Source organism: Halorussus salinisoli (genome assembly GCA_005239435.1).
Taxonomy (GTDB): domain Archaea; phylum Halobacteriota; class Halobacteria; order Halobacteriales; family Haladaptataceae; genus Halorussus; species Halorussus salinisoli.
Window position 1 is genome coordinate 223,914 of the sequence record SZNP01000007.1, and the last position, 91,095, is coordinate 315,008.

At 65.7% G+C, this 91,095-nt stretch carries 80 protein-coding genes and 1 pseudogene (1 of these 81 cut by a window edge); 41 read left to right on the top strand and 40 right to left on the bottom strand.

Annotated features, from left to right (window positions below):
• From E2484_RS19710 to E2484_RS19720, 3 genes are all read right to left on the bottom strand, one after another.
• Window positions 1-162, bottom strand: the 5' portion of a protein-coding gene (locus tag E2484_RS19710; RefSeq protein WP_137286901.1) for a tyrosine-type recombinase/integrase. Its footprint begins 897 nt before the window's first position; the window shows 162 of its 1,059 coding nt (coding positions 1-162); the start codon lies at window positions 160-162; its stop codon lies beyond the left edge, outside the window.
• On the bottom strand, window positions 152-565 hold the full coding sequence (locus E2484_RS19715; protein WP_137286902.1) for a DUF5805 domain-containing protein: 414 nt from the start codon (window positions 563-565) through the stop codon (window positions 152-154). Before E2484_RS19715 ends, E2484_RS19710 begins: the two co-directional genes overlap by 11 nt.
• A 352-nt stretch (window positions 566-917) precedes the next feature.
• Complete coding sequence (locus E2484_RS19720) at window positions 918-1,145, bottom strand: hypothetical protein (RefSeq protein WP_137286903.1); 228 nt, start codon at window positions 1,143-1,145, stop codon at window positions 918-920.
• Window positions 1,146-1,958: 813 nt separating this feature from the next.
• Between E2484_RS19720 and E2484_RS19725 the strand changes: the two genes are divergently transcribed.
• From E2484_RS19725 to E2484_RS19735, 3 genes are read left to right on the top strand one after another with little or no spacing between them, the layout of a single operon-like run.
• Complete coding sequence (locus tag E2484_RS19725; protein ID WP_137286904.1) at window positions 1,959-3,104, top strand: ABC transporter substrate-binding protein; 1,146 nt, start codon at window positions 1,959-1,961, stop codon at window positions 3,102-3,104.
• Between the two features lie 10 nt (window positions 3,105-3,114).
• Entirely contained in the window at window positions 3,115-4,014 is a 900-nt protein-coding gene (locus tag E2484_RS19730) for an ABC transporter permease (RefSeq protein ID WP_137286905.1), read from the top strand.
• Entirely contained in the window at window positions 4,011-4,823 is an 813-nt protein-coding gene (locus tag E2484_RS19735) for an ABC transporter permease (protein ID WP_137286906.1), read from the top strand. The genes E2484_RS19730 and E2484_RS19735 overlap by 4 nt, the downstream gene beginning before the upstream one ends.
• 3 nt (window positions 4,824-4,826) lie before the next feature.
• Here the strand turns inward: E2484_RS19735 and E2484_RS19740 are convergent, their stop codons facing one another.
• The 3 genes from E2484_RS19740 to E2484_RS19750 all read right to left on the bottom strand — a co-directional run bounded on the left by E2484_RS19740 (window position 4,827) and on the right by E2484_RS19750 (window position 8,864).
• Window positions 4,827-5,726, bottom strand: coding sequence for a hypothetical protein (locus E2484_RS19740; protein ID WP_137286907.1), 900 nt, complete (start codon window positions 5,724-5,726; stop codon window positions 4,827-4,829).
• Between the two features lie 105 nt (window positions 5,727-5,831).
• Complete coding sequence (locus E2484_RS19745) at window positions 5,832-6,854, bottom strand: sensor histidine kinase (protein ID WP_170977434.1); 1,023 nt, start codon at window positions 6,852-6,854, stop codon at window positions 5,832-5,834.
• Window positions 6,855-6,896: 42 nt separating this feature from the next.
• Entirely contained in the window at window positions 6,897-8,864 is a 1,968-nt protein-coding gene (locus E2484_RS19750) for an AAA family ATPase (RefSeq protein WP_137286909.1), read from the bottom strand.
• A 228-nt stretch (window positions 8,865-9,092) separates the two neighbouring features.
• Here E2484_RS19750 and E2484_RS19755 point away from each other — a divergent pair, with 228 nt between their 5' ends.
• Both E2484_RS19755 and E2484_RS19760 read left to right on the top strand, forming a co-directional pair.
• Window positions 9,093-10,025: a WD40/YVTN/BNR-like repeat-containing protein gene (locus E2484_RS19755; RefSeq protein WP_137286910.1), complete on the top strand. Its 933-nt coding sequence runs from the start codon at window positions 9,093-9,095 to the stop codon at window positions 10,023-10,025.
• Window positions 10,026-10,140: 115 nt separating this feature from the next.
• Window positions 10,141-11,796: a plasmid stabilization protein gene (locus E2484_RS19760; RefSeq protein ID WP_137286911.1), complete on the top strand. Its 1,656-nt coding sequence runs from the start codon at window positions 10,141-10,143 to the stop codon at window positions 11,794-11,796.
• Window positions 11,797-12,048: 252 nt separating this feature from the next.
• Here the strand turns inward: E2484_RS19760 and E2484_RS19765 are convergent, their stop codons facing one another.
• The 3 genes from E2484_RS19765 to E2484_RS19775 all read right to left on the bottom strand — a co-directional run bounded on the left by E2484_RS19765 (window position 12,049) and on the right by E2484_RS19775 (window position 14,904).
• A complete protein-coding gene (locus E2484_RS19765; RefSeq protein WP_137286912.1) occupies window positions 12,049-12,882 on the bottom strand; it encodes an MBL fold metallo-hydrolase in 834 nt (277 codons plus the stop codon).
• 49 nt (window positions 12,883-12,931) lie between these two features.
• Window positions 12,932-14,416: a hypothetical protein gene (locus E2484_RS19770; protein WP_137286913.1), complete on the bottom strand. Its 1,485-nt coding sequence runs from the start codon at window positions 14,414-14,416 to the stop codon at window positions 12,932-12,934.
• 86 nt (window positions 14,417-14,502) lie between these two features.
• Window positions 14,503-14,904 (bottom strand): YlbF/YmcA family competence regulator, encoded by a 402-nt coding sequence (locus E2484_RS19775; RefSeq protein WP_137286914.1) that lies wholly within the window; start codon window positions 14,902-14,904, stop codon window positions 14,503-14,505.
• A 154-nt stretch (window positions 14,905-15,058) separates the two neighbouring features.
• Between E2484_RS19775 and dph2 the strand changes: the two genes are divergently transcribed.
• The 4 genes from dph2 (at window position 15,059) to E2484_RS25225 (ending at window position 18,039) form a co-directional block, all read left to right on the top strand.
• On the top strand, window positions 15,059-16,108 hold the full coding sequence (gene dph2, locus E2484_RS19780) for a diphthamide biosynthesis enzyme Dph2 (RefSeq protein WP_137286915.1): 1,050 nt from the start codon (window positions 15,059-15,061) through the stop codon (window positions 16,106-16,108).
• Between the two features lie 306 nt (window positions 16,109-16,414).
• Complete coding sequence (locus tag E2484_RS19785) at window positions 16,415-16,816, top strand: hypothetical protein (protein WP_137286916.1); 402 nt, start codon at window positions 16,415-16,417, stop codon at window positions 16,814-16,816.
• Between the two features lie 362 nt (window positions 16,817-17,178).
• Complete coding sequence (locus E2484_RS19790; protein ID WP_137286917.1) at window positions 17,179-17,856, top strand: METTL5 family protein; 678 nt, start codon at window positions 17,179-17,181, stop codon at window positions 17,854-17,856.
• Window positions 17,857-17,892: 36 nt separating this feature from the next.
• Complete coding sequence (locus E2484_RS25225) at window positions 17,893-18,039, top strand: hypothetical protein (protein WP_170977435.1); 147 nt, start codon at window positions 17,893-17,895, stop codon at window positions 18,037-18,039.
• A gap of 12 nt (window positions 18,040-18,051) precedes the next feature.
• Here the strand turns inward: E2484_RS25225 and E2484_RS19795 are convergent, their stop codons facing one another.
• On the bottom strand, window positions 18,052-19,698 hold the full coding sequence (locus E2484_RS19795; RefSeq protein ID WP_137286918.1) for a rhomboid family intramembrane serine protease: 1,647 nt from the start codon (window positions 19,696-19,698) through the stop codon (window positions 18,052-18,054).
• Between the two features lie 520 nt (window positions 19,699-20,218).
• Here E2484_RS19795 and E2484_RS19800 point away from each other — a divergent pair.
• Both E2484_RS19800 and E2484_RS19805 read left to right on the top strand, forming a co-directional pair.
• Window positions 20,219-20,503: a DNA-directed RNA polymerase subunit L gene (locus tag E2484_RS19800; protein ID WP_137286919.1), complete on the top strand. Its 285-nt coding sequence runs from the start codon at window positions 20,219-20,221 to the stop codon at window positions 20,501-20,503.
• Window positions 20,504-20,893: 390 nt separating this feature from the next.
• Window positions 20,894-21,694, top strand: a complete 801-nt coding sequence (locus E2484_RS19805) for a hypothetical protein (RefSeq protein WP_137286920.1) — start codon at window positions 20,894-20,896, stop codon at window positions 21,692-21,694.
• A gap of 47 nt (window positions 21,695-21,741) precedes the next feature.
• Here the strand turns inward: E2484_RS19805 and E2484_RS19810 are convergent, their stop codons facing one another.
• Window positions 21,742-22,113, bottom strand: a complete 372-nt coding sequence (locus E2484_RS19810) for a hypothetical protein (protein WP_137286921.1) — start codon at window positions 22,111-22,113, stop codon at window positions 21,742-21,744.
• A 94-nt stretch (window positions 22,114-22,207) separates the two neighbouring features.
• Window positions 22,208-23,023 carry an imidazole glycerol phosphate synthase subunit HisF gene (gene hisF / locus E2484_RS19815; RefSeq protein WP_137286922.1) on the bottom strand — a complete coding sequence of 272 codons (816 nt, stop codon included), beginning with the start codon at window positions 23,021-23,023 and terminating at the stop codon, window positions 22,208-22,210.
• 277 nt (window positions 23,024-23,300) lie between these two features.
• On the opposite strand from hisF, the gene E2484_RS19820 reads away from it, so the two are divergent.
• Window positions 23,301-23,627, top strand: a complete 327-nt coding sequence (locus tag E2484_RS19820; RefSeq protein WP_137286923.1) for an EthD family reductase — start codon at window positions 23,301-23,303, stop codon at window positions 23,625-23,627.
• 484 nt (window positions 23,628-24,111) lie between these two features.
• Here the strand turns inward: E2484_RS19820 and E2484_RS19825 are convergent, their stop codons facing one another.
• Window positions 24,112-25,881, bottom strand: a complete 1,770-nt coding sequence (locus tag E2484_RS19825) for a glycoside hydrolase family 13 protein (protein WP_137286924.1) — start codon at window positions 25,879-25,881, stop codon at window positions 24,112-24,114.
• 72 nt (window positions 25,882-25,953) lie between these two features.
• Here E2484_RS19825 and E2484_RS25230 point away from each other — a divergent pair, with 72 nt between their 5' ends.
• Entirely contained in the window at window positions 25,954-26,118 is a 165-nt protein-coding gene (locus E2484_RS25230) for a DUF7550 family protein (protein WP_170977436.1), read from the top strand.
• Window positions 26,119-26,290: 172 nt separating this feature from the next.
• On the opposite strand, the gene purL is transcribed toward E2484_RS25230, so the two are convergent.
• Window positions 26,291-28,402, bottom strand: a complete 2,112-nt coding sequence (purL, locus tag E2484_RS19830; protein ID WP_137286925.1) for a phosphoribosylformylglycinamidine synthase subunit PurL — start codon at window positions 28,400-28,402, stop codon at window positions 26,291-26,293.
• Between the two features lie 737 nt (window positions 28,403-29,139).
• On the opposite strand from purL, the gene E2484_RS19835 reads away from it, so the two are divergent.
• Window positions 29,140-29,826: a PHP domain-containing protein gene (locus E2484_RS19835; protein ID WP_137286926.1), complete on the top strand. Its 687-nt coding sequence runs from the start codon at window positions 29,140-29,142 to the stop codon at window positions 29,824-29,826.
• Window positions 29,827-29,843: 17 nt separating this feature from the next.
• Complete coding sequence (locus E2484_RS19840; RefSeq protein WP_137286985.1) at window positions 29,844-31,019, top strand: asparagine synthase C-terminal domain-containing protein; 1,176 nt, start codon at window positions 29,844-29,846, stop codon at window positions 31,017-31,019.
• Here E2484_RS19840 and E2484_RS19845 read toward each other — a convergent pair.
• Together E2484_RS19845 and E2484_RS19850 are read right to left on the bottom strand one after the other, a co-directional pair.
• Window positions 31,016-31,537 (bottom strand): hypothetical protein, encoded by a 522-nt coding sequence (locus E2484_RS19845; protein WP_137286927.1) that lies wholly within the window; start codon window positions 31,535-31,537, stop codon window positions 31,016-31,018. The two genes, E2484_RS19840 and E2484_RS19845, sit on opposite strands and share 4 nt — an antisense overlap.
• A gap of 104 nt (window positions 31,538-31,641) precedes the next feature.
• A complete protein-coding gene (locus E2484_RS19850; protein ID WP_137286928.1) occupies window positions 31,642-32,124 on the bottom strand; it encodes an NUDIX hydrolase in 483 nt (160 codons plus the stop codon).
• Between the two features lie 157 nt (window positions 32,125-32,281).
• On the opposite strand from E2484_RS19850, the gene E2484_RS19855 reads away from it, so the two are divergent.
• Window positions 32,282-32,905 (top strand): class I SAM-dependent methyltransferase, encoded by a 624-nt coding sequence (locus tag E2484_RS19855; RefSeq protein ID WP_137286929.1) that lies wholly within the window; start codon window positions 32,282-32,284, stop codon window positions 32,903-32,905.
• A gap of 173 nt (window positions 32,906-33,078) precedes the next feature.
• On the opposite strand, the gene E2484_RS19860 is transcribed toward E2484_RS19855, so the two are convergent.
• Complete coding sequence (locus E2484_RS19860) at window positions 33,079-34,047, bottom strand: transcription initiation factor IIB (protein ID WP_137286930.1); 969 nt, start codon at window positions 34,045-34,047, stop codon at window positions 33,079-33,081.
• 288 nt (window positions 34,048-34,335) lie between these two features.
• On the opposite strand from E2484_RS19860, the gene gatC reads away from it, so the two are divergent.
• From gatC to E2484_RS19880, 4 genes are all read left to right on the top strand, one after another.
• A complete protein-coding gene (gene gatC, locus E2484_RS19865) occupies window positions 34,336-34,614 on the top strand; it encodes an Asp-tRNA(Asn)/Glu-tRNA(Gln) amidotransferase subunit GatC (protein WP_137286931.1) in 279 nt (92 codons plus the stop codon).
• A gap of 18 nt (window positions 34,615-34,632) precedes the next feature.
• On the top strand, window positions 34,633-35,910 hold the full coding sequence (gene gatA / locus E2484_RS19870) for an Asp-tRNA(Asn)/Glu-tRNA(Gln) amidotransferase subunit GatA (protein ID WP_137286932.1): 1,278 nt from the start codon (window positions 34,633-34,635) through the stop codon (window positions 35,908-35,910).
• Window positions 35,911-36,010: 100 nt separating this feature from the next.
• Complete coding sequence (locus E2484_RS19875; RefSeq protein ID WP_137286933.1) at window positions 36,011-37,450, top strand: APC family permease; 1,440 nt, start codon at window positions 36,011-36,013, stop codon at window positions 37,448-37,450.
• Window positions 37,447-38,220, top strand: a complete 774-nt coding sequence (locus E2484_RS19880) for a universal stress protein (RefSeq protein ID WP_137286934.1) — start codon at window positions 37,447-37,449, stop codon at window positions 38,218-38,220. The genes E2484_RS19875 and E2484_RS19880 overlap by 4 nt, the downstream gene beginning before the upstream one ends.
• Before the next feature lie 7 nt (window positions 38,221-38,227).
• On the opposite strand, the gene E2484_RS19885 is transcribed toward E2484_RS19880, so the two are convergent.
• Window positions 38,228-38,572, bottom strand: a complete 345-nt coding sequence (locus tag E2484_RS19885; RefSeq protein WP_137286935.1) for a helix-turn-helix transcriptional regulator — start codon at window positions 38,570-38,572, stop codon at window positions 38,228-38,230.
• Between the two features lie 25 nt (window positions 38,573-38,597).
• Window positions 38,598-39,302 carry an NRDE family protein gene (locus E2484_RS19890; RefSeq protein WP_137286936.1) on the bottom strand — a complete coding sequence of 235 codons (705 nt, stop codon included), beginning with the start codon at window positions 39,300-39,302 and terminating at the stop codon, window positions 38,598-38,600.
• A 131-nt stretch (window positions 39,303-39,433) separates the two neighbouring features.
• Between E2484_RS19890 and E2484_RS19895 the strand changes: the two genes are divergently transcribed.
• Window positions 39,434-39,979: a CHRD domain-containing protein gene (locus tag E2484_RS19895; RefSeq protein ID WP_321112772.1), complete on the top strand. Its 546-nt coding sequence runs from the start codon at window positions 39,434-39,436 to the stop codon at window positions 39,977-39,979.
• On the opposite strand, the gene menE is transcribed toward E2484_RS19895, so the two are convergent.
• Genes menE through E2484_RS19910 form a run of 3 tightly spaced genes read right to left on the bottom strand, consistent with a single transcriptional unit; the run spans window position 39,974 to window position 43,519 of the window.
• Window positions 39,974-41,542, bottom strand: a complete 1,569-nt coding sequence (gene menE, locus E2484_RS19900) for an o-succinylbenzoate--CoA ligase (protein WP_137286937.1) — start codon at window positions 41,540-41,542, stop codon at window positions 39,974-39,976. The genes E2484_RS19895 and menE overlap by 6 nt on opposite strands.
• Window positions 41,535-42,581, bottom strand: coding sequence for an o-succinylbenzoate synthase (gene menC / locus E2484_RS19905; protein ID WP_137286938.1), 1,047 nt, complete (start codon window positions 42,579-42,581; stop codon window positions 41,535-41,537). Before menC ends, menE begins: the two co-directional genes overlap by 8 nt.
• Window positions 42,578-43,519, bottom strand: coding sequence for a 1,4-dihydroxy-2-naphthoate polyprenyltransferase (locus E2484_RS19910; RefSeq protein ID WP_137286939.1), 942 nt, complete (start codon window positions 43,517-43,519; stop codon window positions 42,578-42,580). The genes menC and E2484_RS19910 overlap by 4 nt, the downstream gene beginning before the upstream one ends.
• 588 nt (window positions 43,520-44,107) lie before the next feature.
• On the opposite strand from E2484_RS19910, the gene E2484_RS19915 reads away from it, so the two are divergent.
• Window positions 44,108-44,701, top strand: coding sequence for a GNAT family N-acetyltransferase (locus E2484_RS19915; protein ID WP_137286940.1), 594 nt, complete (start codon window positions 44,108-44,110; stop codon window positions 44,699-44,701).
• Here E2484_RS19915 and E2484_RS19920 read toward each other — a convergent pair.
• From E2484_RS19920 to E2484_RS19930, 3 genes are all read right to left on the bottom strand, one after another.
• Window positions 44,698-45,729, bottom strand: coding sequence for an NAD(P)/FAD-dependent oxidoreductase (locus E2484_RS19920; RefSeq protein WP_137286941.1), 1,032 nt, complete (start codon window positions 45,727-45,729; stop codon window positions 44,698-44,700). The genes E2484_RS19915 and E2484_RS19920 overlap by 4 nt on opposite strands.
• A 450-nt stretch (window positions 45,730-46,179) precedes the next feature.
• Complete coding sequence (locus tag E2484_RS19925; protein WP_137286942.1) at window positions 46,180-47,073, bottom strand: 1,4-dihydroxy-2-naphthoyl-CoA synthase; 894 nt, start codon at window positions 47,071-47,073, stop codon at window positions 46,180-46,182.
• Between the two features lie 265 nt (window positions 47,074-47,338).
• Window positions 47,339-47,932, bottom strand: a complete 594-nt coding sequence (locus E2484_RS19930) for a hypothetical protein (protein WP_137286943.1) — start codon at window positions 47,930-47,932, stop codon at window positions 47,339-47,341.
• Between the two features lie 100 nt (window positions 47,933-48,032).
• Here E2484_RS19930 and E2484_RS19935 point away from each other — a divergent pair, with 100 nt between their 5' ends.
• Window positions 48,033-49,220, top strand: a complete 1,188-nt coding sequence (locus E2484_RS19935; protein ID WP_137286944.1) for a pyridoxal phosphate-dependent aminotransferase — start codon at window positions 48,033-48,035, stop codon at window positions 49,218-49,220.
• Here E2484_RS19935 and E2484_RS19940 read toward each other — a convergent pair.
• The 5 genes from E2484_RS19940 to E2484_RS19960 form a co-directional block, all read right to left on the bottom strand.
• Window positions 49,217-49,591: a hypothetical protein gene (locus E2484_RS19940; protein ID WP_137286945.1), complete on the bottom strand. Its 375-nt coding sequence runs from the start codon at window positions 49,589-49,591 to the stop codon at window positions 49,217-49,219. The genes E2484_RS19935 and E2484_RS19940 overlap by 4 nt on opposite strands.
• 241 nt (window positions 49,592-49,832) lie before the next feature.
• On the bottom strand, window positions 49,833-51,077 hold the full coding sequence (locus tag E2484_RS19945; RefSeq protein ID WP_321112774.1) for a hypothetical protein: 1,245 nt from the start codon (window positions 51,075-51,077) through the stop codon (window positions 49,833-49,835).
• 303 nt (window positions 51,078-51,380) lie between these two features.
• Window positions 51,381-53,219 carry a 2-succinyl-5-enolpyruvyl-6-hydroxy-3-cyclohexene-1-carboxylic-acid synthase gene (gene menD, locus E2484_RS19950; protein ID WP_137286946.1) on the bottom strand — a complete coding sequence of 613 codons (1,839 nt, stop codon included), beginning with the start codon at window positions 53,217-53,219 and terminating at the stop codon, window positions 51,381-51,383.
• The gene (locus E2484_RS19955; protein ID WP_137286947.1) at window positions 53,216-54,568 is read right to left on the bottom strand and encodes an isochorismate synthase; all 1,353 of its coding nucleotides are present in this window, start codon (window positions 54,566-54,568) and stop codon (window positions 53,216-53,218) included. The genes menD and E2484_RS19955 overlap by 4 nt, the downstream gene beginning before the upstream one ends.
• A 139-nt stretch (window positions 54,569-54,707) precedes the next feature.
• Entirely contained in the window at window positions 54,708-55,304 is a 597-nt protein-coding gene (locus E2484_RS19960; protein WP_137286948.1) for a sulfite oxidase-like oxidoreductase, read from the bottom strand.
• Between the two features lie 197 nt (window positions 55,305-55,501).
• On the opposite strand from E2484_RS19960, the gene E2484_RS19965 reads away from it, so the two are divergent.
• The 4 genes from E2484_RS19965 to E2484_RS19980 all read left to right on the top strand — a co-directional run bounded on the left by E2484_RS19965 (window position 55,502) and on the right by E2484_RS19980 (window position 59,492).
• A complete protein-coding gene (locus tag E2484_RS19965) occupies window positions 55,502-55,789 on the top strand; it encodes a hypothetical protein (RefSeq protein WP_137286949.1) in 288 nt (95 codons plus the stop codon).
• Between the two features lie 197 nt (window positions 55,790-55,986).
• Complete coding sequence (locus E2484_RS19970; protein ID WP_115865556.1) at window positions 55,987-56,205, top strand: ribbon-helix-helix domain-containing protein; 219 nt, start codon at window positions 55,987-55,989, stop codon at window positions 56,203-56,205.
• A gap of 69 nt (window positions 56,206-56,274) precedes the next feature.
• Window positions 56,275-56,553, top strand: a complete 279-nt coding sequence (locus E2484_RS19975; RefSeq protein WP_135826121.1) for a UPF0058 family protein — start codon at window positions 56,275-56,277, stop codon at window positions 56,551-56,553.
• A gap of 443 nt (window positions 56,554-56,996) precedes the next feature.
• Window positions 56,997-59,492: a DUF7527 domain-containing protein gene (locus tag E2484_RS19980; protein ID WP_137286950.1), complete on the top strand. Its 2,496-nt coding sequence runs from the start codon at window positions 56,997-56,999 to the stop codon at window positions 59,490-59,492.
• Here the strand turns inward: E2484_RS19980 and E2484_RS19985 are convergent.
• Window positions 59,489-59,794, bottom strand: coding sequence for a hypothetical protein (locus E2484_RS19985; RefSeq protein WP_137286951.1), 306 nt, complete (start codon window positions 59,792-59,794; stop codon window positions 59,489-59,491). The two genes, E2484_RS19980 and E2484_RS19985, sit on opposite strands and share 4 nt — an antisense overlap.
• 260 nt (window positions 59,795-60,054) lie before the next feature.
• Between E2484_RS19985 and E2484_RS19990 the strand changes: the two genes are divergently transcribed.
• From E2484_RS19990 to corA, 9 genes are all read left to right on the top strand, one after another.
• Window positions 60,055-61,419, top strand: a complete 1,365-nt coding sequence (locus tag E2484_RS19990) for an adenylosuccinate synthase (protein WP_137286952.1) — start codon at window positions 60,055-60,057, stop codon at window positions 61,417-61,419.
• A gap of 166 nt (window positions 61,420-61,585) precedes the next feature.
• A complete protein-coding gene (locus tag E2484_RS19995; protein WP_137286953.1) occupies window positions 61,586-61,819 on the top strand; it encodes a UPF0058 family protein in 234 nt (77 codons plus the stop codon).
• 157 nt (window positions 61,820-61,976) lie between these two features.
• The gene (locus tag E2484_RS20000) at window positions 61,977-62,168 is read left to right on the top strand and encodes a methytransferase partner Trm112 (protein ID WP_137286954.1); all 192 of its coding nucleotides are present in this window, start codon (window positions 61,977-61,979) and stop codon (window positions 62,166-62,168) included.
• Window positions 62,169-62,201: 33 nt separating this feature from the next.
• Entirely contained in the window at window positions 62,202-62,783 is a 582-nt protein-coding gene (locus E2484_RS20005) for a DUF7524 family protein (RefSeq protein ID WP_137286955.1), read from the top strand.
• Window positions 62,784-63,072: 289 nt separating this feature from the next.
• Window positions 63,073-63,585 (top strand): DUF7523 family protein, encoded by a 513-nt coding sequence (locus E2484_RS20010; protein ID WP_137286956.1) that lies wholly within the window; start codon window positions 63,073-63,075, stop codon window positions 63,583-63,585.
• Window positions 63,586-63,729: 144 nt separating this feature from the next.
• The gene (cysS, locus tag E2484_RS20015) at window positions 63,730-65,178 is read left to right on the top strand and encodes a cysteine--tRNA ligase (protein WP_137286957.1); all 1,449 of its coding nucleotides are present in this window, start codon (window positions 63,730-63,732) and stop codon (window positions 65,176-65,178) included.
• A gap of 98 nt (window positions 65,179-65,276) precedes the next feature.
• Window positions 65,277-65,915, top strand: coding sequence for a DUF6517 family protein (locus E2484_RS20020; RefSeq protein ID WP_137286958.1), 639 nt, complete (start codon window positions 65,277-65,279; stop codon window positions 65,913-65,915).
• 63 nt (window positions 65,916-65,978) lie between these two features.
• Window positions 65,979-66,140, top strand: coding sequence for a hypothetical protein (locus E2484_RS25235; protein ID WP_170977437.1), 162 nt, complete (start codon window positions 65,979-65,981; stop codon window positions 66,138-66,140).
• Window positions 66,137-67,117, top strand: a complete 981-nt coding sequence (gene corA / locus E2484_RS20025) for a magnesium/cobalt transporter CorA (RefSeq protein ID WP_137286959.1) — start codon at window positions 66,137-66,139, stop codon at window positions 67,115-67,117. The genes E2484_RS25235 and corA overlap by 4 nt, the downstream gene beginning before the upstream one ends.
• 419 nt (window positions 67,118-67,536) lie before the next feature.
• Here the strand turns inward: corA and E2484_RS20030 are convergent, their stop codons facing one another.
• Window positions 67,537-68,397 (bottom strand): DMT family transporter, encoded by an 861-nt coding sequence (locus E2484_RS20030; protein ID WP_137286960.1) that lies wholly within the window; start codon window positions 68,395-68,397, stop codon window positions 67,537-67,539.
• A 67-nt stretch (window positions 68,398-68,464) separates the two neighbouring features.
• Here E2484_RS20030 and E2484_RS20035 point away from each other — a divergent pair, with 67 nt between their 5' ends.
• The 4 genes from E2484_RS20035 to E2484_RS20050 all read left to right on the top strand — a co-directional run bounded on the left by E2484_RS20035 (window position 68,465) and on the right by E2484_RS20050 (window position 78,880).
• Entirely contained in the window at window positions 68,465-69,379 is a 915-nt protein-coding gene (locus E2484_RS20035) for a DMT family transporter (protein ID WP_137286961.1), read from the top strand.
• 390 nt (window positions 69,380-69,769) lie between these two features.
• Window positions 69,770-74,317 carry a PKD domain-containing protein gene (locus E2484_RS20040; RefSeq protein WP_137286962.1) on the top strand — a complete coding sequence of 1,516 codons (4,548 nt, stop codon included), beginning with the start codon at window positions 69,770-69,772 and terminating at the stop codon, window positions 74,315-74,317.
• A gap of 104 nt (window positions 74,318-74,421) precedes the next feature.
• The gene (locus E2484_RS20045) at window positions 74,422-74,934 is read left to right on the top strand and encodes a cupin domain-containing protein (protein ID WP_137286963.1); all 513 of its coding nucleotides are present in this window, start codon (window positions 74,422-74,424) and stop codon (window positions 74,932-74,934) included.
• Between the two features lie 613 nt (window positions 74,935-75,547).
• Complete coding sequence (locus E2484_RS20050) at window positions 75,548-78,880, top strand: PKD domain-containing protein (protein WP_137286964.1); 3,333 nt, start codon at window positions 75,548-75,550, stop codon at window positions 78,878-78,880.
• Window positions 78,881-79,357: 477 nt separating this feature from the next.
• Here E2484_RS20050 and queC read toward each other — a convergent pair whose 3' ends face one another.
• Window positions 79,358-80,077, bottom strand: a complete 720-nt coding sequence (queC, locus tag E2484_RS20055) for a 7-cyano-7-deazaguanine synthase QueC (protein WP_137286965.1) — start codon at window positions 80,075-80,077, stop codon at window positions 79,358-79,360.
• A 99-nt stretch (window positions 80,078-80,176) separates the two neighbouring features.
• Between queC and E2484_RS20060 the strand changes: the two genes are divergently transcribed.
• Window positions 80,177-81,004: a DUF7847 domain-containing protein gene (locus E2484_RS20060; protein ID WP_137286966.1), complete on the top strand. Its 828-nt coding sequence runs from the start codon at window positions 80,177-80,179 to the stop codon at window positions 81,002-81,004.
• Window positions 81,005-81,031: 27 nt separating this feature from the next.
• On the opposite strand, the gene E2484_RS20065 is transcribed toward E2484_RS20060, so the two are convergent.
• From E2484_RS20065 to E2484_RS20095, 7 genes and pseudogenes are all read right to left on the bottom strand, one after another.
• Window positions 81,032-81,808, bottom strand: coding sequence for a 7-carboxy-7-deazaguanine synthase QueE (locus tag E2484_RS20065; RefSeq protein ID WP_137286967.1), 777 nt, complete (start codon window positions 81,806-81,808; stop codon window positions 81,032-81,034).
• Between the two features lie 2 nt (window positions 81,809-81,810).
• Window positions 81,811-82,263, bottom strand: coding sequence for a 6-pyruvoyl trahydropterin synthase family protein (locus tag E2484_RS20070; protein WP_137286968.1), 453 nt, complete (start codon window positions 82,261-82,263; stop codon window positions 81,811-81,813).
• Between the two features lie 628 nt (window positions 82,264-82,891).
• Window positions 82,892-83,218, bottom strand: a complete 327-nt coding sequence (locus E2484_RS20075) for a DUF3006 domain-containing protein (RefSeq protein WP_137286969.1) — start codon at window positions 83,216-83,218, stop codon at window positions 82,892-82,894.
• Complete coding sequence (locus tag E2484_RS20080) at window positions 83,208-84,650, bottom strand: lamin tail domain-containing protein (RefSeq protein ID WP_137286970.1); 1,443 nt, start codon at window positions 84,648-84,650, stop codon at window positions 83,208-83,210. Before E2484_RS20080 ends, E2484_RS20075 begins: the two co-directional genes overlap by 11 nt.
• 138 nt (window positions 84,651-84,788) lie before the next feature.
• Window positions 84,789-87,701: a helicase-related protein gene (locus tag E2484_RS20085; protein ID WP_137286971.1), complete on the bottom strand. Its 2,913-nt coding sequence runs from the start codon at window positions 87,699-87,701 to the stop codon at window positions 84,789-84,791.
• 6 nt (window positions 87,702-87,707) lie between these two features.
• Window positions 87,708-89,903: a BREX-5 system phosphatase PglZ gene (pglZ, locus tag E2484_RS20090; RefSeq protein WP_137286972.1), complete on the bottom strand. Its 2,196-nt coding sequence runs from the start codon at window positions 89,901-89,903 to the stop codon at window positions 87,708-87,710.
• Between the two features lie 2 nt (window positions 89,904-89,905).
• Window positions 89,906-91,095 (bottom strand): annotated as a pseudogene (locus E2484_RS20095) (BREX-5 system adenine-specific DNA-methyltransferase PglX); the annotation flags it as partial.

Consider the following 91,095-nt stretch of genomic DNA (forward strand, 5'->3'; position numbering starts at 1 on the left):
CGGACTCCTCTCGGGGTCGCCGATAAACCGCTCGAACTCCCGAAGGACGCGCTCGTAGTACTCGCGAGTGCGCTCGCTCTTGCCGTGGAACCGGAGGTCTTCGAGGAAGTAACCGATAGGGTCGTCCGGGTCGGCGTCGTCGGTGGTTTGGCTACTCGCCATCGCCCGTCACCGTGTACCCGTCTCGGCGGCCGCTGTACTGGACCCGGTTCTCGTTCTGGAGTCGCTGGAGAGTCTCCTCCAGTCGGTCCTCGAAGTCGCCCGCGAGTTCCTCGACCAGTCGGTCCCACGACAGATAATCGCCCGAATCCAGAAGGTCGAGGAGGCGTGTTTCGAGACCGTTACCCCCAGGGTCGGAGGCGTCGGAAGACCCTTCCGCGCGGTCGGCCGCCGCGTCCGCTCCGGATTCGAGGTCGAACCCGCGTCTCCCGGCCTGTACCATCGTTCTGACGAACTCGCTCTGGCTCATGTCGAGTTCGTCGGCGTGCCGTTTCCACTTCTCTTTCTGATACGTCGGCACGAAGGTCTTCACGACTGCCCGGTCGGTGTCGGCGTCGTCGCTCATCGGTCGTTTCCTTCGTCTCACCCCCGGTATATCAATTTGTCCCACGCAGTGGGATAAGGAACTTTATCTCTGGCCGTAGGACCGCCTGTCCGGTACCCGTGGTACCACGGGGACGGATTAATTGGCGGCACTGTCCCACGAAGGGAGATGCCTGCTGGCCGAGTCCTGGTACTACGCGGCGAGATTAGCATCTCCGAATTCAATATCTGCCCACCTCCGAGCGCGAGGTACACCTTGGCGAGTTCCTCCTTCACGAGCCGCTGGTCGTCGCTGAGGTCGTCGTCGCGGCGCCGTCGTAGGTGCATCTCGCATCTCCTCTACCTGCCCCGGCTTGAGTCAGTAGACGCTACTCTCACTCGTCGAGTTTCACACGGTAGGATTGCGAAAACGTACCGTGGTTACCTCGCAGGTCTGTCGCGCAGGAATCACACTCCTTAGGGGGCACCGGTGGTGCGCCACCAGTGTCCCATTCGGTTATCCGGTCTTCTCTACCGTGGTCGTGTCCGCAATTGTGACAGACGGTGCTCCACTCGACGAGGAGGTCGATGTTCGATTCCATCAGATTCTCTATTTCGACCATGGAAGTACATAGATTTCGACTCATCCGAATTCCTTGAACGTTCGCTTCCATGGACGAAATCGAACATTAGGGGGTTAGCGTCGACGCGCGGGAGATTGCCGTCGGCCCGGTCGACCACGCGCTCGAATCCGTTCGTCCTGTCGACCGTCGAGGAGCGGCGACGGCTACGAGACGAACGATAGGGATAGTGAAGAATAATTGTATGGGAAATGAAACCCTATATTTCGGAAACGAATTTCTTGCTACGCGGCGGTCCGAGAGACTGTCGAAGGGCGTCTCGTGGCGTCCGTTCGGCGCACGGTTTGGGAAGAACCGTCGGACGCATCTGCGAGTCCCGTCGGAGACGGAGTCCATCCGACAAACCACTGCTTCCCGACGAATTCGATGCCGACACGGAGCGTAGAAGACAGGTGAAGACCGAACTGCTTCTCTCACTGACGGCCCGAACACGCCCCGGTTCGGACATCACCTGCACGGCCAAGTGTATATCATATCTCGCTATATCTTGCTCCTCGCCGTGCGCCCGTCGAATCGGGTCGAACGGACTCCCGACTACCCGAGTCCGGACCAAACCGCCCGAACGCAGGTGAACGTCATCGAAACCGCTTTTCGAAGCGTCCCGACCGGAACCACATCGGCTCGGAACCACCCGTTCTTGCCCCTACCTAAGACGGACGAGATACCCGGCGATGCACGGTTTCGACGTACTCAACGCCGTCTACTATTCTCTCGTCCACTCGACTGCGTCCGAGTCGGGAACATGTCTTGCTCCCAGCCTGCCGGTTAAACGTCGGAGTTGACTACTGTCGGGGGATGACTGTACGTGATTCCGACGCCGATAGCGGCGCGCCGACCGTCCACTTCGACCGGCGGTCGTTCCTCGCAACGGGAGCGGCCACTGCGGGTGCGGCGCTCGCGGGATGTATCGGAGGAAGCGGTTCGAGTACGCCGACTATCAACGTCCTCACGTGGGAACACTACGCCCGCGACGACATCAAGTCCGCCGTCGAGTCGGAACTCGACGTGGAACTCGAGATAAAGAAGTCCACTTCCTCGGCGAACATGTTCTCGGGGTGGAAGTCCGGACAGGACGAGGAGTACGACATCGCCGTCCCGAACAACAACTACGTCCCGAAGTTCGTGGACGCGGGACTGGTCGCGCCCGCACCGCTCGACGACCTCTCGAACTACGGTAGTATCTACGACCAGTTCGAGCAGTTCACCGACAGCCAACTCTCCCGAGACGGGCAGGCCTACGGCGTCCCCATCCGGTTCGGCTGGTACGGCTACGGCTACGACTCCCGCGACGTTCCGGACCACGAGGAGTCGTGGTCGGTCCTCTTCGAAGGCGTGGAGGGTGCCGACCTCTCGAACAAGGTCGCGCTCTACGACAACCACTTCAAGGCGATGGGTGCGGCCGCCCTCCATCTGGGGTACCGCGACGCCTTCGAGGGCGACCGCGTCTCCCTCTCGCAAAAGCAGATAGACGAGGTGAAACGGGTCCTCGTCGAGCAGAAGAAGGAGTACCTCTCGGGATACATCGCGGGCGACGCGTCGTTCACCAAGGGCATCAAGAAGGGCGACTTCCACGTGGGTCACTCCGGCCGGATGAACCTCACCATCCTCTGGAACAACGACAACGACTGGGCGAAGATGGCCTCGCCGAAGGAGGGAGCTATGTCGTGGTTCGAGGCCGCGGTCGTCTCGAAGAAGTCCGAGAACCAGGACCTCGCGTGGGAGATCGTCGACGAGTACATCAGCCCCGAGAACGGCGCGACCCTCTCGCGCGTCGGACACGCGCCCAGCGTCAACCCGAAGGTCGAGAATCATCTCGACGAGAAGAACAACCGCCTCTACGGTTCCGTCGACCCCGAGCGTCTGAACGGCATGATTCCGTTCAAGGCGGTCGAGAACGAGGACGCGTGGCGCTCCGCGTGGGAAGAGGTCAAGACGGCGTGACCTCCGACCGATGACGGACTCGTCCCGCTCGTTGCTCGCGTCCCGACGGGTGCGTCTCCTCGCCACTCTCGGGCCGAGCGCGACGCTGTTAGTTGCGCTGTTGTTCGTACCGCTCTCGTTCATCGTATCGGTGTCGTTCCTCAGCATCAACGACGCCTACGACGTCGTCTGGGAGCCGACCACGGCCAACTACGTCGGACTCTTCGAGGGGACGCCGTTCTGGACGACCCCGTTCTTCCAGTCGCTGTCGCTGTCGGCGGGCATCGCGGCCGCCACGACGCTCGTCTGCCTCGTCGCGGCCTACCCGGTCGCCTACTCGCTGGTCCGCCGGGAGCGCGGCCGGAGTCTGGTCGTCTTCCTCGTGCTCCTGCCGTTCTTCACGATGTACCTCGTGCGGGTGTACTCGTGGTATCTCCTGTTCGGGTCGAGCGGCATCATCAACGACCTGCTCGTGACGGCCGGCCTCGTCTCCGAACCGCTGGCCGTCTTCGACTTCGGAGTCCCGGCGATAGTCGTCGGTCTGGTCCACGCGCAGTTCCCGTACATGCTACTGACGCTGTACGCGGGTCTCGACGCCGTGGACTTCACGCTGGTCGAGGCGGCCCGGGACCTCGGCGCGTCGAGGTGGACCGTCTTCAGGGACGTCCTCTGGCCGCTCACGCTCCCGAACGTGGTCGCGGGGTCGCTGTTCGTCTTCGTCCCTGCGTTCGGGGCGTTCGTCGCCCCGAAGTTCCTCGGTGCGAGCAGGGTGCTGATGGTGGGGCAGCTCATCGCCGGTCGAATCGACTCCTACAACGTCGCCAGCGCGAGCGCCGCGGCCACCTTCGTCGTCGTGTTCGTCGTCCTCGCGTTCGGCATCGCGCTCCGGTACGCCAACCTCGGGGTCACTGCGGGCGGTGACGGACGGTGAACGAACAGACCCGCGGACGGGTGGTCGGCGCGGCGCTGTCGGGTTGGCGGGCGCTCGTCGTCGCCTTCCTCTGGCTTCCGCTCGTGTTCATCGTCGCGCTCTCGTTCGCCGAGAACGCTTCGACGCTGTTCCCCTTCGAGGGGCTGACGCTCGTCCACTATCGCGAGACGCTCACGAACGAGAGCCTCCTCGAGAGCGTCGCCAACAGTTTCGCGGTGGCGACCAGTTCCGCGGCGATCGCCACCGCCGTCGGCGTCCTCGGGAGCTTCGCACTCGTCCGCTACGAGTTTCCCCTCTCCCGGTTCGTCCGCGTCGGTGTCGTGCTTCCGATGGTGGTCCCGGGAGTCGTCCTCGGCATCGGTCTCCTCGTCTACCTCCGGACCGTCCTCGGAATCGCGCCGGGGTTCCTCCCGACGGTCTTGACCCACGCGGTGTACGGCCTGCCGTTCGTCGTCCTGCTCGTGAGCGCGCGACTCGCCGCGTTCGACGAGTCGCTGGAGGAGGCGGCTCGCGACCTCGGTGCGGACCCGGTAGCGGCGTTCCGCGACGTGACGCTCCCCTCGATAGCGCCCGCGGTGGCCGCCGGCTTCCTGTTCGCGTGGGTGCGCTCGTTCGAGGAGTTCATCCGGGCGTACTTCGTCAGCGGGACGATGGACGTGCTCACGACTTCGATGTACTCGATGCTGGCGTACGGGACTGCACCGCAACTAAACGTGATTGCGACGCTCGTCCTGTCGGTACTCGCGGTCCTCCTCGCGGTGGCGATGAACGTCGGCGACGTCGTCGGTGCCGTCACCAGCGGCGAGTGAGCCTCAGTAAATCGCCATCGCGGTCTCGGTCTCCGACCGCGCGAACAGGTCTTTCACTCGTTCGGCGACTTCTCCGCTCTCCTCGTAGTTCTCCATCAGCACCGTCTCGCTCGGGAACAGTTCCTCGCCGACGACGAGTCCGTGTTCGCGCGCGGTCGAACCGGTCACGGTCAGGTAGACGCCCGCGCCGGTCTCGGCGATGGCTGCCTCCTCTTCCTCGTCCTCGTCGGGATACGTAAAGTCGAGCGTTCCGGCGTTTCTCGTCCCGAGGACGGCTTCCACGAGGCGCTCGTAGCGCGGCGAGATGCAGAGTTCGCCCTCGTAGCTCGTCAGGAACTCGCGGGAGGGCTGGTCGCCCTGCGGGAGCGTCTCGGGGGTCGCCATCAGGGTGTGATACACCGTGTCACCCATCCCCGCGACGACTCGAACGTCGGTGTCGTGGGGGTCGATGCGGGCGTTCACGTCGGCGATGCGGGTCAGGGGGTCGGGTCGCAGTTCCACGACTTCCTCCAGCACGAGGTCGGCGCTGTCGAACCCGAGCGCGAAGTCGTGCTTGCGCAGCGAGCGAAACGGCTCTTCGCGGCCTACGAGTCGGAGGTTCACGTCGCCCGCCGGGAGCGTCACGCTGTCGAAGACGATGCGTCGGGGTTTTCCGGCCCGGTCGTCGCGCAGGAGCGTGAAGTCCGGTTTCCCGGGTTCTCCGAGATGGCTGTACTCGGCGAGTCGGTCGTAGACGTCTCGGTCGGGCGTCTGGTCGCCTTTCGTGACGGCTTTCTCGTATCGGAGCGTCGAGATAATTTCGTCGGCGACGCCCTCGGCGTCGGTCTCCTCGGCGACCCGCTGGAGGACCGCCTCCAGCGGACGGCCCTTGCGCGGCACCGCAACCGGAATCGTCTCGGTCATTGTTCTCTCAATGGCAGGGCGGGAGTAAACGCGTTCCGCTTCGTGGTATTCGGTGTCAGAGCCGTCTCGACGCGAGAAATCTCGGAGTTGTTTCGAGGGAGACGCTCACTTTCCGCCGCCGCCGACGAACTCGAAGCGCGCACCGCCCTCCTCGCTCTCGGTGATGCGAATCCGCCAGTCGTGAGCCTCCGCGATGCGCCGAACGATGGCGAGTCCGAACCCGGTCCCGTCGGAGTGGGTCGAATAACCGCCTTCGAAGACGAGTTCGCGGTCCTCCGGCGGGATGCCCGGCCCGTCGTCGGCGACGAAGAAGCCGCGGCCGATTTCGCCCACCACGACCGTCTCGCCTCCGTGTTCGACGGCGTTTCGGAAGAGATTCTCGAACAGCGCCCGGAGCCGTCGGTCGTCCGAGACGACCGTTCGGTCGGTCTCGACACGGAGAGTCGTCTCCTGTGTTTCGACGGTCGTCCAGGCTTCGTTCGCGACGCGTTCGAGTTTCACCGGAGTCGGGTCGTCCACGGTGTCGCCGCGCCGCGAGAGCGCCAGCACCTCGTCGACGAGTCGCTCCATGCGGTCGTGGGCGTCCTCGACCGCCTCGAAGTGGCGGTCCTCGCCGGTCTCGCGGGCGAGTTCGAGGTGGCCCTGCGCGACGTTCATCGGGTTCCGGAGGTCGTGGGAGACGATGCTGGCGAACTCGTCCAGTCGATTACGCTGCTCGGCCAACTCGTCGGTGCGTTGCTGAAGGCGACCGTAGTAGGCCCCGAGCAGGCCACCGCCGAGGACGCCGAGCGCCACCTTCGTCAGCACGATGGACGCGGGTTGGAGCATCGGCCGACCCTCTATCGACTGGAGGACCGAAATCCAGCCGGCGAGCAGGCCCATCACCACGCCGCCCGCGAAACTCCAGAGGAAGACGACGCCCGGGAGGGGAGCCGAGAACTCCGCCGTGCGAAGCCAGAGACCAAGCGCGACGACCAACAGCGAGAGCGCGATCGGAACCGCGAACTGGACGAACTCCGAAGTGGCGAACTCGCCGTCGACGGCGAAGTAGCTCACCGAGGCCGCCAGCAAACCTCCGCCGAGTCCGACGACGGACCAGTTCCTGAGCGAGGCGGCGTAACGAGACACTGCCGACACGTCAAACCGCGAGAACATAAAGGTAGTCGTGAATTAGTTACCGAACACGTCGTTGATTCGCTCGCGCCACTCCTGGATACCTTCGAGTTCGTCGTGGATGTCTGCCACGTCGTCCTCGACGCTCTCGACGCGCGCGGTGAGGTTCTCTTCCAGTGCGTCGAGGTCCTCGGACATCGATTCGACGCTTTCGGAGAGGGTCTCGACCTCGTCGGCCACGTCGCTCACGTCGCCGAGTTCGTCGCGGACCGCCTGTAGCTCGTCGCTGACGCTCTCCAGTTCGTTACCGACCGCCGTCACGTCGCCGGTGTTCGCGCCGACGAGTTCTTCGAGTTCGTCCAGTTGGGTTTCGAGCGTCTCGACCTCTTGGCCGAACTCGCTGACTTCGTCGAGTTCGTCTTCGAGCGCTTCGACCTCCGCGCGAACGCTCTCCAGTGCGTCGACTTTCTCTCGGACGTCCTCCAGCGCGTCGACCTCTTCTCGGAGACCTTCGAGGTCCTCGACCTCGTCTCCGAGGTCGGCGAGGTCCTCGCGGAAGTCGGTCTTGAACTCGCGCACGTCGTCGCGGAGGTTGCTCTCGACCTCGCGGAGGTCGCTCCGCAGGTCGTCGAGTTCGGCGAGGTCGGACTCGAGTTCCGAGAGGTCCGCGTCGAGTTCGTCCACGCGCTCGTCGGTCGCGCCGGTCTCGGTCCGGAGCGCCTGCACCTCGTCCTCGAACGCCTCGACGTCGGCCCGCACCTGCGCGACGTCGTCCTCGAAGTCGTCGAAGATGTCCTCGGCGATGCCGTTCTCGTCGATGAACTCCTCCAGTGCCTCCGTGTACGCCGAGAGGTCTTCGACTCGCGCCTGAAGGTGACGGATGCGAACGTTGGTACTCTCGGGCATCTCCACGTCCAGTTCGCGCTGGATGAGTTGGAGGTCGTCGTCGTCGACTTCTCCGGCCCGGATTTCGTCGGCGAGCGCGGCCGCGACGCTTCCGGGGCGAGGCGGCGACGTCTCGGATTCGGCAGTCGCCGTCTCGTCGGCCGCTTCCGAGGGCGGCGTCGGGTAGTCGTCTGCTTCGGCCTGCTCGTCGACCGTGGACTCTTCGTCGCCGAGTGCGTCCGGCGCTTCGGGTTCGTCGGTCGCGTCGTCCGCGGTCAGTTCGTCGTCGGCCGATTCGTCGGCCGCTTCGTCGGTTTCGGCCACGTCGTCGGTCTCGGTCTCGACCGCGTCGTCCGCCTCGGTTTCGTCGGTTAGTTCCTCGCTCTCGGGTTCGAGGAAGCTCTCGGAGTCGTCTTCGCTCGCGTCCTCGGCGAGCGGGTCGTCTGCGTCGCCGAGCAGGTCGTCGCTCGCTTCCGCCAGCGGGTCGTCTTCGGTATCGAGCGAGTCGTCTTCGCCATCGGCCCCAAGTGGGTCGTCGCTCGCTTCCGCCAGCGGGTCGTCCGCGCCGTCTCCGGCGAGCGGGTCCTCGGCGTCGTCGTCCAGTCCGAGGTCCTCGTCGCCCGCGACCACGTCGCGGACGAGTTGGCTGTCCTCTTCGGAGACGATGTCGGTGATGGTGTTGCCGTCCGGTCCGCCGACTTCGCCGTCGAGGTCCGGGCCGCCGGCGTCCGATTCGGATTCCGCATCGGACTCGTCGTTCGCGTCGGAATCGAGCGTGACGGGCGCGACTTCCTCGATGCTGGGCGTGCCGAGGAACATCGATGGGTCGTCGTCCTCGGTGATTCGGACGCCGTACACCGTGACCAGTTCCTCCCCGGGGTCGAGGTCGCGCTCGAACTCTACCCGGTGGTCCTTGTACGCGGTCCAGTTGTCGTTCTCGTAGTCGGGGTGGAAGCCGACGTTGTCCATCGGAAACTCCTCGGGAATGTCGTCCGCGAGACGGAGCGTCGCGCGCTCCTCGCGCTCGCATCGAATCACGAATTTGATCGCGGGAACTGCGAACTCGTCGCCCTCGAAGGACTTCTCCACGACGACGCCGCTCTCGTTCGTCGTCACCACCTCGGTCATACTATCACTCATACGGTTCACATCCCAGAACGGCCATATAAATCACACGCCCGCACGGAACGAAACGGACTCCGACTCCGCCGAACGCGGTCGGAATACACCGTCGACTGGGGTTTCTGAATCGACTCCCGACGCGACGGTGCGTCTCGTAGGCCGGGTAGTGGCGCTGTATCGTACCTCTCCGACGAACTACGATCGCCGGCGTGTATCTATTTGCGTGTGCCGCGCTAACGTAGGACTATGCTGTTCGCAGGAACCTACGACGGCGTCTACCGCGCCGACGGACCTCGGTTCGACTCGGCCGAGAGAGTGTTAGACTCCGGGCGAGTCATGCGCGTCCGGCAGTTCGACGGCTGGGACGGCGTGTTCGCCACCTCGAAGTCCGGCCTCTACCGTTCGACCGACGGCGGCGATTCGTGGACGAATCTCGACGTTCCGCGCGAGGAGGTGTACTCGGTACTCGGCGACCCCGAGCGCGAACGACTGTACGCGGGCACGCACCCGGCGCACCTGTACGTCTCGGACGACGCGGGAGAGACGTGGCGGGAGCTATCCGGGTTTCAGGACCTCCCGTCGCGCGACCGGTGGCACACGCCGCGCCACCGCGACGAGGCCCACGTCCGAAGCCTCGGCGCGCACCCGGACGCTCCCGAGCGCGTGGTCGCGGGCGTGGAAGTCGGCGGCGTCCACGTCAGCGACGACGGAGGCGAGACGTGGACCGAGCGCCGGTCGGGGGTTCACGACGACGTACATCACGTCCTCGTGCGCGGTCCGGACCACTACGTCGCCTCCTGCGGCGGCGGTCTCTACCGGACGAGAGACGCGGGCGAGAGTTGGGTCCGCCTCGACGACGGAGCGGACCACACCTACTTCCGGGAAGCCTTCGCGCACGACGGCACGCTCTACGCTGCGGCCGCGCGTTCGTCGCCCGGGACGTGGAGCGGCGAGCGCGGCGCGGACGCGGCGCTCTTCGAGTCCGAGAACGACGGCGACACCCTCGACTCGGTCCCCTATCCGGGCCAACCGGAGGAGGTCGTCCTCTCGTGGACCGTCGATGCCGACGGCAAAGTTCTGGCCGGGACGAACGACGGCGGCGTCGTCTTCCGGACCTCCGGCGAGTGGGTCGAGGCTGGCCGGATGCCCGTGGGCGTGGCGTCGCTCTGTTCGGTGTAGCGAGAGAGCTACCCGTTGGGTCCTCCGTCTTAACGCAGACTGCTTTCGCGCCTTGTGTCGTCGCCTGCACTACCGCCAAATCTTGATGCTTTCACTAACCCAGATATTATTATCCATGGGAGACTACGACCGGCGGAAATTCCTTCGGCTCGGGAGCGTAGTGGTCGCGGGCGGGCTCGCGGGCTGTTTCGGCCAGCGAGGCGGCGAGGACGAAACGACCGCAGAACCCACGACGACCGAGGGGGAAACCACCACGGTTGGACCTTCCCGGCAGGCCTACACCTTCCAGGACGCGACGTGGGACACCTACTGGTACTCGCTGTACAACATGAGTACGAACATCTCGATGAGCGGTAACGGCGTCCAGTTCCCGCACAACGAGGAACAACAGGAGGCCTTCGACCAGCGCGTCCCGGCGATGCTGGAAAACGCGGACGTGAACGAGTCACCCGTGAAGAACCCGAACCTCAACATGGCCGCGTTCACGAAGGGCGACCCCAGTTTCACGGAGGAACCGGTGCTCGATGCGGGCGACGGGCGGCCGGACGCCTCGACGCTGAAGTGGGACGTGGAAAAGTCTTCGAAGACGGTTAGCCCGTCGTCGCTGGCGTGGACCCACCTCAAGGGCGTGACGTGGGCGAAGAACTTCGAGGACCACTTCGACCTCCTGCCGGACGCCATGGCACCGAAGTTCCGCTCACAGGTGCTGACGACGCTCGCTCAGATCGGCATCAACGCCGCGCTCCTCGTGGGCGGTCCCGAAGAGAACGGCGCGCTCACCAAGGGCGAGTCGCTAGAACTGGTCTCGGGGTTCAATCCGGTCGAGGGCGAACTCGTGGACGAGAAATCTCGCCCGCATCACCACGCCGCGATGCTGTGGTTCCTCTCGGACCTGAACAGCCTCGCGCAGAACGAGTGGTACGGCTACGTCAACCCTGAACCCCTGATTCCCACCGAGAAGATTCAGGAGTTGACCGACGGGATGGGCGAGACCACGATGGACCTGTTCGCGCCCGCCGACATCGTCGAGATGGAGAGTACCCGCTCGCTGGGCGAGATGCTCGGTGCTGTCGGCTGGTTCGGCACCCACGCCGGGTCGTCGGACCTCGAATCGCGGGACGCCGACTACGCCAACGAACTCGCCAGCGAGGTGGAAGCCCACGTAACGAGCAGCGGCGAGGTGGAGAACGGCGTGGAAAATCAGGCCGCCACGCAGGGGTCCGTCGGACAGGGACTCCTGTGGGCCTCCCAGATAGAGGGAGTCGACCACACCGACCTCGCGACGACCGTGCTGGAGTACATGCTCGACGAACTCTGGAATCAGGAGGCCGGGATGTTCGCGTCCGGTGCGGACGCAACGACCTACAACGTCACGGCCCGAGACGCCGGTGACATCACTGGCGGAGTGAACGCCGCCGACGCGGTACTGGGGATGAACGAGGTGCAGGAGACGTTCGCCATCTGCTTCAATCAGGCGTTCAACCGCGGTCGGTTACAGCGCGCCGAGCGACCGCAGTCTCGTGACGACGACTCGGAGTACCCGCTTCCGCTCCCGACCGATGCTGGCGGAGAGTACGGGCAGGCAGCGGTCTACAACACCGAGGTCCAGTACGATACCGACGCCGACGAGTGGAGCGTCACCGACCGAACGTTCGACTGCGAACAGGCGCTCTACCTCGCCAATCAGGACATCTGGATGAGCCAGTGGGGTGGCGAGTTCTTCGAGGGCCGAGGGGTTCCCGGGAAGAACGACACCCCCGCGTCGTCGTAGCCTACCGACCGCGGTTCACCTGCGCTAATCGCCGACTGCAGTCCGCCTGCACAAATCACCGACGGCAGTCCACGATGCCGGTCGCGGTCGGCCGAGCGCCAGTAGCCGAGCAGCCACGAGAGCACCAAAGACATCTATAGATGATTTAGAAGCTTATATACGTGTGTTTAAACAATATTTTAGTTTCTTTGATATTCCTATGGTCATCCAGGACGGAAGACCGATTACGAGCGAGTTACGGCGAGAGACGGGTCACAGCGTCACTTCATCTCCGATTTCGGCGATTTCCAGTCGCTCGGGGTAGTCGAAGCTTCGCGCGTGGTCGTGGAGCGCGGTCGGGTCGGCGGTCAGGCCCTTCCACATGTCCCAGTGGCTCGGCAGGAACCGGTCGAACTGGAGGTCGCTGGCCGCCTCGACGGCCTGATTTTCGTCGTTGTACCACCGAGTGCGCTCGGGTTCGCGGGTCTCTTTGTCCGGAATCCGGCCGACGCTTCCGAACGCCAGCACCCCGAGGTCCACGTCGTACTCCTCGCCGAGTCGCTCGAACTCGTCGCTGGGCTTGGTGTCGCCGCCGTGGAAGAAGGTTCGGCCGTCGTACTCCACGACGTAGCTGACCGGGTGAGTCGCGTCGGGGTCGTGGGCCGGTTCGACGTGGACCGTGAACGCGCCGACCTCGAAGGTGTCGCCTTCTTCGATTTCTTCCAGTTGGTCGTCGCGGACGTCCCACTCGTCGGTCCAGTTCTCGTCGTCGCGCGCGACCGCGACGCTGTCGTCGGGCGCGTAGAAGGTCGCTCCGGTCGATTCGAGAATCGGGGCCTGACTCGGGCCGTGAACGTGGTCGGTGTGTTCGTGGGTCGCCAGTATCGCGTCGGCCTCGTCCACGTCGGTAGGGTCGAAGGGCACCGGTACCATCCGAACCGTCCGCGGCGGGTCGCCGGTCCCGAGGTACGGGTCGACGAAGATGGTGGTGTCCTCGGCTTTCAGGACGAAGCCGTTACAGCCGAGATACCAGACTGCGATGCCCTCGGGGTCGGCGGCTTCGACCGCGCGCGGGAGCCAGTCTCCCCAATCGCTGTGAATCGTCATGTGGCTCACTCGGCCGAGAAAAGAGGTAAGTGTTGTTCTTCGCGGCGGCTCAGAAGTCGCGCAGACGGACGTGGTCGTCGTCGATCTCCGCGATGCGGTCCAGATCGACCGCGTAGGCGTCGTCGTCGTGGCCTTCCCACCCGAGCCGAGTCTTGACGCGCTCGGCGATGCCGGGGTTCGGGTCCACGTAGAGTTGGTCGGCGCTCTCGTCTACTTCTGTGACGACGCCGATTTTATCGCCGGTGTCGTCCAACACGTCCTTGCCCACGTCGTCGTCGTCCAGCACGATGGATCCGTGCTCGGCCATCATCTCGTCTTCGCCCACCGTCTCGTCCGAGGTTGTAGTTGGCTCCTCGCCCATCGTGGTTCCGCTCTCGGCGGCGGTCGTCTCGTCGGTGGTCGCGGTCGTCTGGGTCTCCGCGCCGGTCGTGACTCCCGCAGCGGCGGTCTCGTCGCGGTCTATCCGGACGCCCTCGACGTCGAGACGCTCGCCTTCGACGCCTTCCTCGGTGGCGTCGGAGCCGATGAGCATGCTCTCGACCAGGATGGACTCGACGGTCTCACTGCTGACGAGTTCCTCGTCGGTGAACTCGAAGGTGAGTCGCTTGCGGTCCACGATTTCGTCCTCGACGATGCGGCGCTCGTAGAGGTGTGTCTCGATGACGCCCTCGTCGGTGAACTCGCTCTCGACGTGTCCGCCCTCGACGACGTTCTCGGTGACGACCTCCCCACCGAGGATGTCGCTTTGGAGGATGTTTCGCTGGACGCCTTCGAGGTCGACGCGACTCTCCAACGTGTCGGACTCGACGGTCTCGGTCTCCTCTACGTCGTGGTCCACGACACGACTCTCGACCGTCTTGCGCTCGATGATCTCGCGGGTCACGTCGCGGGTCTCGGCCACGTCGACCGTGATGACCTCGTGGTCGGTCACTTCGATCTCTTGCTGGTCTTCCTCCCACCCGACGCTCTCGCTGTCCTCCACGATGGCGATTCCTCGCTCCTCCTCGCCGAGGTGGACGTCCACGATTTCGCGCCGGACGAGTTCGGTGTCGATAACCTCGTCGCGGACGATTTCGCTATCGACGACCTCGCTCTCGATGGTTTCGGTCTCTTGAACCGTCTTCTCGATGACCTTGGTCTCGGTGATTTCGGTCTCGACGGTCTCGCCCTCCATCAGGGCCTGTTCGACCTCTTCGTCTTCGAGCGTGGCGCGCTCGATGGCCTCGGTTCGGTCCACGAGTTCGAACTGGCTTCCGCCTTCCTTCGGTCGGTCGGCGTGGCGGGCCAGCGCGAGTTCGTTCTCGTCGAGGTGCTGGTGGAACTCGTCCCACGAGGTCTCCTCGACGTTCTCGGTCGATTCGTCGTCGGGGTGGTGAATGTGTGGTTCGCGCTCGCCAGCCTCGGTTGTCCGGAACGCGGGCTTGGATCCGCTGTCTTCGACCCACGTCCGAATCGTCTCGCGGTCGGTCGTGACGTTGGTCGCGTCGTCTCGTGCTCTGGTCTCGTCCGTCTCAGTTCGTTTTTCGTCTACCATAGTTCCCCTCTATGACATAGGTGGGTCTGGGTAGACTTAGGCCTCCTTGCCAGATATCGGAGAAGAATCAGAAACGACGGGGTTCGTCAGTCCTCGCAGCAACCGCTCGCTTGGTCGCCGAAGTCCACGGCCAGCGGCTCAGAGATGGCCTTGTTGACGGTCTCCATCTTCTCTTCGAGTGCCTCTTGGGCCTGGAGGTACTCCTCCATCACCGGCATGGAGTGAAGTTCCTGCTGGGCCTCTCGGACCTTCTGGACGTCCTCCTTGGTTGCTTCGCCGGTCTGGCGTGCGAGCATGAACTCCTGGCGCATCTGCTCGAACTCCTGGACCTTCTCTTGGGCCTCGTCGTTCTGCTCGACGGCTTCCTTGGTCTCCTCGAACCGCTGGTACTCGGGCGTCTGAGCGATTGCCTCGCCGAGTTGCCCCGCGAGTTCTTCGACGTGGGTGAGTTCGGTCGCCTCGCCGTCGGCCTCGGTTTCGATGCTCATGTGTGGCTGGATTGGGACTGTGGCGTTTTAGACCTGCCGGATATTCACCGCGAAAGCGACGACGTGGAGTTACCGCGAAGAGGACGATTACGGGCGAGAACGCGACCGCGAGAGAACATCGTTCTTAAACGTCTTCGTCGACAATCCACTCTCAATGAGCCAAGAACAGGACTTCTCCGAGGGAGACCTCCGAAACACCGGCATGTCCCTGAAACACGACCGGGAGTGGGACTACGAACTCGACCGCATCGTGGAAGCGGTCGAGGAGCGCGACGCCACCAAGGTCGGGCTTCAGTTCCCCGAGGGACTGAAGCGCAGAGGGCCGAGAGTAGCCGACGACATCCGCGAACTCGTCCCCGACGACGTGACCGTGATGCTGTCGGGCCAGCCCTGCTACGGGGCCTGTGACCTCGACACCTTCCTGATGAAGCGGACCGACGTGTTCGTCCACTTCGGCCACTCGCCGATGAAGAACACGGACAAGGTCATCTACGTCCCGCTGTTCTCGAACGTGGACGTGTTCCCCATCATGGAGGAGTCGCTCGACGAACTCGCCGACCCCGAGGACGACCCGAACGTCGGACTCGTCACGACCGCCCAGCACATGAACCGCTTCGAGGAGATGAAGTCGTGGCTGGACGAGCGCGGCTACGAGGTTCACACCCGGCGCGGCGACGACCGACTCACCCACGAGGGACAGGTCCTCGGCTGTAACTACGCCAGCGCCGACATCGACGCCGACCAGGTCCTCTACGTCGGCGGCGGGAAGTTCCACCCGCTGGGCCTCGCCATGGAGCATCCCGACAAGAACGTCGTCATCGCCGACCCCGTGAACAACGTCGTCACGGTCGCCGACACCGAACAGTTCCTGAAACAGCGCTACGCCTCGGTCCACAAGGCGATGGACGCCGAGAAGTGGGGCGTCATCTTCTGCACCAAAATCGGGCAGGGACGCTGGGAGCAGGCCGAGGCGATTCTGGACGACAACGACGACGCCTACCTCATCACGATGGACGAAGTGACGCCCGACCGACTCCGGAACTTCGACATGGACGCCTTCGTCAACACCGGATGCCCGCGCATCACGACAGACGACGGCCCGCAGTTCCACAAGCCGATGCTGACCCCCGGCGAGTACGAGATTGCCGTGGGGAACAAACCTCTCGACGAACTCTCGTTCGACACTTTCCACGGCACGTGGTGAGGTAGACCCCCGTCGCTCTTTTCGCCGACTCAGAAGGCCGACGCAGAGCCGACGAACCTCGTGAGACCGGCCGTCGCGTCCGGCCCTCGGTGGAACGTTCGCCTGCCGACGCGATTCTGCGCACTTCGTCGCTGGCTGTCGGTGGAGCGCACTTTCCTTCCCTTCCCTAACGTGAGAAATTAAATCTGGAGATGTCGAATTTGGAGAGAATTCCTCGGCGTCTCGTGGCCGATTTCCCCCCCCAGATATTACTCACAAGCATTTACCTAACCTTTTTGTATGAGTAACGGGTATGTGCTGGTAACGATGAGCGCCACCCGTTCCGCCGACGTCCGAACCGCTATCGAACGCTGTCGCGTCGAAGACGCTACGCCGGTCAGTCTCGACGCCGACGCGATACCCTCGACCGCCCGCGACGACCTCCGAGAACTCAAGCGCGAACTCGACGCCGACGATTTCGTAGCCGCCCGCGTGGTCGTGAACGCCTGCTTCGGCGAGAACTGCTCGTTCGCCACGCAGGACGAGGCCGACCGCGTGCGCGAGTACGTGCGGGCCGCCTCCTTCCTCGGCGCGAGCACCGTCACCGTCGAGTTCGACAGCGTGGCCGACGAGTCGAAGGTCCGACCCGCGCTGGCCGCGGTCGCAGAGCGCGCCCGACGCGAGGGCGTCAGCCTCGACGTGGCCGGACCCATCACGCTCGAAAACTGACGACGAAGGCTCTCGGACGTATCCTTCTCTCTCAGAGCCGTATTTTCACCCGGTAAATAAACGTATACATTTCCCACGTCCGGTCGTATCGAACCGCGACCGGACCGCGATGGTAGGCCGACCAGACCGCAGATTCCGCCTTCCCGACCAATCCACCGACGACCGCTTTCCCGGCCAATCCACTGTGGTGAGACCGAAAGGGGCCGCGCTCAGGCGACCGCAAGCGCGCGAGGACTTTCTACCCGTTTTTCACCACGACTGTCACGGTAGCTCCGAGTCGAGCGTCACGACAGCTCTGAATCGAGCAATTACTCTGCATCCGAATCCAAACGTTCTCCTTCTCGAACCACCTCCCCTCACGCATGGACAAGGCCGCGCTGGAGCGCCGTCTCTCGCGGGTCGAAGGCTTCCAGGACCCGCGAGTCGAGTTCGAACAGTATCCGACGCCCGCGGACCTCGCGGCCCATCTCGTCCACCTCGCCGACGTGCAGGGCGACCTCGCCGGGAAGACGGTCTTGGACTTGGGCACCGGAACCGGGATGCTCGCGCTGGGTGCGGCGTGTCGAAGTCCCGCGCGCGTCCTCGCGCTCGACCGCGACCCCGCGGCGGTCGCACAGGCCCGCGAGAACGAGCGCCGGGTCGCAGACGCGGGTACGCCCGCGTCCGCGACCGAGGTCGCGTGGATTCTGGCGGACGCGACTCGCGCGCCACTCTGCCCGTCGGAGTGCGGTCGCTCGTCGCCCGGGGCGACGAGCGACCTGCCGGAGGTCACGGTCCTGATGAATCCGCCCTTCGGCGCGCAGGCGGGCAACGAACACGCGGACCGGGCGTTTCTGACGACCGCGAGCGAGATCGGGTCGGTCTCCTACTCGATTCACAACAGCGGAAGTCGGGAGTTCGTGGAAGCCTTCGCCGACGACGAGGGCGGCGACGTGACCCACGCGTTTCGGGCGGAACTGGCGCTTCCCCGGCAGTTCGCCCACCAGACCAGCGACCGGGAGGTTATCGAGGCCGAGGTCTTCCGGGTTCGGTGGGAGTAACGGAGTGTTTTCCTACCGGGATTCGTGTCGGCGAGTATGAGCGACCACCTCGAAACCAGAGTACGGCTCGTCGGTGCTGGCATCCAAACGTCGCTGTTCGGTCTCGCCGTCGTGGAGTTCGACAGCGTCGGCTTCGCCCTCGTCTTCTTCGGGGCCGCGATAACCCTCGGCGGAGTCATCTGACACCGGCCTCGGTCAGTCGTACGACTCGCGCGCCGCGACCTGTACTCTGGTCCCGTCGTAGGCCGCGAACAGTTTCCGGCCCTCGCGCTCGAATCGGATGCCGTCGAGGGTCACGTTCTCGCCAGCGGCGGGAATCGGCGCGTCGGCGACCGTCGAGTTGTTCCGCGTGACGTGGAGGTCGAACTCGCCCTCGCTCGGGACGACGGCGACCGACCGGTTGGCGAGCGTCGGCCCGGCGATGGCGCGGTCCGAGGCGAAGGTGTGGGTCCACTCGTCGTCGTCCGGGCCGCGGAGCCAGACCTGATACGCGGTGGGACCGTTGAGGACCGACCAGCCCCGGCGCTGGACGTCGACGACCTCCGACCAACCGACGCCGCCGACCCGGACTCGCGCTCGGCCGCGGAACGCGAGGCGACCCTTCGAGACCGCCTGGGTCCAGATTTCGCGGTCCTCTTCGACAACGATGACGCCGCTGGTCGTCACGTCGGTCGTCTCGCCGAACAGCGAGACGTCGATTGCCGAGACCTTCTGATTCGGGACGTTTTCGGCGTAGGTCACGTTGTAACCCTCGACCTCGATTCCGGGACCGTCTCCGGGAACGCTTCCGTCGTCTACCGTGGTGAGGTTGACCGGGACCGCGACCCCGACCATGATCGCCAGCGGGAGCAGGAGCGCGAGCAGGCCGACCTGCTGGCGGGATACGTCGCCGAAGATGGGACGGCGGTCCGCGGTCGCCGCGACGGTGGTCAGGCCCGCCAGCGCGACCACGAAGACGACGCCCAGCCCTCGGTAGAGGACGTAGGTGCTCTCGCCGCGGTACCACCAGAGCGCCCAGAGGGTCATCGACATGCCGAGGACGAACGCGCCGGTCCAGAGTCGGAGCGCGCCGACGCGTTCGCGCCGTCGGTAGAGGACCACGACGCCGAGCAGAACCCCGAGCAGGAGACCGAGCGCGTGGCCCTGCACCGCGATGCCGAACCACCACGGGTTGCCGAAACTCCGGGAGGCCGACCCGGAAATCACGGGGTCGCGCATGGCGAGGTAGACGGTCCGGATGGCTCCCTGCGCCGAGACGGCGACCACGGTCATCAGGGGGTAACGAACCAGCGCGAAGCCGACGAACGCGAACACGACGCCAGAGAAGCCGATGATGGGTCCCCACGAGAACAGGCCGGTGGCGACGCCGACGAGCGCCACGCCCGCGGGGAAGATGACGAACGCTCGAATCCAGGGGTTCGAGGTCCGCGAGAAGAACGGGTTCTCGCCGCGCTTCGTCGGGAAGTGGCCGAAGAAGTACTCCGCGAGCGGCGCGACTGCGAGGGTCGTGGTGAGGTTGCCGACGAGGTGTCCCGGCCCGGTGTGGGAGAAGGGTCCGAGCAACCAGCCGACGGGGTAGAGGTACGACCACGACGAGAACGGGAGCGTCACGGGGTCTCGCCAGTGGCTCCAGCCCTGCTGGACGAACAGGTACACCGCGAGGACGCCCACCACCGAGACGAGCGTTCCCCACGGCACGCCGAGCAGGAAGCGCGAGCGAAGTCGCTGGCCCCACCGGCCGTTCGGGCCGTCGAGTCGCCGAACCAGCGCGAGCGACAGTAGAACGACGACCGGGATGGCGACCTGCTCCGGCGCGGGCAACCACGTGGGCAACTGAACCATACCGACGTATTTGACCAGCATCATATAAATCGGTGGCTGGATTCGACTCGAAAATCGAACCGAGTCGGTCCGGATAGAGACCGAGGACCCCTCGACGGGAGCCCGGTATTATTAGAATTCTAATTATTCATCCGAACGAAACCTGGACTTCTGGACTACGGGCTACGCTCGGTGCCACATCCCATAGAACGCGCCCGACGTCACAGATTACGGGATGCACCCGACGCCACAGACGACAGGGATGCGCCGCACACTCGGCCGCGCGAGTTGCGTGGCCGAGCGTGTGAGCGGGGAGGGACGGGGCGCGGTGGCGGTGCGGTTGTGGTGGCGATGAGGTTATGATTGACTCACGGAGTAACTAGCTTTCTCGACGTTTCCTCTGTTCGTATCACCATCTTGATTGTCCCGGCCAGAAGCGAGCGACTCACCGACTTCGAGGACGGCCACGACTCCATTCTACGCTCCAGAGCGAAGAAGCCTCATCGTAATGTTGAAACGCGCAAAGCCTGAATTGAGAGGTATGGAACTACGGGTCATCGAGAAGGCCGACGACGAACTCTCCATCGAAATCGCCGGAGAGGACCACACCTTCATGAACGTGCTGAAGGGCACGCTCCTCGAACAGGAGACCGTCGCGGCCGCAACGTACGACATGAACCCCGAGCAGTCCGGCGGCCAGACCGAACCGATTCTGACGATAAAGACCGAGGAGGGTGCCGACCCCCTCGACACGCTGGAGGACGCCGCGGGCGACATCAGAGGCAAGACCACGGCGTTCCAGGACGCCTACGAGAACGCGGCCTAAGCGAACCCCCACGAACGGCCCGCGACCAAGCAACGTTCGCATTTCTCCAAGCAACATAGTTGTTCCTTTTAGACGATACTTTGCCCCTCTGAGAATCGTATTTGTTTCTCGCAGGTGGCTTCTTCCAATCTGTCCGACCGGCACCGAACACACCGGTCCGACTGGCCGCGACCGAGCGCGTCGGCGAACGAGATTCGCGGGCAGTCCACGCCGCCGGGCCGTCGATATCGTTCACTCCGTTCATCACCTGCCCGCGAGTGACCGGTTCGAGAATCCGGCGGTAGAGCGTCTAAAGCTGGGAATAAGCCGCGCCTAACCGTCGTAATCGGGCACGGAACTCCGAAACGGTCGGGGCCGTTTATTGACGCAGTCGGAAAAGCCTCGTCCCGTATGAGAACACGCGTAGTAGTCGTAGCGACGCTCGTACTGCTCGCCGGGACCTCCTCGGCGCTCGCGGTGACTCCGAACGCACACACCGACTCGTCGGCAGTCGAACCGGGCGCGATTTCGGCCCAAGACGACGCGCAGAACGAGACCGAACTGACCTACGAGAATCTAACTATAGAGCGGTTGAACCTCACCAACGCCACCGTCCAGCAGGTGGTGCTGAACGAGACGCTACTCAGCCAGAGCGACACCGAGACGACGGACGCCGAGACGACGCCGGCCGAAACGGCCGGAGCGAACTCTCTGGGCACCACCACGGCGTCGAATCTCACGGTCGTCAACGCGACGCTCCATAACGTGACGCTTCGAGACGTGACGATTCGGAATCAGACCGTCGCCGACCAGCTATTCGGCGGCGAAGCGCCCGAGGGCGAGAACGCCACCCTCGAAAACGCTTCGCTGTCGGAGATCAGCGTCGATTCGCTGTCGGTGAACTCGACTCTCGTCGGCTCCGTCGAGGTCAACGACGTGCGCACGGCCATCTCCCCCGGCGGAACGGGTGACGCCGCGGAAATAGAGGGCCAGCCGACGGTCGAAGTCGAGGACATGAGCGTCGGTAGCGCCACTCTCGACAGCGTGGAAGCCGACAGCGTCAGCGTCGAGAACGCCTCTGTCGGTCTCGGCGTCCTCGGCGGCGGCGCAGGCGGCGAGGAGACGACGACCGGTGACGACGTGGGCGGCGAAGCGACCACCACGACCGGCGAAGGCAACGAGAGCAGCGCGCTCCGCGCACCCGAGGCGTAGTCGACCGACGGCCTCTCCGTTCGTGAATCGTAGTCCGACCGTGCCCGCTATTCTTCGGCGTCGACATCGTCCAGCAGTTCCTCGGCCTCTGCGACGCTATCGGTGGTTTCGACCGTGTACTCCACGTCGCCCGCCCGGTCGAACTGCATCTTCGCCAGCGGCGAGTCGCCGACGACTCTGACGACGGTGCCCACGTCGTGGGCCGAGAGGAAGGTCTTCGACCGTTCGAGGTGGTCTTTGGCCTCCTGCGGACTCGCTTCCAACTCCCGAATGTCGGTCACTACGTCGAATCCGGAGTCGAGTCGCTTCGCCGCCTCGATGGTCTTCTCCGCCGACGCCGCGGCCTCCTCCTCGTCGAACTTCCCACCGAGCGTGACGTACAGCCGGTTAGCGTCCAAATCCGCTTCGATTTCGTGCATCGAAACCCACGTCTAACTGACGGAATTTTTATCTTCGGGATTTGGAAACGAACTCTGACGATATTTTATCTCTTACAGCAGAGGGAAACTTCGGTCAGAGCCGGATCGGAAGGTCGCGGTCGTCGAGATACTCCTTGACCTCTCGGATCGAGTACTCGCCGAAGTGGAAGATAGAGGCCGCAAGTGCCGCGTCGGCCCCCGCGTCGGTGAACACGTCGTACATGTCCTCCGGGCCGCCGCATCCCGACGAGGCGATGACCGGCGTGTCCACGGCGTCACAGACCGCCTCCGTCAGCGGGATGTCGTAGCCCTCCTCGGTGCCGTCCCTGTCGATGGAGTTGACGAACAGTTCGCCAGCGCCGCGGGACTCGGCTTCCGCGGCCCACTCCACCACGTCGAGGTCGGTACCCTCCCGGCCGCCCTTGACGGTACACTCGAACCAGCAGGACTCGCCGTCCACCTCGACGTAGTGTTCGCCTCGCTCGTCGTAGCGTCGCTTGGCGTCCACCGAGATGACGATGCACTGGCTTCCGAAGGCTTCTGCGCCCGCCTCGATGAGGCCGGGATTCGCTATCGCACCGGAGTTGATGGACACCTTGTCCGCGCCCGCCCGGAGGGTCTCCTTGATGTCGTCGGTCGTCCGGATACCTCCACCCACCGTGAGGGGGATGAATATCTCGTCGGCCACGTCCTCCACGACGCCGAGCATGGTCTCCCGGCCGTCGGCGCTCGCGGTGATGTCGAGGAAGACGAACTCGTCGGCCCCCGACTCGTTGTACGCGCGGGCCATCTCCACCGGGTCGCCGGTGTATTCGAGGTTCTCGAAGTTGACGCCCGTGTAGACTGCGGGATTCCCGTCCTCGTCCAGGTCCACGTCGATGCACGGAATTACTCGTTTGGTGAGGGTCATTTCGTTACTCGTGAGTTGGCACGAGCACGGTTTTACGGTTTCGACTGTGGCAGTCGTCGGAACCGAGAACCCCGACCTCTTCGCGTGACGGTGGCGTTTGGAATCGCCGCGCTCGACGGCACGTACACCCCGGCGCGTGCTGGCGCGGCACGAGTCGGCGCCAACCGTGTCTTCCGACCACGTTCCTCGGTATCGTCAGTAGCCACCCCTCCACGTTCGAATCCCGTCCCCCGAACCCCAACTTTCACGACTACACGCCTCGCATCTCCCGACTACCATGGCCTGCAAGATGGTGATTCTGGCGTCGCGCAAGGAGGACACCAGCCACGACGAGTGCATCGAGTACATGCACGAGGACCACGCACCCCTCGTGAACGACCTGCCCAATCTCCAGCGATACACTTCCTCGGTCCCGACCGACCCCGAGAAGGCGGGCTACGACTACGTGGCCCAACTCTGGTTCCAGAGCCCCGGCGAGATGAACGAAGCCTTCGAATCCGAGCAGGGCCGGGAGGTCCAGCAGGACGCCACCACCTTCCTCGACATGGACGCGACGAAGATGATTCCCGCCGTGAACGAGACGGTTCACTACGAGGCGGAGTAGGTCTAGAGCGGGATTCGAGGTCTTTTTCGCAGTTTCACGGGTTCGTCAGGAACGTCAGCAATTGAAGTAGTGACGGGATAGAAAGCCCCCGCCCGGTCGCGGTCGCTGACCGACATATCCGTAGGTCGGGCGGTGCTGAGAGACCTGCAGATAGGGGCCGGTCAGACGACCACGGGCCTCCGGCCCGCGACCGGGCGGCCCCTTTCAGTCCACCCAGACAGCAGTTTGCGTGGGCGAGCGCATCCTGATGTTATGGGGCACCGAGCGCTGGCCTCACGCCTCCCCAACCTCTTCCTTCGCTCCTTTCAGTCGCTCAGTCGTCCCTCGCGCGGTTGGCGCGACCCGCGAGGGATCACGCCAGCACGCGCCGAGGTGCACGTGACATCGAGTGTGCCGGAGTTCCGGAATCCCCGTCACAGAGCCGGAATTCCAAAATCCATCGTCACGAAACCACTCCCGACCGAGGCCGAAACCCGCCGTTTCGTCAGTCCAGTTCGTAGACTCTGGCCTCGTAGGGTCGCATCTCGAACGACTGCGGCCCTTCGGCATCAATCGCGTAATTGTGGACGACGCACTCCGCGTCGTCGTAGTCCACGCTCCCCGGGAGCGAGAACGTCGGCGTTCCCTCGTCGAAGTTCAGTACCGTGAGGAGTCGGTCGTCGTCGAGCGTCCGGAGGTAGGCGTAGACGTCCGGGTCGTCGGGGAGGAGGAGTTCGTAGTCGCCGTAGATGGCCGCGGGCGTCGCCTGCCGGAACTCGATTAGTTCGCGGTAGTAGTGCCAGATGGAATCGTCCCTGGCTCTCGCGTCCGCGACGTTCACTGCGTCGTGGTTGGGATTGACCGGTATCCACGGCTCCCCCTCGGTGAATCCCGCATTCTCCGAGTCGTCCCACTGCATCGGCGTTCGGGCGTTGTCCCGACTTCGATAGCTCACGATTTCCAGAATCTCGTCCGTCTCCCACCCTTCCTCGCGCTTTCGCTGGACGAAGTTCCGGGCGCTCACGTCTTGGACCTGCGATTCGCGCTCGAAGGGGAAGTTCGTCATGCCGATTTCGTCGCCCTGATAGACGTAGGGAGTCCCCCGGAGGGTGAACAGCATCGTCGCCAGCATCTTGGCGGACTCGATGCGGTAGAGACCGTCGTCGCCGAACCGCGAGAGCATCCGGGGCCAGTCGTGATTGCCGAGGTAGACGCTGTTCCAGCCCTCGCCGTGCAGTCCGTTCTGCCACTTGGACAGGACCCGCTTGAACTCGGGGAGCGAGAACTCGCCGACGGTCCAGCGGTCCCCGCTCTCGCCGTAGTCGAGCGTGACGTGTTCGAAGTGAAATACCATGTTCAGGCCGTCGCCGTCCGGTCCGAGATACTGCTGGGCCTGTTCGATGCTCGCACCCGGCATCTCGCCGACCGTCATCACGTCACGGCCCTCCAGCACCTCCTCGTACATCTCGGCGACGTACTCGTGGGCGCGCGGCCCGGTCATGAAGTGCTCCGCGCCGGTCCACCCCGAGTCGGGGTCGCCGTCGGGTAGGCCGTCTGCCTTCGAGATGAGGTCGATGACGTCCATACGGAAGCCGTCGATGCCCTTGTCGAGCCACCACCGCATCATGTCGTAGATGCGCTCGCGGACCTCGGGGTTGCGCCAGTTGAGGTCGGGTTGCTTCTCGTCGAAGAGGTGGAGGTAGTACGCCTCGGTGCGCTCGTCGTAGGACCACGCCGACCCGCCGAACGCCGACTCCCAGTTGTTCGGCGGTTTCCCCTTCCCGCCCGGCCCGTCGCCGCGGCCCTCGCGCCAGATGTAGAAGTCCCGATACTCGCTGTCCTCCGACTCGCGGGCCTGCCGGAACCACTCGTGTTCGTCGGAGGTGTGGTTGACCACGAGGTCCATGATGAGCCGAATGTCCCGGTCGTGAAGACCGTCCAGAAGGCGGTCGAAGTCGTCCATCGTCCCGAATTCGGCCATGATGGCCCGGTAGTCGCGGATGTCGTAGCCGTTGTCGGCGTTGGGCGAGTCGTAGACCGGGTTGAGCCACACCACGTCCACCCCCAGCGCGTCGAGGTAGTCCAACTTCGCTTCGACGCCGCGCAGATCCCCGATACCGTCGCCGTCGGAGTCGAAGAAGCTCCGCGGATATATCTGGTAGACGACGGCCTCTCTCCACCACTCGCGGTTCACGTCGAAGGCGTCGGCCCAGTCCGCAACTTCCCCGGCGTCTCCACTCGGGTCTACCGACGACTGACTTTCTCCTCGCTCCATGTGGACACACGTTCGCGTTCCCGGGGCTTATGTTTGGTTGCGCTTAAGTAGGAGGACCGGAAAATTACTCGCATGGACGACCACGACGACCACACGGACCACGGCCACGACGTAGAGGGTCTCGACCGAGTTACTTCGCCGATGCAGGAGTTCTCGATCTCGCAGGTCGGCATCGGCTTCGCGGTCCTCGCTATCGGCCTCGTGGTGGCGTTCGCGATCCCGCTCCTCGCGGCCTGAGTAGCTGCTCCCGAACGATTTCCGACGACTTCCGACGTATTTCGGACGTTTTTCGACGGCCTCAAACGACCCTCACTGACTTCTGACGATTCTTCGCGAGTCAAAGTCACTACCGCCACTTTCGAGAAGATTCGGCTACGTGAACCAACCTTTTGCAGAAAACGAGAGTGGCTCAGTCCAGTTCGCGGGCCAGCACGTCGCGCAGGTCGGCGATTTCGTCGGCGTCGTAGCTCAGCGACTCGTCGCCGACGGTCAGGTCGAGCGATCGGGAGTCGTCGGCGTGGCCGACGCGGGCGACCGGCGCGACTCCATCGAAGGCCTCGCGCACGGAATCGGGGTCGGTCGTGGCGACGACCGCACGGCCGGGCGTCTCGGCGAAGAGGGCCTCGCGGCTCTCGACTTCCGCCGTCGCGCCAGCCTCGTCGCCGACCATCTCGGCGAGTGCGACCGCTAAACCGCCGTGGCTCATGTCGTGAACTGCGGTGGTCGGTCCGTCGTCGGCGACTTCCGCGAGCGTCTCCACGACCTCGCGGGGGTTCTCCGGGAGCGCAGGGAAGCGGTCGGTCCCGCCTATCTGGGCGAGGTACTCCGAGCCACCGAGTCGGTTCCCTCCCGCGTCACCGACCACGAGCAGGGTCGATTCGCCCGAGAGGTGGGCGGGCGGCGCGTCGTACCCCTCCTTCGTGCCGGTCATCGCCAGCGTCGGCGTCGGCGGAATCGGCCCGGAGGGCGAGTCGTTGTAGAGCGAGACGTTTCCGCCGACGACCGGTGCGTCGAGGGCCGCGCACATGTCGGCCAGTCCGTCCACGATGCCCTTGAAACCGCCGTAGACTTCGGGCTTCTCGGGGTTGCCGCCGTTGAGGCAGTCCACCGCGGCGAGAGGTGTCGCGCCCTTCGCGGCGAGGTTGGTGGCGTTCTCCAGCGCGACTGCGCGCGCACCCTCGTAGGGCGCGGCCGTGGTCCAGTTGGGGTCCGCGCCCGAGGAGATGGCGAGCCCTTTTTCGGCCTCTCGCAGCGCCAATACCGCCGCGTCGTCGCCAGGCCCGGTGGCGGTTCGGACCTGCACCTCGTGGTCGTACTGACGGTAGATCCACCGCTTGCTCGCGGTGTTCGGGTCGCCGACGACCGCCTCGAACGCTTCACGGAGGTCGGCGTCGGGTAAATCGCGCTCGGATTGGGTCGGCTTCTCGGCCGGGAGGTCGTTCATCGGCGCGCCGTCGCCGAGGAAGTGGGCGTCCACGTCCACGACCGTCTCGCCCTCGAAGGTACAGACGTAGTTCCCCTCGGTCACGTCGCCGATGACCGAACAGCCGAGGTCGTACTTGTCGGCGACCTGTTCGACCGCGTCCACGTTGTCGGGTCGGACCTCGTAGCACATCCGCTCTTGAGACTCGGCGAGCAGGATTTCGAGCGCGTTCATGTCGGGTTCGCGTTGGTGGACCCGTTCCAGTTCGATCTCCGCGCCGAGACCGCCCTTGGCGACCATCTCGCTGGACGCGCCGCCGAGTCCGGCCGCGCCGAGGTCGCGGGCCGCCTCGACCAACCCCCGTTCGAGCAGGTCCTCGCTGGCTTCGACGAGCAACTTCTCGGTGTAGGGGTCGCCGACCTGCACCGCGGGTCGGTCCTCGGTTTCGGCGTCCTCCGAGAGGTCCTCGCTGGCGAAACTCGCGCCGCCCAACCCGTCACGGCCGGTCGCGTTCCCGACCAGCATCAGTTTGTTTCCAGGTTCCTTGGCGTCCGCGGTGACGAGGCGCTCGTCGTCGAGCAGGCCCACGCAGGCCACGTTGACCAGCGGATTGCCCTCGTAGTCGGGGTGGAACGCCGTGCTTCCGGCGACGGTGGGGACGCCGATGGAGTTGCCGTAGTCCGAGATACCCTCCACGACGCCCTCCAGCAGGTACCGGGAGTGTTCGCGGTCGAAGTCGCCGAAGTACAGCGAGTCGGCCAGCGCGATGGGATAGGCCCCCATCGAGAGGGTGTCCCGGACGATGCCGCCGACGCCGGTGGCCGCTCCGTCGTAGGGGTCGACGAACGAGGGGTGGTTGTGGCTCTCGATACCCATCGTGACGTACGTCCCGTCTGCGACTTCCACGACTGCGGCGTCGTCGCCCGGCCCGACGACGACCTGCTCGCCCTCCGAATCGAAGGCCGACAGGAGCGGTCGAGACGACCGATACGCGCAGTGTTCGCTCCAGAGGTTCTCGAACAGCGCCGCTTCCGCCGGGGTCGGGTCCCGGTCGAGTTCGGCGACGACCAGTTCGCGGTCTGGTTCGGAGAGACTCATTCACTCTCCTGTACAGACACGGCGAATTAATGCCTTTCTATGTGCAGGTGCGTGCATACCTCGGTGGACGACCCCGATACCACCTACGTGGTGACCTCGCGCGTGTCCACCGGCCTGACCGACCGCTGGTCGGGCGTCGCGTGGCATCGAGAACGAGCCAATTCCCCCTATTTCGGTAATCGACCTTCAACAAATCAAAAAATTCTGATAGCTTTTGCCGCGCGATTTCGAACTGGTAAACTGAATTTCGATATATGGAATCGGAGTTCGAGGTGTCGGCCGCGGACGGGTTCGCGAAGCGAGCGAGCTAATTCCGAAACCGGCACGGAGACAGAAAATTACGTCTATAGAATAGAATACGATTGTCGATAAACTCTTTTGTGTTCCTTTAGAACATAAACACTTCTTCGTGTCCGAATTCGGGAACCCCGAGATACGGCTTCCAATTTTCAGGTTCGGTGCGAGCGTGCCCCCCGAACACTTCTTTCTGTTCCTCCGGCGGAAGGGACCCGACGTCTTTGAGGGACCGACCTTCCAGGTCGACGAAGTTCAGGAAACTCGTGACCAGCGCGTTCAATAACTACACGGTGAATGAGTAAAATCTGTCTTTTGTACCCGGTGTGCGACGAGCGACGTCCCGCCTCCCCACGAGAAGCGGGTCGTTGACCCGACGATTCGTCGCTGGTCGGTCGTCACGTACCGAGGCGCTTTTGCCGCCGCCCTGCCAACTCCCAACCGTGCTATCGGTCGAGCTTCACGCCCACTCGTCGCTGTCGTACGACGGCCGGGACTCGGTTGACCTCATGCTGGAGCAGGCCGCGGCGGTCGGTCTGGACGCGCTGGCTGTCACCGACCACGACGAAATCGAGGCCAGCCTCGACGCCGTCGAGAAGGCCGAGGAGTACGGACTGGTCGGCATTCCCGGAACGGAGGTCAGTTCGGCGGCGGGTCACGTCCTCGCGCTGGGCGTCCGCGAGCGCGTGCCCGCTGGACTGTCCTTCGGCGAGACGCTCGACCGGATTCACGAACTGGGTGGGGTGGCTATCGTCCCGCACCCGTTCCAGAAGTCCCGAAGCGGCGTGATGGCGAACATCACCGAGGCCGAACTCGCGGACGCCGACGCCATCGAAGTGTACAACTCCCGACTGCTGACCGGACGAGGCAACCGGAAAGCCAAGCGCTTCGCCGAGCGTCGCGGCCTCCCGCAGACCGCGGGAAGCGACGCCCACATCAGCGAGATGGTCGGACAGGCCGTCACGCGAATCGGGGCCGACGACCGGAGCGCGGTGGCGATTCTCGACGCCATCGTCGAGGGTCGGACCAGCGTCGAGGGCAAGCGCACTCCGTGGCACGTCAGCTTTCGGCAGGCCGCGGGCGGAGCCAAGCGCCGTGTGAAGAACCGCCTCGGCGAACTGCTGGAATGACGCCCGAGGAACCCGCGATGCGCGGCACCTCGCCGAAAACCGCCGCGCGGGCGGTCGCGGCGCAGGACCCGCTTTCCGGTACTCGCGGTTTCGCCGGGCGACTGCCGGACGGTCGCCTCGTCCGGGACGTACTCGGTCGCCAGCCGATTTTCGTGGAGGGGAGCGAGCGCTCGCGGAGCGACGGGGACGAAGACGACCGGAACCGAGGCGACTGGGCGTTCTCTCCCGGAGACCTCTCCGACCCCGAACCCCTTCCGGCGGGCCACGTTCTCGACCTCGACCGAACTGATTCCGTCCGTACCGACTCCGGCCCGACTGGTTCCGGCCAAATCGCTCCCGAGCGCGTCTTCTCGCTTCCCGACCCGCCGCCCGCGGGCGACGACCGCGAGGCAGTCGCCGACCTCCGGGGTGCGCTCGGCGAAGGGTTCAATTCGGTCGATTCGGGGAGTCTCGCCGTGGCGTTCTCCGGCGGCGTGGACTCGGCCGTCGTCGCCAGCGCCTTCGACGCACCCCTCTACGTCGTCGGCTTTCCCGAGAGCCACGACGTGGCGGCGGCCCGACGCGCGGCCCGACTGATGGGTCGGGAGGACGACCTACGGGTCGTGGAACTCGACGTGTCGGACGTGGAACGGGCGGTGCCCGACGTGGCCCGCACGACGGGCCGATCGAACGCGATGGACGTGCAGATAGCGCTCCCCCTCTATCTCGCCGGCGAGCGGGCGGCGGCCGACGGCTTCGACCGACTCGCGGTCGGACAGGGCGCGGACGAACTGTTCGGCGGCTACGCCAAGGTTGCTCGCGCGCCCGAGGACCCCCGCGTCGAGGCCGAGACGGTCCGCGGCGCGGCCCGAGAGGTCGTGGCGACGCTGCCCGACCAACTGGAGCGCGACGTGTTGACTCTGCGCGAGGCGGGCGTCGAACCGGTCGCGCCGCTGTTGGACGACCGGGTGATACGGGCCGCCCTCCGGCTTTCCGGCGACCTGCTCGTCGATTCCCGCGGCGAGCGCAAGAAGGCGTTCAGACTCGCCGCCCGCGAGTTCGTGCCCGACGGCGTGGCGTTCCGCGAGAAGAAGGCGGTCCAGTACGGGAGTCTGGTCGCCCGCGAACTGGACCGACTAGCCCGGCAGGCGGGGTTCAAGCGCCGGATGGACGACCACGTCTCGCAGTACGTCGCCTCGCGGGTCGAGGATTAACCAGTCTCGGCCAGTCGGGCGAGTTGCTCGCCCACGTCTTCGTCGGCGGAAAACGCGAGTCGCTGGCGCTCGTTGTCGATGACGACCGTGATGGTCGCTCGCTCGGTGTCGTTTCCGATCGCGCTCCCGGCGAGGAGCAACATGGCCGAGAGGACGATCAGTCCGACCCCGTTGGCGAAGTCGTCGGTCGCGGTCGCGAGACCGACGAGGAGGCAGAGACCGCCGCACGCGACGAACGCCACCGACAGGTCGAGTTCGTCACCTGCGGCGTCGACCTTCACGGCCCGAACGTGGTCGTAGCCGATAGAGGTCGTGGTCTCCCCGGTCTCGAAGAGGACGCGTCGGTCTGTCGCCGCGAACGCGGTCGGCGTCTCGGCGTCGATTCCCCACTGGTTCGCCCAGCGGAGTCCCGACGCTTCCCACGAGAGGCGAATCTCCTCGCCGGTTTCGAGTTCGGCCTCGAACCTCGTCGCGGACTCGTCGGGCGCGTTCTCGACGCCGACCTCGCCGACGCTCATGTAAACGGACCGTACAAAACGCGGGTTAATTAACTTTCCTGAGTTATAAATGGCTGGGAATATTTGAACTTCTGGAGAGGCCCCGGTGCGTCGGAACAGTCTGTCTACGCCGACCGGGCCTCGACGCGCTCGATGGCTTCGACGCCGATTTCGACCACCTCGGTCGTCAGTTCGTCGTCCGCTCGGAGGTCGTCGGCGGTGTACCACTCCCACGCCTCGGCGTCGGCCTCGTCGTCGCCTTCGGGGTCGACGTTTCGGTCGGTGGCCTCGGCGAAGTAGACGTGGTCGATGTGCTGGTGGCCGACTTCCCCGTCCGGATAGACGTCGATGTCGAACAGCATGACGTGTTCGGCGGGCGCGAGTTCCCGACCCGCCTCGGCGATCACGCTCGTCTCGGGTTCCAACAGGTCCACGTCGAGACCCGTCTCCTCGCGGACCTCCCGGCGGGCGGTCTCGCGCGGGAGTTCGTCGCGGTCCACGTGGCCGCCGGGTGCGACCCACATGTCGAGTCGGTCGTGGTAGTGCAGAGCGAGCGCGCCGTCGTGGACGACGTAGGTGGTCGCGGTGAAGTGGCGGGTGGTCTCCATGCCGGAGAGGATGGAGGGCCGGGGTTTGCGCGTTACGGTCTCGACTGAGTTCGCAGAATCGCGCGATGCTCGAAGTGCAAGGCTAGTGGCCGTCTTCGAGCCCTCTCGATCGATGCGGACCAAAGGCTGAACAGTCGCTCGTGAGAACGGTTCGACGATGACCGAGAAAGGGACGGTTCGCCGCGGATACGACGATCTCGCGGAGACGTACGCCGCGCGACGGTCCGAAGACGAGCGCGAGACGACCGTGCTAAACGAGTTCCTCGACGCGCTATCGGAGCCGACGCGCATCCTCGATGCCGGATGTGGACAGGGAACGCCCGTCCTCCGTCGCTTGAGTGAGGAAGCGACCGCAATCGGCGTCGATTTCTCGCGCGAGCAACTGCGACTCGCCACCGAGACCGTCCCGAGCGCGTCCCTCGTACAGGGCGATATGAGGATGCTTCCGTTTCGAGACGGCGTGTTCGACGCCGTGACCGCGTACGACTCGATTATCCACGTTCCGCTTACCGACCACCAGACGGTTCTCGACGAGTTCGCGCGGGTCTTGGCCGCTGACGGCCAGCTACTTCTCTCCGAGGCCCCGGAGGAATTCGAACGCACGAACCCCGACTGGCTCGACAGCGGCGTCGAGATGCGCTGGAGCATGGCCGGCGCAGACGCCACCCGCACCCACCTTCAGCGTGCGGGTTTCCGAATCACGAACGAATGGGAACCACCGGACTCGACCCCCGAAGACGGGCCGTCTCCTCCGTTCTTCGCCGCCCGTCGTGACGCGTGAGCATCCTGCTCACGTTCAGTCCGGCAAGCGATTCGCGGTCGCCGACCGCGAATCGCTTGTCCGGTGACAATTATTTAATTATATTAAAGAAAGGTAATTGTGTCTCAGCGGTCGAGCGATGCGAACCGACCTCCGATTCCGTTACCTGCGACCGGCGCGACGAAAACAGAAGATTAGGGAGCGATGGCGTCTTCCTTTGCTTCCAGCAGTTCGTGGTAGCGATTTCGAATCGTGACCTCGCTGATGTCCGACACGTCGCTGACCTCGCTCTGGGTCACCTTCTCGTTGCTGAGCAGGGCGGCGGCGTAGACGGCCGCGGCGGCGAGGCCGACCGGCGACTTGCCGCTGTGGATGCCCTTCTCGGTCGCGGTGTCGAGCAGGTCGCGGGCGCGGCGCTCCACTTCGTCGCTCACGCCCAGGTCCGAGACGAACCGCGGGACGTAGCTCTTGGGGTCGGCGGGCTGAATCTGGAGGTTCAACTCCCGGACGACGTACCGGTAGGTCCGGGCGATTTCGTCTTTCTCCACGCGGGAGACGTTGGTGATTTCGTCCAGACTCCGCGGCGTGCCCGCCTTCCGTGCCGCGGCGTAGAGCGCGCTGGTGGCGACCCCCTCGATGGAGCGTCCTGGGAGGAGGTCCTCGTCGAGCGCCCGTCGGTAGATGACCGAGGCGGTCTCTCGGACGTTGTCCGGCAGACCGAGCGCGGAGGCCATCCGGTCGATTTCGCCGAGCGCCTGCTTGAGGTTGCGCTCCTTCGAGTCGCGGGTGCGGAACCGCTCGTTCCACTTGCGGAGGCGCTGCATCTTCTCGCGCTGGCGCGACCCCAGCGAGTTGCCGTAGGCGTCCTTGTCCTGCCAGCCGATGTTGGTCGAGAGCCCCTTGTCGTGCATCGTGTTCGTCGTCGGCGCGCCGACTCGGCTCTTCTGGTCCTTCTCCTTGGCGTCGAACGCCCGCCACTCCGGACCGGGGTCGATCTGGTCTTCGTCCACGACGAGACCACACTCGGCACACACCGTCTCCCCGCGTTCGTCGTCGGCGACGAGCTTACCGCTACACTCCGGACAGCGGTTCTGCTCGCGTTCGTGGTCCGTTTCTTCGGTGGTTTGCTCGTCGGTTCGATTTCGGGTGCGTGTTTCGGTCATGTTGGAAGTTGAATGGGACAGCCATCGGTAGATAAGCCAGTACTCCGCAGACGGGATGGCCGGATACCGGGATTCAGAAGACGTTCCCTAGTTGTAGCCGTTTCTACTTAAAGACTGTGGCAACGACCGGTTTCTCCGATTCCACGTTCGGCGCGTCACCGACGGTTTCGGGCCTCTAGTCCCGCGTCTCCGGGCTTTCTTCTGATCCCCCGATTCACCAATCTTTAATACTTGGTTCGGGGGGCCGGTATCGAAACCCTTACCGCTTGCCCACGGGTTGTGACGTACATGAGCGACACGTCTCCCGGTCCCGAGGAGGTCCGTCACGTCGCCGACCTCGCGCGCGTCGGACTCGACGACGAGGAGGTCGAGCGGTTCACCGACCAGTTCGCGGACATCCTCGACTACTTCGAGACGCTCGAAGAGGTGCCCGAAGTCGAACGCGAGACCGAACTCGTGAACGTCATGCGCGAGGACGAAGTGCGCGACTCCCTCTCGCAGGAGGAGGCGCTGGCCAACGCACCCGAGACCGAGGACGGCTACTTCAAGGGACCGAACGTCTCGTAATCTCCGATTACTACAACTATGAGCGCAGACCACAACATCTTCATCACCGAGGAGACCATCGAGGGCGAGTCCGACGGTCCCCTCGCAGACAGGACCGTCGCGGTAAAGGACAACATCAGCACCGAAGGCGTCCGGACGACCTGCGCATCCGATATGCTGGCCGACTACGTGCCGCCCTACGACGCCACGGTCGTCGAGAAACTGACCGACGCGGGCGCGACCATCGTCGGCAAGGCCAACATGGACGAGTTCGGCATGGGTTCGACCACCGAAACCTCGGCGTTCGGCCCGGCCGAGAACCCCGTCGCTCCGGGCCACGTCCCCGGCGGGTCGTCGGGCGGGAGCGCGGCAGCGGTCGCCGCGGGCGAGGCCGACCTCGCGCTCGGGAGCGACACCGGGGGTTCCATTCGGAATCCGGCCGCCTTCTGCGGCGTCGTCGGTATCAAGCCGACCTACGGACTCGTCTCGCGCTACGGACTCGTCGCCTACGCCAACAGCCTCGAACAGATCGGCCCGCTCGCGCCCACGGTCGAGGAGGCCGCCGCGCTCTTAGACGTCATCAGCGGTCCGGACGAGAACGACGCGACGACACATGACGAGGGCGAAGACTCCGACTACGCCAGTGCCGCGACGGGCGACGTGGACGACACGACCGTCGGCGTCCCCACCGAACTCGTGGAGGGCGCGGACGAGGGCGTCCGCGAACGCTTCGAGGAGACGCTGGACGACCTCGAATCGCAGGGCGCGACCGTCGAGGAGGTCTCGCTCCCCTCGGTCGAACACGCGGTCGAAGCCTACTACGTCATCGCCATGTCGGAAGCCTCCTCGAACCTCGCGCGCTTCGACGGCGTGCGCTACGGCAACTCCGGCGGGTTCGAGGGCAACTGGAACGAGGCCTTCAGCGAGTCGCGGGAGGCCTTCGGCGAGGAGGTCAAGCGCCGCGTCCTGCTCGGAACCTACGCCCTCTCGGCGGGGTACCACGACAAGTACTACAAGCAGGCCCAGGACGCCCGAGCGTGGGTCAAGCAGGACTTCGACGAGGCCTTCCAGTCGGTGGACGTGCTGGCGAGTCCGACGATGCCGACTCCGCCGTTCGAGGTCGGCGACAGTCTGGACGACCCGCTCCAGATGTACCTCGCCGACGCCAACACCGTACCGGTGAACCTGGCCGACCTGCCCGCGATTTCGGTGCCTGCGGGCGAAGTCGACGGCGGGCTTCCGGTCGGGATTCAGTTCATCGGCCCGGCGTTCGGCGAGGAAGAGATTATTCGAGTCGGCAGTGCGGTGGAGAACTAGCGAGGCCGAACGTTTCGGCACGTCTCTTTTCGGCGTTCGTCGCGACGATGCGTGACTACTTCTACCACAGACATTTGTTTCTCCCCGTTGCCAAAACTGTATGAGCGACCCCGCAGAACCGACTCCGGAACCCTCACCTCCGCCGGACCCAACGAAGGAAGGCGTCCATCCCGAGGAAGGAGAAACGACCCCCGAAGCGACCGTCCACGAGGGCGGCGTCGAGTTGGAGCGGACCATCGGTCTCGGCGGCGGTATCGCTATCGGCGTCGGGACGATGGTCGGCGCGGGAATCTTCGTCTTTCCCGGTCTCGCCGCCGGACAGGCGGGTCCCGCGGCGGCCCTCTCGTTCGTCATCGGTGCAGTTATCGCGCTCCTCGTCGCCCTGCCGACCTCCGAACTGGCGACCGCGATGCCCCGGAGCGGCGGGGGTTACTACTTCGTCTCGCGCGCGATGGGGAGCGCGTTCGGGGCGGTGGTCGGCCTGAGCATCTGGCTCGGACTGGTGTTCGCCTCGGCGTTCTACCTCGTCGGGTTCGGCCAGTACGCGGTTGCCGCGCTGGCAGAACTCGGAGTCAACGTCGGGAGCGTCGGGCCGGTCACGCCGCTGGCGCTGACGTTCGGCGTGCTGTTGACCGCCATCAGCATCACCGGGACCGAGAACGCCGCGAAGTTCCAGAACGCCGTGGTCGGCCTGCTGATCGTCGTCCTCGTCGGCTTCCTGACCTACGGCGTCTTCGACGCGCTCGGCGTGTTCGGCCGCGAGACGGCGCCCGAAACGTTCCTGCCGTTCGGTCCGTTCCCCGTGGTGACGACCGCCGCGCTCGTGTTCACCTCCTACCTCGGCTTCGCTCAGGTGGCGACCGTCGCGGGCGAAATAAAGGACCCGTCCCGGAACCTCCCGTTGGCGATGGTCGGGTCCGTCCTCGCGGTGGGGACGCTCTACGTCGTGACCATCTTCGTGGCGACGAGCGCGTTCGGGAGCGCGCAACTCGCCGCGTTCGGCGAGACTGCCATCGTCGCGGTGGCGCGCGACCTCCTCGGGGCCGTGGGTGCGGTCGCCATCCTCGTCGCGGGACTGCTCGCCACGGTGTCGAGCGCGAACGCCTCGATTCTGAGTTCGTCGCGCGCCCTCTACGCCCTGAGTCGGGACGCGCTGGTTCCCGGGCGGGCGAGCGAGATCAACCTTCGGTGGGGGACGCCGCACGTCGCGCTCCTGCTCGCGGGCGGGCCGGTCCTCCTGCTCGTGGCGGTCGGTCGGGTCGAGGTGTTGGCAGAGGTCGCGTCGTTCCTCCATCTCGTGATGTACGGCCTGATCTGCGTCGCGCTCGTGCGTCTCCGGCGCTCGGACCCCGACTGGTACGACCCGTCGTTCACGGTGCCGGGCTACCCCGTCGTTCCGATTCTCGGCGCGGCGGCCAGTTTCGGTCTGGTCGCGTTCATGCAACCGCTGTCGCAGGTCGTCGGCGTCAGTATCATGGTCGGTGCGGCCGTATGGTACCGACTGTACGCGGCCGACGTGCAGTTGCGAGGTGCGCTATGACCGACTCAGACCGACCCAAAGTACTCGTTCCGCTCGCGGTTCTCGACGGCGAGAGCCTCGCTCCCGCGCTCGTCGAGGCGCTCTCGGGAGTCTCGGTCGAACTGGTCGGGTACCACGACCTGCCCGAGCAGACCCCGCCGGGACAGGCCCGGATGCAGTTCGAGGAGCGGATGGAGGGGGAACTGGCCGACCTCGTGACCGCCTTCGAGGAGGCCGGCGGGACGGTCGAGACCCGCATCGTGTTCACTCACGAACCCGAGCAGACGTTCGAGCGCGTCGCCATCGAGGAGTCGTGCGACGCCGTCCTCCTCAACAACCCCGCGACGGCAGTCGAGGACGTACTGATTCCGCTCCGCGGCGAGGTCAACGTCGAGCGAATCGCCGCGCTCGTCGCCAGCGTCCTCGAAGCCACCGACGCCACCGCGACGCTCTACCACGTCGCCGAATCCGAGGACGACCGCGGCGCGGGACGGGAGTTGATAGACGCGGCGGTCGAATCGCTCGTCGCCGACGGGGTGTCACGCGAACGTCTGACCGAGGAAACCGTCGTCTCGGAGACGCCGGTGAAGACGCTCGTCGCGGCCGCGAGCGAGACCGACCTCGTGGTCATGGGCGAGAGCAAACCCTCGATTCAGGAGCGAGTCTTCGGCGAGGTGTCCGAACAGGTCTCGACCCAATCTGTGACGCCCGCGCTCGTGGTTCGGCGACTGTCCACGGTCGAAAACGAACGAGCGGAACCGGAAGACGAAACGGTAGAAGAGTCCGGCTAACTGCGGTCTACTCGCTGTACGCCAGATTCATGATCCACTGCGAGAAGGCGTCGCTCTCGGCGTCGACTTCCTCCTCGCCGATGAACGGCGAGAGCATGTCGCCCGCCATGAGGAGCGAGAAGTCGAGGTCACGGGCCGCGGGTGTGATGAGGTAGGTGTTGTGTCCCTCGTAGACGGTCTCCTCGCGCTGGACGAGACCCTTCTCGTACAGCGACTCCACGATGCGACTGCCCTTCCGGGAGTCCACGTCGAGTTCCTTCCAGAAGTCGCTCTGGTGGATACCGCCGGACTGCCGGACGAGTTCGAGACCCGCGCGTTCCGCGTCGGTGAGGTCCTCCTCGGATACTGCCATACCCGGAACACGGACCCCGAGCGGTTTAAAACTGACCGTCGCCGACGGTGACGACCTCGTAGTCGGTTTCGCAGGGCTTGCCGTCGGCGAACCAGTAGCGCCCCTCGCCTGCGGAGTCGACCGCGACCAGCGACGACGACCGGGTGCCGTACCCCTCGCCGTGGACGCAGGCCTCGAGGTCGTGGTTGCGAAGCACTCCCGCCACGTGGTCGAACCACGCGTCGACCGTCATCTCGGCGTCGACGCGGGCGGCCTCGCGGATGCGGGCCGACTTCGCGGCGGCCTCGTTGTAGCCGTCGTTGACCACGACGTGGACGCCGGGGTCGAAGTGGGTCGTTCGGAGGACGCCGTCCCACTCCAGCAGTCCGGCCTCCTCGGAGTCGGCGAGGACGAGGTTGAACCCTGCGTACTCGCGGTCGGCGAGTTCGTTCCGGACGAACGAACTCGCGGCCTCGGCCGACTCGTATGCGAGCGCATCGCGCACGAGCAGGCCGCGCGAACGCTCGCCCTCGACGTCCGACCGGCGGTTCGTCACGCCGACGAACAGGCCCGCGTCGTTGTAGCCTATCCACGTCCCGCCGGCCTCCTCGTCCTGCGGCGCGACCACGGTCGGGTCGCGGTCGAGTACTCCGGGCGGCCGCGACGGGCGGCCGAGAGCCTCGTCACGGTTCGCCGCGGCGGCTATCGGCGTCCCGTCGAACACCTGCCACGCGAGGATGAGGGTACACACGTTTCGGGTTACGGACTTGTCGGGTTAAAAGGTCGCGGCCCTCGGCGGTCTCGCTGGCCTCTACAGTTCGGCGTAGTCGACCCCCCACTTTTGTAATGGAACGTAGTAATTGGATAGCTGGGGGTATGGGAATGATTGACAGACGAGAATTCGTCAAGTTAGGTGCTCTCGCCAGCGTGGGACTGGTCGACACTGCAGGCGCACAGGAGACCACGACGACCCAGATGGCCGATGGCGAGACGGTCTTCGTGGCCGCTCTCTCGGGCGGGAACCAGATGCCAACCGTCGAGACCGACGCGACCGGACTCGCGCTGTTCGCTGCCGACGAGGACGGCGTCGACTACGCGTTGGCGGTCGCCAACGTCGAAAACATGCTGATGGCGCACATTCACGCCGGCGGGCCCGACGAAAGTGGTCCCGTCGCCGTTTGGCTCGACCCGAGCGTGGACGCCCGCGAACCCGAACTGCGCGAGGGGACTACCAACGGCATCACTACGCAGGGGACGATTACGTCCGAGGACTTCGTCGGTCCACTGGAAGGCGAGTCGCTCGACGCGCTCTTGGAGATGATGCGGACGGGCGAGGCGTACGTCAACGTGCACACGGAACAGAACCAGGCCGGCGAGATACGCGGCCAGACCCGACCAGTAGGCGGTCTCCTCGAGGACGTGTTATAACTCGCGGAGTCGCTCACGGACCGCCTCGCGCTCGACGGTCCCGGAGGCGGTCCGGGGCAGTTCGTCGGCGAACCCGATAGTGCGCGGGCACTTGTAGCCCGCCAGTCGCTCCCGGCAGTGGGACTCTACGCGCTCGGCGGAGAGGCCAGTTCCCTCCTCTGGCACGACCAGCGCCGCGACGCGCTCGCCCCACTCGTCGTCGTCCAGACCTACGACTGCGGCGTCCCGAACCCCGGGGTGGTCGCGCAGAGCCTCGACCACTTCGCCGGGGTGGACGTTCTCCCCGCCGGTGATGATGCGGTCTTCCCTCCGGTTCAGCACCCAAACCCGGCCCGCCTCGTCGCGGTAGCCCACGTCGCCGGTGTGGAGACCGTACTCGCCGAACGCCTCGGCCGTCGCCGCCGGGTCGCCGTAGTAGCCTCGCATGACGGTCGGCCCGGAGACGACGAGTTCGCCGGTCTCGCCCGCGGGAACCGGTTCCCCGGAGTCGTCGACCACGGTCAGGTCGGTCCAGAGGAGCGGGCGACCCACGGTGCCGCGACGGGTGAAGGCCTCGCGGGGCCGCGCCGTGGCTATCTGGGACGTGGTCTCGGTCATGCCGTACGTCGGATGGACCGGTACACCGCGCTCCTGGCACCGCGAAATCAGTTCGTCGGAGGCGGGTGCTCCGCCGAGCAGGACGAACCGGAGCGAGTTGGCGAGGACCGAACGCTCGTCCAGCATCCGCCGGAGCATCGTCGGCACGAGCGAGACGCCCGTCACCCGGTACTCGGCGATAGCGTCCGCGGCCGCCCCCGCGTCGAAGCCCTCTTGGAGGACCACGGTGGTTCCGTAGAGCGCCGACCGGAGGACGACCGACAGCCCACCCATGTGACACATCGACAGGCAGAGGAGCCACTTGTCGTCGGGCGTCACGCCGAGTCGGAACGCCGACGACGTGGCGCTCGCCAGGAAGTTGCCCATCGCCAACTCGACCGCCTTCGGGTCGCCAGTGGTCCCGGAGGTGAACAACATCGCCTGCGGGTCCGACCGCGACCACGACGCCGGGTCGAACTCGGCGGGGTCCGACGCCGGGAGCGCGGCGACCCGCTCCCTGTCATGCGAGCCGGCCGGCGAATCGACCGACGCGACCGGAACGTCCCCAATCGATAGCGCGTCGTCCGCAATCGCCACCGCGTCGGCCTCGGTCTCGGCCTCGCAGACGACCAGATTCAGCTCTGCGACCTCGGCCTGCCGGGCCAACTCGGGTCGGGCGAGTCTGGCGTTCAGCGGTACCAAAACCGCGCCGAGACGCGTCGCGGCGTGGACCAGTCGGACGAACGCGACCCGGGTCTCCATCAGCACGCCGAGGTGGTCGCCCGCACGCACGCCGAGCGCCGCGAGTCGGCCTGCGGTCTCCTCGACCGCCGAGTCGAGGTCGGCGTAGGTCCACTCGGTCCCGTCGTCGGCCTCCACGAGCGCGATTGCCTCGGGGGAACTCCGGGCGCGGTGGGTCAACCAGTCGCGTGTCGGTGCGTCGACTTCTCTCCCGTCGGTCGCGTCTTCGTCACGCGTATCAGTCATCGTACCTCCACGTATCGGCGGTTCCGTTGCCGTTGCCCTGCGGGACGACCGCCCGGCCGTCCGCGACCGGCGCGATGTCCGGCCCGAGGTCGGATTCGAGCAGGTTCGCAGTGGCGAGTCCACACGCCGGAACGTCGGGAATCGCGGCCGCGACGTGGACCGCCGCGGTCCGGGCCACCGCCCCGTCGATGGTCGTCGTCACGACCGACCGAATCCCCTCCTCGCGGGCGCGCTCGGCCAGTTCGACTGCCTTCCGGGGGCCGCCGAGCGCCACGGGTTTCAGGACGACGGCCTCCGGATTCGCGTCGAGCGCGTCCTCGAACTCGACCGCCGCCAGCGTCTCGTCCAGCGCGACCGGTCCGGAGAGCGCGGCGAGTCCCGCGACGTCGGTCGCGGGCAGGGGTTGCTCGACGTAGGCGAGTCGGTCGCCCGCGGCGTCGAGGAACTGCTGGGCCTGCTCGCGGGTCCACGTCGCGTTGGCGTCGGCCCGGAGTTCGACCTCGGGGAGCGCGTCGCTCACGGCCTCGATTCGCTCGACGTCGGCCGACAGGGGCCGCGCGCCGACCTTGACCTTCAGGCACTCGAAGCCAGCCTTCGCGGCCTGTTCGGCCTCGGCGACGGTCTCCTCTGCGGGTGCGTCGCCGACCGTCGCGTTGACCGGGACGCTCTCGACGCGGTCGGATGCGCCGAGGTAGCGATAGAGGGGGACGCCCCCGCGCGAGGCCCGCAGGTCCGCGAGCGCGAGGTCGAGCGCGTGGCGCGCGGCGGGAGTGGGTTCGAGGTCGTCCAGCAGGTCGACGACGACTGACTGGGCGTCATCGCCGCCGTCGATAGCTTCGACGACGTTCGTGAGAACTGCCTCGCACTCGTCGTGGTGTTCGGTCCACCCCGGAAGCGGGGTGGCCTCGCCGACTCCGACGCCCTCGGAGTCGGCTTCTTCCAATCGGAGCAGAAACCCCTCCCGTCGCTCGATGGTACCCCGTGCGGTGTCGAGGGGGTCGGCCAGCGGGAGCGAGAAGGGTCGGAGGTCGGCGTTCATGCTATCAGTCCCAGCGCGAACAGCACCGAGTGGCCCGCGAGGAGTTTCCCGGTTCGCTCCAGCGCGGGGTTCAGTGCCTCGCCCGAACTGTCGGTGAGGACGGTCCGAGCGACCGACGCGGCGTAGGGCAGGGTCACGAGGGGCAGGAGAACCGCCGGGGAGAACCCCTGCGCGAGCCAGAACCAGAAGGGGACGATGTACGAGAGCGCCAGCAGGCCGACGAACTCCGCCCGACTCGCCCGGTAGCCGACGAGGACGGCGAGCGTCTTCTTGTCCGCCTCGCGGTCGGTCTCGAGGTCCCGGACGTTGTTCACCACGAGGATGTCCGTGGAGATGGCCGCGACGGGGAGGCTGGCGACGAAGGCCGCGAGAGTGACGGTTCCCTCCGGGATTCCCATCGGGAAGGCCCCGGCCATGACGCTGGCGGCCTGCACGTAGAAGGTGCCCATCACCGCGACGACGCCGAAGAAGACGAAGACGAACAGGTCGCCGAGGCCGTGCGAGCCGAGGGGGTAGGGACCTCCGGCGTAGGCGATGCCGGAGGCCACGCTTGCGAGTCCGACGACGAGAATCGGTAGGCCGCCCACGTAGACGAGGTAGACCCCGACGAGTATCGCCAGCGCGAAGGTGGCGTACATCGCGCGCTTGACCGACTCCGGGGCGATGAGTCCGGACTGGGTGACGCGGGTGAAGCCCTTCCGCTCGTCGGTGTCCACGCCCTTCACGGCGTCGTAGTAGTCGTTGGCGAAGTTGGTGCCGATTTGGATGAGGGCCGCGCCGACGAACGCCGCCAGCGCCGGAAGCGCGGCGAACAGTCCTTCGTGGACGGCGAGACCGGTGCCGACGACGACGGGCGCGGCGGCCGCCGGGAGGGTGTGAGGCCGGGCGGCCATCAGCCACGCCTCGCGGCGGGAGTGTTCGGTAGCCATGTCGCTCATTAGTGGACGGTTACGCAAACTGGACAATAGCACCTACGGTTTCGACAGAGCCGAGACTACCGAATCGAAGTGGTCAACACTACCGAACCGAAGTATCCGGAGAACCGCTCCTCGCTCGTATCTACTCCTTGTCGCCAGAAGCACTTAAAGAACGAGAGGTGGGAGAGCGCGGACCGTACGCGTTATCCCCTCTCGACCAGTCGCCGCCGGTGTGACATCCTCGCCCGCCGTAAACGGCGAGGCTTCCTGCACAGCAGGAACGCCATGTCGCGGAGGTTTCGGAACCACACTCCTCGGACCTCAAGTGGGTGGTTCTCACCCTCGGTACCGAGGCGTTCCACGGCCCTGTCACGAGGGCTCCCATCTTCGGCCGTGTCATCGCTCCACGGTTTCTCGGTGGGGCTCTCACCGCCGAAGTCATCCAGCAAGGAACTGGACGAAGATGGTCCGTGTCGCACGACACGGCATAGCCGTGCCATCTAAAACCATGTCAACGATGGACTTCAACATCCCGATACACACGAGTGCACCGATTGACGAGCGCATTCCTCCCCACCCTGAAGGGCGGGGTTTCCTGCTTAGAAAAAGATGAACGACCGACTCCCCGACGAACGAAACACCCCTGACGAACGCGACCCTACCGACGAACGCGACAACCCCGACCCATGCGACACCACCGACGAACGCGACGTGACAGTGCGCGAAACCACGCCGGGCGACGCCGAGGGCGTCCGTCGAGTGGCCCGCGACTCGTGGCACGCCGCCTACGACGACCTGCTCGGAGAGGAGACGGTCTCCGAGACGGTCGAATCGTGGTTCACCCGTGAGAAGGTGGTCGCCGACGTGGAGCGGTCCGAACGACCCTTCTTCGTCGCGGAGTCGGACGGCGAGACTCTCGGATTCGCCATCTCCGTTCCGGACGACGAACGCGAGGCGACCTACCACCTCTACCGAATCTACGTGCGTCCGGACGCGTGGGGCGAGGGAATCGGAAGCCTGCTCCTCGGTAGATTGGAGGACGAGATACGAGCGCGCGGCGCGACCCGCCTCCGACTGACGGTCCTCGCCGACAACGAAAACGCCGTCCAGTTCTACGAGTCGAGAGGGTTCGAGCGAATCGGGGAAGCGCGGGACGAGAAGTTCGACCTGGCCCGATACGTCTACCGGAAGGAACTCGACTAGTCGTCGCCCGCCGCCCGGAACTCCCGGGCCGCCTCGCGTAACTTCCGAGAGATACCGGGCACCTGGTCGGGCGACACCTCGCCCTCGGCCTCGATTTCCGCGACGGACTTCGGGAACTCCCGGAGTTCGTAGTGGATGTCGATGCCCGCGTTCGCGCCCTCGCCCATCGCCACCGGAATCTGATTGTGGCCGGCCGTGAGGTCGCCGACGGCGTAGACGCCCGTGACGCTGGTCTCGCCGGCCTCGCCGACCGCTACGGTTCCGTCGTCGTTGCGCTCACAGCCGAGTTGGTCCGCGAGTTCGGCGTTGTAGTCCGACCCGTACATCGGGAAGCCACCGCGATACTCGCGGAAGGTCCCGTCCTCGAACTCGAAGCCCTCCAGCCAGCCGTCGTCGCCCTTCTCCATCGCGGCGACGTCCTCCTCGACGATTTCGACCGGATGCGCGCGGAGTTGGCGGTCGGTCTCGTCGCTCCACTCTATCTCGTCGCCGCGGGTCAGCAGGTCCACCTCGTCGGTGAAGTTGAGCATGATCATGGCGACGTGGGCGGCCGACTCGCCCGTTCCCATGACGAACACCGGTTCGTCCACGAACAGGTAGGCGTCGCAGTGGAGACACCAGTGGAGACCGCGGCCCGTCGGCGGCAACGGCGGGTCCGGTCGCTCGTCGGAGAATCCGGTCGCCAGCACCACGCGCTCCGCGAGGAACGCGGGGTCCCCGTCGCCGCTCCCGGTCGAGAGTCGGAACCGGCCGTCCTCGGTGCGCTCGACCGACTCCACGAAGTTCCGGACGTAGTCGGCCCCGTAGTGCTGTATCTGCTCGCGGGCGGTCTGGAGCAGTTCCTTGCCCGAAACGTCCTCGGTGACGCCGATGACGTTGTGCGTCTCGGTCATCATGGCGGCCCGGCCGCCGCCGCGGTTCATGACGACGGTGTCGTGGCTCAACCGCGTCGTGTACAGCGCGGTCGTGAGACCGGCCGGTCCGCCCCCGACCACCGCGACCTCGTACTCCCGAAGGTCGTCTGTCATCGACGTTACGTAGGGACTTGAACGGCTTAAGTCGGCGGGCAGTGGCGAGACCGACCGCGAGGAGTTCGGGTTTCGGCGGCGTTCGACAGGTCTCCACATCCCGAGTTGGTCCCGCTCTCCATTCGAACTCTCGACTGGATGTGACACATCTGACTGGCCGCCGCTGAGAAATAATATCATTTGTTTAAAACCCCTATATATTTCCTAAACAAACATATAAAACTCCCTCCCGAGCGAAACCTTCAGCCCTGACCGCCCATCCGCCGCAGTTGCGGTGCCGTCGCGGTGCGGTCGCACTAGCGACTGTACCGCGAGCGAGGAGCGAAGCGACGAGCGAGCGGGTCTTGTTGGTCCAGATCTTTCGAGGAGCGGTGCCCGCAGGGCGAGCGGTTTGCCGCTCGCCCGAGGACACCCGACGACAAAAAAAAGGTGGTGGTCGAAAGGACGTCTTTAGTAGTGCCAGTCGAACTCGTCGAAGTCCGGCTCGCGCCCTTCCACGAAGGCGTCACGGCCCTCCTGGGCTTCGTCGGTCATGTACGCCAGTCGCGTGGCCTCCCCGGCGAACACCTGCTGGCCGACCATCCCGTCGTCGGTCGCGTTGAAGGCGTACTTGAGCATTCGCATCGCGGTCGGACTCTTCGAGTTCATCTCCTCGGCCCAGTCGAGGGCCACCTCCTCCAACTCCTCGTGGGGCACGACCTCGTTGACCATTCCCATGTCGGCGGCCTCCTCGGCGTCGTAGTCCTTTCCGAGGAAGAAAATTTCGCGGGCCTTCTTCTGGCCGACCTGCTTGGCGAGGTAGGCAGAGCCGAACCCGCCGTCGAACGAGGCCACGTCGGGGTCGGTCTGCTTGAACAGCGCGTGTTCCTCGCTGGCGATGGTCATGTCGCAGACGACGTGGAGGCTGTGGCCGCCGCCGACGGCCCATCCCGGCACGACGCAGACGACCGGCTTGGGGATGTGGCGAATCAGGCGCTGGACTTCGAGGATGTGGAGACGGCCGCCCTTCGCGGCGCGTTCGTCCTCGCTATCCTCGCCGCGGTACTCGTAGCCCTCTTCGCCGCGGACGGTCTGGTCGCCGCCCGAGCAGAACGCCCACCCGCCGTCCTTCGGCGAGGGACCGTTGCCGGTCAGGAGGACGCATCCCACGTCGGTCTGGCGCTTGGCGTGGTCGAGCGCGTCGTAGAGTTCGTCCACGGTCTTGGGTCGGAAGGCGTTGCGGACCTCCGGTCGGTCGAGCGCGATGCGGACCGTGCCCGAATCGACCGCGCGGTGGTAGGTGACGTCGTCGAACTCCGGTCCCGCAGGTTCCCACGCCTCGGGGTCGAAAATCTCGGATACCATGTATCGGCGTCGGGTCGGACCGCGCAAAAAGATTCCTTGTTGGTCTGTTGCGGTTCGAGTGATGGGTGGCGCTGGAAGTTGGACCGCCGGTTCGACTGGCTTCGAGACCCCGAACGCCGAGCCAACCGAACTGCGTCCGAGCGACTCTCCTCTCTCGGCCACAGGTTCTCTCTCGGACTCACAGGTGTCGTTCGTCGGAGATTCCGACGCCCCCGGAGGGTGTCGCGCTCGTTCGCTCCCGAGGTCTGTCCCCCGCGTTTCCCGCTCACCGCTTTCCGGCGACGTGCCCGACCCCGGCGAGGCCGAGTGCGAAGACGCCGAACAGGAGTTCCGCGACGAGAAAGAGAAGGACCCGACCCGCGAAGTTACCGCCCTTCGTCGCGGGGCTGAACGAGACGACCGGGAAGAGGACGAGCAGGAGCGCAACTGCGTAACACCCGTACTTGACAGCTTCACCGATGCTGTCTCGGGTCGCGAGATAGGCCGTCCCGCCCGTCCACGCGAGCCCACCGGGGAGGATGCTCACCCAGCTCTGGACGACGAGTCCGAAGAGAAGAAACGCCAGAGCACCGACGAGTGCGCCACCGACGATGCCGACCAGGACGGTCAGCGAGTTATCGAGGAGACCGTCGGGGTCGAAGAGGTGGTCGTTGGCCGCGGCTTCCGCGTCGCCCGTTTCGCTCGAAGTCGTCTGCACGGCCCGTTCGCTCGGCGCTCGATTGCGATTCGAGTTCCCACCTCGGCGTTGGCCGGTCCCCTCGCTCTCCAGGTCCGCGCCGCAGTGGAGGCAGTAGGGCGCGGTCGCACTGACGGGGCCGTCGCAGTCGGGACAGCGCGGGTCGGTGTCTTCTGGCGGCACGTTCGAGTTCCCTCGCTCGGCCGACAAAACCGTTTCGCCGACCCGGCAAGCGCCACGGGACGTCCGAAGCTACTTGGTCGGCGATTCCGTGACGTATCCCATGACCGACGCAAGCCAGAGCGCAGTCTCCGCCCGACTCGCCGACCGGACCCGGAGCCTCGAACGCTCGAAGATTCGCGTGATGTTCGGACTCGCCGAACGCGAGGACCGCGACCTCGTGCGCCTCGAAGTCGGCGAACCCGACTTCGGCACGCCCGACCACGTCATCGACGCCGCGGCCGAGGCCGCACGCGGGGGCGCGACTCACTACACGGAGAACGCCGGCATCCCGCCGCTCCGCGAGGCGATTGCGGACACGATGGCCCGCGAGAGCGGCGTCGAGGTCGCTCCCGAGCAGGTCACGGTCAAGAACGGCGCGATGGAGGCGCTGTCGCTGGCGATGATGGCGCTCGCCGGACCGGGCGACGAGGTGGTGGTCCCGACGCCCGCGTGGCCGAACTACGTGAACCAGGTCCAGTTGGCGGGCGCGACACCGGTGACGGTCCCGCTCCCGGCCGAATCGGGGTTCGACCTCGACGCCGAGCGCGTGACCGACCAAATCACCGACGACACCGTGGCCGTGATCCTCACCAGCCCCTCGAACCCGACCGGGCAGGTCTACGACGAGGAGGCCGTGGAAGCGGTCGCTGAAGCCGCCGCGGCCCACGACGCCTACGTCGTCGCCGACGAGGTGTACGGCCGCCTCACCTACGACCGGGAGTTTCGCGGCGCGGCGTCCTACGTCGAAGACGCCGAGAACGTGCTGACCGTCGACTCCTGTTCGAAGACCTACGCCATGACGGGGTGGCGACTCGGGTGGCTCGCAGGGGCTGAGCCAGTGGTCGATGCCGTCACCAGCATCGGCGAGAGTACCACGGCCTGCCCGTCGAGCGTGAGCCAGCAGGCCGCGCTGGCCGCCCTGACCGGCCCTCAAGAGCCAGTCGCCGAGATGAAGGCCGCGTTCGAGGAGCGCCGGGACTTCGTGGTCGAGCGCGTGGCCGAGATGCCGGTCGTCTCGTGTCCTCGGCCGGAAGGAGCGTTCTACGCCTTCCTCGACGTGAGCGACCTCTCCGGCGGTAGCTTCGAGGTCGCCAAGCGACTTCTCTCGGAGCACGGCGTCGTCACGGCTCCCGGCGACGGATTCGGTGACGCCGGGGAGGGGTACGTCCGAATCAGTTTCGCCAACAGCCTCGACCGCATCGAGACCGGACTCGACCGAATCGAGGAGATGGCTCGAGCCGAACGTTAGCCGTCCATCGCGTCGATGCACTGGCCGATGAAGGTGTCGTGGATGGCGAACACCTCGCCGTCGAGCGCGACTGCGGTCCCGCTGGTCTCGTCGTGGGGGAAGTGCATCTCGACCGCGTCGTCGAACGACCGGACCGTGCAGTCGAGCGGGCCGTGTTCGTAGAGGTTCTCCTGATGGGGTTTCTCGACGGCCTCCAGTCGCACGTCGCGGACTACCTGTTCGATGTCGTCGTCTGTGTACTGGTCGGCGACGTCGTCGCGGACGTACCGCACTTCACCGCCGTCGTCGTCGTAAAAGATGACGCTCCGCAGATGGTCGCCGACGCGGTCTTGCAGGAACTCAGTCAGGGCTTTGGAGGGCGACTCCGACATGGGGTAGCCAGATACTGCTCGCGCTGCCGACTTAATATTGGCGAGAACCTTATAGTAATTTTACTGACTGGTGACCGATTGTGTATACGTCGGAGTACGACCGGGGTCGGTGGGAAATCGACTACCTTCCACTACAGACGCTACGGTCGCCGACGCCACTCGGCCATACCGGTGGGGAGGCCGGCGATACCCCGACCGTCTCCGAATCGAGGCGAGGGTTCGGACTCCATCCCACGGCGAGTCAGGGGCGGTCAGAGAAGAGCGCGAGGTGTCTGACGACGGTGCGGCTTTCGAGTCCGCCCGCGAGCGAACCGGTCAACACGCCCACGGTGCTGATGAACGCCGACGTGTGCAACAGGTCCACGAACCCGACCTCCGGATTTTCGAGCGTGGGCCAATTGGTGATGAGGTCCTGTGGAAAGATGAACAGTTCGATGCCCAGCATCAGCAGTCCGACCATCACGAAGAGTCCGATCACGGCGGCCAGGACCGTCAGGAACACTGCGACGTTCACCACCGCCATTTGCTCGGTGAGTATCCGCTTCTCCTTCCGGGGGAAGAAGAGTCGCTGGATCAGCGTGAGATACACCGTGGCGGCGAGCACGCTGACGAGCGCGAACCCACCGGCGACGGCGCTGGTCATGTGGACGCCTACGTCCCACGTTTCCGCGCTGAAGACCAGCACGAGCGTCGGGGTGACGGCTGCGGTAGCGAGTTTCGGGAGCGACAGCGGCAACAGCGGAGCGCGATTACGGGCCAGTGGCAACAACACCTGCCGAGGATGGGCCAGCGCACTCCGGACGTGGAAGGCGAACCGCTGGAGGCGACCGTGAACCAACTCCTCCTGCCCTGGCAGCCGATTCGCCCGCCGCCGTAAGCGTGACTCCGTCTTCTCCCCGAACGACGGCACCTCTCGGCGCGACTCGTCGAATCTGAACGGGGCCATCACCCCGCCGTCGTGGTCCGCGCCGAGAACGTGTCCCAGCAGGTGTACGACCAGCGTGGCCGCGTTCCACCTGACGGTCTCGTCGTCCAGGTCGCGGGACGGTCGGCCGCGCGAGGTTCGCGTGAGCCGCCGGACCGAGACGACCGCCATCCGACTCACCGACGAGGAGAGTCCGGGGACTGCCTTCCTGCGTCGGGAGGTGAGCGCGGCGTTCGTGACTACGACCACGAGGTCGTACGGTCCCTCGACCATTCGGAGGCTGGCCTCGTCGAGGAAGTCGGAGGGCCGCCGAGTCTCGTCGTCGGAGAGCCGAAACGGCTCCTCGATGTGGAATCGCCATTCGACTCCCGTCGCGTGCTCCATCTCGCTCTCGGCATCTTCGACAGCACGGCGGACGAACCGTCGGAGTGACTCCGAGTCAGTCTCGGGCGTGTAAGCGACGACGACGCCGACGTTGATTACCTCGTCCGTGGCGGCGGGAGCCGTCGAGTCGGTCACGGTGTTGGCCGGTCGACTCGCTCTCGCGTCACCGTCGGTCATGCAATCGTCTCCAGCGACGGTACGCGGACGGGTAAGTCTGGAGGCCGCCTACTTGCCACAGTACCGACCGACGGACGTCGGCTTCGGACTTCTCCGAGGTGCGACAGGCCGACTGGACCGCGGAAAGTTGTAACAATAACGACAGGACGGTGGTGAGTCCGGAAGCTCGACCGCTTATACAAATATTGCCGGAAGAATTCTATACATTTGTTTAGAAACGATTGAGTCATATAAACGTCGACGACGAGTCGCGGACGACGCCGATTAGTCCTTCCTCCGCTTCACGACTCTACACACTGCCGCCTACTCGTCCCGGAACCCCGAGGCTACCCGTTCGTCCAGCGACTCGCGGAATCGGTGGCTCTCCTCTCCGTCGGTGGTGACCTCGATTACCTGCGTTCCCTCGCTTTCGACCGACTCGCGGAAGGCCGACCGGAACGCCGGAAGGTCGGCGACGCGTACGAAGTCGAGGCCGTAGAGGTCGCCGGTGAATTCGTAGTCGAGGCCGTGCGGCGTCCGGAACTGCTCGGTGAACGGCGGGTCGAACTCCTCGATGGGGAGCATGTGGAAGATGCCGCCGCCGTCGTTGTTAATCTCCACGACGGTCGCGTCCACGTCGCACCGCTGGACCGCCAGCAGGCCGTTCATGTCGTGGTAGTAGGCCAGGTCGCCCGTCACGACGACGAGGGTGTCGTCGGTCGCGCTTCCCGCGCCCAGTCCGGTACTCGTGATGCCGTCGATACCGCTCGCGCCGCGGTTGCCCAGAACCGTGAGGTCGGCCGACCGTGGTTCGCCGAACCGGTCCAGGTCCCGGACCGGCATGCTGTTCGAGACCATCACGGTCGCGGGGTCGGGCGTGTCTTCGGCGACCGCAGAGAGGATACCGCCTTCGAACGGTCGCTCGTCGCGGGCCGCGGCGACCAGATTCCAGTACCGGCGCTCGGTCTCGACGAATCGGTCGCGCCAGTCGTCGCTCCCCGGGGATTCGACGCTCTCGGCTAGTCGTCGGGCGAGTCGCGTCGGGTCGGCCGCGAGAAGGTCGGTCGCCTTAAACGTCGCTTCGCGCCACCCGCCTGCGGGGTCCACGAGGAACTGCCGGGAGTCGCTCGCCTCCAAAAACCGGCGGAGGACCTTCGAGGTGGGAGACGCGCCGAACCGCACGACGACCTCCGGGTCGGGCCACGAGTCGCCGACCGCGCCGAGGTAGCCGTCGTAGCCTCCGACGACGAGCGCTCGGCCGTCACCAGAACTGGGGTCGTCGTGGCCGAACCGATGCCCGGAGAGCGGGTCGGCGAGAACGGGAAAACCGGTCGCTTCCGCGAGGTCGGCGAGGGCCTCGCGTTCGGGCGTGGTCGAACTGCAGTCGGGTGGGGCCGAGTCGCGGTCGGGCGCGGGAGCGTCGGCCGGACCGACGACGAGCAGGCCGCGGTCCGCACTCTCGACGGCCTGCCGGACCTCGCGGAAGTCGGTCTCGCCCAACTCCGGGCGACCCTGCGCTGTCCGGACGTACGGCCGGGCGCTCCCGTCGTTCTCGACCCGACCCTCCGTGGCGAGGGGTGCCTCGTCCGCCAAGTTCTCGGGCACGTCGCCCGGGACCTCGACGGGTTCGAGGGGCTTGCGGAACGGAACGTTCAGGTGGACCGGTCCCGGCGGCGTCCCGGTCGACTCGGCGACTGCGCGGGCCGCAGTCGTGCGGAGCGACCGGAGCTTTCGGGCCTCGGGTTCGGGTTCCGGCAGGTCGGTGTACCACCGGACTGCGTCGCCGTAGAGCTTCTGCTGGTCGATGGTCTGGTTCGCGCCCGAGTCCCGGAGTTCCGGCGGTCGGTCGGCCGTGAGAACCAGCATCGGGACGCGGGCCTGATTCGCCTCGATGACGGCGGGGTGGAAGTTCGCCGCCGCAGTTCCGGAGGTGCAGACCAGTGGCGTCGGCGTTCCGGTTCGCTTGGCCCGGCCGAGCGCGAAGAAGGCCGCCGAGCGTTCGTCGAGGTGGGAGAACACCTCGATTCCGCGTCGCTCGGCGAACGCGACGGTCAGCGGCGTCGAGCGACTGCCGGGCGCGACGCAGACTGCGTCGACGCCCGCCGCTTCGAGTTCGGCGACGAGGGTTCGCGCCCAGAGTGTGTTGCGATTTGGCGCACTCATCTCTCCAGTTCGTCAAGAATCGGCCGGTACTTCAGTTGGACCTCCTCGTACTCCTCGTCGGGGTCGCTGTCGGCGACGATACCGTTTCCGGCGAAGAGGGTCGCCGACTCGTCGCCCGTCACTGCCGACCGGATGCCGACCGCGAAGGTACCGTCGCCCTCGGCGTCGAACCACCCGACGGGCGCGGCGTACCACCCGCGGTCGAAGGTCTCGGTCTCTCGGATGGTCCGAAGGGCTTTCGCGGGCGGGAGACCGCCGACGGCGGGAGTCGGATGCAGGGCCTCTACGATGGAGAGGACGTGGCCGCTCTCGGTCAGGTCGGCCTCGATGGGGGTCCAGAGGTGCTGAATCGTCGCCAGCTTTCGGACGCGTCGGTCCTCGACTCGGACCGTGCCCGCGATGGGCGATAGCTGGTCACGAATCGTCTCGACGACCAACTCGTGTTCGTGAGCCATCTTCTCGCTGTTCTGGATGCTGGCTTCGAGTTCGGCGTCCTCCTCGGGGGTGTCGCCTCGACCGACGGACCCCGCGAGAGCGTCGGTCTCGACGGTTCGACCTCGGAGCGTTGCCAACCGTTCGGGGGTCGCGCCGAAGAAGGCCCCCTCGGTCGTCGGTTCGAAGCAGAACCGGAAACAGTCGGGGTACGACTCGCCGAGTCGGGCCAGCGCGCCGGGAATCGACACCTCGTCGGCCAGTTCGACCGCGAGGGCCTGGGCCAGCGTGACCTTCCGGAGGTCGCCCGCCTCGATGCGGGAGACCGCGGCGCTGACCTGTTCGGCCCACTCCTCTCGGGTCGTGGTCGGGGTGGTGGCGACGACGCCGGGCGGACCGTCTTGCTGGGAGTCCGAACTCGGTTGTCCTTCCTCCTCGGTGAGCGCGTCTCGGACCTCCGCGAGTTCACGCTCGACCGCCTGGGGCGAGGCGTCCCGGGCCGAGACCGTCAGCCACGTCTCGCCGTTCGCGCGAGTCAACTGGGTCCGCGGAAGGACGAACTCCGCGGCCCCGAACCCCTGCCACGGCGGGGCCGGGTCGTGGTCTTCGTGGAACGAAAAGCCGCCGAACAGTCGGGGCCGCGCTGGGCCGGGTCCGTCGTAGTCGAGTCCGTCGAAGAGGTCGGCGGCGGCCTCGCGGACCTCCTCGAACCGGTCTGCTCCGTCGGCCGTGAGGCGTGCCGCCGTGCCGCCACCGGCGAACTCCGGGCCGTAGGGGCTGGTCCAGTAGGTCCGGGGTGCGTCCCGCCCGGCGAGGAAGGGTCGGGGGTCGCAGTCGGGTAGCTCTACTGCCCGGCTCACGAGGGCGGAGCCGGTCGGTTCGGCCGACACCTGTCCGTCGCGGGGCGGAGACTCCATTCAGTCGAACTCGGGAGGCCGGAGTCTTTAGTCTAACTGAATCGGTCGTGGCGGTCTGTGGACCCTCGGACGAACGTTCGGAGGACCGTTTCTCCGGCGCGTGCTGGCGCGACCTCTTCGGAAAACCAGAACTCACGTTCTAACTGTACCGCTCCTCGTTCCACGGGTTCGCTGTGTTCGAGTAGCCGCGCTTCTCCCAGTAGCCTCGTTCGGGTTCGGTCAAGAACTCGATGCCGTTCACCCACTTCGCACCTTTGTAGGCGTACTTGTGCGGCGTGACGACTCGGAGCGGGCCGCCGTGCTCGCGCGGGAGAGAGTCACCGTCGAACTCGTAGGTGAACAACACTTCCTCGCGCATGCAGTCGTCGAGCGGGAGGTTGGTCGTGTAGTCGTCCAGCGCGGAGAACATGACGTGAACCGCGTCGTCTCGCACTCCGGCCATCTCGGCGAGGTCCGGGAACGTGACGCCGGTGAACTCGCAGTCGAACTTGCTCCACCCGGTAACGCAGTGGAAGTCCTGATTCTGGGTCTCGCTCGGCAGGTCTCGGAACTCGTCCCACGACAGGGAGAGTTCGTCTTCGACCGCACCCGTGACCGTGAACTCCCACGTCTCGGGGTCCCAGTCGGGCGTCCCGCTCTTCGAGAGGACCGGGAATTTGCTCGTCTCTCGCTGGCCCGGCGGCAGGCGCTCGCCGTCGAACTCCTCGTGGATGTCGGTTACGTCCGTGGCGCTCATGTGGGCCAGTCGGTGTCGGACGCAAGTAGATTTATCGACTGCGCACGGGCGCGTACCGAATCGACCGACCGAGGCCGCGACGCGCCCGGATAACGCGACGTTTCGTCGGTGTAAGCTCGACCTATTCTGAGTTGTGGGGGGTTCCACGGAGTATCGACTCAATAACAAAGGCCGACCTGTCCCAAAACGCAGTGCGCATGGCAACAAAAGAACGACGCACGGCCGGACAGGAACAGACCGTTCAGGCCGCCGAAGAGACCGCGACCGACGTGACTGTACTCGCTGCAGCCACGTCGGTGATACTCGCACTCCACCAGTTCTTCGTGCGGGGGAACCGAATGCAGGGTATCTTCATCGGTCTCTGGCCACCGACGATTCTGGCGTTCGCGAGCTACTACAACCAGAAGAGAATCGAAAAAGCCGTGACCGCACTCGGCCCGAACCGCATCATCAACTCTATCGAGCAGATGCTCGGTAGCCGCTGAACTCCCGAACGACGTCATTTTTCCGCCTCCGTAATCCGCCGTTGTGTATCGGTTCCAACAACATCCGTTCGGAAACATCGACACTACGTTTCGGAACTCTCAATCTTTCTTTCCGTTACGTTCGAAATGGTTCACCGTGACCCGTACTCTTCCCCGTCAGACTTATCAACACCCCTCCCGAAGCCACCAATGTTCCAATGCCGAAGGTAGAGATAACTATTCCGGAACATCTCGAAATGCAGATCGCCCAGATGGTCGAACAGGGCGAGTTCGTCAACCGAGAGGAAGCCATCGAGGATCTCCTCTCGACGGGTCTCAAAGCCTACAAGACCAGTGGTCCGATGGACGATGACGACCGCGAACCTGGTCTCGAAGACGAAGGAATGATGGGCCACGAAGACGAGTACGTCTTCTAACCCTCCCTTTTCCGAGCGTGCGAAGCGTTCACAGAAACCCTTAAATTAGACACCTCCTTACCCACGGACATGCACAAAGACGAGCTTCTCGAACTTCACGAGGAAATGGTACTCATTATGGAGTATTTCCAGGACCAAGAACGCGTGAGAGACGGTCTGTTCGACCCGTACGAGGAACTCGACGTGGACCCCTCGCACGTCCACAAGTCCAAGAGCGAACACAAGCACGCGGTGTTCGTCCTCGGCAACGCGTTGGCCACCGCGATGAGCGACGACGAGTTCAGCGAGGCGGGCCGCATCGGCAAGCGCATGCAGGAACTCGCCGACGACGCTGAATCCAAAATCTGAAACTTCTACTGCGTTCGGAAACTCCCCTTCGGCGAATCTCCTCGCTGGAAGAACGTTCACGAAAACCACTGCGTCACCTCTCCTTCGATTGGCGGTTCGCCCCTGCGTACCGTCTGCGCTCGGTCGAAGGTTCCTCGACCCGTTCGGTCGCGTAGTACTCTCGCGGAAGAACTTCGTGCAGTCGCGCCCTACGGTCGCTCACTGTTCTGTGGAACGACCCGTTTCGCGCGTCGGTTGCAACGATACCGATAAGAGGAACGTATAGTTATGTTTAGAACCTCGATAGCAACCTCAAAGAAGTAATTTAATTGCTGAACTCCGGTTCCGTTCCGCGCGAACCCGACGTTCCACGCCGACCTCCAGCAGTTGTACCGCGACCGACCGCTGGAAAAGGTCGGTTGCGGGCCGCAAGATATTTGAGAGGCTTGTGGCTTCCACGTAATATGGAAACGCGCACGGTCGAGCAGGTCGAAAGTTGGCGGACTCGTTCCTTCGCGGACGGGTTCGCTGGCCTGCGCGAACTCTCTGACGGGGAGTTCTCGGGGGCAGTCAGGGCCGGTGGCGCGTGGCTATTCATGCTCAACGGACGGATAATCGGCGTCTTCGAGGGGAGCCTCGACGACTTCGAGGACGCCGACGGCACTGCATACGCCGCGCCCCATCCGTCGCTTCCGCTCCTGTTCAGTATGCAGGAACGAGGTGGCGAGACCCAAGCAAAGTATTACACGAACGACACGCCGCTCTCGGACGTCGATTCGACGCTCACGGACGGGAAGTTCACCGGCTACGTCGAACTCAGCGAGAACGTCCTGAGCGGGGATTACTACGTGGCCTACTACGGCGGGCGTTCGATGAGCGTCGCGTTCGTCGGCGCGAGCGAACAGGTCGTGACCGGCGACGACGCCTTCGAGCGAGCCAACGACGAGGTCGGAATCTACGAAGTTCGGGACGTGAACATCGAAGTCACCGACGTACCGGAACCCGACGACGCCGACGAGTCGACGGGCGGAACGTCCGGCGGGTCGGGTACGTCGTCCGGCGGAACGGACGCACCCTCCGGCGGAGCGAGCGCGACGTCCGTCGGGACAGACGCGGCGTCCGGCGAGTCGGGCGGAGCATCCGGTGGAGCAGGCACGTCTTCCAGCGAGTCGGGCGCGGCGTCCGATGGCGCGCCCGATTCGGGTGCGGTCGACGCGACACCGACCGAAGGGAGTGCGGGTCGCGCCGGCGGGACCGACGCCTCGCTCGAAACGGAAAGCGGTTCAGGCGGGCGAACCGAGGACGTTCCCGGCGGGCAAACGAGTCGGTCTCCGGGACAGTCCGCGAAGTCGACCGGGACCCAATCACCCGCGGGCCAGCGACCCGACGCGACCGACCGCCGAGCGGACCGCGCCGCCGACAGCGCCTCGGAACCCGACCGCGAGGCGCAAACGGCCGACGCGAGCCCGAGCGACCAGACCGACGCGAGCGCGGAAACCAGTACGAGTACGGAATCCAGTGCAGACACGGAGTCCGCCACGAGCGCAGACCGTGCGAGTGACGAGGAGACGGTCGAATCGACGACGAGTCCACAGTCCGCTTCGAGTACGGACGCGACGCACGAGACGACGCCCGACGCGGCCTCGGACGCCGGGAGCGAGGAGACGGCCACCGAAGACGTGTTCGACGACGAGGAGGAGTGGCGCGAGGCCACGACCATCCCGTCGCTGGACCCCGACCGGAGCGAGGGTCCGAAAGACGCGACTACCGGCGGGACGGGCGGGTCGTCCCAGAGTGCGGCGTCGGTCGACGACCCGACGGCCGACCGCCCGAGTTCGGGGTCGGCGACGAGCGGTAAATCCCCAGCGAGCGCCAAATCTCCGACGAGCGGGCAGTCCCGGCCCGGCGACGGAACGAGCGCGTCGCGCACGTCGGTCGGACGCGCTGAGCCAGCGTCCGACCAGTCAGCGCCTGCGTCGGGGCAGTCCGCGGCGTCCGGGTCGAGCGCGTCCGGTGGCGCGTCGGAAGAGGCCAGCGAGGAGGCCCGAGAACGCGTCCAGAAGCTCCGGTCGCAACTCGAACAGCGCAAACAGCAGGTCGAGCAGTTGAAGCAGCGACTCTCGAACGTCGAGTCCGAGCGCAACGAGTACAAGCGCGAGCGCGACGCCCTCCGGCAGGAGGTCGAGCGACTCGAAGCGAAACTCGAAACCACCGAGTCGGCCGGGTCGGGGAGCGCCAACCGCCAACTCAGTCGGTCGCAGGCGTTCGACGGCACCAACCTGTTCGTCCGCTACGAGTCGAAGGGGAAGGCCACGCTGGACGAGGCGGCGGAAGGGAAGGCCGAGGCCGACGACGTGAACGCCAACCTCCGACTCGAACATCACACCCAGTTCGAGGCCGACGACGTGGACGTGGAGGGCGAGTCGTTCGAGGAGTTCCTCACCGACTCGTTCGAGTACCAGTTCGTCGCGTGGGTCGTGGAGGAACTCCTCTACGAAATCCGGGACACCGGCCACAGAACCGGTCTGAAGGAGCTCTACGAGTCGATTCCGAAGATAGACCGAGTGGACCTCCACGGCTCGGTCAGCGCCGGTGACACCGACGAGGACACCCGACAGGAGGCGTTCGACATCATCATGCGCGACCGGATGGGTAATCCGCTCGTGGTCGCCGACCTGAACGGGTCGCGCGACCCGACGACCGGCGACATGATGGGGTCGCTCGTGGACGCCTCGTCGGGCGTCGCGCACGCTCACGACGAACTATCCGGGGCGTTCCAAGTGACCGAGAGCTTCTTCGAACCGGAGGCTCTCGAAACGACCGAGTCCGCGACTTCCGGCGGATTCCTGAGCCGCGAAAAGAGAGAGAGTTTCGTGAAACTCTCCCGAAAGCGGGGATACCACCTCTGTCTCGTGGAATCACGGAGTGGTGGCTTCCACCTGAACGTGCCGGAACTCTAGTTTTCGGCTTCTGCGGCTTCGCTGATCTTCATCTCGTCCAGTTTGTCCGAGATTTCGTCTATCTTTCCGTCCAGTTCGGCGACGAACTCCTCGGTGCGCTCGGTCGTGATCGCACCCTGACTCGACGGCTCGATGAGGTTCTCCTCTTCGAGGACGCGGAGGGAGTACCGAACTTTGTGGTGCGGGTAGCCCGTTTCGTTCGACATCTTCACGATACCGATGGGTTCGCTCTCGATGACCATCTTCAGAACCTGCAGATGGCGCTCCAACATATCGACTTCCTTCTCAAGTCTATCTATCATGGCATGTGTTAACTTGTCTTAGAGCCTTTTAAAAGTTGCTGTCCGACCGGGACGCGTAACGACCGACTCGTCGCTCTCCGGTGCGAGTAGTTAACAGGTCTGGCGTCGACTCATATAGCGTTGTCGGTCTCTGTCACAGTGTAGTATCCTCGATACTGTAGATTTTCGGTGGCGGGACGGGATATATGTCCACGGTCGTGAATCAATTTGGCGAAAATACCGTAATCGGTTTACGGAGTGCGGGAGAACCAATCCGCGTAATGACCGTAACCATCGTCGGTTCGCAACTCGGCGACGAGGGGAAAGGCGGCGTCGTGGACCTCTGGGGCGACGCCGTCGACGTGGTCGCCCGCTATCAAGGTGGGGACAACGCAGGCCACACCGTCGTCGAAGACGGCACAGAGTACAAGCTATCGCTCGTTCCGAGCGGCGCAGTCCGCGGAAAGGTCGGCGTCCTCGGAAACGGATGCGTCGTCAACCCGTCGACGCTGTTCGAAGAGATAGACGACCTGCGCGAGCGCGGCCTCGACCCCGACGTTCGCGTCGCACGGCGCGCGCACGTCATCTTCCCGTACCACCGCGTGCTGGACGGCATCGAAGAGGACGTCAAGAGCGACTCGGACATGAAGGTGGGGACGACCGGCCGGGGCATCGGTCCGACCTACGAGGACAAGGCGGGACGGCGGGGTATCCGCGTCGCCGACCTGCTCGACTCCGAAGGTCTCCGCGAGAAACTGGAGTACGTCGTGCCCCAGAAACAGCGACTCGCCGAGGACGTCTTCGGCGTCGAGACCGGCGAGGAGTTCGACATCGCGAGCCTCTACGAGGAGTACAAGAGCTACGGCGAGCGACTCGCCGACGAAGACATGACCGTCGAGGCCGGACAGTTCCTCACCGACCGCATCGCCGACGGCGACGACGTGATGTTCGAGGGTGCCCAGGGTACCCTCATCGACATCGACCACGGCAACTACCCCTACGTCACGTCCTCGAACCCGACGGCGGGCGGGGCCGCCACGGGAACCGGTCTCAGCCCAGGCATCGTCGGTGGCGGCGAGATAGTCGGTATCGTCAAGGCCTATCTGACGCGGGTCGGGAGCGGGCCACTGCCGACCGAACTCGGCGGGGTCGTCGGTGACACCCCTGGCTACGACGAACGAGGCGAGGGCGATAACGAGGACGTCGCCGAGTACATCCGCGAGGAGGGCGGCGAGTACGGCACCGTCACTGGCCGACCGCGCCGGGTCGGGTGGCTCGACATGCCGATGCTCCGCCACTCCGCGCGCACCAACGGTTTCACCGGTCTCGCCGTCAATCACATCGACGTGCTGTCGGACCTCGACGAGGTGAAGGTGGGCCACAGCTACGATCTCGACGGTGAGGAAATATACACCGTACCAGCCACTACCGAGCGGTGGAGCGACTGCGAACCGAACTTCCGGACGTTCGACGGGTGGGACGACGTGAACTGGAGCGACGTGGCCGACGAGGGCTACGACGCCATTCCGGAGAACGCCCGGGCCTATCTCGAATACGTCAGCGACGAACTCGACACCGACGTCTACGCCGTCGGCGTCGGACCGGGCCGCGAAGAGACAGTCGTACTGGAGAACCCGCTCGAATAGACGGAACGAGCGCGCTTCTTTCTCCCTCTAGATAACTCTCGTTGCTTCGGCGGTCAGATTTAAGGACGTATGTGCACACACAGATACCGAAGGGTAGTCGGAAGGCGGCGTACCGACAGGGGAGCGGTATCTCCGTCGAACGAACCGGCTATACCTCCGCGCGACCATGCGCAAAGTCGAACTCATCTACCTTCACGCACTGCTCGTAAAGACCCACGAATATCTCGCGGTCCACCACGACCTACCCGAGCAGTTCGAGGCCTACGAGACCCACGACGTCGGCCCGTACCAGATTCAGCGCCGGAAAGAGGAACACGAGGCGGCGGCCCGACTGCTCGCCGAGCGACTCGCCGACGAAGTGAGAGACGAGCGTCGAGAGGTCGAACTCCGGGAGGCGTGAAGGCCCTACACCGGGTCGGTTCGCCGTCTGTGCGGTCGAAAGGACTGCTCGGGAGAGTTCACCTCGACACGGCGGGCCGGGTAGTTCGAGCGACGAGCGGTGCGGAACGTCCACGGAACCCGTCACGCTTTTGGCCCACCCACTCACAGGCATTATCATGAAGCAGTCGCTGATGGACATCATCTGTTGTCCGCTGGACAAGCAGGAACTCGAACTCGACGCCACCGAAACGGACGACGAGGAGGTTCTCGCCGGTACGCTGACCTGTACCGAGTGCGGCGAGACCTACCCCATCGAGGACGGTATCCCGAACCTCCTGCCGCCGGACATGCGCGACGTGGAGGCGTAGTTTTTTCTACTCTCGGTTGGAGGTGACGATAGCGTGCCAGACAGTCTCCCCGTCCGTCTCAACGACGACCGACTCCACGACATCCAGACGCGGGCGTCGTTCGAGGCGACGGACTCGTTTCCGATACTGCTCCACAACGGCGATGCGCCGGTTCACGTCCATCTCCATTTGGACGACGAACTGTCGAGAGTGGCGTCTATCCCCGCGAACAACCACTTCGTCGACGCCGACTCGACCCGACAGGTCAGCGTCGAAGTCGAACCCGGATCGCGCCCGGTCGAGGGGCAACTCAAAATCGTAACCGGCCACGGCGCGAAGACCGACTACGTCGCCGTCTCGATAGTCGAACCCGAGGACCGCGAGGACGCGGTGGACGTAGACGCCACGCTCGCCGACCCCGTGAGCGACGACGACGGCGACGACGAGGACGCAGACGGAGGGTTCGGACTCCCCGACCTCTCGCTGGGCGGGAACGCGCCGGTCGCCGCGCTCGGCGTGTTCGCGCTCGCGGTGGCGGCGGGGTCGGCCACCCTCTCGAACAGCGTGGCCGTCCTCGTCGGCGCGTTGGCCGTCCTCGGGAGCGTCGCGGCCGCGGGCTATCTACTGGTCCGGTAGCGCGGTCGGTGTAGTCGGAACGCCAGCGACCGTCTTCAGAAACAAAATTATTGCTGAAGAAAGTATTTTCATCCGTTACGGAATTGTTTTCCGACCTGCATCGAACGGAGAACCCTCACGCAAACACGCTCGATGATACGTTCACTCGGGCGCGCTCGGCCAAGCGTCCGGGCGGGGGTTTTCGAAACCGACACCACTCTCCGACCGACAACTCCGACGCACCGTTCTCCGAGCGTCTTCCGCAGTTTCCATCGCATCGTTTTTGCTCGTCGCCTGCGTCGCTTCGCACATGTCACTCGCCGAGGACACCCGCGAAGCGGCCCGACGTCGGCCCTTCCTCGTGGCCGCGCTCCGGGCGGGCGTCGTCAACTACACCGCGGCGGCGCGAGACCTGTCGGACGAGGTGGACGGCGACACCGAATCGATTGCGACCGCGCTCCGGCGGTTCGCCGAATCGCTGCCCGACCGCGAGACCGACTCGCGGGCCGCGCGCGTCTCGATGCGGAGCGGATTGGGCGAAGCGACCGACTCGGACGACCCGCTCCTCGCGGTCGGTGGGACCGCGCTCGCGCCCGGCGCGGGGTCGCTGACCGGCGTCCTCGCGTCGGGCGACGTGGACGCGGGCACGCTCGCCCACGTCCTCGGGTGCTTGGACGCCGCGGGCGTCGAGGTCCGAGCGGCGGCGGTCGCGGGCGAGACCCTACTCGTCGCCGTCGAGCGCCGCGACGGTCCGGACGCGGTTCGAGTCGTGGAGGACGCCCTCCAGGAAGTGCCGGAGTCGGCGGAATCCGAGGACGTGTAGACGGACCGAGCGCGCGAAGGAAGCGGCCCAAGTACGCGAGGGAAGCGAATCGAACGCGCAGAGGACCCGAACCGAACGCGCGGCAATCGGCGCGTAGTGTGCCTATCGACGCTTTAAAACGGTCGCTCTGGCTACTAGTCGGCAATGACGCTCGAAGTGACGAACACTCTCACCGGTGAGCAGGAGCCGTTCGAACCGCAGGACCCCGACTCCGTCCTCCTCTACTACTGCGGCCTGACTGTTTCGGACTTCGCCCACCTCGGACACGCCCGGTCGTGGGTCCACGTGGACGTGATGCACCGGTGGCTACACCACCTCGGTTACGACGTGCGCCACGTCGAGAACTTCACCGACGTGAACGAGAAGATCGTCGCACGCGTCGGCGAGGACGACCTCGGCGACAGCGAGGCGGACGTGGCCCGCCACTTCGTCTCGGAAGTCATCACGGACATGCGGTCGCTCAACCTGAAGCGCGCGGAGGTCTACCCCCGCGTGAGCGAACACGTCCCGGAAATCGTGGACCTCGTGGAGACCCTGATAGAGAAGGGCTACGCCTACGAGTCGAACGGGTCGGTCTACTTCGACGTGACGACGTTCGAGGACTACGGCAAACTCTCGAACCAGAAGGTGGAGGAGATGGAAGCGCAGGGCGAGGAAGCCGAGCTCGAAGAGAAGCGCCACGCCGCCGACTTCGCGCTCTGGAAGGCCGGAGAGGCCCACCCGGACGACGCCGAATCGGGAGGCCAGACGTGGGACTCGCCGTGGGCCGAGGGCCGTCCCGGATGGCACATCGAGTGCTCGGCGATGAGCATGACCCACCTCGGCGAGACGCTGGACCTCCACGTCGGGGGGCAGGACCTCGTCTTCCCCCACCACGAGAACGAGATCGCCCAGAGCGAGGCCGCCACCGACCAGCAGTTCGTCAACTACTGGCTCCACGTCCGCCTGCTCGAAACCGGTGGCGAGAAGATGTCCTCCTCGCTCCAGAACTACTTCACGGTCCGGAACGCCGTCGAGGAGTTCGGTTCGGACGCCATCCGGATGTTCCTGCTCTCGACCGCGTACAACAACCGCCAGACATACAGCGAGGAGACCCTGAACGAGGCGGTCGAACGATGGGAGCGACTCGAACGCGGCTACGAGCGCGCGATTGAGGCAGCCGACAGCGCCGACGCCGGGACGAAAGTCGAAGACGCCGACCTCCGGAGTGCGGTAGCCGCGACCCGCGAGGAGTTCTCGGCCGCGATGAACGACGACTTCAACACCCGCGAGGCCATCACGGCACTGCTGGAACTCGTCAGCGCGGTCAACAGACACGTCGGCGACCGCGAGGCGTACGACTACCGGGCGCTCCACGACGCCATCGAGGCCTTCGAGGCGTTCGGCGAGGGCGTCCTCGGGTTCGCGCTGGCGGGCGACAGCGAGGGGAACGTGGAACTGCTGGACGAACTGGTCGCACTCGTCCTCGACGTGCGAGAGCAGGAACGAGACGCGGGCAACTACGAGCGGGCCGACGACCTCCGCGACGAACTCGAAGCCCTCGGAATCGAGGTGCAGGACACCGATTCGGGAGCCGAGTTTCGACTCTCGTAAAACGGACTGCGATCCGACTAGTACTGTCTGTCGTCCTCGTTTTCCTCGGGCAGAGCCACGGGGGTTAATAACCCCGGCCTGTCTACCCCGCGAGTACCATGACACGACGCGCAGTCGCTGGCGTCCTGGTCGCCGCGCTGGTCGTCGCCAGCGGGTGTACCGGCGTCCTCTCGGGGCCGGTCACGTTCTCCGCCTCGGAGGCGACGGTCAGCGACGCCGCCCTCCAGGAGACGGGTTACGAACACAACAGCACCGAGAAGAAAGAGGTCTCGCGGGAGTTCTCGGCGGCCGGACAGAGCAAGAAGGTCGAAGTGACCAACTGGATATCGGAGTACCACCAGCGAGTCGGCCTTCCTGGCGTCGGCGAGCACAAGGTCGCGGTCTTCGCTACCTTCTCCAGTCCGAAGGTGGACGTCCTCGGCAAGTCGTTCAATCCGCTCTCGAAGTACGACAACCGCCAGTTGGCCGAGCAGTTCACCTCCCAACTGAAGAGCGTGAACGACGTTCGGAAGGTGGACAGCCAGAACCGGACGATGCTCGGAAAGACGACGAAGGTGACGAAGTTCGAAGCCACCGTTACGACGGCCACCGGCATCGAGTTCGACGCCTACGTCCACGTCACGAAAGTCGAACACGAGGGCGACTACGTGGTCGCGCTCGCAGTCTACCCCCAGAAGCTCCCCGGGCAGAGCGACAAGGTGTACCGCCTTCTCCGGGGCGTCCAGCACGGCGAATAGCGACGACGGAGCGATTCCGACCATCCGGTAACGTTTTTCTCGGTCCGGCGTGTCACCGAATGCATGAATACGGCGCTGGCCGCCGGAGTCGCGCTCACGGCCGCCGGACTGGTCGGATATCTCGCCGGTCTCGCGTCGGCCTATCCCGGCCGAGCGTTCTCGGTGACGGGCCTCATGGTCGGAATCACTTTGCTGGCGATCGGTCTCGGAGGCGATTCGGCGTGACGGTCGAGGCAGTCGTCTACACCACCGAGGGGACGACGACCTACGCCGACCTTCGGACCGCCCGCAACGCGACCGGAACGACGTGGGTTCGAGCCTCGAACGCGACCGCCGACGAGATGGAACGCGTCGCCGAGGCGTTCGGTATCCACCCGCTCTCGGTCGAAGACGTTCGAAACGGCGTCCGACCCAAGACCGAGGAGTTCGACGACCACACGTTCGTCCTGTTGAAGACCGCGACTCTTCGTCGCGGCGAGACCACGTTTCAGGAGGAGATTCGCAGGGAGTCGGTCGGCTTCTTCGTCGGCGACGACTGGCTAGTCACCATGTCGATGGAACCGGTCGACGCAGTCGAGCGCGTCTGGGAGATGGTCGTACGCGAAGAGGGTCGCATCCTGCGACAGGGGCCGGACTTCGCGACGTACCGAGTCGCCGACGGCATCGTCGACCGCTACTTCGACGTGCTGGACGAAATCGAAGACCAGATAGAGCAGGTCGAAGAGGACGTGACGACTTCGACCGACGTCGAGACGTTGGAGATAATCAACAACGTCCGGCGGGAACTGCTCTCGTTTCGGAAACTGCTGTGGCCCTCCAGGGAAGCGATAGGCTACCTCGCGCGCGGCGACCCCGACCAGATTCAGGAGACCACCGAGAAGTTCTACCGGGACGTGTACGACCACCTCGTTCAACTCGTCGACCTGACCGAGACCTACCGCGACTTGGCCAGCGGCGCGCGCGACATCTACCTCAACTCCCTGTCGCTCTCGACCAACGAGGTGATGAAGAAACTGACCGTCGTGGCGACCATCGTCCTTCCACTCACCTTCGTCGTGGGCGTCTACGGGATGAACTTCTCGGGCGGGCCGTACAACATGCCGGAACTCGGCTGGACCTACGGCTACCCGGCGGTGATGCTGGGGATGCTCGCCGTGACGGTGATACTCGTCGCGTACTTCCGGTACGAAGGATACACCTGAGCGGCGCTTCGCTACCTCCTGAATTTCCGGTCTTCGACACCGATACGGAACCTCGGTGGAAATCGAACGAGAGCTAGCTACTGCCGAGACCGCGGAGTCTACCGTACTGCACCGCAACCGCACCGCGAGAGCCTCGAACCTCCCCAACCGCGCGCGCAGATGGGCGCGACCTCAAACCACGAGGTCGCGCCAGCACGCGCCGTGGTGGGAGATTCACCGGCTTCGAGGCGTCGAATTCCGAATCTCGCCAGCGTACCTCGACCCCCGACTCCCGCGCCACGAAGGTTTAAATCCGAGGACGGGACCAACTCGGCCCGGACGTTTCGCGCGGTTGCGAGCAACGTACTCGGACCGCCAGTCCGACTACCCCGAGAGGGCTGAGCCGAGGCGTAAAGCCGAATTCTGCGCACCGAGAGTGGCTACTTCGGGCCGATCTGGACCAGCAAGACGCCACCGAGGACGAGCGCACCCCCGACGACCGTCACGGGCGTAATCGGTTCACCGAGGACCGCCGCGCCGAGCAACAGCGTCACGACTGGCTCCGTGGTGCTGACGATGCTGGCTCTGCTCGCGCCGATTCGCCGGATACCTGCGAAGAACGTGAAGATGGGGAGCGCGGTGGCGACGACGGCGATAGCGACGACTACCGCCCACTCGTAGGCGGTCGCGGGGACGGCGAGTCGGTCAGTCGCGGTACCGAACGCGAGGTACGTCACCGCGGCCGCAGGGAGGACGTGTGCCGTGAGGACCTGCGGATCCACCGTCGCCAGCGCCGACCGACTCGCGGTGATGTAGCCCGCGTACACCACCGCGGCCGCGAGGACCACCGCGATTCCGCGCGGGTCCGCCCCGGCCGGGTCCGCGCCCGTCACCAGCGCCACGCCCGCGAGCGCGGCGAGTAGCGCGACGACCGTCAGGCGGGTCACGCGCTCGCCGAGTCGCAATGCCGCCGCGCCGACTACGAAGACAGGGTAGGTGTAGAGGACGATGCCGACCAGTCCGGCGGTCATGAACGTCAACCCCCAGAAGAACAGGCCGCTCATGGCCGCGTAGCCGACCGCACCGAGCGCGACTCCGACGGCCAACGACCGACCCCGAAGCGGATGAAGGTCACCGCGAGCGCCAAGCACGAGCCACACGAGGAGCGTCGCGAGCAGAAACCGGAACGTCAACACGGTCGGAATCGATAGCCCCGCGGCCGCCGCTAACTCGCCGAGGACGCCCAGAGTCCCGAACCCGGCGGCCGACACCAGCACCAGCGCGGTTCCGACCCGGTCCATGCGTCGGCTTTGGTGGGCGCGTACAAAACCGGTTCGACTAAACGACCACCGTCCGATTCCCGGAACGATGACGTGGTTGGCGTCGCTCGAAGAGCGTACTCCTCCGATGGCCGCGCTCGTGGTCTCCGTCGTCGCCATTAGCACCAGTGCCATTCTCGTCCGGTTCAGCGACGCCCCGAGCGTCGTCAAGGCGCTCTACCGGGTCGTCTTCACCACGCTCCTGCTCGCGCCGTTCGCCGTCACGAACTACCGCGACGACCTTCGGGCGCTGTCGAGTCGGGACGCCGTCGTCGCCGTCGTGACTGGCATCGCGCTCGCGGCCCACTTCGCGACGTGGTTCGAGAGCCTGGAGTGGACTACGGTCGCCGCCAGCGTGACGCTCGTCCAGTCCCAACCGCTGTTCGTCGCGTTGGGCGCGGCGGTCCTGCTCGAGGAGACGATAAACCGGCGGATGGTCGGTGGTATCCTCGTCGCCGTGGCGGGCATCGCGTTCATGTCGTTCGGCGGATTCGTATCGGGGGCCGTCCTCGCCGGAGCGCGCCCGCTCTACGGGAACGCCCTCGCGCTCGTCGGTGCGGTCATGGCCGCGGGCTACGTGCTGGCCGGGCGGTCGCTCCGCCAGCGAGTGGCGCTCGTCCCGTACGTCACCGTGGTCTACTCGGTCTGCGCGGTCGTTCTGCTCGGCGTCGCACTCGCCGACGGAACGACCGTCGCGTTGACTGCCTACCCGCCCGAGGAGTGGCTTCTCTTCGTCGGCATGGCTGTCGGGCCGGGCATCTTCGGACACACGGTCATCAACTGGGCACTGAAGTACGTCGAGTCGAGCGTCGTCAGCGTCACCCTTCTCGGAGAGCCGGTCGGTTCGACCTTGCTCGCGCTCGTCCTGCTCAGCGAGACGCCCGACGCGTTCACTGTGGCTGGCGGTGCCGTCGTCCTCGCGGGAATCTACGTCACCGCGACGGGACGGCCGAGCGGAGCGTAGGGACCACCTATCGGGATAGCTGGGAGAGTTCAGGCCGCACTAGACGGACTTTAGCCTCGACCAGACCGAATCTTCGGTCCCGAGTAGGTCCCGTTTTCCGGTCTCTCAGGCGGCCTCTTCTGCGTCTACAGCCGAGGGATAACAAAGGGGCATTCTCGCGGAAGCTTCGGGGTAACGATGCTCTGACGAACGACCTCGCGGTTACGATGGTCAGAACGTACCGGAAGCACGAAATTACCTCGTAAAAACTACACGAATGCCCGTACCAATCACCCGACGAAAACGCCACGGGAAGCCGCCGACGTGGCGATATTCTCACGCTAGCATCGATAAGCCGTCCAGAACATATATAAATACATATAATTCGGAACGCCGCGGAGGTCGGTCGGCGTGACCGAGCGCGTACGAAGCGTCTTGTTGGTCCTTCTGCTCGTGGTGTCGTCGCTCTCGACCGCGGGCGTCGGTGCGGCGTCGGCGACGACGACCGAGTCGAAGTTCCACGTCACGCAGGCGGGCCAGTGCTACGAGGTCGCGGCCTACGGCGACGGAACGAAGACGGTCGAGGACTTCTACGACTACCGAAAACCGAACAACACCGACCCGCCCGAGTACACGTACTCGTCGCACGGGACGAAGGACCTCCAGAAGAATCAGGCGAGTAACCTGTTCGTCTACTACGGGTCCGACGGGTACAGCGTTGTCCTCCTCCACGACAAGCTCGACGAAGACGACCAGGACGGTCCCTACGGAAGTACCATCACGTTCGAGTTCTCGAACATGAGCGACGTGACGTGGGAGGTCCGCGACGACAACTACACCATCGACGGCGAGCCACAGGACGACAACTGGGACATCGACGGGTCGACCCACGTCGTCGACTGGATGTGGGCGTCACACCGGACCGACGGTGGTGCGTTCAGCGGCATCGGAGACGAGGAGATAACCATCGACCCCCAGTTCAACGACGCGGCCGCGCAGTGGGGAAGCTGGAAGTACTCCGGTGACGGCGACAATCGAACCGAGGAGTGGCGACTCCTCGACGGCGACGGGAACGTCTCGTCGCTCGACATGCAGGAGAGCGTGACCATCGAGAAGGGGAGCTGTCCCGACACGACTAACCCGGACGCCGCGCTCTCGGCCTCACCGACTACGGTCGGTAACGACGAAGCGGTCACGTTCGACGCGAGCAACTCGACCGACGACGGCACCATCGCCGAGTTCCAGTGGGACTTCGACGGCGACGGCACGTCCGAGAAAACTACCGAGAGCGCGACCGTCTCGCACACGTACGAGAGTCCTGGAACCTACGACGCGTCGGTGACGGTCGTAGACGAAGCCGGCAACACCGACTCGGCGACGGCCACGGTCGCGGTCGAGGAACCGGCCGACAGCGCTCCGGACGCCGCGCTCTCGGTCTCCCCGGAGATAGTCGCTGAAGGTGGTTCGGTCGCGCTCGACGCGAGCAACTCGACCGACGACGGCACCATCACCGAGTATCAGTGGGACTTCGACGGCGACGGCAAAATCGACGCCAATACCTCCGACTCCGAGGTGAGTCACACCTACCCGAACAACGGCTCCTACGACGCCTCCGTGACGGTCGTGGACGATTCGGGCCAGACCGACACCGCGACGGCGACGGTCACGGTCGAGAGCGACGAGTCGCCGACCGTGATGAGCTATCAGGTCCAGAGCCCCGCGAAGAAGACGGTCGAAGTCTCGTTCCTCGGGTCGAAGTCGATAACCGACATCGAGGTCGGCGTCACCGACGAGAACGACAGTCGGGTCGCCACGCTCACCGAGGCCGACTTCGAGACGCGTGACGCCGGATCGTACGACGAGTACAGCGCGAACCTCACCGTCGAATCCAACGGCACCTACACCGCGACGTTGTTGACGGCCGCCGACGCCGACGGCGACGACGCCGCGACCGGGCAGAACGACTCGACTATCGTCGGTCCCGTCGAGGGCGACATCACCTACGTCAATGGCTCCGCGGTCAGGGTGAACGGAACCTTCGAGGCAGTCAGTCTCACCGTCGGATTCTACGACTCGTCGGGCTACGGTCAGTCCCGACAGATAGAGCGGAACGTCTCCGGGACGACCCTCGTCACGGCCAACGACCAGGGTAGCGTCAACGGGACGATGATCAACGTCGCTGCGGCCGACGTGGACTTCGACGACGCCGAGGCCGAACTCAGCGAGGAGAACCCCCGGTTCGACTACTACGCCGAACGCATCAAGCCCCGGCCGGTGACCGTCTCTGTCGAGAGCGTCACGCAGGTCGGCGACGGCACCTACGAGGTGGCGTTCGGCTACGACAACCCCAACGACGAGACGCTGTTCGTCTCCAACAGCACCTTCTCGGGGAACGTCTCGGAAGAGGCCCCCGAGGAGTTCGCGCCGGGCGAGAACACCGTCACCGCGACGTGGACGCCCGACAGCGACGACGAGCGCGCGGGGTGGACGCTCAACCGGAGCAACTTCGGTCAGAGCGACGTGACCGCGACCACCCCGCCAGCCAGCGAAGTCGGTGACGACCCGTCCGAACCCGGGTCCATCGAGTTCGTCAACGCCACCGCGGTCGAGGTCACCGGCGACTTCGAGATCGTCCAGTTGAAGACCAGCTTCTTCGCCGAGGACGGCGTGGCGACCTCGACCCACTACTACGAAAACGTCTCAGGGACGACGGTGCTGACCCCGCCCGACGAGGGCGTCTGGGGACCGGTCACCTCCTCGGCGTCGGCGCTGACGAACGAGTCGGACGCCGACCCCGCAGTGTCGGCCGACAACCCCGACTTCCAGAGTCAACTCGACGACGTGCGCCCCGACCGAGTCAGCACCTTCGTCGAGGACGCGACGAAGGTCGACGACGAGACCTACGAGGTCACGTTCGGCTACGAGAACCCGAACGGCGAGTCGATGCTCGCGGGCGGTAGCGAGTTCACCGCGGGCAACACTTCGGACGAACCCCCGACGGAGTTCGCGCCCGGTCGTCACACGTTCACCGCGACGTGGACGCCCGAGAGCGACGACTCGAACCTCGTCTGGTGGACGGACTTCTCGAACTTCGGTCACGACGCGTCCACCGCGACGAGTCCGACGCTCGACCAGATCGGCGACGACCAGATGCCCCCGACCGCGAAACTGACTGCCGACCCGACCACGGTCGCGCCGGGTGAGACGGTCAGGTTCGACGCCTCCGACTCGACCGACGACGGCACCATCGCGGAGTACCGGTGGGACTTCGACGGCGACGGCACGCCCGAGAAGACCACCGAGAGCGCGACGGTCACGAAGTCGTTCTCGGAGACGGGCACGCAGGACGTCGTCGTGACGGTCGTGGACGAGTCGGGGCAGTCCGACTCCGCGACCCAGACCGTGACGGTCCGCGAGCAGTACACCGGTTCCCCGCCGACCGCGCACCTCTCGGTCGAATCACCGGTCTCGATGAGTCAGGTCGTCGTCTTCGACGCGTCCGACTCGACCGACGACGACGCCATCGCCGAGTATCGGTGGGACTTCGACGGCGACGGCGAAATCGACCGCACGACCTCGCCCTCGATGTCGGTCCAGACCGCCGAGAGCGGTCCGGGAATCGTCCACCACTACGCCCACAAGGTGCTGGGCGGACCGGGCACCTACGAGGCGACGGTCACTGTGGTCGACACCGACGGTAACACCGACACCGCGACCCGGACGATTACCGTCGAGAAGAACGATCACACGAAACCCAGCGCGGACCTCGACGCCCCGAACACCGTCGAGGTGGGCGAGGAGTTCACCGTCGAAGCGACGAACTTCACCGAGGCCCCCGACGACCTCGCGCATCTCTGCTGGCTGTTCCAGACCGACGACGGAATGGTCGAAGGTGCGAACGGACCGACCACGTCGTTCACCTTCGACGAGACCGGCGAGAAGAACGTCACGCTGAAGTTGAAAGACCGCGCGGGCAACGTGAACGAAATCACGACGACCGTCACCGTGACGGCCGCCGAGGACGACGACTCGAACGACGACTCCGACAACTCCGACGACTCCAATCGCGGCGGATTCACCGGCGGTGACGACACCGACACCAGAACCGGCGGTATCGGACCGGCCGACCCGGGTAACGACGACTCCGGCGAACAGACCGACGACGAGACGACCTCCGCACCGCTGAAGGACGCGGACAGTCGCGTCGGTAACGTCGTCGTAACGTCGAGCGTCCCGAACGCCGACCCCGCGGTCGGCGTGACCGACGCCGCGCCCGAGGGCGTCGAAGCGCCCGCGGTCGCCGACGACGGCTTCGCGGCGCTCTCGTACCTGAATGTCACCGGCGCAGAGCAGGCGACGTTCACCGTCTCGAAGGCCCGACTCGACGCCGCCAGCGCGACCGCCGACGCGGTGTCGCTGTTCAGCTACGAGGACGGCGCGTGGACCGTCGTCGAGACGGCGCAGGTGAACGCGACCGACGACGCGTACCGATTCCGCGCGAACGTCTCCGACGGCACCTACGCGGTCGGCGTCGGCAACCCCGTCACGAGCGTCACCGACGTGTCGGTCGGGAGCCAGAACGTCGAGCAGGGCGACACCGCCACCGTGAGCGTGACCGTCGAGAACACCGGTCACGCCGACGCGACCCGTGAAGTCGAACTGACCGTCGGCGGTGACGTCGTCGCCACCAAGACCGTCTCGGTCGAGGCGGGCGCGACGACGACCGTCACCTTCTCGCGCACGTTCGACTCCGCTGGCGTCTACGAGGTCGGCGTCGGCGGCGAGACGGCCGAACTCGCCGTGAAGGCCACCGAGGCCCAGACGACGACCGGCGAGTCCGAGAGCGTCGAGACGACCACCACCGACACGAGCAACTCCTCGAACGTCCCCGGATTCGGCGTGGGAATCGCGCTGGTCGCGCTACTGGCGGCCGCGTTCCTCGCGCTCCGGCGACAGTAACTCGTCTCGGCGATTCCGCTTTCGTCGCTTTTTTGGCTCGATTCGACGCCTCGCTCGGGCGAACACGACACAGTATTATCACGTCCCGGTTCGTTCCGGTCGGTATGGGCAAGGTAAACGAGCAGTCGCTCGACTGGTCCACCACCGAACGAGGCGAGACGAAGTTCGAGCGAAAGCAGTTGGGAGACGCCGCAGGCGGCGACGAACTCGGGTGTAGCCTGTACGAGATTCCGCCGGGCCGACGGTCGTGGCCGTACCACTACCACACCGCGAACGAGGAGGCGCTGTTCGTCCTCGCGGGCGAGGGAACGCTCAGACTCGACGGCGAGGAGACGACGCTGAGGGAGGGCGATTACGTCGCGCTCCCGGCCGACGAAACCGGCGCACACCGGGTCGTCAACCACTCCGACGAACCGCTCCGCTACCTGATGGTCTCGACCATGAACGAACCGGACGTGACGGTCTACCCCGACTCCGAGAAGGTCGGCGTGTTCGTCGGGTCGCCGCCGGGCGCACGCGACGAGCGGAGCGTCCACGGCTACTACGACCTTGACGCCGACGTGGACTACTGGTCGGGCGAGCAATCGGGCGACGAGGCCGAGTCCGACCGCGAGTGAGCGCGGTCGCCGACGCCGCCGAATCGACCACCGCGATTCCGCTGGTGTCGTCCTAATCCGTGAGTAACTATTTGGAAACAATTGAAAAGGAATATATTAGAATTTTTCTGATTCCTATAGATGTAATTTCCTGTCCGAAGTCGGCCCTGATCCGACCGTCGGTCGCGGCCGATGGCACGGACTAACCGGGGGGGACTGAAAGGGGCCGCTCGCTCGGTGACCGCGAGCGAGCGGCCCCTTTCTACCCGTACCTCTCTCCGGTCGTGCCGTCGTTGCTGTCGATTGCTCCGTTTTCCGGTCGTGCCGTCGCTGTTGTCGATTGCTCCGATTCGTAGCGAGCGGACAGAGCCTTTCGAAACCTACCGCTACTCCTCCGACTCCGTCGGTGCGAAGCGGGGGAAAACGTTCTGCAACGGTCCACCTAAGCCGGAGCTGTCGCCGATTAAGCGCAGACGACGCCGAGCGTCCGGCTACGGCTAGCCCCAGACAGACGACGTATAACAAAGGCCATTTCGCCGGAAAATCGGGGCACACGTCCGCACGCTGGCGGTCGAACGACACGACAACCCCGACCGACGCGACGACCGTCGGTCGCACACCTGCCCCGCTTCACATGACTCGAACACGAACACGACTCGCTATCGTCGGTATCGCTCTCCTGGTGGTCTCCTCGGCCGTCCCCCTGTCACCCTCCGGAGGTGGTCTCCTCAGCCTGTCTCCTTCCGGGGGCATCGCCGAGGCCGCAGAACACAGTTTCGTCGTCGAACAGGGCAACCAGTGCTACGAGGTGTCGCCGCTTCGCGGCAACGAAGACGTGGTCTCGTTCTACGACTATAGGACCATCGGGGACGCGCCGCGAGGACTCTACAGTTCGTACATGCCCTCGCAACTCCAGCGCGAGGACACCAGCCGTCTGTTCCTCTACGAGGGTCCCGACGGCGTGAGTCTCGTGATGATCCACAACGCGAACGGCGGCGACGACGGCGACGGAAGCGCCGCCACCTTCCGGTTCCGCGGCCTCCCGAGCGGTGGAAGCTGGGCGGTCCAAGACGACGACTACGGGGGACAGGACGACCGCTTCTCGCGCAACCGCATCGACTGGACGTGGTACGGCGACCGGACCGACGGTGGGGCCTTCCGCGGTCTCGACCGCGACGGGACCGAAGTCACCGTCGTCCCGGCGTTCGACGAGCAGGCCGCCCTCTACGACGGCCCGGTCCCGCGGTCGGGCGACACCCGCGCGTGGCAGTTCCTCACCGGGAGCGTCGGCAACCCCGACGCCGTCGGACTCGACATGAACGCGCCCGTGACGATTCGGACCGGCCACTGCACGCCCGACGAGACCGCCCCGAGCGCCGCGCTCTCCGGCGAGGACGGCGTGGCGGGCTACCCGGTCTCGTTCGACGCCAGCGGTTCTTCCGACAATCGCGGCATCGCGGCGTACCGATGGGACTTCGACGGCGACGGCGAGGTCGAGCGCACGACCACCGACCCGACCGTCGCCTACGAGTACGACGAGAACGGCACCTACGACGCCCGCGTGACCGTCGTGGACGAAGCGGGCAACGCCGACCGGGCCCAGACCCGGGTGACGGTCGATACCGACGACCCGCCGAACGCCGCGTTCCGGACCGGCGACTCGCCGACCGAAGGCTTCCCCGTCACCTTCGACGCCCGGAACGCGAGCGACGACGTGGGCATCGCCGAGTACCGGTGGGACTTCGACGGCGACGGCGAGGTCGAGCGCACGACCACCGACCCGCGAATTACCAGGGCCTACGACGAGGCCGGGAGCTACGAGGTCGGCCTGACGGTCGTCGACCGCGGCGGAGCCAACGCGACCGCGACCCGGACCGTCTCGGTGGGCGAGGATAGACCGCCCGAACCGGCAATCCGGGTCGCCTCGCCCGAGATTCCGACCGAGGGCCAGCGGGTCGTCTTCGACGCGGGCAACTCGACCGACGACACCGGCATCTCGGCGTACCGCTGGTCGTTCGGCGAGAACGGGACCGCGACCGCGACCGGCGAGCGCGTGGCCTACGCCTTCGACGGGAACGGCACCTTCCCCGTCACGCTGGAGGTCGTGGACGAGGGCGGCAACAACGCCACGACGACCACCGAGGTCGAGGTCCTGCCGACCGACGAGACGGCCCCGAACGCTACCGCCCGGGCGAACCGGACCAACGTCACGGCTGGCGCTCCAATCGAGTTCGACGCCAGCGACTCCACGGACAACCGAAACGTCTCGGCCTATCGCTGGGACTTCGGCGACGGAACCGGCGCGAGCAGTGCGCGAGCGAACCACGCCTACGGTTCGGCGGGGACCTACGACGCGACCGTCACCGTCACCGACGCCGAGGGTAACGCGGCCACCGCGAACGTGACGGTCGTCGTCCGACCGCCCGACACGACCGACCCCGCCGCGAGTCTCGCGGTCGAGACCAACCGGACCGAGACGGGCACCGAAATCGAGTTCGACGCGAGCAACTCGAGCGACGACGGCGGGTCCGGCGTCGCCGAGTATCGGTGGGACTTCGACGGCGACGGCGAAGCCAATCGCACGACAGAGAACCCGACCGTCGATCACGCCTACGACGAGAACGGCACCTACGACGCCCGCGTGACCGTCGTGGATGGGGCGGGCAACGCCGACGCCGCGACCGTCACCGTCGAAGTAGAGCAGAACCGGCAGGCTCATCACGGGGACGATGACGAAAACGGCGGTAGTGACGGCGGAAACAGCGGCGGTCGTGCCGGCGGCGGAGGCGGCGGTGGCGGTTCGACCGATATCGGCCCGCCGCCGACCGTCACCCAGATCGAGGAGCGCGGGCCGAACGCCGGACTCGTGGACGTGCGCAACGCGCGGGCCGACGAGACGGTTCGGGCCGACCTGCCCGCGAGCGAAGTCGCCAACAGGACCGGCGTCGAGTTCCGGAACCTTCGAGTGGACCTCGCCAGCGACGACTCGCACTTCGCGGTCGAGACCGCCCGACCCGCCGACGGAGCGACCGACTCCGCGCTTCCGGCGGACGTGACGCTGGGGTCGCTCGCTGTCGAGTCGAACTACGTCCAGTCCCGGCAGGTCGCGGGCGTCGCTTACGAGGTGGCAGTCGAGCGGTCCCGACTCGCCGACGTCGGTCTCACGCCCGCGGACCTGACCGCGTACCAGCGCGCGGGCGACTCGTGGGAGCAGGCCAACGCCAGCGTCGAGTCGCGCGGCCAGACGGTCGTCCTCCGGGTCGAGGCCGACGCGTTCGCTCCGATTGCGGTCGGGGCCGAGCGGTCCGTGACGGTCGCCGACGCCGAACTGAACGCGACGCAGGTCGCCGCCGACGAACCCGTCTCGGTGACGGCGACCCTCCACAACGAGGGAGAGGCGGCCGCCGAGTTCGCGGCGAATCTCACGGCCGACGGCGAGGTGGTGGCGACCGAGACGGTCGAGGTGCCCGCGGGCGAGACAGAGGAGGTCACGGTCGAGGAGTCGCTCGCGCCGGGCACCCACGAGGTCGGGCTCGACGCGACGCCGGTCGGCAACGTCACGGTGGCCGAACCCACCGCCGAGACGGGTATCGCCGACGTGTCGGCCAACGAGTCGGCCATCGCGCCGGGCGAGCAGGTCGCAATCACCGCGACCGTCGAAAACACCGGGAGCGAGGCGGGCGAACGAGAGGTCGCGCTGACCCTGTTCGGCGAGCAGGTGGCGACGAAGACGGTCGAGGTTCCGGCCCACGAGACGAAGCGAGTCACCTTTGTCCGACGAATCGACGCGGCCGGGAACTACACCGCGACGGTGGGGAACGCGTCGGCCGAGTTGTCGGTCGAGGCCGAGAGCGAGGACGACGGACCGGCGAGTCCGGACGTACCCGTGCCCGGATTCGGCGTGGAAACGACAGTCGCGGCACTGCTGGCGGCCGCGGCACTGCTAATCGTCCGGAAGCGCGAGTAGTCCGACCGACCCGCCGGCTCGCGCTCGCGGATTTAGAAACGTCCGGCGCGTGCGGGCGCGACCTTGCAGTTTGAAGTCGCGCCCATCCGCCGAGGTCTGCGCGAGCGAACGCGAGTGCAGCTCGGAAGACGCGGGTCGTCTTCCGGTGTCTTCAGGAGCGAAGTGACTGAAGGCTCGTCAGAGTGTGCCTCTGAATGTGGACGGGCGAGCGTAGCGAGCGAGGGGGTTGGGGAGGCGTGAGGCCCGCGCTCGGGGCGACTTACCACGGAAGGCCCTCGACTCGACAACTCTCGGTCTGGGTGGACTGAAAGGGGCCACCCGGTCGCGTTTACGTGGTCGTCTGGCCGGCCCCATCCGCGCCGATGCGGTACGTTGCGGTGAGGCGCGGATATGTCGGCCAGCGACCGCGACCGGGCGGGGCTTTCGAGGATAAACTCACCGCGTCGACTGTCGTGCTACCAACGAAAATAGAAACGACTAGTCCGCGTACTCGGGTCGCTCCTCGTACTCGATAGGGTCCCGCACGTCGATATTCTGGAAGGCCTGCAATCGGAACGCACACGCGTCACACGTCCCGCAGGCCGGGGACTCGGCGCGGTAGCAACTCCACGTGTGTTCGTAGGGGACGCCGAGTTCGGTGCCGCGCTCGGCGATGTCGGTCTTGCTCCACTCCACGAACGGGGCGCGGAGGTCGACGTCGGTGTCGTCTTTGGTCCCGGTGTCGACGACCTGCTGGAAGGCGTCGAAGAACGCCGGGCGGCAGTCGGGGTAGCCCGAGAAGTCCTCGCTGTGAGCACCGATGAAGACCGCCTCGCAGTCGTTGGCTTCGGCGTAGGAGGTTGCCATCGCCAGCAGGTTGGCGTTCCGGAACGGGACGTAGGAGGTCGGAACTTCCTCGGAGTCGAGGTCGGCGTCCTCGACTGCCATCTCGTCGTCGGTGAGACTGGAGTTTCCGATCTGGGCGAGGTGACCCGTCTCGACGTGGAGGAAGTCGGCGGCGTCCAACTCGTCGGCGAGTCGGCGGGCGCACTCGTACTCCCTGTTCTCGGTCTCCTGTCCGTAGGAGGTGTGGAGAAGGTAGAGTTCGTACCCCTCCTCGGCGGCGAGGTAGGCCGCGGTGGCGCTGTCCATCCCGCCGGAGGCGAGGACGACCGCGCGCTTCTCGGTCGTACGCACCTCGGTCGATTCGTCGCTCATGGCCGACTACTGGACCGCCGGATAGATGAGTCGTACGGTCCCGACTCCGAATCTCGGCTGACCGACAGGATTATGGTTCGAAGGTTTGACCTGTCCGTCATGGGTGTCGTCTCGTCACTTTCGGTCGCGGTCGAGATGCTGAAACGAAACCCCGTGCTGTTCGTCGCGGGGCTGGTCGTCGCGCTCGTGAACGGCGTCGCCGCCGGCGGGCAGATGCTCTCGTCCGGGATGACCAGCGTCGTCTGGAGTTTCGGGTCGTTCGCCATCCAACTCGGGTCGCTGTTCTTCGTCGCGGGGGCCTACGGAATGGCCGCCGAAGCTATCGACGGTACCACCCGACTGGAGACGTTCCTGTCGGAAGGCAAGGACAACTTCGCGGACGCGCTCGCCGCCACACTGCTGCTCGTGGTCGCCATGGTCGCGGCGTTCGTGGTCGTCGCCGTCGTCGCTATGGTCGCCGTCGTCGCGGTCCTGGCGGGCGGTAGCGGGACCGGATTCTCGACCGAGATATTCGTTCTCGCGATGACCGGGATATATCTGCTCGCCCTGCTTCCCCTGTTCTTCCTCCAGTTCTATCTCCCGGCGGTCGTAGTGTCCGACCGGACGCCCGCCGACGCGCTCAAGCAGAGCTATCGGCTGGTCCGGCACAATCTCCTCTCGACGCTCGGTTTCGACGCCGTGGTCGCCGCCGTGATGGTGGTCGGAAGCCTGCCGACAATCTGGCTCTACACGGAGTTTACGGACTCGATGGCGATGGGAGCGGCGACTCCGACGATGTACCCGTACGCTGACCTCTCCCCGACGGTCGTCGGAACCTACCTCGCGGCGACCGTCGTGTTGGGAACCGTGACGGGAACGTTCTTCTACGCCTATCAGGTCGCGTTCTACGAAGAGTTTCTCCCCGAGAACACCGACGACGCGGTCTGAACCGAGGTCCGTCCTCTCGAAAACGGTCTACGTCTCGGGCGCGTCGTTCCAGAGGTTGACGTGCAGACGTGGCGTGTACCGGAAGCCGTACTCACGGGCGAGTTCTGCGGTGAGAGACCGCGTTTCGGCGATTCGGTCTTTCGTCGCTCCCTCGGGCATCAGCAGGACGTCGGTGTCCCGAACTTCGACCGCGGCGGCGTCTCGAATTCGGGCGAGCAGGTCGGTGATCTCGTCCAGGTCCTCGCGCTCGCTCACGACGAACTTCAACTGGAAGTCGTAGGACTCGACCAGTTCGGCGAGCGCGTCGAGGTCGACGCGGCGCTCGTCGTGGCGTTCGGCCCACTCGCCACCGCCTTTCGGGTCCTTCTCCGGCGTCGGCGTGCTGGACGCTAACTTGGGACTCACGCTGGCGAGGTCGATGGGCGCGTCCGGGGAGACGGTCCCGTTGGTCTCGACGGTGGTGTGGTAGCCTCGCGCGTCGAGTTCGCGCAGGAGCGACTCCGTGGCCTCGTGCATCAGGGGTTCGCCGCCCGTGACGACCACGTGGTCGGCATCGTAGGACTCGACTTCCGCCAGAATCTCCTCGACGCCCATCGTCGCGTGGGTCGGTTCCCACGAGGTGTGATAGGAGTCGCAGAACCAACACCGGAGGTTACACCCCGAGGTGCGGACGAAGACGCTCGGCACGCCGGCGAGGCGGCCCTCGCCCTGCAACGATTCGAAGAGTTCGTTGATGGGGAGCGCGTCGGAGTTCGTCGACGCGCTTTCTTCGGAATCTACGTCCACGTCGCTGGAGACCGGCATCGTCAGAAGGTGGCCCCGCCGCAGAGTTCGGCCGTCTCGCTGACCTGCACCGCGACCTCCGAGACGTTGTCGGGGAGTTCCGCGGCGAGGCGGCGCTCCAGTATCGCGCTCATGACCTCGGCGGTCGGCGGGACGTCCAGCACGACGAGTGCGTCCCCGTCGCCCGACTCCTCGAACGCCTCGACGAGCGGGTCGCCGTCCTCCAGCAGGAATCTGTGGTCCCACTCGGAGATTATCGAGGTAATATCGCCCTTGTCCACGACCCACCCTTCTTCGCGCAACTCGCCGACGACCTTCACCGTGATTTCGTAGTTGTGTCCGTGGGGACGACTGCACTTGCCGTCGTGATGGAGGATGCGGTGCCCGGCACTGATGCGAATCGGCCGGTCCCGACCGACGTAGAGGGTGCGCTGGCCGGACTCCGCGAGGGGAGATTCGAGTGTTCGCTGAGCCATACTCGGAGATTATTCGGCGCGCACTTAAGTTCACGCAAACCGCTTGGAGGTCGGAGACGAGCGTGCGACAGTCGCCGGAGCAATGGGTGGTCTGGTTTCGAAAGCCCTGCCCGCCGTGTGCCGCAAGAACTGGGGAGACTGTGACGGCCTCGAAAGCCCCGCCCACGGTGGAGTGGCCGGTCGGTCGGCGCTCGGAGAACGTTCTACCCGGCGCGTGCTGGTACGGCGCTCACGAACGTCGCGTCGACCACGCGAGGTCGTCGGGAGCGGAGCGACCGACGGCTCGGTAGACGCGGGTTGTCTTTCGGTGTCTGCGCGAGCGAAGCGAGTGGAGGCTCGGTAGACGCGGTTCGACTGCTGATGTCTGCGGGGACGGACGTGACCGCAGGCTCGTCGGAACGTGCTTCCGACGGTGGACGGCGGCCGCGTCCGCGGCCGCCGGGGGACGTGAGGACCGCGGTTCCGGCGCTATCTCGTGCGGTTGCCGTGCTGTGCGGTCTTCACAGGCCTCGGGAGCGGCTCGCGCACCAGACACCACTTCAAAGACAGAAAAACAATCGTTCGAGATATAAATACATAACTAATAGAAGTAGAGAATGATGTAAAACATAACAAAAACCACTCAAACCTACTCCTCGGAGTCCTCGTCGGGCCGCTCCGCCAACCTGTCGAACCGCGATTGGGCCGACGAACGCCGGCGTTCGGTCGCTTCCGGGTCGAACGACAGCGACTCGACGAACCCGCTCCTGACGACCAGTTCCAGCACCGCGTCCCGCTGGCGGGCGTCCTCGGGCAGTCGCCACGTCGGAACCGCGCGTTCGGCCACCACCTCCTCGTCGGATTCGAGGAGCAGGACGGCCAGTTCGGTTCCATCACCCTCCGGGTCCGTCTCCTCGAAGCGGTCCAGCACTGCCACGTACCGGCCGTCCGGAACGCCGCTTCCGTCACCCGTCATACTCGACCTCCAGCACGAGACGACCTTCGTCGGTCCGGACGAAAACCGTGTCGCCCGCGTTGTTCCAGACGGGTCGCTCGGCGTTCCAGTAGTAGTCGCCACCGCCGTCCCGCCCCGTGCCGGTGTGGAGCGTCAGGGTCTCGCCCGGCCCGAGGGTCGTCCCTTCGGGGAAGGTGTAGGTGTGGTCGGCCTCGTCGGCGACGGTCCACCCCGAGAGGTCGATGGTCCGGTCGCCCGCGTTCCGGAAGACGACGTACTCGTCGTTCAGGTTCTCGTCTTCGACGCCGCGCGCGTCGGCGTGAACGTCGGCGACGGCGAGCGAGTCGGCGGTCCGTGAGGTCTCCGTTCCGCCGTCGGCCGCGACGGTCGGGGAGGGAGTCACCCCGGAACTCCCGCCGACCGCGAACGTCGCTCGACGTTCGAGCGGGCCGTCCGCGCCCGGTTCGACGCCGGGCGCGCTCCGGAGTTCGAGCGGGTCGGTCGGCGCGTCGCGCTGGGTCCGAACCGTGACCGCCTCGCCGTCGGTCTCGAAGACCACGGAACCGTGGACGCCGGTCCAGTAGGTCGGAACTCCGCGGTCGGCGAGGCGACCGAGCAGTTCGCGGTGGGGATGGCCGTACGGCGAGTCGTACGCGCTCTGGATGGCGACCACGCGCGGCGCGACCGCGGCGAGGAAACCGGGACCGGTGCTGGAGTTACTCCCGTGGTGGCCCGCCGCGAGCAGGGTCGCGTTCAACTCCGAACCGTAGGTTCGGGTCAGATACCGCTCGGCCTCGCTCTCGACGTCGCCGGTCAGGAGGACGCTGGCGTTCCCGCGAGCGACCTGGAGGACGAGGCTGTTCTCGTTGCGGTCGCGGTCGGCGAGCGGCTCCTCGGGCGGCGCGAGGACCCGCACCGACGCGCCCGCCATCGGAATCGAGTCGCCCGCCTGCGACCGGTAGAGCGTGACGTCGTGTTCCTCTATCGCGTCGAGGTAGTCCTCGTACGTCCGGGTGGCCGCCGCGATACCGGGGTCGTAAACCGCGCCGACGCCGTCGGCCTCGGTCTCGTAGTAGTCGATGACCTCGGCGTGGCCCCCGACGTGGTCGGCGTCCCCGTGGGAGGTCACGAGGTAGTCGATGCGCGTGACGTTCCGCGCCCGGAGGTAGTCGAGGACGTGTTCGCCGCCGTCGTTCCAGTTACCGGAGTCGTAGAGGAGCGTCTCGCCCGTCGGTCCGACGACCAGGACGCTCGCACCCTGCCCGACGTCGATGAAGTGGACCGAGAGGTTCCCGGCGTCGGCGGCCTCTATCGGCGACTCTGCCGTCGCGGTCTGCGAGGTCGAATCGACGTCCGACCCGACTCCGCCGAGACAGCCTGCGAGCGCCGCGACGACGACGAGAGCGAGGAGGGAGAACGCGACCCGACGAGCGGGCGTGGCGCGTGGGTTCATCGACTGGTCTCACGGTACGACCTCGGAAATGCCTTCCCACGGAGACGCGACCCGCCGGACGAATCGAAGCGGCAATCGGCGGTCGCCGACCCGACGACTCGCCGGCGCGTCGGCGAAACTCCGCTGAAGCCGACTGGGCTACACGGGGAGCGCCAGACAGAGGTTCTCGACTTCGGGCGCGATCGAGATTATCTGGGCCTTCCGGCGGAGCTCTTCGCGGCGCGTCTCGATGCGCCGTTCGAGTTTGGCGAGGCGTTCCCGCTGTCCCCGGATAGCGATGTCCATGTTCGAACCGGCCTCGGCTTTGCGCTCGTACTCCGCGATGAACTCCTCGATTCGCTCCCGCTCGGCTGCGGCGTACTCCTCCAGGTCGTCCAGTTCCTGCTGGATTTCTCGGCGGCGACGTTCGTGCAACTCCTCGCGGAGTCGTTCGATGCGTTGACTGACGTACCGGTCGGCGGCCCCCCGTAACTGCTTCTGGTCTGCGAGCAGCGTACGCAACTGTCCCGCGTTCGGCGACCCCTTAACGCTGTCGCCGCTGACGACGCGCCGGCCGAGTCGCTGACGCGGGTCGTGGTGGTTCGCATCGACGAACACGGGGAGCATCTCTTCGCGAATCACCTCGCCGGTCCCGTCCTCGAATCGAACCCGGTAGTTGTACGTGATACCCGGTTCGTCCACGAACGGCAGTAGCTTGAGACCGACTGCTCCCCGTTCGCCGTCCAGCACCTGTCGCATGAGTCGTTGGACGAGTTCGGCGTCCGGTGAGACGTACTCGATGCCGTCGTGGTCCATCGCGAACTCACGACTGAAGGTGAACGGGCCGGACTCCTCCTCCTCGCTGGCTCCCCGTCTGAGCGACTCCGGTAGTTCGGCTCGGAAGCGGTCGTCACCCCGCTTTCCGACGTCGCCTCCGAGCGTCGTGACGCCGCGCTCGAAGAACTCCCGAATGTCGGCCTCGGTCCCGTAGACGTCTTCGGACTCGTCCACGACCTCCTGAATCTTCTTTCGGCTCTCCTCGTCGAACGTACTGGTGTCAATGAGGCTGCGTTCGTACCACTCTTCGAGCGTGCGCTGGCGCTCGTCGACGAGTTCCTCCAGTTCTTCCCTGGTCGCCCCCGGCGGTTCGTCGCTCCGGATGGACTCCATGATGAGCGAGTCGACGTCGATGTCGTCGAGCATCCCCAGCACGTCCGCGGTGTTCCCGAGTTTCCCCCGAATGTTCTCGACCTTGTTCTGGAGCATGTCGAAAATCTCGCCCTCGCGGGTGTCCTCGAACGAGAAGTTCCACACCGTGACCTCCTCGTCCTGGCCGTAGCGGTGAAGCCGCCCGATGCGCTGTTCGAGGCGGTTGGGGTTCCACGGCAGTTCGTAGTTCACCATGACGTGGCAACTGTGCTGGAGGTCGATACCCTCGCTGGCGGCGTCGGTGGCGAAGAGGAGTCGTGACTGGCCGTGGTTGAACTCGTCCTCGATGCGGGCGCGTTCGTCCTCGGCCACGTCGCCGTGAATGACGAGAATCTCGTCCGCCCACGGTTCGTCCTTCACGAGGTCGAGGAGATAGTCCAGCGTGTCGCGGTACTCGGTGAACAGAAGCAGTTTCTCGTCGGGTCGTTCTTCGAGCAACTGCTGGATGTAACGACGAACCTTCTGGGCCTTCGAGTCGACGGGGATGCCTTCCGCGAGCGAGACGAGGTCTCGAAGCGTCTCGATCTCCTCCTCGAGTTGGGCGTCGCTCTCGGTGACAGTGAGTCCGGAGAGTTCCTCCTCGGCCCGTTGCTTGTCGTCCTCGTCCAAGTCCTCGCCGTCGAGATACGCCGCGGCCTCCTCGGATACGCTGGTGGTCGTGGACTGGTCTTCGACGAGGTCACGGAGGCGTCGGCCGAGCGTCGCCTCGATAGCGCCGATGCTGCTGACGAGGCGCTTCTGCATGAGCGCCATCGCGAAGCCGACCGCGGGTTCGTTGAGTTTCTCCGACCGGTTGTAGACGTTCTGGACGTAGTCGGTGACGGCGCGGTAGAACTGTCGCTCCTCGTGGGACATCTCGACCGGAACCGTGTTGACGTCGCGGTCGGGGAAGATGCGCTCGCCGTCCTCGTCGTAGATGGACTGTTTCCCGCGGCGAATCATCACGCGGTCGACCGCCTCCTTCGAGAGGTCCTGGTCCTCGGCCACGAGGAACGGGTCGACGTACTCGACGAGCGAGCGGAACGCCTCGCCCTTTCCATCGTGCGGCGTCGCGCTGAGCAGGAGTAGCGAGTCGGAGTTACCGGCGACCCGTTCGACCATCTTCGACGTCTTGCTCGGCGACTCGCCGCGCTTGGCGGCCTTGTGCGCCTCGTCGACCACGACGACGTCCCAGAACGCGTCTTCGAGTTCGGGTTGGAACTCGTCCTGGCGGAGGAACGCCTGACTGGTGACTATCCGCTGGTGGTCCTGGTCCCAAATATTCGTCTCCTCGCCGAGGCGACGGCGCTCGCCTTCGACCCACTGACGGTCGGCGGGGGTGAGGTCGATGTCGAAGAAGCGGTCCATGTCGCGGAGCCACTTCTTCTGGAGGTGGGCCGGGACGACGAACAGCACGCGGTCGGCGCGGTTGCGGGCGGCGAGTTCCTTGAGGACGAGACCGGCCTCGATGGTCTTCCCGAGTCCGACGTCGTCCGCGATGAGGGCTCGCTGGCGTAGCTTCTGCATCACCCAGTTGACGCACGCGAGTTGGTACGGTTCGAGTCGGACGAGCGAGTTCGAGATGCTGAGCAGTTGGCCCTGCTCGTGGGCCATCTGGAGTCGCAGGGCCTGAGAACGCAGGTCGAACCAGTCGGCCGAGACCGCGTCGTGGTCGGGATGTAGCTGGTCCGCTACCGCCGGTTCGAGCGCGTCGAGTCGGTTCGGCCTCGGTTCGATTTCGACGTCGTCGATACAGACCGTCTTCACGCCCTCGTCCTCGACGTACGCCCGGAGGTAGTCGAGGTCGCCGACCGAGTGGGTCTTGATGACCTCGGCGGGGCTATCGTCGAGGAGGACAGCGTCGCCGGGGTCGAACTCGTTCATTGAGGGTCACTCCTGCGTAATCGTGACGAAGTTCAGCACGAACTCCTGGGGTAGGACGCCACCGTGGTAGAACCGGGCGTCCGGAAGCCCCTGGTTGCGGAATCGCTGAATCGGGTCGGCGAGGGCGCTGACCTCCGTGTCGTCGTCGAGGTAGCCGAGGTGGGCGTTCTCGTCGAGCAGGACGCCGGGTGCGTCCTCGTCGAGGTCCTCGCCGGCGACCCACCGACGCGTGACCGCCTCGGCCCCGTCCGGCGGATGGATGTCGTCGATGTCGACGTTCCGCGGGAGGGAGACGAATCCGTGGTCGGCGAGGACGTACGCGCGGTCCCACTCGCCGCGTTCGAGTTTCTCGCAGATGATGCGCGATATGGTCTCGATGCGGTCGCTGAACAGCGTCTCGAAGTCAGTCAGTTCCTCCTCGCCGGCCTTGTCGAGGTCGTTCCAGTAGTAGGCGACGCGGGTGTTGCTCCACCCCGTCTCGTCGTCCTCGCTCTGCACGACGTAGCTCCAGCCGTCGTCTTTCAGCAACTTCTCGCGCCGGTAGTTGCTGATTCTGCGGCCGTTTCGCTCGGGGACGAGTTCGCCGTCCTGCAACTCGACGTTGAAACTGAACTTGCTGCCGGGCGTGAGCGCGGCCTTCCCGAACTCGGTGTCCGAGGGGAGCGTCCCGACCCAGGCGCTCTCGTCGACTTCGAGGCTCGGGAGTCGGCGGCGGACGGACTCGGCCAGTTGGTGTGCGAGGTCGAAGCGAAGCGCGTCGACGACGAACAGCGCGACGCTCTGGCCGCTCTGGAGGTGTTCTTGCTCCTCGGCGAAGAACTGGTGGGCATGATTCTCGCCGACGAACGGCGACCCCGCCTCGACCTGGTCGGCGACGAGGTCGCCCAGGTCGCCGAGGTAGTCGAGATAGCGCGTCTCCACCAGCGACGTGCGCAACTCGTCGAGGGTCGTCGTCGCGGGGTGTTCCTCGGGGAGGTCGGTCTCCGGTTCGCCCGATACGATGAGGTTGAACACGGCGTCGTCGATCTGCCAGGTCCCTTCCTCGACGTCGCCGTAGAGACCGACGACGTCGTCGGTGTCGCCGCGTTCCTCCCACGTGTCGAGTTCGTTCGCGAGGTTGGCGACCTCGATGGCCTGCTCCCAGACCCGCGTCCACGGGACGTCGCCGTAGGTCCGTTCGAGACGCCGATGGCGCTGGGTCGCGCGACCGACGCACGTCTCGTAGTCGCCGGCGCCGAAGACGTGGGTCCACTCGTCCCAGAGTTCGTGTTCGAGCGAGGCGTCGACCGGGCAGTCGGCGAGGTCCCACGGGGTGTCGTAGGTGCGCAGGAGGTCGTGCCAGAAGCGAGCGTCGGGGTCGAGGTAGACCCGCGCCAACTCCTCGGGTCGCTCGGTCTTGCTCAGCACCGACCGGAGTTCGGGTCGGGAGACGCCGAGACCCGAATCGGGTTCGGGCCGGTACTCGGGGTCGAGGAGCGACTCGTCGAGGCCTTCGTCGGCGAGCCACTCGGCGACCGCCCACCGCCGCGTGCGCTCGACGAGGGCGCGGTCGTCGGTGACGCCTTCGACGGCCGCGACGCCCTCGTCGACCAGCAGGTCGCGGAGCTTCAGGAAGTTCGCTCGCTCGTCCTCGCTGTCGGGGTCGGGGAGATTTTCGACGCCGTGTTCGAGAACGAACTGCACGGGGTCGTCGTGGCCGTCGAGGACGATTTGCGTCTGAAGTCCCGAAAGCGAGGGGAGACCGACGTCGTCGTCCAGCAACTCGTCACGGAGGGTCTTCGCAATTTTGTCGCGTTCGTCCGCTTCGGCGGTCTCGTCGACCGCGGCCTCCTCGTAGGCCGTGCGAATCGAGGCGGCCTGCAACCGGTCGTTCTCGAAGCATCGCGCCGCGAGTCTGCCGACGTGGTGTTCGACGACGCGACCGGTGTTCTCGACGTCCTTGAACCAGTCCACGTCGTAGCTGGACGCCTGCGGAACGTACCAGACGGTACGGTCGCGCGGCGCGTCGGCGCGTAGTTCGAGCGGCGTTCGCTCGGCGGCGCGGAACTCACAGCCAAGCGAGTGGCTCACGCTCTCGACGACGTCACGGAGGTAGCCACCGTCGTCCCACCAGAGCACGACTGGCTCCTCGTCGGCCGCCTCGTCGATTGCGGTTTCGATAACGTCGCTGGCACACTGTGAAAGGGTCTTTGTCGCGGGCATGGTTAGAGAACGTCGTCTTCGACCGTTTTCGGCACGATCTCGGCGTCGGCCAGCGGCGTAACGTTCGTCTCGACGCCGTGTTTGTGGTTCGGGCGATAGCCCGCCGTCGTGATCTCCGAGAGCGCGCGGTCGTCCCAGTCCGAGGGGACGTCGCTTGCGATGGTATCGCACGCGCTCTGGATTTCGTTCGCGAGGGCCTGGTACTCGTCGAGGCCCCTCGCCAACTCCGAGAGGAGGCGCTGTCGCTTCGAGACGCCGCCGTCACCGATCTGTGCCTGCTCGGCGTCCTCGAACTTGTCGAAGTAGTAGGTCGTGAACAGGATGCCGTTGCTCGCGTAGTGGGCCGAACCCACCAGGTCCTCGAAGTACTCGAAGAGGTCGTATCGGTGTGCCTCGACCGGTTCGCCCCCGTCGGCGGCGTACGCCTCGAACGCGGACTCCAGGTCGTCGAGGGCGCCCAGCCACTCGTCCCGGTTCTCGCGGACCGTCTCGTAGAACGAGGGGCTGAACAACTCGTCCATCTCCACGTCGTCCATCTCGGCCAGTTCGTCGAGCGCGTCCAGCCGCGACGCGGTTTCGTCCCTGAACTCGGACACTGCCCGCGCGGCGTCCCGTGCGGTCTGGCGGTTCTCCTCTGGCCAGTCGCGCGGCGAGGGCCGGGCGAGTTCGGCCAGTCTGTCCTCGAACACCGTAATCTGTTCCAGACCGCTCTCGCATCGGGCGTACTCCTCGGCGGCCGCTGCCTGCTCGGAAGCCGACAGCGACTCGTCGCCGCGCCGCCGATTCGCCGCGCTACGTCGTTCGCGGAGCAGGGCCTTCCGGGGTTCGAGGTAGCGGTTCTGAAGTCGGTCGAGGACGTTCGCGTCGAGTTGGTGGTAGCCGACCAGGCAGGCGAATCCCTCCCCTTCCGGGTCGGAGACGAGGCGCTCGCTCGTCAACCGCCAGAGAATCGGCGTCCGGTCGAAGGTCGAGACGTGGTAGTCGAAGAGGTCCTCGACCAACCACGCCCGGAGGTTCGGGTACGCCTCCTCGTCCGGCGACTCGCTCCCGAGCAGTCGATCGACCTCGGCCAGTCTCGCCGCGGCGTGGTCGCCGAAGAGTCGCTCGAACTCGGCCTCGATGCGGGTGAGGAGGTCGGTTTCGCCCTCCACGTCGGAGAGCGGGACGACGCCGTCGTCGTCCTCGTGGACGA

Bases quoted from the DNA above. Each gene is read 5' to 3' on its own strand.
- E2484_RS19740 (WP_137286907.1), bottom strand. From the start codon at position 5,726: ATGACCGAGACGATTCCGGTTGCGGTGCCGCGCAAGGGCCGTCCGCTG.
- pglZ (WP_137286972.1), bottom strand. From the start codon at position 89,903: ATGCCCGCGACAAAGACCCTTTCACAGTGTGCCAGCGACGTTATCGAA.
- E2484_RS19820 (WP_137286923.1), top strand. From the start codon at position 23,301: ATGGCCTGCAAGATGGTGATTCTGGCGTCGCGCAAGGAGGACACCAGC.
- E2484_RS20070 (WP_137286968.1), bottom strand. From the start codon at position 82,263: ATGGCTCAGCGAACACTCGAATCTCCCCTCGCGGAGTCCGGCCAGCGC.
- E2484_RS19715 (WP_137286902.1), bottom strand. From the start codon at position 565: ATGAGCGACGACGCCGACACCGACCGGGCAGTCGTGAAGACCTTCGTG.
- E2484_RS20060 (WP_137286966.1), top strand. From the start codon at position 80,177: ATGGGTGTCGTCTCGTCACTTTCGGTCGCGGTCGAGATGCTGAAACGA.
- E2484_RS19860 (WP_137286930.1), bottom strand. From the start codon at position 34,047: ATGACCGAAACACGCACCCGAAATCGAACCGACGAGCAAACCACCGAA.
- E2484_RS19760 (WP_137286911.1), top strand. From the start codon at position 10,141: ATGGGAGACTACGACCGGCGGAAATTCCTTCGGCTCGGGAGCGTAGTG.
- E2484_RS19770 (WP_137286913.1), bottom strand. From the start codon at position 14,416: ATGGTAGACGAAAAACGAACTGAGACGGACGAGACCAGAGCACGAGAC.
- E2484_RS19855 (WP_137286929.1), top strand. From the start codon at position 32,282: ATGACCGAGAAAGGGACGGTTCGCCGCGGATACGACGATCTCGCGGAG.
- E2484_RS19825 (WP_137286924.1), bottom strand. From the start codon at position 25,881: ATGGAGCGAGGAGAAAGTCAGTCGTCGGTAGACCCGAGTGGAGACGCC.
- E2484_RS19790 (WP_137286917.1), top strand. From the start codon at position 17,179: ATGGACAAGGCCGCGCTGGAGCGCCGTCTCTCGCGGGTCGAAGGCTTC.
- E2484_RS19935 (WP_137286944.1), top strand. From the start codon at position 48,033: ATGACCGACGCAAGCCAGAGCGCAGTCTCCGCCCGACTCGCCGACCGG.
- E2484_RS20045 (WP_137286963.1), top strand. From the start codon at position 74,422: ATGGGCAAGGTAAACGAGCAGTCGCTCGACTGGTCCACCACCGAACGA.
- E2484_RS19805 (WP_137286920.1), top strand. From the start codon at position 20,894: ATGAGAACACGCGTAGTAGTCGTAGCGACGCTCGTACTGCTCGCCGGG.
- menE (WP_137286937.1), bottom strand. From the start codon at position 41,542: ATGACTGATACGCGTGACGAAGACGCGACCGACGGGAGAGAAGTCGAC.
- E2484_RS19955 (WP_137286947.1), bottom strand. From the start codon at position 54,568: ATGGAGTCTCCGCCCCGCGACGGACAGGTGTCGGCCGAACCGACCGGC.
- E2484_RS19785 (WP_137286916.1), top strand. From the start codon at position 16,415: ATGAGCGCCACCCGTTCCGCCGACGTCCGAACCGCTATCGAACGCTGT.
- E2484_RS19720 (WP_137286903.1), bottom strand. From the start codon at position 1,145: ATGGTCGAAATAGAGAATCTGATGGAATCGAACATCGACCTCCTCGTC.
- E2484_RS20085 (WP_137286971.1), bottom strand. From the start codon at position 87,701: ATGAACGAGTTCGACCCCGGCGACGCTGTCCTCCTCGACGATAGCCCC.
- E2484_RS19925 (WP_137286942.1), bottom strand. From the start codon at position 47,073: ATGGTATCCGAGATTTTCGACCCCGAGGCGTGGGAACCTGCGGGACCG.
- E2484_RS19850 (WP_137286928.1), bottom strand. From the start codon at position 32,124: ATGGAGACCACCCGCCACTTCACCGCGACCACCTACGTCGTCCACGAC.
- E2484_RS19965 (WP_137286949.1), top strand. From the start codon at position 55,502: ATGGCAACAAAAGAACGACGCACGGCCGGACAGGAACAGACCGTTCAG.
- E2484_RS20000 (WP_137286954.1), top strand. From the start codon at position 61,977: ATGAAGCAGTCGCTGATGGACATCATCTGTTGTCCGCTGGACAAGCAG.
- E2484_RS19885 (WP_137286935.1), bottom strand. From the start codon at position 38,572: ATGGCAGTATCCGAGGAGGACCTCACCGACGCGGAACGCGCGGGTCTC.
- E2484_RS19845 (WP_137286927.1), bottom strand. From the start codon at position 31,537: ATGAGCGTCGGCGAGGTCGGCGTCGAGAACGCGCCCGACGAGTCCGCG.
- E2484_RS19810 (WP_137286921.1), bottom strand. From the start codon at position 22,113: ATGCACGAAATCGAAGCGGATTTGGACGCTAACCGGCTGTACGTCACG.
- E2484_RS19985 (WP_137286951.1), bottom strand. From the start codon at position 59,794: ATGATAGATAGACTTGAGAAGGAAGTCGATATGTTGGAGCGCCATCTG.
- menC (WP_137286938.1), bottom strand. From the start codon at position 42,581: ATGAACGCCGACCTCCGACCCTTCTCGCTCCCGCTGGCCGACCCCCTC.
- E2484_RS19775 (WP_137286914.1), bottom strand. From the start codon at position 14,904: ATGAGCATCGAAACCGAGGCCGACGGCGAGGCGACCGAACTCACCCAC.
- E2484_RS20010 (WP_137286956.1), top strand. From the start codon at position 63,073: ATGTCACTCGCCGAGGACACCCGCGAAGCGGCCCGACGTCGGCCCTTC.
- menD (WP_137286946.1), bottom strand. From the start codon at position 53,219: ATGAGTGCGCCAAATCGCAACACACTCTGGGCGCGAACCCTCGTCGCC.
- gatC (WP_137286931.1), top strand. From the start codon at position 34,336: ATGAGCGACACGTCTCCCGGTCCCGAGGAGGTCCGTCACGTCGCCGAC.
- E2484_RS19970 (WP_115865556.1), top strand. From the start codon at position 55,987: ATGCCGAAGGTAGAGATAACTATTCCGGAACATCTCGAAATGCAGATC.
- E2484_RS19910 (WP_137286939.1), bottom strand. From the start codon at position 43,519: ATGAGCGACATGGCTACCGAACACTCCCGCCGCGAGGCGTGGCTGATG.
- E2484_RS19765 (WP_137286912.1), bottom strand. From the start codon at position 12,882: ATGACGATTCACAGCGATTGGGGAGACTGGCTCCCGCGCGCGGTCGAA.
- E2484_RS20065 (WP_137286967.1), bottom strand. From the start codon at position 81,808: ATGCCGGTCTCCAGCGACGTGGACGTAGATTCCGAAGAAAGCGCGTCG.
- E2484_RS19975 (WP_135826121.1), top strand. From the start codon at position 56,275: ATGCACAAAGACGAGCTTCTCGAACTTCACGAGGAAATGGTACTCATT.
- E2484_RS20020 (WP_137286958.1), top strand. From the start codon at position 65,277: ATGACACGACGCGCAGTCGCTGGCGTCCTGGTCGCCGCGCTGGTCGTC.
- gatA (WP_137286932.1), top strand. From the start codon at position 34,633: ATGAGCGCAGACCACAACATCTTCATCACCGAGGAGACCATCGAGGGC.
- dph2 (WP_137286915.1), top strand. From the start codon at position 15,059: ATGAGCCAAGAACAGGACTTCTCCGAGGGAGACCTCCGAAACACCGGC.
- E2484_RS19995 (WP_137286953.1), top strand. From the start codon at position 61,586: ATGCGCAAAGTCGAACTCATCTACCTTCACGCACTGCTCGTAAAGACC.
- E2484_RS19940 (WP_137286945.1), bottom strand. From the start codon at position 49,591: ATGTCGGAGTCGCCCTCCAAAGCCCTGACTGAGTTCCTGCAAGACCGC.
- E2484_RS19920 (WP_137286941.1), bottom strand. From the start codon at position 45,729: ATGACAGACGACCTTCGGGAGTACGAGGTCGCGGTGGTCGGGGGCGGA.
- E2484_RS19750 (WP_137286909.1), bottom strand. From the start codon at position 8,864: ATGAGTGATAGTATGACCGAGGTGGTGACGACGAACGAGAGCGGCGTC.
- E2484_RS19730 (WP_137286905.1), top strand. From the start codon at position 3,115: ATGACGGACTCGTCCCGCTCGTTGCTCGCGTCCCGACGGGTGCGTCTC.
- E2484_RS19795 (WP_137286918.1), bottom strand. From the start codon at position 19,698: ATGGTTCAGTTGCCCACGTGGTTGCCCGCGCCGGAGCAGGTCGCCATC.
- E2484_RS19875 (WP_137286933.1), top strand. From the start codon at position 36,011: ATGAGCGACCCCGCAGAACCGACTCCGGAACCCTCACCTCCGCCGGAC.
- E2484_RS25235 (WP_170977437.1), top strand. From the start codon at position 65,979: ATGAATACGGCGCTGGCCGCCGGAGTCGCGCTCACGGCCGCCGGACTG.
- E2484_RS20050 (WP_137286964.1), top strand. From the start codon at position 75,548: ATGACTCGAACACGAACACGACTCGCTATCGTCGGTATCGCTCTCCTG.
- E2484_RS19945 (WP_321112774.1), bottom strand. From the start codon at position 51,077: ATGACCGACGGTGACGCGAGAGCGAGTCGACCGGCCAACACCGTGACC.
- E2484_RS19800 (WP_137286919.1), top strand. From the start codon at position 20,219: ATGGAACTACGGGTCATCGAGAAGGCCGACGACGAACTCTCCATCGAA.
- E2484_RS20080 (WP_137286970.1), bottom strand. From the start codon at position 84,650: ATGAACCCACGCGCCACGCCCGCTCGTCGGGTCGCGTTCTCCCTCCTC.
- E2484_RS19840 (WP_137286985.1), top strand. From the start codon at position 29,844: ATGCGCGGCACCTCGCCGAAAACCGCCGCGCGGGCGGTCGCGGCGCAG.
- E2484_RS19895 (WP_321112772.1), top strand. From the start codon at position 39,434: ATGATTGACAGACGAGAATTCGTCAAGTTAGGTGCTCTCGCCAGCGTG.
- E2484_RS19725 (WP_137286904.1), top strand. From the start codon at position 1,959: ATGACTGTACGTGATTCCGACGCCGATAGCGGCGCGCCGACCGTCCAC.
- E2484_RS19990 (WP_137286952.1), top strand. From the start codon at position 60,055: ATGACCGTAACCATCGTCGGTTCGCAACTCGGCGACGAGGGGAAAGGC.
- cysS (WP_137286957.1), top strand. From the start codon at position 63,730: ATGACGCTCGAAGTGACGAACACTCTCACCGGTGAGCAGGAGCCGTTC.
- E2484_RS25230 (WP_170977436.1), top strand. From the start codon at position 25,954: ATGGACGACCACGACGACCACACGGACCACGGCCACGACGTAGAGGGT.
- E2484_RS19755 (WP_137286910.1), top strand. From the start codon at position 9,093: ATGCTGTTCGCAGGAACCTACGACGGCGTCTACCGCGCCGACGGACCT.
- E2484_RS19915 (WP_137286940.1), top strand. From the start codon at position 44,108: ATGAACGACCGACTCCCCGACGAACGAAACACCCCTGACGAACGCGAC.
- queC (WP_137286965.1), bottom strand. From the start codon at position 80,077: ATGAGCGACGAATCGACCGAGGTGCGTACGACCGAGAAGCGCGCGGTC.
- E2484_RS20030 (WP_137286960.1), bottom strand. From the start codon at position 68,397: ATGGACCGGGTCGGAACCGCGCTGGTGCTGGTGTCGGCCGCCGGGTTC.
- E2484_RS20075 (WP_137286969.1), bottom strand. From the start codon at position 83,218: ATGACGGGTGACGGAAGCGGCGTTCCGGACGGCCGGTACGTGGCAGTG.
- E2484_RS19880 (WP_137286934.1), top strand. From the start codon at position 37,447: ATGACCGACTCAGACCGACCCAAAGTACTCGTTCCGCTCGCGGTTCTC.
- E2484_RS25225 (WP_170977435.1), top strand. From the start codon at position 17,893: ATGAGCGACCACCTCGAAACCAGAGTACGGCTCGTCGGTGCTGGCATC.
- hisF (WP_137286922.1), bottom strand. From the start codon at position 23,023: ATGACCCTCACCAAACGAGTAATTCCGTGCATCGACGTGGACCTGGAC.
- purL (WP_137286925.1), bottom strand. From the start codon at position 28,402: ATGAGTCTCTCCGAACCAGACCGCGAACTGGTCGTCGCCGAACTCGAC.
- E2484_RS20035 (WP_137286961.1), top strand. From the start codon at position 68,465: ATGACGTGGTTGGCGTCGCTCGAAGAGCGTACTCCTCCGATGGCCGCG.
- E2484_RS19980 (WP_137286950.1), top strand. From the start codon at position 56,997: ATGGAAACGCGCACGGTCGAGCAGGTCGAAAGTTGGCGGACTCGTTCC.
- E2484_RS19960 (WP_137286948.1), bottom strand. From the start codon at position 55,304: ATGAGCGCCACGGACGTAACCGACATCCACGAGGAGTTCGACGGCGAG.